The organism is Alphaproteobacteria bacterium HT1-32 (genome assembly GCA_009649675.1).
Classification (GTDB): domain Bacteria; phylum Pseudomonadota; class Alphaproteobacteria; order Rhodospirillales; family HT1-32; genus HT1-32.
In genome coordinates this window covers 871,294-986,636 of the sequence record WJPL01000001.1, presented here as the reverse complement: position 1 = coordinate 986,636, position 115,343 = coordinate 871,294, and the positions used below count along the sequence as shown (strand labels likewise).

Below are 115,343 nucleotides of genomic sequence, written 5' to 3'. Positions count from 1 at the left end.
CGGAGGCGTGCGTGACGGCTGTCCGTCAGCCTGAGTTTATCGAACATGCCTCCTGGGAACGCGGTTTTCAGGCGCATTTCGATGCAGAAATCGCACCGCTTCTGCGGGATCTGGAGGAGCACCGTCTGACGGTGCTCCGGTCCATCCGTCGCCGCCGGTTTTTTGCGATACTGTTATCGTCCGGGTTTGTGGCCGCGCTTGGGCTCCTTGTTCTCGGGGGCTTTCGGGAAGATTTCTTCCATATCCTGCCAGCTTTGATGCTGATTGCAGCTTTCGGAATGTGGATTGCCGTTGTTCTGGCCGGGAAGGCCTATGAGAAGAACCGCAAGTCGGTTCTGATGCCGGCAATTCTCGGCTTTTTCGGTTCGTTCCGGTATGCGGTAAAAGGCCGGGTTCCGGTCGGGCCCTTGCAGCATGACGATCTTTATTCCGGCTGGAACAAGGCCGCGCTGTCAGATGAAATTTCCGGCGATTATCAGGGCCGGAATTTCGTGCTGGCAGAACTTCTGCTGACCCGCGAAGTCAGGAAGGAACACCGGGACCATACAACGAAACGGGTATGGCCGGTCTTCCGGGGCGTGCTGATCCGGCTTGCGCTCAGTCAGCCTCCCGATGACCGGGTGATGCAGGATATCGGCTCGATCATCGCCGTGAAGTTTCCGGAGGGGTATAAATGCGCGGCCATCGATCAGGCTTTATGGCTGATGCTGCCCTGCAAGTATGACCATTTTGAGTCCGGCGAGATCACCCGGACCGCCTTGCAGACTGACGATATCCGTCAGATGCTGGCCGATACCGCAAAGCAGCTCGATCTGATCCAGGCGATTGGCGCAAGGCTGGATCATGAACCGGAGCAGTGAGGCAATATCTGGCAGTCCGGAAATCGTTATTAACCCCTGTTTCAGTCCGCTGCTTCCACGACACCCAGTTCCAGCAGTTTCGGCAGCCAGCCTGACCTGAAGGCGGCAAAGGCATCATTCAGTTGCTCCCGGGCCACGGCGTCACCAAAGGCGTGATCGCCAACCCCGGCCAGCTGGTGTCCGGTTCTGGCCATTTCTGCCATCAGCCAGTCCACAGCTGCGTCTGGTGCGATATCAAGGGCGCGCAGCATCATTGCCGTTGAACCACCCAGCCGAAGGCCGGACCCCAGTTCGGGGGCAACAACCGGAGCCTCCCCTTCATCCATCGCCAGCCGGTCAATGAGCCGCCGGGTCGTGTCATGAACAATCCGGCAGCGTTCGGGAACGGTGACTGCTTCTGTCGGTTTCAGGGCAGCATGGAACTGCCCTCCGGCGATCAGAAAGGCGGTTGCGTCCGATGCCATGTCGATATCCAGCCCGTCAATCAGCCGGGTCAGTTGCGCGGGTGAAGCAGCCCTGCCGGATAAGATGTCGATGACCGGATCGAATACCTCGCCATCATACTGAATGGCGATTTCACCAAACCCGACTTCCCGTTCAATCAGGGAGACAGGGAGGCTTGCAGTGACGGGAATGTCGTGGAGGGCGGCCTGCCAGTCATCAGCGGATAACTGGGTGCTGCCGCGCACGAAGACATCCTTGCGGAAGGTTTCGTTGCGGACGAAATCACGCAGCATTTCCAGTTCCGTCCGGGTGGTGCAGGACCGCGCCTTGTCCTGAAGCAGCGGCGGGAAGGCCAGATCAACATAGGTCAGGAAGGTCGTCGCGGTGCCGGCGAAGGTCAGCCCGGCGGTGCTGAACCGTTCAAAAATATCAGCGGCTTCGAACGCCCGGTTGGAGGCATTCAGAAATTCATGAACCACATAGCGCGGATCCATGTCAGCCAGCCGGTCAAGATGATTGCCAAGCTCCGGATAGCACCGGAAAAACGCAATATTGGCGGATTTCATCTGTTGCAGGGCAGTGATGGCCCCCATTGCCCTGTCGGCGGCATTACCGTCGATTGTGGCGGCCTCGGCAAGCAGACGGCTGCGGAGCGACTGTGTTGCCGACCATCCGGGCAGGGCGTTGTAACTGGCATAGACAATACCACCGGGGGCCACATGGCGGTCGAGAAAGTCAGTCAGGGCTGCAAAGGGCCCGTCATCCAGCCAGGAGACCAGACCATGCATGACGACAAAGTCGAACTGCTCGTCAGGCCCCAGTGCGACATCATCGAAACCGCCACAGAGCAGCCGCAGGTTCCCGGCATCGCTCGCCAGATCAGCCGCTTCCCGGATATGGTCGGGGTTCAGGTCGATGCCGGTGAAGCGGGCATCCGGAAAGGCTGCGGCAAGAACCGCGAGTGTTACCCCGTAACCGCAGCCGATATCCAGATAGCGGAACGGGCGATCAAGCGGCACCGCCGGATACCCGCCCAGCAGGGCCGTATAATTCAGCCGTACCGGTGACAGTTCTTCCTGAAACTCAAACAGGTAGGGTGTGTCGAGAACATATCCGGACGGGGTGGTATCGCTGGACATGGCAATCCTGTTCTTCAGTTGGATATCTGTTCTATCAGGCCTGGCTTTTCAGACCAACGTCTGTATCCGGGCGGACGGGCGGTCTTATTCCGTATGAAACACCGCCTCGCCGCGACCGATCATCTCAAACAGGGCCTGCTGGGCTTCGGTGCGCATGAACCAGGACGGCAGGGCGCGTCCGCTGCGCAGACGTTCGCGAACTTCGGTGCCGCTGATGGAGGCGGGATCGGTAATGGCTGAGGCCGGGCCAAAGCTGCCCTGATTGCTGTCGAAGGCAATTTCGTCAAAGAACAGCGGAGTGATGCCGATATCACCGAGCTGATCGAACAGCCGGACATTGGCATCCGGAGCATAGAAATCGCCAACACCTGTATGGTCCCGGCCCAGGATGAAATGGCTGCATCCCATGTTCCGGCGGCAAAGCGCGGTGAACACGGCCTCCCGCGGGCCGGCATAGCGCGACCATGTGGCAAAGGCTGCCAGTACGGCACGGCCTTTCGGGTAGATGCCCGCATTGAGCACCGCCTGATAGGCGCCGAGGACCGCATCAGCCTCGAAATCACCGGGTTTTTTCGGGCCAATCACCGGGCTGATCAGCAGGCCGTCTGCGCTGGCCTGTTCCATGGCGGCGAGCTGGATAAACTCATGCGCCCGGTGCGGTGCGTTGCGGGTATGAAAGCCGACAACCCGGTTCCAGCCTTTGTGTGAGAAGATTGACCGGGTCTGTGCCGGGGTCAGGGCATAATCGCGGAACAGACTGCTGGCGGCGGCGGTCAGGCGAACCGGTCCGGCAATGAATACCGGACCGGCCTTGCGAACCCGTGCAACGCCGGGATGGCTGTCTGATGATGTCCCGAACCAGTCGACCAGCAACCGGTCCAGATCCGGCTCATAGACATCGGTTACATCCATCAGTGCCTGGATGTCGCCGTCCGGTCCCTTCAGGGCCAGCGGATTGCCGGCGGATATCTGCCGGGCGGCCTCGCGATCTGCCTGCAGGACAACAGGCAAGGTCCAGGGGTCTCCGGATGGCAGGCGGTAGTCAGCGATGACTGATTCCAGCGTTTCGCGATCCATGAAGCCCTGCAACGGTGAATAGGCACCGATGGTGAACTGCCGGCAATCCATGATGTCGGTCAGGCCGACAGCCAGCGACGGCAGCCCGTCCGGTATTTCCGTGACGTCACCGCGAATAATCAGTTTGCCGCCAACCGGTTCGGCCAGCAAGGAGACCGGCAGGAAGTCACCGATATCTTCCGGCGGGCTTGCTTCCTCCTGCTGGCGGATCATGCGGGCAATCATGCTGGCGCATTCAATCGGATAGGCGCCGATGGCGGTTTCCGCGGCCAGTACCAGACCATCTGCGCCGTCCTGCAATGTATTGAAGATATCATTCACCTCGGCGCGGGTCGGGGAGATCGCGGTCACCATCGATTCCAGCAGGTTGGTGGCAACATAGCAGGGGCGCGATACAGACTGTGCCGTGCGGATGATTTTCTTCTGCAATGGGGGAACACGCTCAATCGGGAATTCCCGCGACAGGTCGCCCCGGTCGATCAGGATGGCGTCAGAGGCAATCGCGATGGCTTCGAGATTTTGCAGCCCGGCGCGGCATTCGATCTTCGAGATGATGCGGGCATCCTTGCCGGTCAGTGCCCGCAGGCTGTCCACGTCTCCGGCGGATTGCGCGAAGGACAGGGCAAAATCCTGAATACCGACCGACACCCCGTAGGCGACTGCTTCGCGGTCCTTGTCCGAGAGAGCCTGCAGCGGCACCTGGCGTTCAACGGTAATTGCCTTGTTGCGGCCGACCTGTCCGCCCTGCAACACCCGCGCAACGGCACCGTCCTCATTGATTTCGATGATCTGCACCAGAACGGAGTTGAAATCGATACTGACCAGATCACCTTCAACCAGCAGGTCAATGGCATAGGGCGGATACAGATTGACCGCTGTAGCGTCGCCCGGATGGGGCAGGCGGGGGAAGGTCAGCAGAGCATGCTCGGCCAGTGTCACCGCGCCCGCTTCAATCCAGCCGGTCCGGATCTGTGCGCCTTCACTGTCGAGGCAGATCGGCACATCTGTTGACGCCCGTATGGTTTCGATGGCCCCCGGCAGCTGTTCCATCGTCGTATGGGACAGGTTGATGCGAAACAGCGTCACGCCAAGCCCGGTCAGGCGCCGGATGACACGGTCATTCATCGAGGCGGGGCCGAGGGTGGAGAGAAACTGAATGGATCGGGTCATGGGTCTGCCATCTGGAGAGATCGGATACTAACCGGGTTTAGCTGTCGGTCGTACAGTTGCGCAAGGGATCAATTTTGGCTTTTCCAATGATTGCCCGCCCGTATAATTACAGCTGTGTCAGTCATTAATCATCCCGTTTTACGAATATCAGGTCGTCTTGCGACACTTGCCATGCTGGCTGTTCTTTCGGCCTGCCAGACGACCGAGCAGACGCGGGATCGCGTTACAGCCTTCTTTACGGAGGTCACGTTCGGCGACAACACATCCCTTGTGTCGGAACAGCAGCTGAATACGCGGCGGGTCAGGCGCTGGCAGACAGCGCCAACAGTGGCGATTCAGGGTGCACCGTCAGAAAGCCAGAGACAGGCCGTCGCTGAGTCCGTCACCCGGATTTCCTCTGCGACAGGTCTGAATGTAACGCTGACCGACGGGTCTGGCGACATCATCATCAATTTCACAGACGAACGTGAGTTCGTTATCCGGAAAAATATCGCTGCTGGCTGTTATGCCCATACCAGACGGCGCGGAGACCGCATCAGGTCCGTTGAAATCAAGATCGGCAAACGCAGCGACCCGGAAACCGTCTGGTGTCTTGATCATGAACTGATGCATGCCTTTGGCTTTTTCGGTCATTCCCACCGGCTTCGTTCTGTCATGAGTGCCTCGCATCATGAGGTAAGGCTGACGGACTGGGATCTGATGGCCTTGCGGATTTTATATGATCCGGGGGTTACGGAAGGCGATAAATGGGCGGATATCCGTCCCATCGCCTTGAAATATATCAACAGGGAGATTGAGTGATGTTCCACAGCTTTAACAAAGGTGGCCTGAAGATTGTCGCCGTACTGACGGCCGGCCTGTTTGTTTCTGCCTGCCAGACCACAAAACTTGGCGGTGAGGTCAAGGCGGTAACGGAAGCGGAACAGCCGCTGGTTTTCAACGGGCCGGGACTGGAAGGCGGTTATCGCAGCTTTACCAGCGGGGACCCCACGGGGGCGCGCCATACGGTGACAATGGCGCATTACGGGCCGCGTTCCGGCAGTCTGCCCCGTGCCAGCATGCAGTTGTATCAGGCCAGTGGCGGCATGCATTTCACGAAGTCTCACACCCCCTTTGAGTCCATGAAACTCTGGCACTATTTCAAGGAACGAAATCCAGTGCAGGTTTCAGACGGCGTCGGGGTCAACCCCATCGGGGCTATCGAATATGTCGTTGCGAAAACCTCCGATAACCTTTCCTGCGTCGGTTTTCTGCAATTTTATGGCAGTCGTACAGATGCCGGTCTCGGGACAAGGCGGCTTTCCGGTTACTATTGCGCCCCGGAAGGTGTCTCCCTGAGCGACGCTGACGCGAAATCGATCGTGAAGGGTATCAGCCTCCGGGAATAGCATTCATGCAGGGCCGGCTGATTACCCTGTCAGCTGGCCTGAAGCTGGCTGACCCGGCTTGCCCCAACAGCATCAAAATCCTATAAAAATGACAGTCGGCGTTCTTCGGGAGGGTGCGCCGGATGCCAAATTATAATGTCGTCCAGGAAGGGGATCGTCCGATGTCTGAAGAGCTAGTACCCGTAAAACCCGAAATTGCCGCCAATGCCCTGATTGACCGCGCGAAATATGACGCGATGTACAAGCAGTCCGTGGAAGACCCGGACAGCTTCTGGGGAGAACAGGGCAAGCGTATCGACTGGATCAAACCTTATTCGAAAGTCCGTAATGTGGACTTTAACGCACCGGTCTCTATCAAATGGTATGAAGACGGTACGCTGAACGCCTGTGTTAACTGCGTCGACCGGCATCTGGAAACCCGTGGCGACCAGACCGCGATCATCTGGGAAGGCGATGACCCGAAAGACGACGCGAAGATCACCTATCGCCAGTTGCACGAACATGTCTGCCGGCTTGCCAATGCGATGAAGGCAGAGGGGGTCGGCAAGGGCGACCGGGTCTGTATTTACATGCCGATGATTCCGGAAGCTGCCTACGCGATGCTGGCCTGCGCCCGGATTGGCGCGGTCCATTCCATCGTCTTTGGCGGTTTCTCGCCGGACAGTCTGGCCAACCGCATCAATGATTCCGAATGCAAGATGGTCATCACCGCCGATGAAGGTCTGCGCGGTGGCAAGAAAGTTCCTCTGAAAGCCAATACCGATGCGGCGCTGAAATCATGCCCGTCGGTCAGCAGTGTGATTGTGGTCAAGCGGACCGGCGGCAAGACGGGCTGGGTCGACGGACGCGATGTCTGGTATGCGGATGTCTGTGCGGCTGCTTCGACCGATTGCCCGGCTGAGGAAATGAACGCAGAAGATCCGCTGTTCATTCTTTATACCTCCGGCTCTACCGGTCAGCCGAAGGGTGTGCTGCATACCACCGGCGGCTATATGGTCTTTGCATCGATGACCCATGAATATGTCTTCGATTACCATGAAGGCGAGGTTTACTGGTGCACGGCGGATGTCGGCTGGGTGACCGGCCACAGCTATATCGTCTATGGCCCGCTGGCCAATGGTGCGATTACCCTGATGTTCGAGGGTGTGCCGAACTATCCTTCGATCTCGCGTTTCTGGGAAGTCTGCGACAAGCATCAGGTCAATATCTTCTACACTGCACCGACGGCGATCCGGGCCCTGATGCGTGATGGTGAAGGGCCGGTGAAGAAGACCAGCCGCAAGTCGATCCGCCTGCTTGGGTCGGTCGGTGAGCCGATCAACCCGGAAGCCTGGTCCTGGTATTACAACGTGGTGGGTGATGCCCGCTGCCCGATTGTCGATACCTGGTGGCAGACGGAAACCGGCGGCATTCTGATTACCCCGCTGGTCGGTGCCATCGACCTGAAGCCGGGTTCGGCAACCCTGCCGTTCTTTGGTGTTCAGCCGCAGATTGTCGACGCCGACGGCAATCCGCTGGAAGGCGCGACCGAGGGGAACCTTTGTCTGATCGCCTCCTGGCCGGGTCAGATGCGCACGGTTTATGGTGATCATGAACGTTTCGTGCAGACCTATTTCTCGACCTACAAAGGCAAGTATTTCACCGGTGACGGCTGCCGCCGTGACAAGGATGGCTATTACTGGATTACCGGCCGGGTCGATGACGTGATCAATGTCTCCGGTCACCGCATGGGTACGGCAGAGGTTGAAAGCTCGCTGGTGGCGCATGCCAAAGTGGCCGAAGCCGCCGTGGTCGGGGCACCGCATGACATCAAGGGGCAGGGTATCTATGCCTATGTCACCCTGAATGCCGGTGAAGAACCGTCTGACGAGCTGAAAAAGGAACTGGTGCAGTGGGTTCGCAAGGATATCGGCCCGATTGCCAGCCCGGACTGGCTGCAATGGGCTCCCGGCCTGCCGAAAACCCGTTCCGGCAAGATCATGCGTCGGATCCTGCGAAAGATTGCAGAGAACGATTTCAGCAATCTCGGCGATACATCGACACTGGCTGATCCTGCGGTTGTCGATGATCTTGTCGACAATCGTCAGAATCGCTGACCGATTGCAGAAGACGGCGATGATGGCGCTTTTCCGTCCGCGCCTCATCGTCGGCTTGCTGCTGCTGGTGATTGCGGCTGGCCTGGTCTTTCGCTCCGGCAATAGCGGATATGTGGAATTTGTTGAAGGTGACTACGAGACCGCGGCCGTAAATCTCGGACAGCGGGCCGCTGATGGTGACATGGTTGCGGCGACCATCGCAGGTGATCTGCATGTCGGCTTTGCCGGCCTCGAACCCCGTCTTTGTCTTGCACGGCGTTTCTACAAGCTGGCTGCCGACAGGGAAGATGCCATTGCCCGTGTGCGTTATATCGCGACGGCCCTTAAATTCGTCAGTGGCGAGGGGCGATGTGACTGGGTCAGGTCATCGCTTGAAAGCCTTGTGGGAAGAAGCGGGGGTACGGCAGAGGCCATGCTTGCGACCCTTGCCGAAGGAGGATGTCAGGCTTCGGATCCACAAGGCCGGCTGATTTACCTCCGGATGGCACAAATGCAGGGATTGTCAGTTGTCGGAGATGCTGTCGACAGACTGGGCGGTGACTCATTGCTGTCCGGTGACGCTGTGACGGCAGAAGCGGCACGACGGCTGGAAAAAGCCAGCGCATCCGGGCCGGCAGACTGGGCAGCGGTTTCTGCTTCTGAACCCGACTGGCCCTGTCCGTCAGAACAGACCGGTCCTAAAGCCCCCAGTAAGTGACCCCCGACGGAAATTCCTTTCCGCGCCAGATGGCCTTGATGTCTGCGACCACGCCGCCGTCCCGCAACAGGCTGGCCAGCCGAGAGGGTTCCAGTGCGGTGATTTCGGCGTGGGGAACGAGCCCCACAACACAGTCATAGTCAGCCTGTTGAGGCAGTTCCGTCATCAGGTTGATGCCGTAATGTGACCGGGTCTCTCCCTGATCTGCACGGGGGTCAAAAACATCCACGCTGCATTCCATTGCGGTCAGGCAGGAGATGACATCAACGACTTTCGTGTTGCGGAGATCAGGAACATTTTCCTTGAAGGTCAGCCCCAGCACCAGCACGCGCCGGCCGGCGTAATTGCCGAAAACCCGTTCCATCTGCTCGGCAACCTGCTCGGCAATGAAAATTCCCATACCTTCATTGACCCGCCGCCCGGAGAGAACAACTTCCGGCTCGACACCAGCCTTGATCGCGGCATTGGCAAGATAGTGGGGATCAACGCCGATACAGTGACCGCCAACGAGACCGGGCGTAAAGGGCAGGAAATTCCACTTCGTCTGACTGGCTTCCAGAACATCATGGACCGAGATGCCCATGCGCCGGAAGATCATGGTGATCTCGTTGACGAAGGCGATATTGATGTCGCGCTGGGCGTTTTCGATAACCTTGGCAGCTTCTGCCGTGCGGATGCTGGCGGCCCGGAAGACACCGCCGGTGGTTACGGCGTCATAAACTCCGGCCAGCCTGTCGGTTATTTCCGGGGTCTGTCCGGCGACAACCTTGGTGATGCGGTCGACGGTATGTTCCCGGTCGCCGGGATTGATCCGCTCCGGTGAATAGCCGAGGTGAAAATCGCTGCCGCAAACCAGACCTGATGCTGCTGCCAGCGCCGGACCACAGATATCTTCGGTTACGCCGGGATAGACGGTGCTTTCATAAACAACAACGGCGCCCCGTGCCATATGCCGGCCGACCAGGTCGCTGGCTGACATGACATAAGCCAGATCAGGATTGTTATCCTCATCGACGGGGGTCGGAACTGTAATGATATAGATATCAAACCCGGCGATATCGGCCTCCTGATCACTGTAGATCAGATTGCTGGCAGCCAGCCGGTCGGATTCGACTTCGTTGGTCCGGTCATGGCCGTCCCGAAGCTCGCGGATGCGGGTCCGGTCGATGTCAAAGCCGAGTGTCCGGTGGTCACGCGCGACGGCAATGGCAAGTGGCAGGCCGACATAACCGAGCCCGATGATACAAATGGATGGTCTTGACGACATTCGGTGTTCCCGTTTCTGGAACTGGCGAAAACGGCAGACACCACGTCATTTCGCCTGCGTCAATAGTGCGATTGACCTGTGCCGGATGCCGGGTTGTGGGAAAACGGTGAAATCAGGGCGATGGTTTGCACTCCGATGGAAAAGATTCCGGCGAGGAATCAACAGGAAGGATAGTGCTGATGTCTCCTTCAATCCGGGTGTTCTCCAGACTGGTTCCGCTGGTTCTCACGCCACTTGATTGCAGTCTTCCGAGACGAAAAGGAACATCCTGCCGGTTTTTCCGGAGAGAGACCCGGTCGAGATAAATATCCGCAAGGCGCGCCATCTGGATTTCCGCACCATCAAGATTGATGTCATGCAGCCGGGTTGATTCCATGACCAGTTCGGCAATTTCAGCCGAACCGAAATAGCTGTCAGATATACAGCTGCGGATCAGTGATAACCGGGTTCCTGCAATCGGAAGGCCGGCCCGCCTGTTGCGATTGATGCCGGTCAGTGTGCTGTCTGAAAATGCGAGGTTATCAAACCGGGCGGCATATATCCGGATATCCGAGATATGTGACCGGGCGATCCGGGTGTTATTAAAATTGGCATGCCGGAAATTGACTCCGTTCAGGGTCGTTTCCTCAAAGGTCACATTGTCAAACCGGCTGCTGATCATGCTGGACTGATGAATGATGGTTCCGTGAAGGGATGCACCGGACAGATTTGCATGTTCAACGAGAACATTTTCCAGGCGGGTGCTGTTCAGACTGGCATTGAGCAATGATGTGAGAATTAGCGAACTGTCGCGTAATTCTGCTTTGCTGAAGCTGGCCCCGTTCAGGCGGGCCCCGGTAAAATTCACGCTGGAGATGCTGGCTGCGGTGAAGTCGGCGCCACTCAGGTCGGTGTTTTCGAGACTGACATTCACCAGTGTTGCACCGGTGAAATCCGCTTCTCTCAGATCCGCACCGGCGAGGATAATACCGTTGAGTTTCTTGCCGGAGAAATCCTGTCCCCGGAAGTCGCAGCCCCGCAAGTTCGCTCCGGGGGCAAGGGGTGATGTACAATCGGATGGCCATAACCCGATGACCGACAGTCCTGTGGCGGTGCCCAGAATAAGGATGCTGACCAGCCAGCCGAGACAGCGAACGGCCCTCATGACCGTTCTCTCCCGGTAAACAGCCAGACCATGAAGCAGAGCAGCGTCAGGCAGATATAGAGCAGTGGTATGGACCCTGCGATGACAGAGATGTTTGATTCCGGATAAACCAGCGGATGAAATACGGTGAGCCCGGTCAATGTGGTCACTGGCCCGGCGGCTGAGGATAACAGCCATCTGAAGAGGCCGGCCAGACAGAGACCGATGACGCCCATGCCGACGATCAGGCCCAGCGGTCCGAAATTCGCCAGAAGTTCGGTTGGCCAGGGTATGTTGACCGAGGTGCGCGGATCGTCGCCTGTCAGCAGGTCATAGCGAATCCCGAATTTGTTGCCGGCAACTTCCCGTGGTTTGTCCGGATAGATTACGCGTGGAATCATTGCTGTCAGCAACGGCTTCAGGGTTTCTCCGCGCCAGTAGGGAACCGGATCGGGGGTTCGGTCATAGACATGCTGGAAAACCCAGAACTGACTGATCCGGCGGATCAGGGAGGCTGCACCCGGAGGTATGTCCAGACGTTTGAGGCCTGTACGGGGATTGGTCTGAAACGGATTGTTCAGGTCGTCGATGATTGCGGAATAGACCATCCTGAAGCGTTCAAAACCGACCTCGCCAAAACTGCGACTGGCTGTTGTATAGCGATATCCGCCAAGCAATGTTGCCCCCAGAAGGCCGGCAATCAGCATCAGACGGAGTTGTCGTTCATACAGGAACAGAAAAAACATGAAGGCGGTGATCAGCAGAAACTTTGTGATCAGCAGAGCGCGCAACACGGCGTAGGCTTCAAGCGGGAGCAGAGCGAACAGAAAGAACAGTTTTTCTGCAAGGGTCAGCCGTTGTCGTCGCCAGGCAAGATACAAGCCACCAACAGCGAATAACCCTGCAGGGTCGAGAAGCTGTCCGATTGACGGGAGGTTTCTGACTTCCGGAACATAGGAATAAACAAGATGGACCGCGCCTATGATCCAGAGTATTGCCCGAAAATATCCGCTGAATGCGGGCTCTGGTCCGAGGAAGGGCCGCAGCCGGCTCAATGGACCGCAGATGGCGGCATAATATCCGGTCAGCACAGCCAGGACTGAGGCACTGAAGACCGCATAGGCATCGAGATTTAAGGGGCCCACCTCGGCGATTTCATAAAGCACGACGGATCCGTCGGTCCAGCCAAGCGGGGCGAGGAAGGGTGATGCCGCGAAATAGATGGCGAGACAGGTGCAAAATGCCGGAAACAGCGGTGCCGAGGTTTTCTCGATCCCTGCAAGCCAGAGTGGCCAGGGCAGCAGGCAGATAAAGATAGTCCCGGCGACCAGTATTGTTGTGCCGGTCTCCATTGTCTCGGGACGGACCATGCTCAGCGCCAGGATAAAAAGCAGAATTGCGGCAGTTGCGACGATAACAACCAGGCGGTTGCCGGTTGTCTGGTCGCGGACAACATCACTGCGGGAGAGGGCCGGGGTCATGGTTCTCTGGATTGTTGCGGGAACAGGCCGGGACCAGCCTGCAATCCTGCATAATCTGCGTGTGACAGATTGTCGAGGAACGATGTCCGGAAGACCAGTTGGCCGGTGGTTTGCGCCTTGCCTTCCGGGGCGACCAAGAGTACCGCTCCCCTTGCTCTGAGTCATAATCGAACGGGACGGACATATGGGAAGTCAATCCGCGGTTAATCACAAGACGATCAGATCTTCCGGTTCTGCTGGCCGTGGACATTCAGGCTGGCTGCTGTTCCTGCTGCTTTTTCTGACAGCCCTTGTGCTTCCCCGGTTGATTGCGGGACCGTTTTCGGTTGTTGGTGTGCTTGGGGATATCGGTGATTACTCGGTTCCCTACTTCATGATGGCGGCATCCGATATTGGCTACTTCGGGAACGGCTTTCTGCCGGCTGTTCCCACGGGGGGCAGTCTTTACGAAATCGGCATCCATGCGCCGGCACAGCTGTTTCTTTTTGCTGTTTTTCCAGGCTGGCTGGCGAATGGCCTGAACTGGCTGTGTCTCACACTTGCCGCTGCAACAAGCCTGTATTTGCTGGCGGAACGTCATTTCGATCTGTCTCCGGAATGGGCGGCGCTGGCGTCCCTGATTGGCGGTGCGTCGATTATCAACGGTAATTTCGGATATTCCGTTGTTGCTCTTGTGCCTGTTGTCCTGCTTCAGGCGCTGGAATTTCTACGAAGGCCGACGCCCTTGCGCGGGCTGCTTCTGGTCCTGACCGCCCTGCTCCTCGGTTTGTGGGTGCCGGTAAAATTCCTCGTCCTGTTTCCTGCGCTGGTTCTGACGATTTCTATCCTGACGCTGGGTGATGGCCGGTTTCGATGGCGGGTGCTGGCCTGCCTGCTTGTCATTCTGTCGATCTACAGCTTCCGGACCGGCGATATCGCGGATTTCCTCATGGCGACAGCGACATCTGACCGGGGCTGGATTGTTGAACGCCAGCCGGCTGGCAGACTGTTGCTGATGGGTGCTGAATTTGCGTTTGAGTATGTCGATCCGAGGGTATTGTTTGAACTCCGGCCCTGGCCGCAGACAAATCCGACCTGTGTTGCTTTCTGGCTGATAATTTCAGCGATTTTGTTGCGGGCTGTGACCGGGAAATTCAGGCGTCTGCTGTGGCTTGTTCTCGGCTTGGCGGCGCTTCAGATCGTTTTCCCGGTGATCTGGCAATGGGTACTCTTCGACCTTCTTGAAATGCCCGGCCTTTATTTTCATCCGAAGCTTTGGCGACCGGTCATGCCGTTACTGTATCTCGGTGCGGGTTGTGCCGCGGCAGGACTTGCAGCCCGCTATGGTGCCGCGATTTCGGCAAGGCTGAGTGACAGGATGGCCGGTCGTCTGATTCATGCGCCGCTGGCTGTGTTTGCCCTGGTTGTTGCTTTGCAGAGCTACGGATTTGCGGCTCGCAGCTGGGTTCTTGATGGCAGTTTCAGGGCGCTTTATCACGACCATGCGATTGGCGAGGTTGCCCGGACGGTCGCGGCAGGGCCGTTACCTCCCCGTTCGGTGATTCTCGACAAACCGAACGGATTTCTCGCAGCGTATGGTCTGAGAACCTCCCTTGGACGGACGGAGTGGTTGCCGCACCGCTTCGCGGTCCTGATGCGGGCGGCAGGACTGCTGCCCGAGGTCGGGCGTGACGATATGGGGTATCAGTCCGCTTCGCTGGGGCCAACGATGCTTCTGCACGATGCGTTGATGACTGGAGACCGGGCCGCGACCCTGCGCAATTTTCTTGCCCTGACATCGGTCGAGTGGGTTTTCAGCCGTACGGTTCTGCCGGAAGAGTTTTTTGTGTCGCAAGCCGCTTCCGGATGGAACGACTGGTCTTCCTATGATCTGAGACAGCGAATTGAGCATAGTATCGCCTCAAACCTGTCGGGGCATACCGCCCTTGCGGCGTTCCGCAACAAACAGGCCTTGCCGACAGTTTATTCAGTGACCCGTTATGCGGTTGCTGACACAGCGGCAGAGGCCGCCGGACAGATTTTGGCGCAGCCTGCGGATGATTTACATAATTTTGCCGTAATTGAGCGGGACAACGATTTCGCAGCCGGTTCTGCTGCGTTATCAAAAGTTATCATTCACAGGGTCAGCGGCCAGCCATCCGATATTGTCCTGCAGGTCGAAAGCAACGGACAGGGACTGTTGGTTGTGACGGAGCCGATTGATCATGGCTGGCGTTACCTGGTAGACGGGATGCCTGCCGAAGTGATTGCTGTGAATGCTGCTTTTGTCGGGTTGCCGGTACCGCAGGGTAAGCACGAGCTGGTGCTCCAGCGGGCGTTAATTGATTGAAAAGAAAAGAAACAAAGACTAATACACGAGGATTGAGACGCCGCTTGATGCGCGTGAAAACGGGATGAATGTTGCCTTGAAACGTTACCTTCGGCTTGTGCTGCTTCTGGCTATACTATCTGTACCGGTCTTTGTGACCGTGACGCTGGTTCTGTCACCGGGACTGCGATACCAGGCCTTTCGGGTGATTTCCGAAGCTCCGGGAATTGTGACCTTCTTTACGCTCCGCCGGGATGTCGTTACGCGTGATTTCTCATCTGCCGGTGCGACACTCGAACGGCAGCTCGGCTGGTCGATGTCCTATGATGTCGATCAGAGTGTGCAGGTGCCTGCCCTGATCGAGAACACGGCTTTTACCATGCAGGCCGCAGCACTGGACAGCGAGCGGCAGGCTCTGGCACCGTTTCTGCGTAAACTTGCAGACAGTTACCCCCAGCTCTATCGCCCGCAGATGTGGCTGGGTCAGGCCCTTGCCACTGCAAGCCCGGCGGAAGCCCTGAACAGTCTGAACCGTGCTGCTGAACTGATGTCCACGGATGAAATGATTTACCGGGCAGCTATTCAGGCCGCTGCGCGTCTGGATGATAACGATCTTGTCGCGCAATGGTGCCGTCGTTATCGCACGGCAACTGCGGGTGGGTCTCACCCTTTTCAGTTTAACCCCCTGGCAACGGGTGTGGGCATGCGCCGGGTGATTGCCGAAATTCCGGGTGCTGGCGAAACAACAAATCTTATTGAGTACAACGCCCTGACTCCGGAAGCGGAAAATATTCTCGAATTCCAGATGACAGAGGGTGCGGAATTATCTGAGCTCATGCTGCATTTCGCGACAGCGCCATCAGTGATTCTGACCATTCGGGAAATTGTGTTGCTGGAAAAGGGTCTGCGTACTGCGCGGATCAGCGATGGCCTGGTCTATCAGAGCCGGAGTGGCTATGTGCTGGATGACAACCGGGTCATGCTGACGGGCCAGTTTGGCGATCAGCTGAGAATTGGCTGGCCGAAGCTGGGCCCGGTCCGGGCCGACAAGGCGCTGGTTTTTGTTGATGTTACCCGTGCTGCGCTCACGAATCTGCCGGGATGCCGCCCGTGAAACGGATGTCGCCCCTGACGATTGCGGCAGTGTTTCTGCTGGTTGCTGCGTTGTTCAGCATTCCGGCGGTACTTGTCCGCGATGTTTATCGGGAATGGGCGGCCAGCCATAAGTCGCTTTATCAGTATATCGAACCGCTCGACAGCATCGCTTTTCGACTGAACGGAGCGATCAACGCCATTGATGCTTCCCTGTTTGGCGGCTCAAAACCGGGTCTTGAACAGGTCAGGCTGTATGTCAGCGAGCGCCGGCTCAAGAATCTGCAAAGTGATCTGCCAAACTCTGCCAAGAACTGGAAAAAAGGCCAGATGCTGTTTCCGGATGGCACGCTGGGAAATGTTCAGGTCCGTCATCGCGGTGATAACCCCTTTAACTGGCTCTACGAGAAGCAGTCCTGGCGCATCAAGACCAGCAAGGAACGTATGCTGGGGACAGTCCGGTCATTCAATCTCATTTCGCCGCAGGACCCGGTATTCATTGATACCCATTTCTATCTGCGGCTGGCCAGGGCCTGCGGGCTGATCGCCGGTGACAGCCGTATGGTTGAGCTGGTGATGAACGGGGAAACCCGGGGCGTTCATACGCTTGTTGACCAGCTTGATGAAAACTTCCTCCGAAATAACGGGCTGATGCCTGTTAACCTGTACAAGGGGGAACAGCGGATGAGCGAGCGGCGTTACGGGGTGGAATTTGACCTCTATTCCAATACGGCGCTCTGGAGCAAGGATTCGGTAAACAATTACACGCTGATTTCGGGTGCGCGGGACGTTGACGCCGATATGTCCGACCTGGACTATGTCATGAAGACCACGCAGGAAGCGCTGACCGGTGAGGTGGCCTTTGAGCGGCTGCGTGAAATTGTCGACTGGTCATACTGGGCCCGCTTTGCAGCCTATGAAATTCTGGCGCAGCATTCATATGATGCCCTGCATAATAACCGCCTTGTTGTCGATATCTGGAAGGGGCAGGTTCTGCCACTGCCGATTGACCCTCAGGCGACCCGGGTGGAAAAGCCGGATGATGTGACCTTTTTCCATGAAGGAAGCCGTCTCGGTATTCTGGACCGGCTGGAGCGTAATCCGGAATTCCGTACCGCGACGATGGCAGCGCTGAAGGACATGCTGGAAAGCGGCTGCCTTGATCAAACCATCACCGAGATGCGTGACGGAATAGACGCCCTGCAGATGTCGCTGTCCCGCGATTCGGCTGTCTATCAGGCGCTTGGGTCGCGGTCTTATTTCGGCTTTGATGCGGTTGCTGAAATTGATCATCTTCTCAACGGCTATGAGATTGTGAGGGATGAACTGAAGCGGCGGCTGGCTGCGGTGAAGCCGGTTCAGTGGCAGTCGGCACCGGGGCAGCTGGCGGTCGTCAGCGGCAGTGTCGGCGGGGCGGGGCCGTTCCGTCTTGAAGTGGAGGGCGCCGTGGATACGGATGCGCCTCCGTCGGTGTACTGGGATCGCAATGGTTCCGGTGATATTGATGCAGAAGATATGAAACTGCCGGTCACGGTGACGGGTAATTCCCTGATGCTTGATGCCCGGTTTGCCGGGAACTTTAACCGGGTCGGTGGTGTCCGGCAGACCATTCAGGAAAATTACGGCAGCACACCGATGGTCGTGGCGGCAGAATTCAGGCTGCTGTTCGACCAGCCGTCCCTGCGCGTGTCATCGCTGACTTTGCTCGGCGCAGATGACCCGGTTGATATTCCGGCGAGTACAGCGGAAGGCCAGACCCCGAACCGGCAGAACTATCCGGTTATCCCGTCTGCGCCTGTGGCGGAAACGGTTCTTTCGGGCGATCTGCTGATTGAAGATGTCCGCATTGAGACGGGGCCGGTCCGTATCGAGGCCGGAACGACAATACGAATGGCTGAAGGTGCGTCACTGATTTTGCGGGGCCGCACAGTAATGGCCGGTACGGAGACGGCACCTGTTGAATTCAGATCAGACAAGCCGGGCCGCAACTGGGGAGTGGTCGCGATTCAGGGGGCGGCAGCCAGCGGATCTGAACTGCATCATGTGACATTGTCCGGAGGCACGGGCTCACGGGCAGGGCTGTCGCGGTTTATTGCGATGCTCTCAATCCATGATACCTCTGACATCCTGCTCGATCATCTGCGTTTGTCGGATAATGCAGTTGAGGATGACATGATTCACATCATCTATTCCCGGGATGTGATGATCCGCGACATCGCCATGGAAAACGCTCTGTCCGATGCCATCGACATCGATATTTCCAGGGTGACAATTGAGGGTGGTGTCATCGAACGCAGCGGGAATGACGCGATTGACCTGATGTCATCGGATGCGGTTATCCGTGGGATAAGACTGGCAGGAAGCGGGGATAAGGGTGTTTCAGTCGGTGAAGGGTCAAAAGCCGGGATTGTGGATGTCGACTTTACAGATAATGAAATCGGCGTGCAGTCCAAAGACGGCTCAGTTGCCCGGATCGAAAACAGCCGCTTTGCAGGCAACCGCTTGCAATTGTCGGCCTATCAGAAGAACTGGCGCTATGCCAATGGCGGCGAGATCATGAGCGAGAATTCCGAATTCAGGGCTGAGGGGGGAGCCGGGAGGTTCTCTGCGGATGTGAAATCACGGATCACCGTTGGCAAGGGAACGCTTGCCGGCCCGGTGACAACCGAGGGTGCCGTGATTTTTGATGCTCCGAAAACGGCCGGACAGTAGGCGGTACCATGTCCATTTTACCTCAGGGAAGAACGCGATAATGGCCCCGGATATCATGCGGCGGGGGACGGTCGAGGAATTCTCTCGCTATGAGTTCAAGTATCTCCTGGATGCGGACATGCGTGAACAGGTTGAGAGCGAGATATCGAATTTCATGCGTTATGACGGCTTTGCCCATAGCGAGATGGAAAATTCCTATATCGTGCGGTCCCTCTATTTCGACGATCAGGAACGCACCCATTATTATGAGAAAATCGATGGCCAGCTTGACCGGCGGAAATACCGTCTGAGAACTTATGTTCATGACGATGATGGCCAGACACCGATCTTTCTGGAGATGAAGGGGCGCTATAATCAGCGCGTCTACAAACGCCGGGCCCGGATTGCCCGTCAGGAACTGGGATCGTTCCTGGATCCATATCTGCTTGGCGGCATTCCGCAGGGGCAGGAGGATACGGAATTCCTGGAAACCTTCCTGTATTCATCGCTGCGTCGCAGGCTGTCGCCGGTTGTGCTGGTTGATTATATCCGCCGCCCCTATGTCAGCGACTATGATATGAACTTCCGCGTAACCTTTGATTCTGAACTTCGGTCGGCAGCGACCGGTCAGCTGTTTCCGGATGCGACACCGCCCTGGAAGCTCGCAGAGCCCGGCCGGACAATCGTCGAGATCAAGTTCAATCGTCGAATACCGGCTTGGTTTCATCGTATAGTTCAGGCATATGGTCTGCGCCGTCTGTCCATTTCAAAATTCTGCCGGGGCATGGAAATCAATGGCCTGGCAGCCCGTCTCGAATAACAAATAGAGGTTTTGATATGCAGGGAACAAATAGCTCGGCGCTTGTTGACGCCCTGAGTTCCTTCGTCGTTTACTCGTCGACCGAGATTGTTCTGAATATCTGCCTGGCATTTCTGCTCGGTATCGTGGTCAGTTCGATCTACAAATATACCCACAAGGGCATGAGTTATTCTCAGTCCTTCATGATCACGCTGGTATTTGTGGCAACCATTGTTGCCATTGTGATGATGGTGATCGGCAACAGTCTGGCCCGCGCCTTCGCGCTTGTCGGTGCGCTCTCGATCATTCGCTTCCGGTCGGTGGTGAAGGACACGAAGGATATGTCCTACATCTTCATGGCACTGGCAGCGGGCATGGCGGCTGGCACGTCCAGTTACTTCCTTGCCCTGTTTGGTACCGGCTTTCTGGCGGTCGCTTCACTGGTGCTCGACTTCACGAATTATGGCAGCCTGTACAAAAGCGAGTTTATCCTGCGGTTCCGCAAGCCGTCGGGTGATGAGGGCACGGCACGGCGATACAGCGACGTGCTGGCTAAATACGCCAAGCGTTCTGAACTGCTGCATGTTGAAGGTTCCGGTGACGGAATGAGCGAAAAAGTGACCTTCGACATTGTGCTGAAAAAGGATGTCGAACCGACGACCTTTACCGGGGAGCTCGGCAAACTCGATGAACTGAGCGAGATCGTCTTCGTTGCATCAAAAACGGATGTCGATTACTGATCCCGGATGGTGAAGTCCGGTCCTCCAAAAGAAACAGTCAGCCCTGCCGAAGTGATCGCCCTTGTGGCGGGGCTGGCAATCATTGCGATCTATCTCTACCGGTTCCGGGATTTGATTGAACGGGCCCTGCAACTGGTGGGCCTTCAATGACGAACTTCGCCGGACTTGCCGTTGGTTTGCTGATCATTACGGCTGCCGCAGGGTACGGGGATTTCCTCGGGCGTCTGCTGAAAACCGGATTGCAGGCTGGGGCAACCGGCCTTGCCCTGCGTATTGCGGTTGGTCTGGTTTTCCTCGGATGGATGATGTTCTGGCTGCTGCTTGCGGGCAGCACTTCGGCGATCTGGTTCGCCGGCCTTCTGTTGCCGGGCATTCTCTGTGCGACCCTGCAATGGCGGATACTGGTCCATGATCTCGGGTCAGATCTTCAGGGTATCTGGCCGTTGCTTGCGATTGCGATGGTGCTGTTTGCGGTTGATATGCTGGCGGCATCAATGCCGGTATTCGATGCTGACAGTAACGCCTATCATTTTGCCCTGCCGCTGCAGTTTCTGGCGCGTGGTGAGCTGTTTCTGATACCGCGCGCTGTCGACGGTGCGGCGCCTCTGTTGTTTCAGGCATTCTATGCCCTGCCCCTGCAGCTGGGTGGCGAATTCGCCATGCTTGCGACGGCGAAGCTGATTGTCTGGGTGCTGGTCTTGCTGATCTACGGTGTTGCCCGCCCGCTCTGTGGCCGCTGGATGGCCGGTGCCCTGGCACTGATTTTCCTGACGATGCCTGCTGTTATTTATGGTCTCAGCGCCGGACAGGTAGAGACACGGATTGCTCTTCTGACGTTCGCGGCTGCCGCTCTGATTTTTTCGATGCGGGAAAACCCGACAATTGGCCGTGCGGTTCTGACAGGTCTGTTATGCGGCGGTGTTGCGGCTGCAAAATTCACCGGTTTGCTGTATGCGGCAGCGGCAGGTCTGATGCTTGTCGCAGTGCTGCGCCGGCCCTCATGGATTGCCGCCGCTGCTGTCGCCGGACTGATTGCCGGAGGTCAGTGGTATGGCTGGCTCTGGCTTGAAACCGGAACGCCGCTGTTTCCGATGTTTGCCGGCCCGCCCTACTGGGGAGCCAGTCATGCGGCTGAATTTAGTCAGCGCATCCTGCAGAGTGAGGCTGTCCTGCCAGGCGATTTTATCGGGCTGATTACCTATCCCTATCATGTCTTCATGGCGACAAACCCCGGGTTTGAAGCTGACCGGACCGGGCTTGGTCCGGCGTTGTTTGCCTTGTTGCCGATCAGTCTTGTTGCCGCAATCCGGTGGTGCAGGCAGGGTACTCTCCGTTCTGCGGCGAACTGGTCGGAAGCTGCCCGGCTGGGGCTCATCTTCTCCGGTATCGTCCTGCTGTTTTATATTCTCTGGTGGTTCTTCGGTGCCTCGCAGCGGGTACGGCACCTGGTGCCGGTTATTCCGCTGGTCATGCTTATCCTGGGGGTGGCGGCACACCGGGCATGCCAGTCCCGGCCGGCCTGTGCGCTGCTGGGGCTGGTGTTGCTGTTGTCTGCCGGAATTCAGGCCGGTGGCTGGGCCTTTTTCCATCGGGCGACCGCCGGATATATCATCTCCGGATCAGACCGGGCCGCTGCATTACAGCAGGATCTGCTCGATTATGACGCTATTCAGTGGATGGCAGAGAATTTCACCGACGATGATCTGCTGGTTCTGATGGAACGCCGCAACAACTTCTATCTGGGTCAGCCTTTCTATCGTATCAGCAGCGATATGGAGCGGCTGGTTTCAAATGGTCAGAACGATACCGACCCCCGCCGCTTTCTGTCAGACCTCACTGCACTTGGTGCCACACATATTCTGTTTCATCTGATCGACAATCCGGCTTTCTCTGTTCGCGATGATGGCAATGGCTCTGTCCTGGTGCTGTACGAGGATGTGGATAGCCTGGGTGTTGAGGGGTCGGGTATCGGACGGTTTCATCAACTGGTGATGAAGCTGTTGCGGGATGGTTGTGGTAAGATTGTTCATCTCAGCCGCACACAGCGGAAAATGTCGCGGACACTGGCTCAGTCTTCCGCAGTTGATGAAATGGTAATCATTGTCCGGCTGGTAGAAGACGGATGTGCTTATCCGGCCGCTTTTGATGACGACCCTGTCCGGCGTGGTCACACGGACTGGACGGGACAGCCCCGGCTCAAGCTTCCGGGATGGTGAAAGCTTGACGTTCATGCCGTGAACGCGATATCTGTTCATACCATGAACGTCAAAGACAGCCAGCAAACCGCCGATCTGCAGGAAACTGCCCTGACGCTTGGCCTGCTCAATGCGGTTGAGCAGGACAGCAATGTCACGCAGCGCGCTGTTGCGACCGAGCTTGGCGTCGCACTCGGACTGGCAAATGCCTATCTGAAACGGTGCGTGAAAAAGGGATTCATCAAGGTTCAGCAAATTCCGGCGAAGCGATATGCCTATTATCTGACGCCGCAGGGGTTTGCAGAGAAAAGCCGGCTGACGACCTTCTATCTCACCCAGTCCCTGAGTTTTTTCCGCGCCGCCAAGGACCAGTGTCTGGCGCTGCTGGCAGAATGCTACAAATCGGGACGGCGCAGGATACTGATCGCCGGGTCAGGTGATCTCTGTGAAATTGCAGATCTCTGTGCCCGTGAATTTGCCCTCGATGTTGTCGCCATCATTGACCCGGATTCTGAACGTCAGGTGATGCTTGGACATCAGGTTGTGTCATGCCTTGCGGAGGCGCCGGCTTTTGATGTGATTCTGGTTGCGGACATGACAGCGCCACAGCAGATGTTTGAACGTCTGCGTGCGGACGTTGCCGACGACCGTATTCTCACTCCGCCTCTGCTGCATGTGACGCGCAGCCAGCCGGTTCTGGCGGAGTAGGCGCATGTTGCAGTGGTTCGCCGTCCATACCCAGCCAAGGGCCGAAGCAAAGGCCGCTTTTCATCTGTTGCGGCAGGGCTACAGCGTTTATCTGCCGACCTATCTGAAAAAGCGCCGGCATGCCCGAAAGACCGATATCGTCAAACAGCCGCTGTTTCCGCGATATCTGTTTGTTGCAATCGACGGGGCAAAAAGCGGCTGGCGGGCGATCAACTCTACGGTCGGTGTGCTGCATATCGTAAGCGACGGTGGGCGCCCGGCGCCGCTGAAGGAAAAGGTCATTGATGACATCCGGTCGCGGGAGAACGCTGACGGATATATCGAGATTGCCGCCCGGCCAATGGACCGGGGGCAAAAGGTGCGTATCGAAGAAGGCCCGCTGAAAGAACTCAGCGCCGTTTTCGACGCAGAAGACGACCAGGCACGCGTTACCCTGCTGATGGACTTTCTCGGTCGGCAGGTACGGGTGCGGATGAATGCCGGAGCGCTGGCGCTCGAAAGCTGAGCGATCGGAATTGTTTCGGCAGTGCTGTAATCGTGTAGGTGCGTTTTCACCTGCACTGCGGTAGCATGCGTGGAATCAGGCTTTCGCGCGATATGACACAAGGTACGAAACATGCGCATTTTCCTCGCTGATCTGCAGAATTCCTACTATCGGTATATTCGTAATTCAGTGCCGATTGGTATGGGGTTCGTGGCGGCTTATCTGAAGCATCGTTTCGGTGATGCCATCACCATTCATCAGTTTCGCAAGTTCGAGGAAATGCATGAGGCGATGCAGGATTACCGGCCCGATATGGTGGCCTTCGGATCCTATTCCTGGAATACGCAGCTGACGCTCAAGACCGCTTCCTATGTGCGCCGTATCTTTCCGGATGCGCTGATCGCCGTTGGCGGACCGGATGTGTCCCAGAATCTGCATATCACCAACAAGGAAATCCTTTCGAACCGGCAGGTCGATTTCTACATGCCGAACGAAGGTGAAGGTCCGACGGCCAATATTATCGAGGCTTTTCTCAGTCTCGGGGATGCGAAAAAGGTCCGGGGCTCGGTTGTCGAGGGCTGTATTTCCGTTGACCCGGATTTCAGCCAGCCCGTGGGTTCGGTTATCACCCGGTTCGAGGATGACATTAACAATATTCCGTCGCCCTATCTGGGCGGCATGATGGATTACTTTCTCGACGATATCGACTATCTGCCGATCATTCAGACAGCCCGTGGCTGTCCTTACCGCTGCACCTTCTGCGTTTCCGGCAAGGATACCTGGTCGAAAGTCAAAGCCTTCGATATGGACCGGGTGCGCGATGAGATCGACTATATCGAGAAGCGGGCAAAGAACCGCTACATGCGATTTGCGGATGAGAATTTCGGCATTCTGCACCGGGATGTGGAGATCGCCGAATATCTGATGGATACCCGTCAGAGGACCGGCTTCCCGCATTCCGTTTCCATCTACACGGACAAGCATCCGACGGAGCGTGTGAAGCATATCTCGAACATGCTGCGCGACATGATGCCGTTCAATATCAGCTATCAGTCTGCAACCCATGACGTGCTGCAGAACATCAAGCGGATCAACCTGAAGGACGGCGTGGTTTCCTCGGCTATCGGGTATGCCCGCGAGAATGATCTCACGCTGGTTTCGGAACTGATTTTTGCCCTGCCTGGGGAAAGCCTCGACAGTTATCTGTCCTCCATCGACAAGCTGCTGGATTTCCGCTTCGAATCAATTGCGATGAACCAGCTTCGTGTCCTCAAGGGGTCGGAGATGGACGACCCGGCAGACCGCGCGAAATATGGTGTCCGGACCATGTTCTCGATGTCCGAGAACGGTTACACCCAGCATCCGGACATGGAGAACATCGAGATTGATGAATGGGTCATTGAAAACAATACGATGACCGAGGAAGAATATTTCCTTGGTAACCGGCTCATCGCCCTGTTCGATTTCGCCCATTTCCGCAGCTATCTGAAAGAGCTGTTGTTCCTGTTTGAATGCCATGGTGTCCGCTCGACTGAAATCCTGCTGGATATCGCCAAAACCGAGGACAAAGCACCGATCCTGCACAAGATGTCGGTCGAGTTTGAAACCGGCATGCGTGAGTTTCTGCACGATACGCCGGAAGAAGTTGTCGAATATGTCCGCCGGAAGATGGCCGCAGACGAGCCGCTGATGGGCATTTATGTGCTGGAAGACAAACTGATCATCGGTCTGTTCGAGAATGGTCATTTCGAAGCCTGTGTCGATGAAGCCATCGCCACCGGGCTTGAGATCCTGCGGGAGCGAAATGGCGGTGAGGTTCCGGCAGACTTCCTGGCGGAACTTGCAGTTGTGCGCCAGATCGTTCTGGATTCCTTCATCCCTGCCGACACGCCGGTTGATGAAACCCTGCTGATCGAATCGCCCTTCGATATCATGGCCTGGATCGCCGGCAACTATGCGGACAAGCTGACGGACCTGAAGCTGGAAAAGCCGGTTGATTTTGCGCTGAACATTCGTGGAATAGACGCCTACCGGGCGCTTTGGAACCGTGATGAATCAGTGAATGACAAGTATCAGCGGGCCTTCGCTGTTGTTACCTCAGCCAACCGGCGCCGGGGTATTGCCTACGCTCCCGGTCAGGGAGACAAAGCCGCGCTGTATGGTGCCTCCTATGGTTTCCGGCAGGACCAGCAGGTTGAAAAACCTGATCTGACCGCCGCCGCCGGGGAATGATGCCTGCGGCTTCATGCCTGCCTGACGTTCACAACATCCTTTTGATAATCTGCAGATGGTAATAGATGCTCAACGATAAGCATATTCTTGTCACTGGCGGGACCGGTTCGTTCGGTCGTGCCTTCGTCAAACGTGTCCTCGACAACTACCAGCCGGAACGGCTTGTGGTGTTCAGCCGGGATGAGCTGAAGCAATCTGAAATGCAGCAGGAATTCCCGGAATCAAAGTTTCCGGCAATGCGGTATTTCATCGGTGATGTCCGCGACCAGAGCCGTCTGGAAATGGCAATGCGTGGTATTGATGTCGTCATTCATGCGGCCGCGCTGAAGCAGGTGCCGGCGGCAGAATACAACCCGTTTGAATGTATCAAGACCAACATTCACGGTGCCGAAAATGTCGTCAATGCGTCACTTCATACCGGTGTCAAAACCGTTCTGGCGCTGTCGACCGACAAGGCCGCCAATCCGATCAATCTGTATGGGGCGACCAAACTGGCATCGGACAAGATTTTCGTTGCGGCGAACAACCTGTCCGGAAAGGGCGGCGCGCGGTTCTCTGTTGTCCGTTATGGCAATGTGATGGGCAGTCGCGGGTCCGTGGTGCCCTTCTGGCAGAAAATGATTGATGAAGGTGCGACAACCCTGCCGGTCACCGACCCGCGGATGACGCGGTTCTGGATTACCCTGCCGCAGGGCGTTGATTTTGTGCTCAACAGTTTGCAGCGGATGATCGGCGGGGAAGTTTTCGTGCCGAAGCTGCCCTCCATGAATGTGGTCGACCTTGCCCGCTCGATGTTGCCGGATTGCGGTATCGAGAATGTCGGCATTCGCCCGGGTGAGAAGCTGCATGAGGTCATGGTGCCGCTGGAAGATGCCCGGAACACCATCGAATTTGAAGATTATTACGTCATTGAGCCGAACTTCCAGTTCTGGAGCCGCAAGGGGTTCACAGAGGAGAAAGGCGGGAAGGCGGTTGCTGACGATTTCGAATATAATTCGGGAACCAATCCCTGGATTCTGACTTCTGATGAACTGCGCGAGATGCTGAAAGCGTCGGGTAAGGACGCCTGATGCTGTCTGGTGCGAGCCCGGCCTTCGTGCTGGGTACTGTCCAGATCGGGATGACCTACGGTGCAACCAACGCCCATGATGCGCCGGCGGACGGGCGTGAAGTGCTGGCTGCGGCGGCGCGGGCTGGTGTGCAGATGCTGGATACGGCGCAGGCTTATGGCCGGTCCGAGGAAATCATCGGACAAGTGCTGGGTGAAAACCCGGACTGGCAGTTCAGCATCATCTCGAAGATCTCCCCCGACGTTGATCATCGCGACCGGGGGGCTGTGCTTGTCGCCTGTCAGGAGAGTGTCAGACAATTGGGGCAGCCGCTTTATGGCTGCATGTATCATGACCCGGCTGTCGTTTATGACTGGAATGACGGAGCAGGTGCCGGACTTCGTGATGCGCAGGACGCCGGACTGACACAGCGTATTGGTGTTTCGGTCTATACTCAGGACCAATTCCGGCAGGCGCTGGAATCAGATGGTATCGACATCATTCAGGCGCCATTCAACCTGCTGGACCGGGGGCTGGAAACCAGCGGCCTGATGGATAAAGCGATTGCTGCTGGCTGTGAAGTTCATGTCCGCAGTGTCTTCCTGCAGGGACTGTTGCTGGCAGACCCGCTGAAGACTCCGGAAAGACTGGCGTTCATGCAGCCCTGGTTGCAGGGCGTTCGCGATATCTGCCGGCTGAACGGGGTCAATCCGCTGACTGCATCAGTGGGCTATGTCCGGCAACGTTTTCCGGATGTCAGGCTGGTGATCGGTTGCGATGACGGCATGCAGTTGCAACGCAATCTCGCCCTGTTTGAAGATGAGGCCTTGCCTGATAAATTCATTTCGATGATCCGCAATCTCGAAACACCGCCTGACATCGTGGTCAATCCGGCGCTCTGGCCGAGAGCCGCCACGTGACAGATGTTCTGATATTCGGTTCGACCGGCCTGTTTGGTCAGGCGCTGGTTTCTGCCGCTGCTGCACGCGGGCTGTCCGTGACGGGGGCGGCGCGACATGGCGCGGATGCCACAGTTGATATCAGCGATGATGCGTCGGTTGGTGACGTGATTGACCGGGTACGCCCGGCGGTGGTCATCAATGCGGCCGCGATTATCGATATCGGGCAGTGCCAGCAGGAACCGGAGAGGGCCTGGGCCATCAATGCTCGTGCGCCGGGGGTGATAGCTGAACATGCCGCGCGGACCGGGGCCCGGCCGATTTATATTTCGACGGATCACTATTTCTCCGGTGACGGTGACAGACGGCATTCCGAGACTGATCCGGTCTGTTTCCTGAATGAGTATGCCCGGACCAAATTTGCCGGAGAGGCGATGGTCATGGCGCAGGCGGAGGGACTGGTTGTCCGCACCAATATCCTTGGTTTCAGGGGATGGACGAAACCCACCTTCACCGAATGGGCGCTGGATATCATTCTGAAGGATCGTCCGGTAACATTATTTGATGATTCCTTTGTTTCGTCGATTGATGTTGATCATGCGGCGCAGTCGATTTTCGACCTTGCCGATCACGGTGCGCAGGGTCTCTTCAATATCGGCTCCCGGGATGTGTATTCGAAGAAACGTCTGATTGAAGAACTTGCGAGCCGGCTTGGTCGCCGCCTGACGCAGGCCAGAACCGGCAGCGTGTCGGAATTGCCGGTACGGCGGGCCGAAAGTCTGGGGCTGGATGTGTCAAAGGCTGAAAGCCTGCTGGGATATCCGATGCCGGACCTGCCGGAAGTTCTAGATGCCATTATTGAAGCAGGAGCACAGCGCAATGCGATATGATACCAGCCTGAAGATGGGCAACCGTGAAATTGCGCCGGATCAGCCGACCTATTTCATTGCTGATCTGGCGGCCAATCATGACGGCGACCCGGAACGGGCGAAGGCGCTGATCTATTCCGCCAAGGAGGCGGGTGCGGACTGTGCGAAGTTCCAGCACTTTCTGGCCAAGGATATCGTCTCGGATTACGGCTTCCGCAACATGGGCGGACAGCAGAGCCACCAGTCGACCTGGGAAAAATCGGTCTATGAAGTCTATGAGCAGTATCACTGCCCCCGCGACTGGACCGACATGCTGGTTGAGACCTGTCGGGACGCCGGTATTGATTTCATGACGACGCCCTACGATTTTGAAGCCATCGATGCCTTCGCCGACGTCATTCCCGGCTACAAGGTCGGCTCGGGTGATATCACCTGGCCGGCTTCGCTGGCGCGCATCGCGTCGAAAGGCAAGCCGGTCATGCTGGCGACGGGGGCGACCTCGATGGCGGAAGTCGAGGGCGCGGTGGAGACGATCCTGCAGCATAACAGCCAGATCTGCCTGATGCAGTGCAACACCAACTACACCGGTGATCTGGAGAACTATCGCTACATCAATCTCAATGTGCTGCGCAGCTATGCCCTGCACTGGCCGGGTATGGTGCTCGGCCTGTCCGATCATACTTTCGGCCATGCGACAGTGCTGGGGGCGGTGACGCTGGGCGCCCGGATCGTCGAAAAACACTACACTGACGATAACAGCCGGGTTGGTCCTGACCACCATTTCGCCATGAATCCGGCGACATGGCGCGAGATGATCGACCGCACGCGCGAGCTGGAATATGCACTCGGTGACGGCGTTAAGCGGGTTGAGGCGAATGAACAGGAAACTGTTGTCATTCAGCGGCGGGCGCTGCGGGCGAAAACGGATATTCCGGCAGGAACAGTGTTGACGGATGACCATCTGGAAGCCTTGCGTCCCTGTCCGGAAGATGGCCTGGCCCCTTATCGGCAGCCTGATGTGGTCGGGCGGACTGCGACCCGGGACATTCCAGCAGGAGACCATCTTCGATGGACCGACCTGAACTCGCCATCGTAATTCCGGCACTGAACGAGGCAGCGACCATCGGTCCGGTTGTGAAGGCGGCAACGGCATTTGGTCAGGTTTTTGTTGTCGATGACGGATCAGGCGACGGTACAGGTGATGTCGCCCGTGCGGCAGGGGCCGTGGTTGTACGCCATGAAACCTCCTGCGGTTACGAGGCCAGTCTGGGTGACGGCTGTGCTGCCGCCAGTGAATCCGGCGCGAAGGCCGTCGTGACCATGGATGCGGATGGCGAACATGACCCGGCCCTGCTTGGTGAATTCAGGCGCCTGCTGATTGATGAGGATGTACCACTGGTTCTGGGGGTTCGTCCGCGTCGCCAGCGTCTTGCCGAAAGCATCATGGGGTTGCTGTTCCGCTGGCGTTACGGTGTCTCTGACGCGCTGTGCGGCATGAAGGGATACCATCTTGATCTGTATCGCCAGAATGGCGGTTTCGACCATGTCGGTGGTGTCGGAACGGAACTTGCCGTTCAGTCGATCCGCCGGGGAACCCGCTTTCATGAAATCCCGGTCAGCGGCAACCGGCGTGTTGATCGCCCCAGATTTGGCAGGGCATTGCAATCAAACCTGCGGATCGTGTGTTCCCTGAGCCGTGTCATGCGGCTGGATGCGGCCAAAGGCCAGTAGGATGACGGATGTGACCGATAACGCAGGCACAGCGATGCACGCGCTGATGACGGAACTGTTTCCAATCTGCCGCAGTCTGACCGGCCCGGGGCTGCGCCAGACCCTGTCACGGTTTGCGGATTTCGTGCCTTTCACCCTGCATGAAGTCCCCAGCGGTACAAAATGCTTTGACTGGACGGTGCCGCCGGAATGGATCGTGCGGGATGCCTGGGTGGAAAATTCCGCCGGTGAACGGGTCATCGATTTTCAGGTCAACAACCTGCATCTGGTCGGCTACAGCGAACCGGTGGATGTGACCCTGTCACTGACGGAACTGAAAGAACATCTGCACGCGCTGCCCGACCTGCCGGATGCGATTCCCTATGTTACATCCTACTACCGCCGCTACTGGGGATTCTGTCTGACCCAGAAGCAGCTCGACCAGATGCCGGAAGATACCTATCGGGCGGTTGTTGATACGACGCTGGATGATGCGGGCAGCCTCACTTACGCCGATCTTCTGATCCCCGGCGACAGTGACGAGGAAATTCTGCTGTCGAGTTATTCCTGCCATCCGTCGATGGCGAATAACGAACTTTCCGGCCCGGTACTGACAACCTGGCTGGCGCGTTATCTGATGGATCTGCCACAGCGGCGCTACAGCTATCGCATTGTCATTGTGCCGGAGACCATCGGCTCGATTGCCTATATCAGCCGTCACCTGGAAACATTGCGCCGCAATGTGCGTGCCGGATATGTGGTCAATTGCGTCGGCGGTCCGGATCAGGCGACGTTTCTGGAAAGTCGTACCGGGGATACTCTGGCAGACCGGGCGGCTCTGCATGTGCTGAACTCACGGGAAGAGCCGTTCAAGCACTGGACCTATGCCCGCCGGGCCAGTGACGAGCGGCAGTATTGCTCGCCCGGTGTTGAACTGCCGGTGGCTTCTGTCCTGCGCTCGAAATATCACGACTATCCGGAATATCATACGTCACTGGACGACCTTGATTTTGTCCGGCCGGAACATATGCAGGCTTCTTATGACCTGTATGTCGAGATTATCACGACACTGGAAGCCAACCGGACCTATCGGGCAACAGTTCCCTGTGAACCGCAACTGGGCCCACGCGGCCTTTATCCGAATCTGGGTGACCGGACGCATCAGGAAACCGCGCTTTACGACCGGATGGCCCTGCTGGCCTATGCTGACGGCAACACGGACCTGATTGAAATTGCCGAGCGAAACGACTCAACGGTCGCGCGTCTGGCAGAGCATATACCGGCTCTTGCCGAGAACGGACTGTTGCTGGAAACAGGCGAGGGGAGATAGCGAAATGAAGGTTCATTTCTTTTCAGGAAACAAAGCGATTTCTGACGCCGCATTCGACGGATGTACCGGTCTCCGGGGTGATGTTGAATGGCGGCGGTTCTCGCTGACCGATCAGGCTGCCCGCGACGCCTATAATGCGGAAGCGCCGGAAGCGGACATTATTATCTCTTTTCTTAACCCTTTTGTCTTCCGGGATGAGCATCTCGCAAGAACGAAACAGGCCTATAACATCCATCCGTCGACACCACAGCATCCCGGACAGGATCCGCAGCACTGGACGATTTATGACGGTACCTTTGTTTCCGGGGCGACACTGCACCGAATGACGCGGAAAGTTGATGCCGGTGCTATTCTGGACGTGGTCGAGAAGAAGCTTCCGGATGACAGTCTGCCAGCTGATATTGACCGGCAGTCCGAAAATATGGCTTTGGCATTACTGTTCAGGCGGCTGGACGATATCCTCGCGGGCAATCTTGAACCCATTGACCGGCAATGGTCTGCGGACCGATATCGCAAGCGTGCTGATTTTATCAAGATCTGTCAGATTCCAGCAGATATTGATGCGGCTGAACTGGAATACCGGATTCGATGCTTTCATGCCCCCTCCTATAAAAACCGCCTGCAGACGGTGATATGCGGTCGCCGCTTTGTTTATGCAGGCGATGCCGAACCGGAGGATGAGTGAAGTGTACCGGTCCAAAACCAAAAAAAACATAAGTGCCGGTTTTTCCGCATATAAGAATGTTATTGTCTGGGGGACCGGTTCAAGCGGACAGACGGCTTATAGCCTGCTGGGTGATCGTATAGATTGCTTTGTCGACAGCTACTACAGTGAAGACAAGCTGTTGGGAAAAGATGTTCACAAGCCGGACTATTTACGCGGTCTGGGCTCGGAAACGATCGTTATCATTGCATCCATTGCCTTTCGCGAGATTCAGACATGGATTAGTGCTTCGGCGCCCCGGGTTGCGATAACAACACTGAATGATGTGCTGACGGAGAGAATGCCGCGGAATTCCGAGCTTGAGCGGCTCAGGGTTGATATGCTCGTCTATTATAATAAAGGCTGGTTCAACAGCTGGGTGACGCAACCTCAGCTGTCGGTCAACATTACCTATCGTATATGTCGTGCACTCGCTTCCGGGAACAGCCTGTGGCGGCGGGCGTTGCTGATACCCGCGCGTATCTGGCATACGCTGAACTGCGCTTTTTTCAGCATTGAAATGCCCATCACCGTCGAAGCCGGTGCCGGACTGCAATTTGTTCATTACGGCGGCATCGTCATCCATGACAATGCCAAACTCGGTGAATTCTGTCGAATTTACCAGAACGTGACAATCGGCTCAGACAGGCGGGGCAGAGTACCTGAACTAGGTAATCATGTGACCATGTGGGCCGGTTCTATTGCAATCGGTGGTTGCAAGCTGGGTGATTATACACAGGTCGGGGCGAATTCGGTCTGCACCGGTGAGATAGATGTCAGTGACGTCAGCCTGGCTGGTACTCCGGCGAGACCGGTAGGTGCCCGAAAGCCTGCTGTAAAACGGAAGACGAAGTTATCTAAATGAGCGGCGCAGATACCAAGAATTTCTATCGCGGCGGCATGATGGACCTGACGGACTATCGTCTCGAAGCGGCTCAACTGGATGACAGTTGGGACCAGTTTGTCGATAGCTCACCTCAGGGCACATTGTTTTGTCAGCAGGTTTTTCTGTCGGCTCTGACGGGCTGTTTCCGGCCGTTTTATGTTCTCAAGAAAAATGAGCCGAAGGCAGCTGTTCTGCTGATGGAAACATCGGATGCGCGTACTGATCTGCACGAGCTTGTCATTCACAGTGGTCCGATGCTGGCAGGTCCGGATCCTCAGCAGAACCGGGCCCAGGCTTTGTCGGAAGAGTTCAGGGTACTGAGTTTTATCGCTGCCGAATTGCCGGAAAAGTTTTCTGCGATTGCTTTGTCAACACACCCCGATTTACCCGATCTTCGTCCATTCCTGTGGCATAATTACGGGTCTGATGGCCCTAAATATGACTGTGACCTGCGCTATACTGCCTATCTGGATATAACAGGCGCGGATGCAGCCGGCCCTCTGAATGATAACCCGGTTTACAAACTGGCAAACAAAAGCCGCCGACAGGAAATCAGATATGCGGCCAAGGCCGGCGTAACGACTGTTGAAGAAGTTGATCTCGGCCTGTTCGAATCATTCTACGAGGCTGTTTTCGAACGTCAGGGACTGACGCCGGAGCCAACAACGAAGGAAGTGTCCGGCACTATGGCCGCTCTGGCCGATGCAGGGCTTTTGCGCATGTTTGTCTCTCGAACGGCAAGCGGACAGCCCGGCAGTATCGCTGTCTTTGGTCTGGATGCACGTCGCGCTTACTATCTCTATGGTGCGAACGACCCTGCCCTGCGTGACGGTCACACCGGCACGGCTGTGCTGTGGGATGCATTCTGTGCTCTTGCGAAAGACGTCAGGGAAGTTGACCTCGAAGGTGTCAACAGTCCGATGCGTGGCTATTTCAAACTCAGTTTTGGCGCGGAGCTGAGGCTCTATCATCATGTCAGGCTTGGATGCTGAAGGTGGCGTCAAATACTCAGTCTGCCAAGACAGGGCTGAAGGTCCGCCGGGTTATCTGCGACATCATTCCGGATGATTTTGACCCGGCTACTGATCTGATTCCCGGGCCATGGATATTGGCCGGTCAGGAAGCGGCATGGCCTGATTGGGAAGATTACGAATTCTTCATTCCGGTCACGACAGTTGAAGAAATCGCCGGTGCAGACAGTCTGACCGGAGAAATCGCAGAGAGTCTGACAGCTCTTTTTGCCGAGCGGCTGAAGGAACGACATGGATCTGACCGATCACCGGAATTCTGGTATTTGCTGCTGATCCGGTGGGTGCTGGAGACGGTTCAGATGGCGTGGATGCGTTATCAGGAGGCTGAATATCTGCTGCGACAGGCGAAGGGAGACAAGCTCTCAGTGATGGCGCCGCCCGGGGAGACAACATGGCGGTTTACCAGTATCGGCGATATGTACCGCCGTGGTATTTGTGATCGGCGATATAACGCATGGCTGCTGGCCCTGGCTCTGGAAACGGTCGGCGGGCAACGGGTCTTGCGTCAGAATTCACCGGTAGATACCCGGGATGAGGCGGCGGATAACGGGCAAAATTTTTCGCGGCTGCAACGTATTTACCAGACCGTGAAGCTCGGGCGCTGTGAGATCGGCAATATGGGCAGCGAGTATAATCTGACGACTAAACTGCTGAGTGCCGCAGCGCATGCCATCTTGAATCTCTGGCTTGAAGTTATTCCGGCGAGGAAAAAAATTCACAGCCACAGGGCCAGATTCGATCCAGCCCTCAGAGAGAGGGTCGGTGAAAAATTTTATGACTATCTGGTAAGGGTGCTGGAACAGTCTCTGCTGCTTCCCTGCGGCGATGAGTTTGCGCGTAACGATGCTGCCGCCCGGAAGATACGGACCCGCAGGGGACGGCTCAGTATCAAGACAATTTCCTATCAGATGTCGGCGGACAGGTTGTTTGAGGTTGCGCACCGGATTGATCAGGGTGAAGGACTGATTCACCTTCAGCATGGCTGCAATTACGGTCTCGCCCGGGCCTATAATCTCGGGAGCATGATCGAGTACAATCAGCATGCTTTCCTGACCTGGGGATGGCGGCGGCATGGCGATTATGCCGGGCGGTTTGAACCTTTCCCGGCACCGCAGCTTGCACCCTGGCTTAACAGTCATCGAAGATCCGGCAATGCCATTCTGCTGGTGTCGAGCATTGTGCCGTTTCTCCCGACCCGGCTGATCTCGAATGGCGAACTGCATTGTCATGACCGCCGGGCTGACCGGGCAGGGTTCATCCGGTCTGTTTCGGCAGATCTGGCATCAGATCTGCTGTACCGTCCCTACCGGCAAGTCGATCATGCGGCGCGGGACGCCGATTATTTCCGGAAGGAATTTCCCGGGGTCCGGCAGATATCGGAGCAGCTGGAATTTTACCGGGTGTCCCGAAGCTGTCGCGTGATGGTGGTCGACCATCCCGGTCTGACATTCTATCAGGCGCTGGTTGCCGGAACGCCGGTTATTGGCTTCTGGAAAGATCTGCACTGGCCGATCGATGAAGATGCGAAGCCGATGTTTGATGAATTGCGGCGTGTCGGTCTGCTGTTCGATACGGGGCAGGAGGCAGCGCAGGCGCTCAATGAACGGGCCGCAACCTTTGAGGACTGGTGGCAGCGCGACGAGGTTCAGGCGGCCGTTACAGCGATCAAGAAATTCAACATGCAGACCAGCCGGTTCTGGTTGCCCCTCTGGATGAAAAAGATTCTGACTTTATGACCCGTGATTATTTCATCCTGAACGAACTGCTGGTGCCGCGGCTGCTTTATCTGGCCTTCACTGGCAGGACGCCGGTTGTACTGTCTGTCTGGCCGCTGGTCGGAGCGAACCGGGGCTGGATGAACCGTCTTTGCGGCTGGCTGACAGTGCGTGGCAAGACCGGTGATGCCTTTGATATTCATCCGGACTGGGTCAGGTTTCAGGAGAAGCAGGGTGGCGTTGAGGCCTACGGATTTTATACCGACGCCTATATGAAGCTGGAGCCGGCGCAGGAGGCCTTCTTCGGTATGCGTGACCTGGACAAACGCATACCGGATTATGCGCAGGCCGCACGTCACAGAATCTGTACCCATTACGCTGATCTTCACTGGCTGGTGCTGGCGTTGCGTGATCTTGATCCTGCAGACCGTGTTTTTGGACTGCTTCCCGAACTGAAAGCATTCGTCGAAGCCTATTCAGACAGGCCAGTCACCTTCGCGGCTCCCCGTCCGTGGCAAGGCAGCAGGTTGCTGAATGCAGGGGTCTGGCTGTCGGGTATTCTGTTTTCGGTTGTCTGGATGCTGCGTCATCTGGTCCTCCGCCAGCCAGTCCGGAAGGCTTACTTTCTGGGTGCTGATCTGCTGCAGGTGCTGCGCCATCTCTATGTCACCCGCGAGATGGTGAATGATGACAGTGAGTGTCTGATCGTCTTCCGGACACAGCAGTTTCAGGATCTGTACCGGGACAGAATCGGCAGTATGGATCACTGTCTGGTGACGGACGGGGTTATCCCGCTGGTTCAGTTGCCGGGGATGCTGTGGTTGCTGCTGCGTGACCAGACACGGATATTCTGCCGGTTTGGCGGGCATTCACCGTCACTATATCGCCGGATCGTAACGCTGGTACACTGGCGCATCGTGTTTCGGGCACTGTTCAACCGGTTTGAACTGAAAAACTTTCTGGCGCGTGATGATTACAATGGCGAGCATGTGATCCGGACCGGCGAATTACGCCGCATTGGTGTCAGGTCGCTGGGGATCGGCCATGGCCTGCCGACAACGAACCGTATCTCGCCGGTGTTCCGTTATCTTGATTTTGATCTGTACTTTACGTTCACACGAAAATTCTTCGAAACTTTCTATGCCAGCAGTTTCTCGCCCGATACCGGGATCGTCGGTATCGGATCGATCGGGTTACCACGTGACTTGCTGCATCGCCTCGGAGACCAGCGTCCGAATGACATCATCGCTTATATGTCTCACGATCTGCAGGCTGATCGCTATATCGAGGCAGTGCAGGATATCGCCCGCCGTTTTCCGGATCGCAGGGTAATCTGCAAGATCAAGGAAAGTCAGTTCACGCATGGCACGGCAGATATCTTCACCAGCGCCATTGAAACCGGACCGGATAACATGGTGGAGAGCCGGGACGACAGTTATCAGCTGATGCTCAGAGGCAGATATGCCATTTCAAACGATTCGACAGTGATCGCTGAAGCCATCGGGTTTGGCCTCTGTACTTTCATGTATGACGTCTATGACGAAGTTGCGCCACGTGACGGACATCCAAGCATGTTCCGGAATGTGCCGGAGATATGTTTGCCAACCCCGGATGATTTTGAAAACAAAGTCCGGTCGATAGAAGATGGTTCCTGGAAGTATCCCCGGGAGAAAACGGATGTCCTGATTGAACTTTCGGGCCTGAACCCTTTCGACCTTATCCGTTCACGGATTGGCCTTGAACCGAAAGAACCTCTGGTGCCTTTAAAAATCAACACGGCCTGAAGCATGCGACATCACATCATCTATCGCGAACCTGACCGTTATGCCTCGTTTCCGTATATTTGCGGAGATGGCAAAGGTGGCCATTGGGCGACATTTCGTCAGGCAGGTGCAAAAACCGCGAAAGCCGCGATGACCGGCACCCATACGCATCAGGACACGGACAGCCGGATCATGCTGGCGCACCGGCCCGCCGGTCAGCCGGACTGGTCACCGGCAAAGATAGTCTGGGAATCATCGACGGATGGTCTTGCCGTCAATGACCCGTCGGTAACGGTGCTGTCCGATGGGTCGATGCTGTTGCGGTATGCGCGCTGGAAACTGGTTCCCGTCAACCGCCGGGCAGAACTGGACGGACCGGCGCAGCGCCATTTCCCGCGTACAGCCGAGGTTGGCATGATGGTCGGAAACGGGTTCCTGTTATCCCGGAATAACGGGGAGACCTGGAAGCCTCTTCCGTCTCGCATTGACGATAAGGAACTGGCCCGGGCCTGTTCCCGCAGTCCGGTGATCGAGACGGTCGACGGGGTCTGGCTGTTGCCGGTTTATGGCGGCTATCCGGCGCAGGTTGAAAGCGCGATGATGATCCGGTCCTGGGACAAGGGTGAAACCTGGGGGGACGCGTCGCAGATCGCCGGGCGCCCCTGGCTCAACATCCCCTACCGGGAAGGGGTCAGCTATAATGAAACCTCGGTGATTGCACTGGATGAGGTAACCCTGCTTGCCGCCGTGCGGGCCGATTCCGGTTTTGTAACCGAGGATGACACCTTCATTTCCGAAGGCGGTGTCGGCGAGCTCTGCTGGACCATATCCCATGATGTGGGTTTTACCTGGGAGCCGGTGCAGCCACTGGGTCTGTTCGGGCAACCTGCGGATCTTTGTCTGATGCCTGACGGACGGATTCTCTGTACGTATGGCTATCGTCAGCCGCCTTATGGTGTACGCGCCGCAATTTGTGAGTTTCAGGGTAGCAAACTTGTGCCGGTATCGCATATCACACTGCGGGATGATTCGGATAACTGGGACTGCGGTTATCCGGCCTCGGTGCTCAATGCGGATGGTTCGGTCACCTCGGTCTACTATCTGAACCGTGATGGCAATGCGCTGAGGCATGTGGCCAGCACTGACTGGAGCCTGTCAGAAATGTCGGAGACCCCATGATCAGGATCGCAGTTCTTCAGGCGAATTCATCGCATCCCGAAGCCTTTATCAATATCATCAACGGATCGGGCTCACCGTTCCGGGATCGTGCCCGTGTGGTCACGATCTGGGATGAAGACTTTGCCCTGTCTACCGCGCAGGCCAGTCATGGTGTACGCGCCTGCGAAAGACTGGAGGAGGCTATTGACGCAGTGGATCTGGTGATGATCTGTGGCCGCTGGGGTGACCAGCATCCGGATCTGGCGATTCAGATGGCAGGGCTGGGTCTGCCGGTCTTTATCGACAAGCCACTGGCGGCATCTTTCAGCCGGGCCTGCGACGTTGTCGAGGCATTTGAGGCGGCCGGTGCTCCGGTGCTTTGCGCCTCAGCTTACCGGTTTGCCCCGGAAGTCCTGACGTTCTGTGAAGGGCTTGATCGTCTGGGACGCTTTCGGTCCGGTCAGGCGGCGGGGCTGTCGGAATGGCCGGATCTCGGGCCAAAGGGCCGGGAGTTGCATTTCTACGGGGTTCACACCGCAGAAATGATCCAGACGGTATTTGGCGAAGGTATCCGTTCTGTTGTGGTGCATCCGGGTGACGCGGCAGATATCGCCATCCTGGAATTTGCCGATGGTCGACGGGTGGACTGGCATCTGCTGCGCGACTGCGCGGAAATTTATGAGATCGGTTATTACGGGCAGGAAGGTCATGATCGCGTTCGCATCGACCCCTTCAGTGCCTATTATGAAAATATGATGGAGGCCGTGGTCCATATGGCAGAAACCGGAGAGTCACCGGTTTCGCTTCGTGCCTCGGCTGAAATCGTGGCGCTGCTGGATGCGGTCACACTGGCGCGCCGGACGCCGGGTGAGCGGCTGGTGCTGGAAATGCGGCTGGTTCCGGCGGGGAAGGTCTGATGCTGACAGCTTCACGTATTGCCGTTATCGGCGCGGGCCGGATGGGTGAACTCTATGCCCGTCTGGTTGCGCAGCATCCGCTGGCGGAACTTGCCGGGCTGGTCTGTCATACCGAAACCTCGGCTGAACGGCTGCGCGGTCTGTTCCCTGTGCCGGTTGTCAGTGGCGGCGATCTGGCGGCGCTTTCTGCGGCTGTCACAGAACTCGATGCTGTCATCGTGGCAACCCCGGAATGGGCGCATCTTGAACCGGTCCGCTGGGCGGTGGAGCGGGGACTGCCGGTGCTGCTGGAAAAGCCGATGGCCGGCAGCCTGACGGAAGCCCTGAAAATTGCCGGGCTGGTTGAGGCCGCTTCGGGCCTGCTGACGCTTTGTCACATCGTTCGTTTTGACCCGCGCTATGCTGCCCTCCGGCAGATCATTGCCATGGGGAATATTGGCGCGGTCCGCCAGATGTATGCCCGGCGGAATGCGGATCAGGTTGCGGCGGCGCGTATTCTCGGCAAATGCGACCCGGCCTTCTGGCTGACGCCGCATGATATCGACATCATGCGCTGGATTACCGGCGCGGAAGTGGTCTCGGTGACGGCGCAGACGATTGCCGGTGGCAGCGCCGCATCAGACGGTCTGTTCACGGATCTGCGTTTTTCGAATGGTGCGATCGGGCGGATTGAAAACTCCTGGGCGACACCACCGGCCCATCATTCCCGCAACTGCCTGTTCGATGTTCAGGGCGAGGCCGGGTCTGTGGAGGTCGATGCCTGGTCGCAGGGTGTTGTTTTGCGCGGCAGTGATGACCGGGCGACATCGCCCAACACGACAGAAGTGTGCGAGGTCAACGGCCGACTGGTCGGTGCCTGCGCCAACATGATTGATGACTTTGTTCAGGTGACAGCAACGGGCCGCAATCCGGCTGTGTCGATGCAGGATGGTCTGGCTACAATGCGGGTGGCCGATGCCATCAGCCGTGCCCTTGCCTCCGGCGGGAGTATCCTGCTTGAAGCCTAGCGTGGTAATCGCCGGTCTTGGCCGGATCGGCTGCGGGTATGATCTGGCGAAGGCAGCAGACAGCCTGCCGATGACCCATGTCGGTGCCGTCATGGCAGACCCGCGGTTCCGGCTGGCCGGTGCGGCAGATCCGGGTGCAGATCGTCGGAAGCTTTGTCAGTCGGTCTGGCCGGATATTGAACTGGCCGGAGATGCCGGAGACCTGATTGAGCGGGCCCGTGCGGATATCGTCTGTATTGCGACCCCGTCGGCGATCCGGCGCGACCTGGTTGAGACGGCGGTGAGGGCGGGTGCCCGGCTGATTTTCTGTGAAAAGCCGCTGGCGCTTGCTGTTGAAGATGCCGAATGGATTATCGATCATTGTGCGGCAAACAATGTCCGGGTTGCGGTGAATCTTTCCCGCCGGTGGGAGCCGGGTTGCGTTGCAGCCGGACAGATGATCGCCGGGGGCGATATTGGCGAGGTCCGGCGGGTGACTGGTCTCTATACACGCGGGATCAGTAATAATGCTGCCCATCTGATTGATCTGGTGCGGAACTGGATCGGCGATATACAGGATTGCAGTATTACCGGGCGTCATTACCCGGATGCACCGGATTTCCGGCTGATCGCCGGTGCGAATATTCCCGTTGATGTTCTGGGAATGGACGGAACAGCCGTCGATCTGTTTCGTCTTGAAGTCTTTGGCAGTGAAGGCCGTCTGCTGCTGGATGATTTTGGAGCGGAACTCTCCGTTCGTCTGGCTGAACCGCTGCCGGAAGACCCGACCTTGCGGGTGCTGGGGACTTCAAGGCCGATCGCCTCAGACCCCGGGGTGACGATGACGGCAGCCTGGGACAATCTGTATGATTGCCTGACCGCAGACCGCGCCCCGGCCTGCAGCGGCGACGACGGGCTGGCTGTTGCCCGCATCTGCCACCGGCTGGAGCAAATGGTGTGACGGATCAGCCGAAACTCAGAATTGCGGCCCGTGATCCGGGTGCAGCCAATCTGCTGGCCGGTCTGCTGGATGAGGCGGGCCTGACGGAAAACTATGCCTGTGACCTCTGGGTTACGGCCAATGTTGCATCCTATTTCGTCAAGGCAGGTCTGCCGGTCAGAATTTTTGACCAGCCGCCGACAGCGATTGAGATGTTGCGCGAATGGCAGGCTGATCCTGCTGATGCCCTGGTTACGGGCACCAGCCATTACGAACCGTTCGATGACCTGCTGTGGCGGGCGGCACGGCTGACCGGCACGCCATCACTGGCTGCTGTTGATTACTGGTCCAATCTGACCCGGCGCTTCCCGACTGTTCGTCCGGATAGCATTGGCGTCATTGATCTGGCGCAGGAAACTGAAGCCAGGGCTGCGGGATTTGATGATGTCGTCATTACCGGTCACCCGGCATTGTCGGCCATTCAGCCGGCACCCCCCCGCCCCGCCGGTGAAACGGTGTCGGTGCTGTTTGTCAGTGAACGGATTGCGGCTGATGTCGCGGAAGGTGTGAATGACAGCTATGGATTCGATGAAACGGATTCCTTCAGTCTGGTCATGGCGGCGGCTGAACGAGCGGCATCTGGCGGACAGCCGGTAGAGGTGACGGTCAAATTTCACCCCTATAATGACCCGGATGCCTTTCGTGATGCTGTGGGTGCCACCGGTCAGCCGGATAATGTCAGGCTGATCTGGATTGAGGGTCGTCAGCCGATCGCACCGCTGATTGAAGCGGCCGATATTGTAGCCGGAATCAGCTCTGTCGCCCTTGTCGAGGCGTCGCTGATGGGGCGGGTCGTGGTTTCTGTGCAGCCTGGCCTGACACGTGAAAACATGTTCGTACCGGGTGAGCGCGGATTTGCCGATACGCTGATCAATCCGGAACAGGCGATAACGCGGCTTTGCGGGCTGATGACGGATCCCGCCGGGCGGCAGGCGGCACGGGACAGACTGAGCGGTTTCCGGTCATCCCTCAGTTCCCCGGCTGATGTGCCGATACAATCCTGGCTGAAACGCGTTTTGCCGATACCCCTTAAATCTGCTATCGCGAGCGCCTCATGAAGATTGTCGGTATCCTTCTGGCCCGTATGGGCTCCTCCCGGCGGCCCGGCAAGTCCCTGGCCGATGTATCGGGTGCGCCTCTGATTACCCGGATTTTACAGCGGATGCTGGCTTTTGACCGCTTCGACGAAGTGGTCCTGGCCAGCCCGGATACGGAACAGGACCAACCGCTGCTGGCGGCGGGCAAGGCGGCGGGTGCGATTCCGTTTGCGGGATCAGAGGAAGATGTTCTGGACCGGCTGTATCAGGCGGCAAAGGCGCGTGGTGCAGATATTATCGTGCATATCGGCGGTGATTGTCCGTTTTGCGATCATGAACTGATGGGCCGGGCGCTGGATATGCTGCTGGAAGGTGAGGCGGAATTCGTCTCAAACCTGCATCCGATGACCTATCCGGCGGGGCTTGATGTTGATGCCATGACCATCGGTGCGCTGGAGCGCTGCTGGGAGCGGGCGACGCTGAAGACGACGCGCATTCATTGCCTGTCCTATATTCATCAGAACCCGGAACAGTTCCGGACCCTGAATTTTGAACATCCAGAGAATCTCGGTCATCTGCGCTGGACGCTGGATTACCCGGAAGATCTTGAACTGGTCCGGCGTGTGTTTGAGGCGCTGGGTCCGCAGGGTCAGTATTTCGGAATGCAGCAGATCCTCGATTTTCTCGCGGCAAACCCGGATGTGGCCGGCTTGAATACCCATCTCAGTGATTTTGTGCCGGACCAGCCGGCCCACTGGGACAGTGAAGGATATCTGTCGGACTTGCGCGATGACATCGCCAACCTGATATCCGCAGCCGGGTTGCTGGACGGGGACCGTAATTATGGTGCTGCCGCTGCCACTTATGCCCAGGCGCGGGATATGATCGGGGAATTGGTCGACCGCGCTGAAACTTTTGCCCGCCGGAATGGCGGGCCTGATACGACAACGGAGTGAATTGAATGCACACCTGCAGCAAATGTGTGATGCCGGAAACCAGTGAATCCCTGACCTTCGACAATGAGGGTGTTTGCTCTGTCTGTCGTCAGATTGAATTCAAGCAGACCGGTATCGACTGGGATGCCAAGCGGGCGGAACTGAACGAGATCGTCGATCCGGTCCGTGGCAAATACGACTATGACTGCATCGTGCCGTTTTCCGGTGGCAAGGATTCCACCTTTACCCTGCTGTATCTGGTCAAGGATATGGGGCTGAAGCCGCTGGTGGTGCGGTTTGATCATGGTTTCATGCGCCCGACCCTGCAGGATAATGCCCACAAGACATTCCGGACACTGGGTGTCGATGTGCAGCATTTCACCCCGAACTGGCAGGTTGTCCGCAAGCTGATGCTGGAGGCGCTGCGTCGCCGGGGCGATTTCTGCTGGCATTGCCATACCGGCATTTTCAGCTACCCGATGTGGGTGGCGCTGGAGAAGAAAGTGCCGCTGGTGATCTGGGGTGAACCCTCGGCTGAATATTCCTCATTCTATTCCTACGATGAGGACGAGGAGGTTGATGAGCGTCGCTTCAATTCCTTCGTCAATCTTGGCATCAATGCCGAGGATATGCTGGGTATGCTGGATGACAGCATCTCCGACTATCCTGTAACCGAACGCGACATGAAGCCTTATCGCTATCCGCCGGCGGCAGATCTGCGGAAGATGCGCCTGCGGTCGATCTGTCTCGGCTCCTACATTCCCTGGGATGTGAAGGCGCAGGTCAAACGGGTGAAGGATGAACTTGGCTGGGTCGGTGATCAGGTTGAGGGTGTGCCGCCGGAATATGACTATGAGAAAATCGAATGCTTCATGCAGGGTGTCCGCGACTGGACCAAGTATCTGAAGCGCGGTTTTGCCCGGACCACGCATCTGACCTCCATCGATATCCGCAACGGCCGCAAGACCCGCGAGGAATCGATCGAACTGGTGAAGGATTATGATGGCCGCCGCCCGCCGTCGCTGGATCTGTTCCTGCGCTATCTCGATATCACCGAGGAGCAGTATATGGAGATCGTCTCGCAGCATGCGGTCGCCCCGCACGTGATGCCGACGCTGGACGAGGTGCGGGCTGCCGGGATGCAGCCGAAACTGCATGATTATGATAAATGGAGCCGGGTGGTCGGCGATATGTCGAAAGACGAACAGGCTTCCTGACCGGAGATGACCCTCAGCGTTGTTGATTACGGTGCCGGGAACATTCTTTCGGTGATGAATGCGTTCGAAGTGATCGGCGAAGAGCCCGTGCTTGCCTCGACACCGGAAGCCCTGATGGCTGCTGACCGGCTGGTTCTGCCGGGTGTTGGCGCGGCCGCTGCGGTGCTGGAAAAACTGCGTCAGAACGGCATGGACCAGGCACTGCGGGAGGCGGTTGTCGACCATGGCCGGCCGCTGCTCGGTATCTGCGTCGGCATGCAGGTGCTGGCCACGACAATGCTGGAATTCGGTGAGACGGCGGGGCTTGGCTGGATGGCCGGGGAAACCCGGGATATCCGCGAACTGGGGGCACCCCGTGCGCCGCATATGGGCTGGAATCAGGCGGAGTGCGGTGAAACAGAGACCCCGTTCCACCGGCAACTGCATAACCGCAGTTTCTATTTCTGTCATTCCTTTGCGGTGACCGGTGTGCCGGAAAAGCTTGTGGTCGCAACCACGTCTTATGGCAGTTCCCTGACGGCAGCCGTTGGCTTCGGTACGGTGCTGGCAACCCAGTTCCATCCCGAGAAAAGCCAGCTTGATGGTCAGCGATTGCTTGAAGCTTTCGTTGACTGGACACCCTGACAATGTTGCAGAACAGGATTATCCCGAGCCTGCTGCTCAGCGGCGGCAGACTGGTCAAGGGGACGGCCTTTGCGAATCATCGCGATGCCGGAAATCCGCCAACCACGTTGCGGGCCTATGCGGCACAGAAGGCGGATGAGGCGCTGCTGATCGATATCGATGCGACCCGTGAAGGCCGCGGCCCGGATATTGCGGCGGTGCGACTGGCGGCGCGGGAATGTTCCATGCCGCTGACCATTGGTGGCGGTATTACATCGGTGGAACGGGCAAAAGCCTGTCTTGATAACGGGGCTGACAAGATCTGCCTGAACGCGGCAGCCAGAAACCGTCCTGCTCTGATCAGCGACTGTGCGCAGGTCTTTGGCAGTCAGGCGGTTGTTGTCGCTGTCGATGTCACGACCAGCGGCCCGGCACCGGCCTTGTATGATTACCGGGCCGGGACGGCTGACCTGTCTGTGGACTGGCTGGACTGGATTGAGCAGGTGGAGAGACTTGGTGCCGGTGAAATCCGGCTGATGGATGTCAGCCGGGAAGGGCGTCGTCCGGGATACAATACCGACCTTCTGACACAGGCACGCGGGCGAACCCGTCTGCCGGTCATTCTTGAAGGCGGTGCCGGAAAGCTCGACGATCTTGACGCAGCGATGGCCGGGGGCGCAGATGCGCTTGCGCTTGGTACAATGCTGGTATTTTCCGACAACAATATTATTCAGGTGAAACGATTCCTCAAAAATGCCGGTCATCCGATCAGGCTTTGAGCGACTACGGAGCAGGAAGATGAAGAAGGTAGCGATTATTCAGGCCCGCATGGGATCCTCCCGACTGCCGGGTAAAGTGTTGAAAAAACTTGGCAACCGGCCGGTGTTACAATGGGTCGTTGACCGCTCACGGCTGATTCCCGGCATCGATACTGTTGCCGTCGCAACATCGGAATCGACCAGTGATGATGCCATTCAGGCCTGGTGTGAGGATTACGGAGTTGCCTGCCATCGCGGGTCGGAAGACGATGTTCTCGCCCGTTTCGAGACAGCTGCCAAAGCGGAAGGTGCTGATATCGTGATGCGGGTGACGGCAGACTGTCCTTTTATTGATCCTCAGATCTCCGGCGCTGTTCTCTCCCGGCTGATCCGGGCCGATGCCGACTATGTTGCCAACAATCTGCCGGCCGTCTGGCCGGATGGTCTGGATTGCGAGGTTTTCAAGGCGTCGGCACTTTACGCCGCTGCCCGTGACGCTGTCCGTAAACTGGAACGTGAGCATGTAACCCCGTTCATCAAGCATAACCGCGACCGTTTCAAAGTACTGTCGATCGGAAGTCTTGCGCCGGGACTGGCAAAAGAACGCTGGACCGTCGATGATCCGCAGGATCTGGAATTTTTGCAGGAAATCGTCAAACGCCTGCCCTCAGAGGGCGAGCCGAGCTGGATGGATATTCTGGCGGTTCTGGATGCTGCGCCGGAGTTGCGCAAGATCAACAGTGCGACGATTCGCAATGAAGGTCTGGCAACATCCGTGAAGGCCGAACCGATTCCGGAGACCAGAAACTACGACCGGTCCAATGCCTACCTGCCACGGGCTGAGAAAGTGGTGCCGCTGGCAGCACAGACCTTCTCGAAAAGCCGTATTCAGTTGCCGCAGGGCAAGACGCCGCTGTTTCTCACCCACGGTGAGGCGGGGCGTGTCTGGGATATTGACGGCAATGAATATGTCGATCTGATCAATGGTCTGCTGGCAAATCTGCTGGGTTATAATGACCCGGACGTTAACGACGCAATCGAAGCCCAGCTGCGCGAAGGTATCAGTTACAGTCTGGCAACCAAGCTGGAAACCGAGCTGGCGGAACGGCTGTGTAATATGATCCCGTCTGCCGAGCAGGTGCGTTATGGCAAGAACGGATCGGATGCGAATACGGGTCTGGTGCGTATTGCCCGCTATGTAACGGGCCGCGATCATATCATCGGCTGCGGTTATCATGGCTGGCAGGACTGGTATATCGGTGGCACGCCGCGCAATGGCGGCATTCCGAAAGCTGTCCGCGAACTTATTCATCTCGCGCCCTATAACGATATCGACGCAATGGACAAAATGTTCCGTGAGCATAAGGACGATGTTGCCTGTGTGATCATGGAGCCGATGAACGCGGTCTGGCCGAAAGAGGGCTATCTGGAAGAAGTGAAGGAACTGGCGCACAAGCATGGTGCCCTGCTGATTTTTGATGAAATCATTACCGGCTTCCGTTTCTCGAATGGCGGTGCGCAGGAACTGTTCGGTGTCACACCGGATCTTTCCAGTTTCGGCAAAGGTATGGCGAATGGTCTGCCGATTTCTGCCGCAGTCGGGCGTGCCGACCTGATGAAGGAGATGGAGGAAATCTTCTTCTCCTCCACATTTGGTGGCGAGGCTCTGTCACTGGCAGCAGCCATTGCGGTTGTCGACAAGCTGGAACGTGAACCGGTGGTTGAGACCATCAACAAGCGAGGCACCGCGATGGCTGAAGGTGCCCGCGCCGCCATTGCCGAATTCGGTCTTAGTGACATCATGGCGCTGAACGGTCATCCGAGCTGGATGATTCTGGCGGTCAATGATCATCCGACAGCCCGCAAGGAAGCAATCAAGACCCGGTTCCTGCGCGAGATCATTCGTTCCGGTGTTCTGCTGGCTGCGGCGCATGATATTTCCTATGCGCATAGTGAGACAGATGTGGCACAGGTGGTCGCCGGCTATCGTGAAGCCTGCCGCATTACAGCAGAAGAGCTGAACAGTGGTAAGCTGGAAGAACGGCTGGACGTGCCGGTTATTGAACCGGTCTTCAAGGTTCGCTGATCTTGTTGCTCTCTGACGGTGATATTTCCCTCCAGCGGTTTCAGCCGGAAGACGTATCTGAAAGATATGTCGGCTGGCTGAATGATCCTGATGTTATGGGGCAGACTGAATCCCGGAACGGAGGTCATACGCTGGAATCGTCGCGGGCCTATGTTGCGGCATCCCTGGCCGATGACCGCTGCCGGCTCTGGCGCATCATGCATGAACAGGCGGGGCATGTCGGCAATATGCGGTTGTCTGATATCATTTCCTTTCATCGTCGTGCAGATACGGCAGTGATCGTCGGAGAGCGGACATTGTGGGGGGCTAATATTGCATCTCGGGCGATCCGGCTTGCTGCGAAATATGCCTTTGATGAACTGGGTATGCTGAAGCTTACGGCAGGTATGCTGGCAACCAATACTGCCTCAATCCGGGCTTTCGAAAAGGCCGGTTACACCGTCGAGGCCCGGCGGCCCTTACACTACCGCTATGGTGATATCTGGGTCGACGGAGTATTCATGGGACGCCTGTCGGAGACTGCATTTGACCATGCCTGAAGCTGTTTTTCGTGTCGACGCCTCACAGGAAATCGGGGCAGGGCATACCATGCGCTGTCTGACGCTGGCTGATGCGCTGGTTCAGGCGGGGTGGAAATGTTCCTTCGCAGTCGGGCCGCAGACGCTGGCAATTGTTTCTGATCTGAAGAAGGCCCCGCATGAAGTGATCGAACTCAGCGGGGACCGCATCCAGCCGATGCATGAACGCTGGCCGGACGGTGTCGATCTGCTGGTGATCGACCATTATGATCTTGGTGCCGCCTATGAAGTTGGCTGCCGCCCCTGGGCACGCCGGATTTTCGTGATCGATGACCTTGCCCGACGGATCCATGATTGTGATCTTCTGCTCGACCAGAATCTCGGTCGCGACGAAAACAGCTATGCCGGACTGGTCAGTCCGGACAGTCCGGTGCTGATCGGGCCGGAATACAGTCTGCTGCGCCCGCAGTTCCCGGAAATCCGGGACAGTGCCGTGCAGCGTCGTGAAACCCTTGGCCGTACCCGCCGGGTGATGATCAGCCTTGGGGCAACAGATCCGCATCAGATGACGATCCCCATCGTCGAACGCGTAGCCCTTAATGCACCGGATATCGAGATGGATATCGTGATCGCTTCGGCAGCCCGGCATATCGACAAGGTGCAGGCTCTGGCAAAGCGTCTGGGAGAGCAGGTCCGCATTCATATGGATGTCAGCGACATGGCCCGTCTGATGCACAATGTCGATCTGTCTATTGGCAGTCCGGGAACGACCTCCTGGGAACGTTGTTGCCTCGGGTTGCCGACGCTGCTACTTGTCACCGCCGATAATCAGCGGAGCAATGTGCCTTCGCTTGAAGCGGCTGGCGCTGCTATTGTCATCGGTGACTGGCTGCAGCCCGACTGGGACCGGTTCGATGATGCGCTTGCGGTACTGGCCGCCAACCCCGAGCGTCTGCGTGCAATGGCCCGGCGGTCCTTCAGTGTTTGTGATGGTAAAGGGACAGAGCGCGTTATTTCAGCCATTAACGGGATCACCCGCTAGACCGCCTGTAACGGGCGGATGGCTGACAAACGAAGTTTTGGGAAGGTGAATTGATGTATATTCTCGGACTGCAGAACGCTGCGGATTCCGGTGTCTGTCTCATGAAAGATGGCATCGTTCTGGATGCTGTGAATGAAGAACGGTTCAATCGGATTAAGCTGGCAGGTGGCTGGCCGGAAAGAAGTCTCGCCTATGTGCTCGACCGGCATGGCCTGACGCTCGATGATATCGACTGCTTTGCCTATGGCTGGCATGGCGGCACGACAAACAATTCCGATTACATCATCAGGTTTACGGACCGGCTTCTGGCGGAAACCGCTCACGGACATCCGGATGCACCGGAAATCATCCGTCAGCGTGTGTTTGTCGAGAACGACCGTGATGCCATGGTCCGAAATGATTTTGATACGAAGATGACCGAGCTTGGTATCAGTCCGGACCGTATCGTTTATCTTGACCATCACATGACGCACGCCTGGTCGGCTTATGCTTTCTCTCCTTATGAAGAGAGTTTCGTGTTTACCCTTGATGGTCGCGGTGACCGGAAGTCCGGGTCTGTATCCTTTGCTGACCCGAAGAACGGGGTGCAGGAACATGATTATCTGATTTCGGCTTTCGACGGTCTTGGGTTCCTGTATGGCCAGGTTACCCATCAGCTTGGCTATACGCCGCACCGGCATGAAGGCAAGGTGACGGGGCTCGCGGCGCATGGTGATCCGAACAAAACCCTGCCGCTGTTCAACAGGCTGATCAGTTTTGAAGATGATTCGATCCGTGCCCGGATTGGTCTCTACAAGCCGTTTTATACGAATCTGCAACCTGAACTGAAGGCTGCCTTTGATGCCCATACACGGGAAGACCTGGCCGCTGGTGTGCAGAAGCACTGTGAAAACCTGATCGCCCGCTGGGTTGAAACCTGGATGAAGAAGATCGACCGCCCGGATGTTCGTAATGTCTGCCTGGCAGGTGGCATCTTCGGCAATGTGCGGATCAATCAGATCGTTGGCGATCTGCCCGGCGTCGACAATGTCTATATCTTCCCGCATATGGGTGACGGTGGTCTGCCGATGGGTGCCGTGGCTTATGCCAACTTCCTGAAAACCGGCCATGCAAAGCATGATATGCCAACCGCCTACCTCGGGCCGGAATACAGCAATGCTGAGATCGAGAAAGTTTTGTCGCGTTATCAGGGCCGGATCGATGTGGAACTGATGAACGACAAGGTTGCCCGAATTGCTGATGATCTGCGCAATGACCGTGTCGTCGGATATTTTGACAATCGCATGGAATATGGTCCGCGTGCCCTTGGTGCCCGGTCAATGATGTATCATGCCCGTGATAACTCGGTGAATGAATGGCTGAACAAACGGCTTTCCCGAACCGAGTTCATGCCGTTCGCACCGGTCACACCGCAGGAATATGCCGCCGAGAGTTACATCGGCTGGCGTGAACAGGATGTCTGCGCGCATTTCATGACGAAGACCTATGACTGTACGGATGCTTTCAAGAAAGATCATCCGGCGGTTGCCCATGTTGACGGCACCGCCCGGCCGCAAATCGTCACCCGGGAGATGAATGGTGACTATTATTCCATCGTCAAAGCCTACTGTGACGCGACGGGTGACCGTGCCGTGATCAATACCAGTTTCAACCGGCATGAAGAGCCTATCGTCTGCTCGCCGGAAGATGCTGTCGAAAGCCTGCTGCAGAACACATCGGATGTTCTGTCGGTCGGTGATTACCGGATAACCCTGCCAGGATGACGGCTATCATGGATATCGCAGGCCGGCAGGTCGGCCCTGGTGCGCCACCCTATATTGTCGCTGAAATGAGCGGCAATCATAACGGCGACCTTGGTCGGGCACTGGAGATTATCCGGGTTATCGGGGAAACCGGTGCTGATGCGGTAAAGATTCAGACCTATACCGCCGATACGATTACAATTGACCATGACAGTCCCGAATTCCGGATTGAAACCGGTGGTTTATGGGACGGTCGCAGCCTTTACGATCTCTATGATGAAGCCCATACGCCATGGGACTGGCATCAGGCCATGTTTGATTGTGCCCGGGATGCGGGTCTTGCGATTTTCTCCGCACCTTTCGACCATAGTGCAGTTGATTTTCTCGAAGACCTGAATTGTCCGGCTTACAAGATTGCCTCATTTGAAATTGTCGATTTGCCGCTGATTGCAAAGACAGCGGCAACGGGCAAACCGCTGATCATATCAACGGGCATGGCCGTTATGGAGGAAATCCGGGAGGCGGTTGCCGTTGCCCGGAAGGCTGGGGCAACAGACATTGCTGTCCTGCACTGCGTCAGTGGCTATCCCACTCCGGCATCGGAAAGTAATCTTGCGACCATTCCGCATCTGGCGGCAGAACTGGGTGTCCAGATCGGGTTGTCAGATCATACTCTGGGCACGGCAGTGCCGGTGGCTGCGGTCGCCCTCGGTGCGACCATTATCGAGAAACATGTTACTCTTCGCCGTTCAGATGGCGGCCCGGATTCCGCCTTCTCGCTGGAGCCCGATGAACTGGCACGGATGGTTGAAGATTGCCGCACAGCCAGCCTGGCGCTGGGAAAAGCCGGTTATCACCGCAAGCCGTCGGAAGAAAAGAACACGGTTTTCCGTCGCTCGGTTTATGTTGTTTCGGATATCAGGGCTGGTGAAACCATTCAGCCACACCATATTCGGTCAATCCGGCCGGGTTATGGTATCCCGCCGAAACATATCGAAGAGATTCTCGGCCGGACCGCCGCAACAGACCTGAAGCGCGGTACGGCCCTGAAATGGGACATGATCGCGGACTGAACGGCTCCCCGGTCGAATTTCGCATGGAAACTGAAATCAGTATTTTTGAACAGGAGTGATGTCTCATGACGTCATTGATGCGCACGATCAAAGACCAGATCCCGCAGAGCGTTAAGCGCAAGTACCACGACCGCCGTCGTGAGAAGCGGTTGGCGGGGCAGGGGTCGCTGGAGACAATCCGGGGTATCGTCAACGACATGAAGACGCGCAGTGTTGAAGACTGCTTCCGGGCCGAAATTACGGATCCGTCAATCAGTGTCGAGGAAGCACCAATTCATGTCTCGGCGATCGAGATCAATGATTCCTGTAACCTGAACTGCGCGATGTGCGAAACCAAGAAGGCCGAGCGCGGTAAAAAGGGGCTGATGAACATTGATGACTTCCGTAAAGGTGTCGAGAAGCTCTGTGCACGCGGTATGCGGTCAACCAACCTGCATACCCTTGGTGACCCGATCGCCAACCGGAACCTGCGCGACTATCTGGAAATCCTGCGCGACAACGATGTCTATCTGACCAACTTCTCGACCAACGGTCTGATGATGAAGCGTCACATGGATACGATTTTCGAATTCCGCGACAATATCGGTACGATGCGGTTTTCGATTGATGCCGCGACCAAGCCAACCTACGAGCGAATCCGCGTCGGCGGCACGTTCGAGGGGCTGCACGAGAATCTTCTGGCCTTCAAGGAACGCAATGACGCGGCCCCGAATCCGTTCGCGATCAATGTCAGCGCGGTGGTTTCGGCTGACAACTATCACGAACTGGCCATGATCCCGCATGTCTTCTCCTATCTGGCAGAACCGACGGCCTTTTCGTTCGGCATGTTGTCGACGCAGGCTCCGACTCATGGTTATTTCCACAAGTTCAACCTGTTTGGCGAAAACTATCAGGTCCGGCAGCCCTGCAATCGCAACTGGCGCAGCCTGTTCGTTCTCAAGAACGGTGACATGACGACCTGCTGTCAGGATTATCACGGCGATATCATCTTCGGTAACCTGTTCGAAGATGATGTTGATAAGGTCTATAACTCCGACTTCATGCAGGGTGTCCGCAAGGCGCATCTGGAAAATGATGTGCCAAGCATGCCGAAAATCTGTCAGGGTTGCTTTGTTGTGGACCCCAGGCTGGATGAAGTCTTCAACGGTATTTTCCAGCATTTCTTCCGCAATGTGCGCAAGCACCCGGTCTATCTGCAGCAGGCGCTGAACGATTTGCGTCCGAAACTGGCAGCCATGGATATGGATGGTGTCATGGAGATCGTCGAAGCCCTCTAGGCGTCGTCGCAACCGATGTTCAGACAGATTATCTCGTCGATCCGGGTCATTGATCGTTCGGCCCTGCCGGGGGCAGTGCTGCTTGGCCTGCTGATTTGCCTGAATTCGATCATGGAGGCGGTCGGTGTCGGGCTTGTTTTCGGTCTGATGAAGCTGATCGAAAATCCGGCGCTTATTGTTGAGAACGAGAAACTGAGTGCGGTCTATGACTGGTTCGGCTTTGCCAGCAACCGTGAGTTCATGACCGCCGCCGTGATGTTTCTGCTTGTGGCTTTTGCCTTCAAGGCGGTCCTGTTTCTGCTGGTGACCTGGCAGAAATACAGCTTTACCACCCGGAATGAGGCGGCGGTCGCAAAGCGGCTGTTTCACCGCTATCTTGATTGTCCCTATCAGCAGGTCGCCGAACGCAATTCGGCCGAGCTGATCACGAATATCGCCAACCGGGTTTTTGCTGTCGTCCAGACCACGGTCATGGGGGCAATTACCATCGTCACCGATCTGTTCACTGTTGCTGCGGTGACATTGGTCCTGATGACGCTGGAACCTTTTGTCACATTGGGTACGGCGATCTTTCTGGGCGTTGCCGTTGTCGTTTCGGTCACTGCATTGCGGCCTTTCCTGTACAGGATGGGAACCCAGGATGTTGCGTATTCCGAAGCCTTCCTGAAAGTCCTGAAGGAAAGCCTCGATAGCCTGAAGGAAATCCGGATTTCCGGCTCCGCCCGGTTTTTTGCCCGGCGGTTTGGTGACATTCGCCTCAATCAGGCGGCGATGCGCAGGGTGTTCCTGACCCTTCAGGAAGCACCTAAAACGGTTATTGAGCTGGTTATTGTCTATGCCATGCTGGGTGTCATTCTGTTTGCCCAGTATCGGGCTGACAGTCCCGGGCAGTTGCTGGCCCTGCTGTCATTATTTGGTATTGCCGCGCTGCGCATCATGCCGGCAACCAACCGTATTCTGTTCACCATCAACCATATTCAGTCCCAGCGTGAGAATGTCCGGATGGTGGTGGCTGATTTCGATATGCTGGGGTCTGAAGAGGCCGTGACCGGCGAGGAGTCTTCCGTCGTCTTCAGCCAGTCGGTCGAACTGGCTGATGTTTCCTTTACCTATCCCGGTGCGGATCGTCCGGCGCTGGACGGATTGTCGGTGATCATTGCCCGGGGAGAACGTATCGGCATTGTCGGCCCATCAGGGGCAGGCAAGACCTCGTTTGCAAATCTGGTGATGGGGCTGATTGCGCCGCAACAGGGCGATGTCCGGGTTGATGGCCAGAGCATTCGTGGCCGGCTGGCTTCATGGCGGCGTCATATCGGCTATGTTCCGCAATCTATCCGGCTGTTTGATGACAGCCTGCGTCGCAACATCGCCATTGGCCGGGAAGATGACGAGATCAATGAGGAACGGGTGTCCTCTGCTGTCCGGCTGGCCCAGCTTGATCAGGTTGTTGCAGGTCTGCCGGACGGGCTGGACACGCTGGTCGGCGAACATGGCGCACGCCTGTCCGGCGGTCAGATGCAGCGGGTCGGTATTGCCCGTGCCCTGTATCACGACCCGGATGTGCTGGTGCTGGATGAAGCGACCGCTGCACTCGACATGGCGACCGAACGCGACCTGAATGATGCGATTGAGAAACTGGCGGGCAAGACACAGCTGGTCATTGCGCACCGCCTGTCGACCGTGCGGACCTGTGACCGGCTGTTCTATATGGAAGATGGCCGGATCACTGCGATTGGCCGGTTTGATGATCTCTACGACAGTAACCCTGCTTTTCGCCGGCTGGTTGACCTGATGCAAAGCGGTGATAACCGGGCATGACGGTCCGTCTGAAGGCAATATCGCCGGGAGGCGGTGGCCTGCTCGACATTCTGGGGCCGGATGGTGGCTCGCCTGAAGGTTTGTCAGCAGAACTGGAAGCCTGTTTTGCCAGGAGCCGTGAAGTCTGGCTGAAGCTGGCGGCGGACCTGCCTGCTGATGCCGTGAATGATCGCGGCCATTTCGGCACCTGTGCTCCAAACGTCAGTGATTTCGGCCTGCTGACCGGCTGGGCCGGGCTGGTGACCGAACTGGGCGCACGGGATGAGGTTTATGATGTTCATTGCGCGGACCCCTGGCTGTTTCGTCATCTCGCCGGGCTGCCCGGCGTCAGTGCCGGATCACCGCCGTCCCTGCTGCCGGTCAGGCTGAAAACCGCAGTGCGGGGCTGGCTGGCACGCGGGCGCGTGGCCGTCACCATGTTCCGGAACTGTCTGGCAGCGCGGGGGCAAAAACCATCAGCCGGTGGTCGATGGCTGATGGTATATGGCCATCCCGCCAGTACGTCTGACGGGCGTGACGGGTATTTTGGCGAGCTGATGCAGCAGCAACCGGACTTGCAGCGCATCCTGCATGTGGATTGCGCGGTTCCCCGGGGCCGCGAACTGGCGGCAGACGGCCGTACGTTTCTGTTGCATGGATACGGTTCCCCTTTATATGCCCTGTCGCTGATTTTCCGGGAATGGCGCCTGCGGGAAAGCTCCGTCAAAGGCCCGTACGAATGGCTGGTTCGCCGGGCACTGGTGCTGGACAGCGGCTATGCCGGGGCTGCGATGATTGCCTGGCAGATACATTGCCAGCGCCGCTGGCTGGCGACAATTTCGCCGGATGTCGTGTTCTGGCCGTGGGAGAATCATGGCTGGGAGCGCTCTTTCTGCCGTGATCTGCGGGCGTCGGGTGGAACCTCAGTCGGTTATCAGCATTCCGTGGTGGGCCAGCAATGGAATCTCGGACCGGGTTCGAACCCTGACGGTGCGGCCAGTCTGCCGGACCGGATTTTCTGTAACGGTGCGTCGGGCTTCCGTCAGTTGCTGGAGGCAGGACATCCGGAGGCGAGACTGGTTCTGGCCGGTGCCTGGCGTTTTCCGAAGCCGGAACCGGTGACCTGGTCAGCAGACGCACCGGTATTTGTCGCGGCACCGTTCGATCTCGCTGTGGCCCGACAGATGCTGGAGGCCTGCAGGGCGGTACCTGATCGTCGGTTTGTGATCCGGGTGCATCCGATGACACCACTCGAATTTACGGAAGAAGGCAATATTGCCGCGGCGACGGGGCCGCTCTCTTCGCAGAAATCGGTGTCGGCTGTGATTTACGCAGCGACGACAGTTGGTCTGGAGGCCTGGATGCTGGGTCTGCCTGTGCTGCGCTTTCAGCCGGAAGCGCGGATTGCCATTGATATTCTGCCGGATGATGCGTCTGTTCCCGTTTCTGACCATGCCGGGCTGGCTGACAACCTGAACCGGGTTATCAGCGCAGGGGCTGTTGAGGGGCGGCAGACCGGGGATATCTTCTCGCCGGTCGACAGGACGGTCTGGGAAGAGTATCCCCTGTCCACCAGAGATCACCCGGTTGATGTACCAGCAAAGGAAGTAACAGTCTGATGCGTGTGCTTTGTTTTATTCCGGCCCGTATGGCCTCCAGCCGCTACCCCGGCAAACCGCTGGCCCCCCTGCTGGGTCTGCCGCTGGTGCTGCATGTCTATCGCCGGTGCCGGATGCTGGCCGGTGTGGATGAAGTTATCGTCACAACCTGCGATGAGGAAATTGCCGAGGCGGCGCGGGCGGATGGTGCGACTGTCATCATGACCCGCGATACCCATCCCGGCTGCGTCGACCGGGTTGAGGAAGCCATTGAATATCTGCCGGAGCCACCGGCGGAGGATGATCTGATCCTGATGGTGCAGGGCGATGAAGTGCTGGTGACTCCGCAGATGATGTCTGCCGTCATTGATGCCTACCGGGCAGAACCGTCGCCGGTGGTCAATCTGGCCTCGCCTTTATCAAAGCCGGAAGATCAGGATGACCCGAATGCGGTGAAGGTGGTTGCGGCACCGGACGGGCGGGCGCTGTTCTTCTCGCGCTCGGCTATTCCGAATCGCTCGCGGGCGCCGGGTGTGGTTGCCTTCCAGCAAACCGGTGTCATCGGTTTCTCTGCCGCTTTTCTGAAGACATTCGGCAAGCTGCCGCAGACCCCGCTGGAACTGATCGAAAAGATCGACATGCTGCGAACCCTCGAACATGGCTATCCCATCCGCATCGTGAAGGCAGACCGGGAAACCATCGGTGTTGATACACCGGCTGATCTGGCCCGCGCCGAAGGTGTGCTGCGGGAGGATCCGGTGACCCGCGATTATATGACCCTTCCGGAGGAGACGGCGTGAGCCTGCGTGTCGGTATTGCCGGATTCGGCGTCGTCGGTCAGCGTCGCCGTGAACATATTGATGCACATCCGGATATGCAGACCGTGGCCGTGGCAGACCGCAGCTTTGAAACGGATGGAACCTTTGAAGACGGGGTTCGCTATTACCGGAGTTACAGGGACCTGCTGGGCGAAAATCTTGATGCCCTGTTTGTCTGCCTGACCAATGATGTTGCCGCCGAGGTGACGCGGGCCGGGCTGGAACGCGGGTTCCATCTGTTCTGTGAAAAGCCGCCGGGCCGCAATGTCGAGGATATTGAATCTGTCCGTGAGGTTGAACAGCAGCGCCCGGATCTGGTCCTGAAATACGGTTTCAACCACCGTTATCACGACTCTGTTCAGGATGCGCTGACACTGGTGCGTTCGGGAGAGCTTGGCCGGGTGCTCAATATGAAGGGCGCGTACGGAAAGTCTGCGATCATCAACTTCCAGTCGGACTGGCGAACGAAACGCGAGATTGCGGGGGGCGGCATCCTGCTTGATCAGGGCATCCATATGGTTGACCTGATGCGTCTGTTTGCCGGCGAGTTCGATGATGTCCACAGCTTTGTCAGTAATGATTACTGGAAGCATGATGTGGAAGATAACGCCTTTGCCCTGATGCGCAGCCGGTCCGGCGTGGTGGCCATGCTGCATTCGACGGCAACCCAGTGGCGGCATCGGTTTAATCTGGAAATGGCGCTGGAAGAAGGCACCATCGTACTGGCGGGGCTGCTGACCGGTTCAAAAAGCTATGGTGCGGAAACGCTCACGGTTGCCTGGCGTTCGCATAACGGGGAAGGTGACCCGAAAGAACAGGTGACGCGGTATAATACCGATCCGTCCTGGCGTCGGGAAATTGATGAATTTGCCGACGCTGTCATGGGTCGGGCCGAAGTCCAGAATGGGTCTTCCGCTGATGCGCTGGCAACGATGGAACTGGTTTACCGGATCTACCGGGCTGATCCAGAATGGCGCGAACGATGGGATCTGTAGAGGTGGCCATGTTTGACATCTGCTGTGCCCCCGCAGATAAGACCGCCGGTTTGCATCTTGGTCAGTAAAATGTCGTCACCCCTCAATCATGCTGTTTCTCTTGGTCTGCTTGCGTTCAAGCTGCTGATTTTCGTTTATCTCACGATGGAGACGGTGACGATTGTCAACGTCGCCTATCAGCAATTCTGACTGTGACGGACGGGATAACCCATACCGGCTGGATCAGCCGCCTGATCAGATGTGGCCTTGTCCTGATCTTTGCCGTTGCTGCCCTTGAACTGTTTGTGCGGCTTTTTGTTTTCCCGGACTGGCGTGACCTGTCGCCCCAGATTCTCGAACCGCATCCGGTGTTTCTGCGTTTTTCTGCGCCGGATCTTTCTGCGCGTCAGTACGATCCTCCGAATTTTGATGTTCTGATCGAAACCAACAGCCTTGGTTTCAGGGACCGCCGGGAAGGTTTTGAGCAAGATCTGGCTGGTCTGTGGTTATGTGGTGGCTCGAACGTCTTTGGCACCGGCGTCAACAATGACGAAACGATGGCCTCGCAAATCGAGAAGTTCGGTTACCGGGTTGCCAATCTGGCTGCTGAGGGATCACAGATCGAAATTGAAACCCGGGTCATGCGTTATCTGATGCGTGAAGGTTTCAGGCCGAAGGCTGTGATTTGCGCCATCACGACACCCGGTGCCATTTATGACACTGTCGATAAGGGCTGGTTGCAGCAGTTTGATGCCCCCTTGCCTGAGGCCGATGCCATCGCCAAGCCGGCTGCAAAAATTCAGTCTGCTGCCGACCGGCTCTGGTTCGCAGTGAACAGGGTGGTGCCGATTACCGAGGATGGTACGGCGTTTTCCGTGCTGGCAGCGAAAGCGCGACTGGTCAAGTCCAGCGCGATCTATGGCGCGCTGAAGTACGGTGTGGGTGAAATTCCGCCACTTTATGACTGGCTGCGTCAGCGCGGATATATTGCTGATTCCGATCTGCATATCAGCGGCGAGGCCGATCTGTATCTGAAAGACCTGCCGGAGAAACAGGTGGTACGGCTGGCGAATATGGGACGGTTCCTTGTGCGGCTGCGCGATCTGGTTCAGGAGCGGCTGGGTGTGCCGTTCGGCATCGTGCTGGTGCCGACACAGCATCAGGTTTATCCGGCGAGGTTTGCGAAATATCTGGCACATAACGGCCTGAACCCGGCCGCTTACGATCTGGCGCTGCCAAACCGGCGGCTGGCTGAAATTCTGTCTGCCAGCGGAATTCCGTCGCTTGATCTGCGGCCGCCTCTGCTGGCCCGGAATGATGAGGCCCTGACTTTCATCAACAATGGGCATCTGAATCCGCGTGGTCAGGAAGTTGCGGCTGAATATATCGCTCCCTGGATAGCCTCTGCCCTTGGTGTCGAGGCGGTGAAACCCTGATGATCTATGATCCGATCTCCGTCGATTCGATCGGTTTTGCCCTGCTTGCCAGCAGTCTGATTCTCTGCGCCTGGGGACAGCGCACCCGAAAGTATTTTCTTCCGGCACTGGGACTCGTCAGCGCGTTCATGGCGCTGACCTGGCTGAAACCGGCGGACCTGCTGGCACTGGCTGCCTTTCTTGTTCCCCCCTATCTGCTGATCCGCAGCCGCTGGGGAGCAGACCAGGATGAGGGGCAGTCGGCGGTGGTCGTACTGCTGGTCTGGCAGGTCGGATTGTTCATTCTGCTGCGCGGCTATGGCCCGGCGGATATCGAGCGCTGGATCAGCCATCCGGTTTCCGTGATTGGCCTGTCCTATATCCTGTTCCGGCAAATTCATATGATTGTGGATGCACCGGATTCGGGGGATCTGCCGCTGACGCCACTGCATTACTGGGGCTATCTCGCAGCCTTCTGGACGTTCCTTGCCGGACCCATCCAGCGTTATGAGGATTTTTGTGACGGCCTGAACGAGATCGGACGGCCTGATACAGCAGAACAGCTGGCGGCCGGCCATCGTATCGCGAATGGTCTGATTCTGGGCTTCCTGATCGCGCCACTGTTTCTGCCGACGCAGAATCTGGCCCTGCTGCGGGAAGAGGGGGCGAACTGGCTCGATTTCCTCATCGTGTTCTACAGCTTTCCGATTTACCTCTATCTGAATTTTACCGGTTATACGGATGTCATGATCGGAATCAGCCGCCTTTGCGGCATGACGACGATGCCGGAGAACTTCAACCGGCCTTTCCTGGGCCGTAACATTCAGGACTTCTGGGCACGCTGGCATATCTCGCTGTCCACCTGGATCGGCCATTATGTGTTCAACCCGCTGAATGCGACGATCATGCGCCGGGTCGACCCGGCCTGGCACAAACTGGCCATGGCGGGTGCGCTCTATGTCACCTTTTTTGTTGTCGGTATGTGGCATGGCACGACCCTGAACTTCTTCATCTTTGGTCTGGCCCATGCGACAGGTGTGCTGGTCAATGTCGCCTATGGTGCGATGATGACCCGATGGCTTGGCCGTGACCGCCGCAAGGTTGTGCTGGCCCATCCGGTGATGCGCTGGGCCTCGATCTTTCTCTGCATCAATTATATCTGCATCACCATGTTCGTGGTGAACTATGACCTCACCGACCTTTATCAGACCATGAGGCTGTTCTTTGGTATCTGACCCCGGTTCTGCATATGCCCGGTATCTGGAAAACGTCTTTCTGACGCGAACCAGCCATCCGTTTCTGATCTCGGGTTTCGATGACCGCAGCCTGACCTATGGCGAGGCGTTCGACCTGTCGCGGCGGGTTGCGGGCTGGATGGCAGGGCAGGGCGTGTCCGCCGGTGATGCCGTCTGCCTGTCGTCGCCGAATGATGTTGATCTGGCGGTCTGTTACCTCGCGGTGATGCATCTGGGCGGGCGGATCGTGCCGCTGAACCCGCAACTGACAACGACGGACCGGCAGAACATTGTCGCGGTCAATCAGCCGAAGCTGATACTGGCTGATCCGGGTTTGAGGGAATCGACAGAGACGCTGGCCCGTGCCGCGGGTTGTGAGGCGCCGCTGGTCAGTGGTGATGAAACACTGCTGCCGTCCGAGGCCCGTGAGGCTGCGCCTCATGCCCGCAGCTTTGGTGAAGCAGGTGACAATGATGTCTTCCTGACCGCCTATTCTTCCGGCAGCACCGCCGCCCCCAAGGGCGTTGATGTGACCTGGCTCGGCATGTTCGGAAATGCTATCGCCTATGCCCGTCATATGGGACTGGATCAGGATTGCCGGTTCTACAATACCCTGCCGATGACCTATATGGGCGGGCTCTACAACATGACCATGCTGCCGGCGGTGCTGGGGGCGACCACCATTGTCGATCACGTACTGGGCCCGGCAAACCTGTTTTCCTACTGGGATCAGGTTGATGACTTCAGGGCCGATACGCTCTGGTTTGCTGCTGCCATTCTGTCCATGCTGATGGCTGCCGACCGGGGTGATGATCTGTCAGAAATTATCAGGCGGGTACGGTTTTCCTTCTGCGGGTTTGCCCCGCTGCCGGAGGAAGTCAGGTTGCGTTTTGAAGACCGTTTCGGTCTCAGCCTGCTGGAGAATTATGCCTCCAGCGAATGCCTGTTTGTAACCGCCCGTAAACCGGGTGTTCTTCATCCGGCAGGCTCGAAAGGCCCGGTTCTGGAAGGTATTACGGTTGATATTATCGGTCCGGACGGGGCTTTGCTCCCACAGGGCAGTGAAGGGGAAGTGCGTATCAATACACCGCATCTGGCTGCGGGATATCGCGCCGGGAGCGAGACAGATGCCGCCGCGATCACGCCGGATGGCTTCCTGTCCGGTGATCTGGGATATCTGGATGACAATGGCGAACTGTTCATCACCGGACGGGCCAAAGACCTGATTATCCGGGGCGGTGAGAATATCAGCCCGGCGAGTGTCGAGGAGACACTGGTGGCACATCCGCTGGTCACGGCTGCAGCCGTTGCCGGTCTGCCGGACCCGGTTTACGGGGAGACGGTTGGTGCCGCGCTGGTTCTGGGCAAGGGAGGGGATGCCGGTAGTCTGGAGGATATTACCCGGTTCTGCCGGACAAATTTGCCGAATGCCCGTGTACCGACAAAACTGATAATCGTTAGTGATCTGCCGAAAGGGCCAACCGGCAAGGTTGACCGCAAGGCGGTACGCGACCTGCTGACAGCAGAAGGATAACACTCATGGCCGATGACAAACTGTACTGGAATACGGCGGCGGTTGTGGTGCCGCTGGGTGGTGGAAAGCTGCGCCTGTTCCAGCCGGTCATGCGCCGTAACCTCATTGCCCCGCTGGGCTTCATGGCGGCGGTTGATCTGTTGCAGGGCGGATGCCGCAAAGATGATCTTGTCGCCGCGCTGGGGGATGCCGGTGATACAATGACGCTGGAGGATGCGACATCCTTCACGCTCTGGGATCATGTTTTTCGCAATCCCGGCATGTTTGACCCGTCGGCGATTGAAGAGACGGTCACCGGACTGGATGAGGCCATCGACCTGCTGACGGATTGCGGGTTCATTGCGGACCAGGCGAATCCGCCGCTGGATTTTGCCAAACGCTCGTTCGCCGACCGGTTTCGCGGCACCTATCACGAGCAGATCGGCACGGAATGCCTGTTCAACCGGACAGAGCCTGCGGACTGGTGGACAGCCCAGAAGTTCGAACCTGATCTGACAACCCTTCGTCCGACACCTTACCGGGATATCGAGCAGAAATTTCTTGAGGCTTATGTCCCGGAAAATCTCGCCGGGCAGGATGTGCTCGAAGTTGGCTGCGGTACGGGTTTCTTCACCGGACTGATTGCCCGCCACGCGGCCTCAACCGTAGGCATGGATTATAACGCAGACTATATCGACGCGGCGCGACGGGATCATCCGGATGCGGAATTCCATGTTGGCGACCTGCTGGCACTGGATGATTTTGACCGCACTATTTCAGAACGTCGTTTTGATCGTGTGGTCCTGATCGACACCTTCCTGTTCCTGTTCGACCAGACCTTTCAGAACAGCCTGTATGAACAGCGCATCAAGGTCATGCAGGGGTTGCGCCGGTTCCTGAAACCCGGTGGCCGGTTGCTGATCATGGATCCGCATCCGTTCTGGCTGACCCCGTGGGTCGGCACGTCAGAAACCCCGGTCGGCCTGATTTCGGAATATCGCCGGCGCTGGTTCAAGGTGACACCGACTCTGGAAGAGGTCTCGGAGACCCTGACCGGTGCCGGTTTCCATATCGCCCGTATTCTGGAGCCGGATATCGACCCGGCCTATGCGAAGACCGACCCGGTCGGCCACGCCTTCATGGCTCAGTTCCCACAATGGTGGTTCTTCGAGGCTGTCGCCGCAGAGTAGAGAGTGCGGCCAGGAATCGGTTATTTGCTGATTGTCAGGCTTTTTTCTTTGCGACCACGGCAGTCAGGTCGCCGACATTCTTCAGGCCGGATATTTCACGGGTTGAAAAACGGATGGAAAAGGCCCGCTCCACGGCGATAATCAGCCGGACATGATTCAGGCTGTCCCAGCCGTCGACATCGTCGGCGGTCATTTCAGGTACAGGATCCGGGGCGTCGGGGCCGAACACATCGCGGAAAACCTCGCCCAGTGTGGCGTATATCTCTTCAGTCTGCATGAAAAAGGCCAGAGTCGTGCGGTTGACAAGCGAGCAAGGTAACTAACATAACAGTCCACTTCTGCAAGACTATCTGCCGTCGCAGGACGGCGCTGACAGGATAAAGGCACATGCCCCTCGATTTGAAGCAGGTTCAGATACTCGAATGCACGTTGCGTGATGGCAGTTATCTGATTGATTTCCAGTTTACCGCTGATGACACGACCCGCCTGACGCGGGCGCTCGACAAGCTCGGTATGCGACTGATTGAAGTCGGTCACGGGGTTGGCATTGCCGCTTCTCCCTCCAAGGGGCGGGCAGCAGCAACGGATGTCGAATATGTCCGGGCGGCCCGTGCCGGATCAAAGAATGCGCTGATCGGCATGTTCTGTATCCCCGGCATCGCGACGCTGGATGATCTGAAAGCCTGCGTTGATGCGGGTCTGCAATTCGTCCGGATTGGCGCCAATGTCGACGCGGTTGCACAGACCGAGGAATTTATCGGGGAAGCCCGCAAGATGGGCCTGCTGGTATTCTGCAACTTCATGAAATCCTATGCCATGAAGCCGGAAGCCTTCGCCTCCGTCGCCCGTATCAGCGCCGATTTCGGGGCGCAGTGCCTGTATGTGGTCGACAGTGCCGGCGGCATGATGCCGGACGAGGTGAAGCATTACACTCAGGCCATTCTGGATGTGGTCGATATGCCTGTCGGCTTCCACAGTCATAATAATCTGGGCCTCGCCGTCGCCAATTCGATGGCCGCCATTGATGCGGGTGCGACAATTGTCGATACCACACTGCTCGGCATGGGCCGGTCGTCCGGTAACGCGCCGACGGAAACCATGGTCTCGTTGCTGCAGCGCCGGTATGGCGCCTGCAAGGATATGGATCCGACGCTCTATGTTGAACTGGCGGAACGTGCCGTGGCTCCGCTGATGCGTAATCGCTGGGATGATTCGATGAAGACGGCGCTGGGTATGGCGCAGGTCCATTCGATGTATGCGCCGAAGATAGAGCGTGCCGCCGAAGAAGCCGGGCTGAATCTCTATAGTCTGATTGCCGAGGTTGGTCGCCGGGACATGCTGAACCTGTCGGATGTGGTGCTTGAAAAGGCGTCGAAAGCGGCCGCCAGTGAGCAGAAAGTCAGCGAACTTCTCGGTGATGTCTCGCTGGTCGAAGCGCCTGTTGACGCAAGTGATCTGGCCGGTGCCGTGTTGCTGGCACGCAAGCTGAACCTGCCGGTACATGCGGTTCTGGTGTCTGCCGACAAGTTTGCCTCGGTCGAGGTGACCCGTGCCGCCGTGGAGATTGCGACGACAGAGGCAAAGCTGGCCGATCTGCATGAACAGGCAAAGTTCCAGGGGGTTGATGTACAGTCCCCGCCTGACCGCAATATTCGTTTTTCCGCCTGATATCGGACACAGAAAACATGAAAATCGTTGATCTCTCTGTCGAGCTGGCGCACGGCATGGTGCGTTACCCCTCGCCTTATCTTCCGGCGGTCACGCTGGATGATGCCGCAACCCATGAGGTTGAGGCACGACATGCGCAGATCCTGCGCTGTGGCACCCATGTCTCGACCCATCTGGACGCGCCCTATCACGCAATTCCCGACGGCAAGAAGATCGACGAGCTGCCGCTGGAGCATCTCTGCGGCAATGCGGTGAAACTGCGCATTCCCGATGGCCGCACCAAGGACAGCCCGCTCGATGCGGCAGACTTCGCAAATTTCGCGGAAAAGGATACGGTCGAGAAACTGGTGATCGAAACCGGCTGGGCAAAGGCAACCTGGGGCACGGTCGATTACTTCACGGAAGGTCCGAACATCACCCGCGAGGCTGCCCGTGAACTGGCAAGCTGGCCGAAGCTGCATCTGATCGCGATGGATTTCCCGAATATCGATTCCAAGGCCGAGACGGTGATGGGCAAGCCGAACCCGAATCATGTCATTCTGCTGGGTCGGGAGATCCTGCTGCTGGAAAATCTGGTCCGGCTGGAAGAATGCCCGGATCATTTCTTCCTGTCCTCGCCGCCGCCGAAGCTGGTGGGTGGTGACGGCTGCCCCTGCCGTGCCGTCGCCATGTTTCCATCCCCCTTTCCCGGCTGATCTGACGAACCTTGCTGTCTGAAACTGAACAACGTGTGCGGCGCGACGCAGGCGAGCGCCTGCGCTGTCCCGCCTGTCATCATGACGGGCTGACGATTGCCGGTGACGGTGCGTCACTGGTCTGTTCGTCCTGCGGGGCGGGCTATCCCCTGGATGGCGAAGGGGGCTTTGCCTCGCTGCTGTCAGACTTTACCGGTGGTGAGGTCAAAGGCGATATTCAGGCCTGGTGGGGTGACCTTTATCGCCAGCTTTATGAGGGCCATGAAGAGGGCGTCGATCAGGCGGAACTCAACCGCCGGATTGCGGATGTCGAAGACCTGTTCCGGTTGCGGGAGCATCTTTGTACCGAGGAAATGCCGCTGGATGATCTGGCCGGCAAAACCGTGCTGGAAATCGGACCGGGCGCGGGTGCGCATTCCTGTGTCTTCCTGCGCCACGGGGCAGAGGTGACTGCCGCCGATATCACCATCGAACGTGCCGCGGCGACCATGCGGAAATTCTCGATCCTGGCGCCGGGCCGCGGGCAGGCCTATCAGGCGGATGCCGAGAACCTGCCGTTTCAGGATAACAGCTTCGATTTCGTCTATTCGAACGGCGTGCTGCATCATTCCGACGATACCAATCGCTGCATTGCCGAGGTCAACCGGGTGCTGAAACCGGGTGGGCGGGCAGTGCTGATGCTCTATGCCCGGCACAGCTCCGTCTACTGGTGCAACGTGCTGCCGCGTGCCCTGCTGACGCTGGAGTTCTTTCGCTGGCCGGAAGCCAACTGGGTCGGGCGTCTGACCGAGGGCAAACCAAAGTTCGGGGATGTCCGGAACCCGGTGACACGGGTTTATTCGGCGAAAGAAATTCACGAGGTAATGGCTGCCTTCGAGATGAAGAGCCTGCGCAAGTCCAGTTTTCAGTTCGATAATGTTACCATCCCGCGCATGACGCAGATTCGCGACTGGTGGCTGGAGAAGACGGGAACAAAGCCGCATCCCGGCGGTATCCCGATCTATGGCAAGAAGTTCCTGCCGGAATCAAAGCTGGAGCTCGCCATCGGACGGCATTTCGGTTTCTGCTGGAACATCGTGGCGGAGAAAAGATCATGACCGGTAAACTTCCCCTGACCGGCAAGCGTGCGCTGGTGACCGGCGGTACACGCGGCATCGGATATGCCATTGCGGAACGGCTGCGCGATGATGGCGCGGAAGTCTATGTCACCGGTACGGGACCGGACGGCAAGGGCCCGAAACGGACCGCTTACTGGCAGGTTGATTTTACGGATCAGGCATCGACGGCGGCTTTTGCCGAAACCATCTCGACCCGTGGCATTGACGTGCTGGTCAATAATGCCGGGATCAACAAGGTCAGCCCGTTTGCGGAGATCGACCCGGAGGATTTCCGGCGCGTTCAGAAGGTGAATGTGGAAGCGCCGTTTATTCTTGCCCGCGCGGTTGTCGGCGGCATGGTGCAGCGGGGATGGGGGCGTATCGTTACCATTGCATCGATCTGGGGCAATATCTCGAAGGCAGGACGGGCACCTTATTCGACCAGCAAGTTTGCGGTCGACGGCATGACGGCGGCACTGGCGGCAGAGGTCGCGGGTGCCGGGGTGCTCTGCAACTGTGTCTCTCCCGGTTTCATTGATACGGATCTTACCCGGCAGGTGCTGGGGGATGATGGTATCGCCGAACTGGTGGCGCAGGTGCCGGCCGGGCGTCTTGGACAGCCGCAGGAAATCGCGGCACTGGTGGCCTGGTTGTCGGGACCGGAAAACAGCTATATCAGCGGCCAGAATATTCTTATCGACGGAGGGTTTACCCGTGTCTGACCAGATGATCATTCAGTCCCACAAGGGACCGTATGAGGTGCATTTCCGGAAAGATGCCATCGACAATATGGCTGGCCTGCTGCCGGAAAGCGGTGTGGTGCTGATTGATGCCCATGTGGCTGACCTCTATCAGGACCGTATCGGGGCTGCGCTGGCAGGCTGGCCGGTGGTCCGGATCGACGCGAAGGAAACCAACAAGTCGCTGGAAGCCATGCCGGGTTTCGTCGATCAGCTTGTCGATGCCCAGCTGCGCCGTGACCAGTGCATTGTCGCCATCGGCGGCGGTATCATTCAGGACATCACCTGCTTTCTGGCCAGCACTCTGTTGCGGGGTGTCGAGTGGCATTTCTTCCCGACCACCCTGCTGGCACAGGCGGATTCCTGCATCGGCTCGAAAAGCTCCATCAACAGCGGTTCGACGAAGAATATTCTCGGCACCTTCAATCCGGCCCGGAAAATCTATATCTGCACGGATTTCCTGAAGACGCTGAATGAACGGGATCTGCGTTCCGGTATCGGTGAAATCCTGAAAGCCCATGCGATTGCCGGCCCTGCTGCTTTTGACGCGCTGGCGGCAGAATATGACGGCTTGCTGGAACGCGGGCCGGTGCTGGAGAAGTGGATCCGGTCGTCGCTCGATATCAAGAAGGAATATATCGAGGAAGACGAGTTCGATCAGGCGCGGCGCAACATTTTCAATTATGGCCACAGCTTCGGTCATGCCATCGAATCCGTCACCAACTATGCGGTCCCGCATGGCATTGCGGTGACCATGGGCATGGATATGGCAAACCATGTGGCGGCCAGTCTGGGCGTTGCCGGTGACGATCAGTTCCGGCGTACACATCCGACCTTCCGGACCAACTATGCCGGTTTTGAGACGGTTGAAATTGATGTCGATGCGATGCGCCGGGCGATGTCGAAGGACAAGAAGAACATTGGCCGCAACAGCGTCACGCTGATCCTGCCGGGCCGGGACGGAACCCTGTTCCGGGCGCCTTACGATAATGATGACCGCTTCGCCGACGCCTGCCGCAGTTTCCTGCACGAAGGTCGCGCTGCGTGATACGGTTGTCCCTGTCGGTCTGGTGAAATGGTTTTGGCATTACAATCTTGATTGCTGCCCTGCTCAGGAAATCCCGTCAGGTCGCGTCAGACCCGACACTACAGCGATGGTTGCTCCGGCGACTGCTCGGTCAGAAGGATGTTCTGGCGGCTCCGTCAATTGCGGGCAAGCGTCCGCCCTATCTTGAGACGATCTCCGTCGGCTCCCCTGATCCTGAGACCCCCTTCTTTCGCTCTTCAGTCTTTGCACCGCCTGCAACAGATTGTGTGATCCGTCTGGCCGGTACAGACCTGACCGTTACAGCGAACGGTGTTTCCGGCCTGTTTCATCGCAGTTTCGATGATCTTGAGGATTACCTGGCTTTGCACCGGTTTGCCTGGTTGCCGGTCTGCCAGCCATCGCCGGACTGGGTTGCGGCCCTCTGGCAGGAGTGGCTGACCGGGTTTGGGGATGACCCGCAGGGCTGGGCCTGGCATGCCTATACGGCGACGGAACGGGCGGTCAATATGATCGATTTTGCCAGCCGTCACGGTGCGCCGGGTGATGTCGCTGACTTTGTGAATATTCTGCATCTGCATGGCCGGGCAATTTCAGATGGCCTGGAATATTTTGGTGAACTGAACACCTATAATCATCTCGCCAATAATGGCCGCGGGCTGTTTCGGATCGGGCTGGCGGTGGGCGATGCCGGTATGGCGGCCAGCGGGGCGCTGATTCTGACACGGGAAGCAGATCGCATTTTTGACCGGTCGGGGATGCTGCGGGAAGGTTCCAGCCATTATCAGTTGCTGCTCTGCCGTCAGTATATGGATTGCTGGCTGGCCGCCCGTCGGGCCGGTCATGAAGCCGCAGAGGCCCTGCGCGACATCCTGACCCGTATTCTGCCGCCCTGCCGCCTCTTTGCTGGCACAGGCACAGTCTTTCCAGCAAGCCCCCCTGATCCTGAACCCGTTTCAGGATCCCTGTCCACAGACCCGGAGAGCCAGAGAGATGGATCCCGGATCGGGTCCGGGATGAGGCAGGGGATGCTGTCTGATGTTGTGGCTGCGTCCGGAATGGCGGAGGTACGACCGATACCGCTTGTCGGGGATATCTCGCCGGATTGTCCGCCGGCCTTTCTGCTGGGGCTGCTGCCGGGCCATAATGCGTCGCAGGGCTGGACCGGTACGCTCAGCGACGATGACCGTGCGGCCTGCATTGCCCTGCGGGATTCCGTTGCGGACCCGGATATGGAGGCCGTTGCTGACAGCGGCTGGTATGTTCATAAATCCGGGGACTGGTCGCTGCTGGTTCATGCGGCTCCCGGCGGCTGGCCGTTCTATCCCGGGCATGGTCATCAGGATCTCGGCGGGTTTGAACTGCATGTCGGGGAGACGCAGGTTTTCGTCGACCCCGGTCGTGGGGCCTATGGCGAGGAAGGTGAGGCCGCTTTCTATCGTTCCGGCCGGGCACATAACACCCTGCTGGTCGACGAAGCCGATCCCTATCCGGTGAACCGGCCCTATTACAGTGAGACGTTTCGAAAATCGGTGATTGCGGCTCCTCCGGTTGCTGGACGGGAGGCTGACGGGTTGACCCTGACACATCAGGGCTTCAGCCGTCTGCGCGGCGTCGGACAACTGACCCGCCGCTGGCAGATGGACGGAACGTCCTTGCGGATCAGCGACCGGCTGGAGGGAAAGGGACGGCATCAGATCGTCCGGCGGCTCTACACAACGCTGGAGGCGTCAGCGGAAGGTGATGACATTATTCTGACCGATGGTATCCACCGCTTCCGGCTGATGGCCGACAGGGCGATGACCTTGTCACCGGCGAAGGTCTGGGTAGCCTATGGCAGGAATGTCGGGGGGACGGTGATTACGATCTCTGCGGCGATGAAACTGCCGGCTGAACTCAACCTCGAACTGGTGACTGTCTGATGTGTGGTATTGCCGGTCTGTTTGTACCCCGGAATGCAACGCCGCCGGATCTTGACCTGGGCGCGATGCTGGCCCGGCTCGGCCATCGCGGGCCGGATGGCACGGGGGTCTGGACCGCGGATGACCGCCGGTTCCGCGCCGGATTTGCCCGTCTCGCCATTATTGATGTTGCGGGCGGTGACCAGCCCCTGATCAATGACCGGCATGTGCTGACCGGTAATGGCGAGATTTATAACTATCTCGAACTTCGGGCCGCTCTCGCCGCTGAAGGGGAACAGTTTTCCACCAGTGGTGATATGGAGCCAATCCTTGGCCTTGCCGCCAGACAGGGGCCGGATTTTCTGCATCAGCTCAATGGCATGTTTGCGCTGGCACTGTTCGACCGACGCGAACACAGCCTGCTGCTGGCCCGTGACCGTCTGGGAATCAAGCCATTATACTGGGCGCGTCTGCCGGGCGGGGCAATTCTGTATGCCTCAGAAGCGGCTGCCCTGTTTGCCTCCGGTCTGATCCGGGCGGAACTGGATGAGACGGCAATCCAGCCTTATCTGACCCACGGATTTATTCCGCATCCTCAGACCCTTTATCGCGGGGTGAACAAGCTTGCTCCCGGCAGTCGTCTGCGGGTCAGCGCAGAGGGGGACATTCAGGAGGAAGTCTGGTGGCAACCTCATGCTGCCAGCGATCTGCCCCGCGATGCGGCGGAAGCAGCAGAGGAGATCGACCGGCTGATCGGTGACGCGGTGCGCCTGCAACTGCGCAGTGATGTGCCGGTAGGGGCGTTGCTGTCCGGCGGGGTCGACAGCGGGCTGGTGGTGGCCCGTGCGGCAGAGCATGCGGGCGGGCCGCTGCGTACCTTTACGGTGTCGTTTGAGGGCGCTGCCTATGATGAGGCCCCGGTCGCCGCAGAAGTTGCGGCACGGTATGGTGCCGATCACAGCCGTCTCAGCCTGTCCCAGACCTCGATCCTCGACCATCTGGCGCATCTGGCCTGGCATAATGATGAGCCGCTGGCGGATGCGGCCCTGCTGCCGAACGACCTGATCCACCGGGAATTGTCAAAAGAACTGCGGGTTGTCCTGAACGGCACTGGTGGCGATGAGATTTTTGCCGGCTATATGCGTTATTTCCCGACCGGGATTGAACAGCGCTATGGCATGCTGCCGGATATTCTGCGCCGGTATCTGGTGGAGCCGGTTGTTGGTCTGGCTGATCCGATGCGGGCCTGGCAGCTTTCCCGGACCGGCTTGTTTCAGCAAAATCGCGGGGCCTATGTGCATGCCCATTCCACTTATTTCCCGGAACCGATGTTACGACGGATCGGCAATCGTCATCCCGTGACGATAGCTGCCCATGTCCGTCTGGCGGAAGCCTTTGGCGGCAACGGGCAGGCTGCCGGTCTGGCGGCAGATATCGGCAGTTATCTCGTCGATAACCTGCTGACCCTGCTGGATCGCACCAGCATGGCCTGGAGTGTGGAAGGCCGGGTGCCGTTACTGGATCACCGGCTGGTTGAAGCTGCCCTCGCCCTGCCGGAAGACCAGCGTACCCCCGGCGGAGAAGCAAAGGGTATCGAGCGGGCACTGGCCCGCAAATATCTGCCGGCCTCGGTAACGGACGCGCCTAAACAGGGCTTTGCCTCGCCGGTTCCGGTCTGGATACGCAGCGGGCTGGGCGATCTGGCCCGCCGCATACTGACCCGGCCTTCAGCCCTCGACCGTGGCTACTGGACCGTTGAAGGAATCGACCATCTGCTGGCCGATCCGGACCGGCATGGCCATCGGGTCTATGCGTTGCTGATGCTGGAACTGACCATTTTGTCCCAGATCGATCAGGGCTTCTCAACAGCGCCCGGCAGCCTTCAGGACCTGATGGATGCCGCCTGATATGCTGTCCCCGGTTTCCGTTGTCATGCCCGCCTTCAATGCGGCGGGCAGCATTGGCCGCGCCCTTGCGTCACTGGCGGCGCAGACCCGGCCTCCGGCTGAAATCATCGTCGTTGATGACGGGTCGACGGATGCAACGGCGGCAGTTGTTCAGGCAGAAATTGAAAACCTCCTGCCGTCCCGGCTGGTTCTGGTGACGCAACCGAACAGGGGGGCGGGGGCTGCCCGTAACCGGGCGATTGAGGTCGCAACGCAACCGTTTCTGGGTTTTCTGGATGCGGATGACCGCTGGCTGGAACAGAAGATCGAGCTTTGTCTGCCAGCCTTTGAGGATCCGGCTGTTCGTCTGGTCTGCACGGATTTCGACCTGGTGACAGCGGATGGCCAGACACAGCGTCTGCGCTCCAGCCGGCGTCTCGGCAATCCGGTGCGAAGTCTGCATGACCAGTTCCTCTATGGCAGTGTTGGCACCTCCACCGTTCTGGCCCGGCGTGATGCGGTTCTCCGCGCCGGCGGCTTCGATGACCGGCTGCCTGCTGCACAGGATTATGATCTCTGGATCGAGATACTGGGAGAGCCGGGGGCAAGGCTTGTCGTGCTGGAAGAACCACTGACGGTTTACACCGGGGGACATTCGGGTATTACAGGCAATGTCGCGAAGCGTCGCGACTGTTCCATGCTGTCATTGTATCAGCAGGCCTGGCGGTTGCGCGGGGCGGGCGAAATGGTGGCGCTGGCTGATGTGATGAAACGGACGCTGATTGTCCACCTGCAGGCTGTTGCGGCCCATCGGGAGAAAACCGAGATCATGCGTATTCCGGGGGATATCATTCTGATGCTTTGCAGATTACCGCTGGCCGCACTGAGGCTCTATCTGCCAGCGCAGCGTCAGAGAGCACTTACAGGAGACTCTGAACGTGGCTGAGCGTCGCAAACCGGTTGTCATTGATGTGCTGGTGCCTGCCTATAACGAGGAAGCCACCATTCTCGACCTGCTGCGCTCTGTCCGTAAGCAAAAGGTCGCCGGTTTCAAATTCAATATCATCGTTGTGGATGATGGCTCCCGCGACTCCACGCCGGAACTGCTGGCGGAAAACAGCGACCTCTATGATGTGATGGTGCGGCAGGACAATGGCGGCAAGGGTTCTGCCGTCATTGCCGGGCTGAAGGCGGCGGAAGGGGATTACATCCTGTTTCAGGATGCGGATCTGGAATATGACCCCAACGAATATGCCGATCTTGTCATGCCGATCGCGGCCCATGATGCGGATCTGGTGATGGGCAGCCGGATGCTGGCGCCAAAGATCACACGGGTGCATTATTTCTGGCACAAGATCGGTAACAACGTCATTACGCTGGCGTTCAATATCCTGAACAACACCACCTTCACCGATACCTATTCCTGCTATCTGATGTATCGCCGGGAACTGGTTTCCGCTGATGAACTGGAGACGCGGGGCTGGGAACAGCATGCGGAAATTCTGTCGCTGGCATCACGCCGTGGCCGACGGATTTACGAGGTGCCGGTCAGTTATCACGGCCGGTCCTATGAAGACGGCAAGAAGATCCGCTGGCATCATGCGTTGCCGGTGCTCTGGACCATATTGAAGATGCGGCTGTTTCGCGCCGCCAACTGACGGAGACTGAGATGTCTGATAAATCCACCATCGACCCGGTAACGGACGAGGAACGCGAGAGCTGGCCGAAGCACCCGATTGTTGCGCTGGAGCAGCCGTTCGACGATGTGCGCGGCTCGATCAAGCCGCTGGTCGACATGCTGATGAAGTCGGCGGTGCTGATTGAATCGAAAGCCGGTGCCATCCGTGCCCAGCATTACCATCTGACGGACTGGCATTATTGTTATGTTCTCGACGGGTCGATGGAATATTACCATCGTGAAACCGGCAGCGAGGCAGAGCCGGAAATGCTGATGATTACCAAGGGCCAGATGGTGTTCACCCCGCCGATGGTTGATCACGCCATGAAGTTTCCCGAGGACTGCACGTTTCTGACCCTGTCGCGTAATCCGCGCGATCAGGAAAGCTATGAGAAAGATGTCGTGCGTATCCATATGATCGATACGGACGGCGCGCTGACCTGGACTCCTGATGACGACAAGTAAATCCGCCTGTCATCGCAGAGATGACTGCCGTCTTTGCAACAGTAACGACCTGGAACTGGTTCTGGGGCTGGCCCCGACGCCGCCGGCAAATGCCTTTGTCCCGGCTGACCGGCTGGATGAGGTGCAGGCCGTGTTTCCGCTGGACCTGTTCCAGTGCAATGCCTGCGGCCATGTGCAGTTGCTGGATGTGGTCGATCCGGAAATCCTGTTTGCCGATTACGTCTATGTTTCCGGCACCTCGCCGGTTTTCGTGAAGCATTTCGAAGATTACGCGGGCAAGGTTGTCGCTGATTATGCACCGCCTGCAGGTGCGCTGGCGCTTGATATCGGCTCCAATGACGGGACATTGCTGGGCTTCTTCAAGCAGCAGGGCCTGACAGTGCTTGGTGTTGATCCGGCCCGGGCGATTGCGGCGGATGCCACGGCACGGGGTATCGAAACGCTGAACAGTTTCTTCGATCAGGCGCTGGCCCGGCAATTGCGCGCAGATCGCGGGGCGGCCCATGTCATCACGGCGAATAATGTGTTCGCCCACGCAGATGACCTCGGCGGGATCACGGCGGGTATTGCCGATCTGCTGCATGACGACGGGGTGTTCGTCTTCGAGGTGTCCTACCTGCTGGATGTTTATGAGAACACCCTGTTCGATACGATCTATCATGAACATGTTGCCTATCACACGGTTGCCCCGCTGATCGGGTTCTTCCGCAAGTATGGTCTGGAACTGGTGGCTGCGGAACGGATTGGCACGCATGGCGGGTCTTTGCGCGGATATGTGCGCAAGGCGGGACGGGCTGAAGTTACCGCCAGCGTTGGCGAATTGGTGGCACTGGAAAAGGCTGCGGGTCTGAATGACCCGGCGACGCTGAAAGCCTTTGCGGCAAAGATTGAAGCCGTGGGGCAGGAATTGCAGGCAATCATTCGTGATGCCCGTGCACAGGGTCGGCGGATTGCCGCATTCGGTGCGCCAGCCAAGGCGACGACGCTGATGTATCAGTTTGGTCTGGAGGCTGCCGACATCGAGTTCATCATCGATGACAGCCCTCTGAAGCAGGGGCTGTACAGCCCCGGAAAACATATTCCGGTCCTGCCGGCGACAGCGATTTCCGGGCGAAAGCCGGATGATCTTGTCGTTCTGGCCTGGAACTTTGCCGATTCGATCATGGACAAGCACCGGGCTTTCTGTGATGAAGGCGGCAGATTCATCGTCCCCCTCCCCAGCGTGCGAATAGTCTGATCCATGGCCGATTTTTATCTCGACAGCGATATCGACGACATCATCAAGTTGCTTGGGCCCGTCGCCCAGGACTTCTCCGGTAAAACCATTCTGATGAGTGGTGCCCGGGGCTTCCTCGGTCGTTACTTTACGGCGGTGTTCGTTCGTCTGAACGAAACCACCCTGGACAAGCCTTGCAAGCTGATTGCCCTCGACAATCTGATCACAGCCGGTCAGGCAGGTGATATGCCGGAAACGCCGAATGTCGAGTTCTACCGGCATGACGTCATCACACCGTTTGTGACCGACCAGCCGGTTGATTTCGTGATTCAGGCTGCCGGAATTGCCAGCCCGTTTTATTATCGCCGTTATCCGCTGGAGACGCTGGAAGTTGCGACCACCGGCACCCGGCTGATGCTGGAGCTGGCGGAACAGAAGGACGCACGCTTCACCTTCTTCTCCTCGTCGGAAATTTATGGTGATCCGGACGGCAAATATGTGCCGACACCGGAAAGCTATCGCGGCAATGTGTCCTGTCAGGGACCACGCGCCTGCTATGACGAGAGCAAGCGGGTCGGTGAGACGCTCTGCTATATCTTCCATGAGACCAAGGGGCTGGCGACCAACACGATCCGCCCGTTCAATGTCTATGGTCCGGGGATGCAGGAAGCCGATTATCGCGTGCTGCCGAACTTCGCCAGCCGGATCAAGGGTAACAAGCCGCTTCGTGTTTATGGTTCCGGCAATCAGACACGGACCTATTGCTACATTACCGATGCCATCAACGGCTTCCTGCGGGTGATTGCCCGTGGTGTCCCGGGTGAGGCCTATAATATCGGCAATCCGAAGCCGGAAATTTCCGTGCTGGAACTGGCGCAGAGTCTGGAAAAGGTGCTGGGCCGCGATCTTAAATGCGATGTCATTGACTATCCTGACAGCTATCCGGCGGATGAGCCGAACCGTCGCTGCCCGGATATTCGCAAGGCGCGCCTGCAACTGGATTATGCACCGTCCGTGACGCTGGAAGACGGCCTTGGTCGTTTCCTCGGCTGGACCGACGGTGTCTATACCGGCGAAGAATGAGCACGATCAGGCATGACCCGGCCTGTACCTGATGCCGCAGCACCCGGCGATGTGAGTCCGAGTTACGAGGGACGTGATCTTGAGGCGCTGTCCGGGCTGCCGAATTATTATGCCTGGATCGCTGATCTGCTGACGCCCGGCCTTTCCGGACGGACACTGGAGATTGGGGCCGGTATCGGTGCCAATGCCGACTGGGCGCTGGCCCAAACCACCGGTATGGATCTGGTCGAGCCCTCGGAAAATCTTGTCCCGAGGCTGCGCGAACGCCATGGCGACAAGCCCGGCGTGACAGTGACCGGTTCGACCCTCGAAGATTTCACACCCACTGTCGCGGATGCCAGCTATGACACGATCCTGCTGGTGAATGTTCTGGAGCATATCGAAGATGATGCGGCGGCACTGGCAGAATTTTACCGGATGCTGAAACCGGGTGGTCATCTGCTGCTCTATGTCCCGGCACTCAGCTTTCTGTTCAGTCCGCTGGACCGGCTGGTTGGTCATTACCGGCGCTATCACAAGCCTGCCATGACGGCTCTGGTGCGTCAGGCCGGGTTCGAGATTGCCCGGGCAACCTATTGCGACATGCTGGGTATTCTGCCCTGGTATCTGGTGAACCGCCTGATGGGGGCGACCGAGATCAATCCGGCGATGGCAAAGCTGTATGACAGCGTCGGCGTGCCGGTAACCCGTTTCGTTGAATCCCTGATTCCTGCCCCTGCCGGCAAGAATATCGCCCTGATTGCCCGCAAGCCGGTGAACTCATGACCCGTAAACCCCGCCTTATCTGTGTCGCCGGTGCGCGCCCGAATTTCATGAAGGTTGCACCAATCATTGCTGCTCTGAAGGCACGGGATATCTTTGATGTGGTACTGGTTCATACCGGTCAGCATTATGACCCGGACCTGAATGACCGGTTCTTCACTGATCTCGGCATTCCGCAGCCGGATTACCGGCTGGAAGTCGGCTCCGGCAGCCATGCGGTGCAGACCGGGACAGTCATGATCAAGTTCGAGCCGGTGCTTGATGAGGTTGCGCCTGTTGCGGTCATTGTTGTTGGCGATGTCAATTCCACGGTGGCCTGTGCGCTGGTTGCGGCAAAGAAGGGCGTGCCGGTCGTTCACGTGGAAGCCGGTCTCAGAAGTTATGACCGGGAAATGCCGGAAGAGATCAACCGTGTCATCACGGACAGTATTTCAGATATTCTGTTCATCACGGAATGTTCGGCACTCGACAATCTGCGTCGTGAAGGGGTGGATGAAAAGCGGGTGCAGTTTGTCGGTAACGTGATGATCGACAGTGTGCTTCAGAACGTCCGCCGGGCAACATCTGCTGCCACTACACTGGGTGATCGGCTGCCGGCCGGGCAGCCCTATGCGTTGCTGACGCTGCATCGGCCGTCAAATGTTGATGATCCGGTTGTGTTGCGCTCGCTGATTGATTGTATGGCGGGTCTGTCTGACCGCCTGAGTATTGTTTTTGGTATTCATCCGCGCACCCGCTCCCGGATTGAAGGGTTTGGCCTGTCTGACCTGCTGGCGAAAAGCGGCATCATCAGTTGTCCGCCCTTTGGCTATCTTGAAATGCTGGGCCTGATTGAAGGCGCGAAGCTGGTATTGACGGATTCCGGCGGTCTGCAGGAAGAAACCACGGCACTTGGCATTCCCTGTCTGACCTTGCGGCAGAATACAGAGCGCCCGATCACCATTTCTGAAGGCACCAATTATCTCGTTGGCAATGATCCGGCGGCGATTGTCCGGGCGGTGGATGAGGTTCTGACATCAGGTGGCAAGACCGGGCGGCAGCCGGAATTCTGGGACGGGCAGGCCGGTGAACGCATCGCACGGGCACTGGAACAGGCCTATCTCACATGACGGTCGCCTCTGACAGACTGGTATCCCGTATCGGGAGGCTGATGCTGATCACGGCCCTTCTGATCGCCCTGCCGGTTTCGGTTGTATCTTCGAAGGGGCTGGCTCCGGCATTCATACTGGCGGTTCTCGGCGCATTGCTGTCGCTGGATCTCTCGGGTGTCCGGAATTTGATTGCCTCGCACCGGTCGCGTCTGGCGGTCGGGGGGGCGTTGCTGGCGTTTGTCGGTTACGGCATGCTGTCGGCTTTCTGGTCGGTTGACCCGGCACGAAGTCTGAAGGTCGCCCTGACGCTGGGGGCGGTGCTGCTGGGGGGTGTTGTTCTGCTGGCGGCCATTCGCCACTCCAATGCCAGAGCTCGCTATCTGCTGCGGCAGGCCTGTCTGATCGGATTCGGGGTAACGCTGGCCTTGCTGGCATTTGAATATCTGACGGGTGCCACCCTGAACCGCATCGCCCGTTTCGGAGAGATCAATCGTGACCTTCCTCTGGCGGATATGAACTTCATCAAACCTGCGGCCAGTCTGCTGGGTGTATTCCTGTTCCCGATTGCCGCAATTGCCTTGTCTTCAGGTCGTCGGCTTCTCGCGGCAGCAGCCGTTCTCGGTAGTCTTGCCGCCATTGTGTTTGTTTCAGTCTCCAGTGCTGCGATTGCAGCGGGCGCCGGTTTGTTTGCTGCCCTGCTGTATATGCTGTTCCGGCGCTGGGCATTGCGACTTGCTGCATTTTCCGTCTGTATTATTGCCATTCTGATGCCGGTCATCCCGAATCAGGTGCCGCCGCTTCAGACGCATTACACATATGATAATCCGTTTCCGAATTCCGCCATGCACCGGTTCCGGACATGGCAGTTCACCGCAGAACGGATTGCTGAAAAGCCCGTCCTCGGCTGGGGGCTGGATTCGTCCCGCCATGTTCCCGGCGGCAATACCGAGGTTGAGGTCTTTGTGACGGAACCGGACGGATCCAGTATCCAGTTCGTTGAACAGTTGATGCCGCTACATCCGCATAACTGGTTCCTGCAAATCTGGCTGGAGCTTGGTGCTGTTGGTATGGCGATGCTGGCGGCTGTTCTGGTACTGTTGCTGCAATGGATCGGATCCGTCGGGCGCAGCCGGGCACAGACTGCGTTACTGTTTGGTCAGGCGGTGGCGATTATCGGGACGGCTTCCCTGAGTTTCGGGGCCTGGCAGAACTGGTGGCTGGGTGCGGTTTTCCTGTCCTTCGCCTTTGCGGCAACGGTGGAGCATGATGATGGAGGACGGGAGACTGTCTGATCTGCTTGTCACGGCAGTCCTGTGCTGTGTTCTGGCCATTCTGTTTGTCCGCCTGTCGATTCCTGTGCTGGTGAACCGGCTTCCCGATCTGCCGAACGAGCGTTCCAGCCACACGAAACCGGTGCCGCGTGGCGGCGGAATCGGGGTCATGCTGGCTATCTGGGCTGGTTTGCTGGTTTTCGGACCGGCTGGCGGGGGGGCAGCGGAGACGGGTCTGTTGCTGTCGACAGTTATCCTGGCTGTTGTTTCCGTGGTGGATGACGCCCGGCCTTTACCTGCGGCTGTTCGCTTTGTCCTGCAGGCCGGTGTTGTGGTTTTTGCCCTTTATCTGGCGGTCGATGTGGTGCCGATGCCCGCTTATCTGCCTTACGGGCTGGTGCTGGCCGTGGCCGGACTGGGGTGGATATGGTTCATCAATCTCTACAACTTCATGGATGGAATTGACGGGATCTCCTCAATCGAGACGATTTCCGTCGGTGCTGGTACCGGTATCGTCTGGTGGCTGACCGGGATGCCGGCCAGCTGGTCTCAAACCACCCTGTTTGCGGTTGCCGCTGCCGGTGCGATGGCCGGGTTTCTGGTCTGGAACCGGCATCCGGCCCGGATATTTCTGGGTGATGTCGGCAGCATTCCACTTGGTTTCATGCTGGGGGCGGCGCTGCTCTGGATGGCTTTGTACGGGCACCCGGAAGCCGCCGTTATCCTGCCCCTTTACTACCTGGCAGATGCGACCATTACCCTGCTGAAACGCCTGTTTCGTGGAGAAAAGGTATGGCTCGCCCATCGGGAGCATTTCTATCAGCGGGCATCGAATGAACATGGCCGTGGCCCGGTGGCGGTGGTCCGGGTGATTGCGGTTACAAATACGGGCCTGATTGGCTGTGCTGCCTATTCCGTTAACGGAGTTCCGGGAGTAGGCTTGCTGGTTGCAGTCGCACTGGTCTGTGGGCTGCTTTTCCATCTCAACAGGCAACCCCACTGATGCGCATTCTGTTTTTTACCGAGAACTTTCCACCCGAGACGAATGCTGCAGCGACACGGGTTTTCGAACGTGCCTGTTACTGGGCGAAATGGGGGCATGAGGTGACGGTGATTACCTGTGCCCCGAATTTCCCGGAAGGCCGGGTTTATGACGGCTACCGCAATGCCTGGTATCAGACGGAGGAGATGTCCGGTATCCGGGTTGTACGGGTGAAAACCTATATTGCGGCCAACCGGGGAACCCTGCGGCGTATGGCCGACTTCATCAGTTTCTTCTTTACCGGGTCCGTCGCCGGCATTTTTCAGGCCCGGCATGATGTGGTTGTGGCGACATCGCCGCAGTTCTTTTCAGCGGTGGCGGGCTGGTTTACCGGCCTGATCCGGCGCACCCCGTTTGTTTTTGAACTGGGTGACATCTGGCCGAAGTCGATCACGGCAGTTGGTGCGATGAAGAAAAGCACATTGCTCAGCCTGTTCGAGAAACTGGAGCTGTTCCTGTATCGCCGGTCAGCGGCGGTGATTGCCCTGACCCGGTCTTTCAAACGTGACCTGGTTTCCCGGAATATTGATGGCGACAAGATCGCGATTGTCATCAACGGGGTCGACCTGCCGCGCTATGCCCCCCGTGACCGGGATGCGGAACTGGCAGAAGAATGGGACCTGACCGACCGGTTTGTTGTGGGATATGTCGGCACGCACGGCATGGCCCACGCCTTATCAAATGTTGTGGGCGCGGCAGAGGTTCTCAAACAGCGGGGCGAGGACCGGGTTGTCTTCATGCTGGCCGGTGCAGGTGCGGAACGGGAAATGCTGATCGAGCGGGCCACGGCTTCCGGTGTGGCGGGAAAGCAGATGCGTTTTCTGCCGATGCAGCCGAAGGAACGGATGCCTGCCGTCTGGAGCCTGTGCAATGTTGCACTGGTACATCTGAAGGACTCCCCGACCTTTGCCGAAGTTATTCCCTCGAAAATTTTCGAGGCAATGGGTATGGGGCTGCCGGTGCTGATTGCAGCACCCGAAGGTGAAGCGACCGCGATTGTTCACGATGATGCAGCCGGGCTTGTGGTTGCCGCGGAAGATCCGGAAGCACTGGCCGATGCGGCGCTACGTCTGCTGGATGATGAGGCCCTGCGCACCTCACTTGCTGCGAACAGCCATGCTGCGGCAAACCTGCACAGCCGCGAGACGCAGGCGCGACAGTTTATCGATGTGCTGGATGAGGTCATTGCCGGCCGGGGAGCGACGGCTGGCAGGGATCATACGGCGTGACGCAGTTGCGGGTGCTGGTAACGGGTGCCACGGGTTTTACCGGCCCGCCGGTTTGCCGCTATCTAACCGATAAAGGGCATCAGGTTATCGCCGCAACGCGGCAGGAACAGGTGCCGGACGGGGCTGCATCCTGCCGGGTCGTCGGGGAAATTGACGGTGCGACAGACTGGCGTCAGGCGCTGGCAGATATCGATGTGGTCGTTCATCTCGCCGGGCGCGCGCATATCATGAAGGATACGGCTGACGATCCGTTGGCGGCGTTCCGCCAGGTCAACCGGGATGGTACCCTGCAACTGGCCAAACAGGCGGCAGAGGCCGGGGTCCGTCGTCTGGTGTTCCTTTCCAGCATCAAGGTGAATGGCGAGGAAACCGAGGCCGGTCCCTACAGGGAAGCAGTCCTGTCTCCTCCGGATGATCCCTATGGCCTGTCAAAATGGGAAGCCGAGGAAGGTTTGCGGGACATCGCCGGATCGACGGGACTTGAGGTCGTGATCCTGCGGCCACCGCTGATTTATGGCCCGGCGGTGAAGGCGAATTTCCTGTCGCTGCTGCGGCTTTGCCGGCGGGGTCTGCCGTTGCCGCTGGGGTCTGTCCGGAACGCCCGCAGCCTGCTTTATGTCGGCAACCTTGCCGATGCTGTTCATCAGTCGATGATACATCCGAAGGCTGCGAACCAGACTTTTCTGATCCGTGATGGTGAAGACCTGTCGATGCCTGACCTGCTGCACCGGATTTCTGCGGCGATGGGGCGGAGGGCCTGCCTGCTGCCCTTTCCGCCGGCTATGCTGACCTGTGCCGCAGGTCTGGCCGGGCGGGGTGATATGGCCCGGCGGGTCACCGGCTCACTTTGTCTCGATGACGGCCTGATCCGTCAGGAACTCGACTGGCAGCCTCCTTTCACGGTAGAACAGGGATTGCAGGCAACAGTCGATTGGTTTATCGCCAGCGATCTGTGAATCAGTAATCCGGACAAATGCGCACCAGAACAACATCCTTCAGCAAGGGCTATATCGCTTTCGGCCATGACGTGATCATGGCCGGGCTGTCGCTGCCGCTTGCCCTGTATCTGCGTCTTGGTGATGTGCTGACGTTCTATCCGATCACATCCATTGTTGGCTGGTCGCTGATTTTTGCTGCAATCGGCGGTGTCGTGTTCTGGCGCAGCCGGCTTTATCGCGGCGTCTGGCGTTATGCCTCGCTGATGGACCTGACCGCTATTGCCAAGGCCTCGACACTGACCATCCTGATTTTCCTGCCGGTGATGTTTTTTCTGACCCGGCTTGAAGACCTGCCCCGGTCCTTTCTGGTCATCAACTGGTTCTTGCTGATGGCCATGCTCGGCGGGCCGCGATTTCTGTACCGTATGGCCAAGGACCGCCGGATCGAGCTTTCCCGGATGCAGTCGACGGAGCGCAGGATTCCGATTCTGCTGGTAGGTGCCGGTGACGAGGCAGACCTGTTCCTGCAGTCATTGGCCCGCAGCGAAAGTGCCTATGAAGTTGTTGGCATCGTCAGCGATACGCCGGGTCGTGTCGGGCGGGTTATTCGCGGGCATGAGGTCATCGGGGCCAGCAGTGATATTGAGCGTGTGGTGACTGATCTGTCGGCCAGAGGTAACCGGCCGCAGCGGCTGGTTTTGACCAAGGAAGGCTTGCCGGGAGAGAGGGTGCGCGAGTTGTTTGCTGTGGCAGATCAACTGGGCATGACACTGGCCCGTGCACCAGACCCGGGTGAATTGCGGGAAGGCCTGGGCAGCGATGACCGTCTGGAAGTGCGCGAGATTGCGGTTGAAGACCTGCTGGGGCGCCCGCAGGCGGTGCTGGACCGCAAGGCCATGGCTTCCCTGCTTTGTGACCGTAAAGTGCTGGTAACGGGCGCCGGAGGAACCATCGGATCCGAACTGGCCCACCAGATCTGTCAGTTCGGACCGGCAATGATTACGCTGGTCGAGAATGGTGAGTTCAACCTGTATCAGGTGGATCAGGAGATCGGGCAGTCCTTCCCGGATGTTGCCCGGCGGACTGTTCTTGCCGATGTGCGTGACCGGTCCCGGATTTTGTCACTGATGCAGTCGGAATCGCCGGATGTGGTCTTTCATGCGGCGGCGTTGAAACATGTCCCGATGGTCGAGATGAATCCGCTTGAGGGCATGCTGACCAATGTGGTCGGAACCTGCAATGTGGCGGATGCCTGCGTTGCCGCGGCGGTGCCGAAAATGGTGATGATCTCGACCGACAAGGCGGTCAACCCGACGAATATCATGGGGGCGTCGAAACGGATTGCTGAATGTTATGTTCAGTCGCTGGACCGTGACAACACGGGAACCGATTTCGTGACTGTCCGCTTTGGTAATGTTCTGGGATCGACCGGTTCGGTTGTTCCGCTGTTTGAACGCCAGCTGAAGGCGGGCGGGCCGCTGACGGTAACCCATCCGGAAGTGACCCGGTATTTCATGACGGTCCGGGAAGCGGTTGAACTGGTGTTGCAGACGGCCTGTCTCGATGCCCGTGCACCGGGACGGATCTTCGTCCTCGATATGGGGCAGCCGGTCAGGATTGTCGACCTGGCCCGCCAGATGATCCGTCTCGCTGGTCTGCGGCCGGATGAGGATGTGAAGATTGAATTCACGGGTCTGCGCCCCGGCGAGAAACTCTATGAAGAGCTGATTCACGGCGGCGAACCACTGGTGGAGACCGCAGTTTCCGGTATCCTGCTGGCGGAGCCGCGGACGATTGAACGGGTGGCAATCACGGATGCGGTCGAACATCTCCGGCAGGCAGCAATGACGGGCAATCTTGAGGTTGTCTCGACTGTGATTGCCGGGCTGGTACCGGAATATCACAAACCGACCGACTGATTTCCCGGAATACAGTGTCCCCGGTGCAGCAGCGAAGCGGCTCGCGTCAGGGCCTCAGTGCATGGCCCGTTCATGGCTGACATAGCGGCCATCAACCAGATCATCGAAGAACTCGGGGATGTCCGGATGTGAAACCGGGTCCGGGCTGTCCGGGATCAGGTTTTGTTCCGACACATAGGCATTGTAGGTCGTCTCCTCGTTTTCAGCGAGGATGTGATAGAAAGGCTGATCTTTCTTCGGGCGCATCTCGGCCGGAATGGACTCATACCATTCGTCCGTATTGGCGAACTCCGGATCGACATCGACGATCACCCCGCGGAACGGGTAGACCCTGTGCCGGACGATATCGCCGATCCTGAAGCGTGCGACGCGCATTTCCATTGCCTGTATCTCACTCATATCGCCACTGTAGCCTATTTCTCCGGCCTCTCAAATGAGGGATAATCCGGATAGCTGAATTAGGCAGTCTGCGGGTCAGATCAATGGCAAAGCTATAATCGTCTGGGCAACATGCGCGACAGGCAGGCGGTGAACAGGAAAAACGCCCCAAGCAGATAGAAGACGGACTCAAATGGCAGATAAACCAGCGCCAGCGTGAAGATCGCCTGCGGCAGCAACTGGGACATCTCGATATAGGTCCGGAATACCGAAGTCATTTCCGCACGCTCGTAGCTGTGAACCGCCCGCAGGAACGGAATATTACCGACCGCATCCAGCGCGGCATTGCCGCCAGCCGCGAGGAAGAATAGCAGGGCCGTCACAATCGGATAGGGTGCGCTGAATCCCCCGGCGATGGTTGCCAGACCACCTAAAATCAGCGCGCCGGTGATAACCTGACGGACACCGATACGCCCGCCGAGGCGTCCGAAGACAGGGGCCAGAAACAGCAGTCCCTGACCTGCCGACAGCATGACGGCGGCGATCATCGGATCACCACCGGCCTTGATGATCGACAAGGGAGGATAGACGAAAAATGTTGTCCAGAAGCTGGACCGCGTGAAGGTAATAACCCAGGCCAGACGCATTCGGGGCTGCGATATGAACCGGCGAATGTTGGCCATGGCGCTTGGTGGCTTGCCTTTTGCGGGAGCCACCATGGGATTGTCCTTCATGCGAAGGTACCAGAAATAAAACAGCGTCATCATCGCTGCGATGGCACTGGGCACGAATACGTAGAGGGCACCGAACTCCTTGTGCAGCCAGATGCCGATACCCGGCCCGATACACCAGGCAAAGCCCATCGCCGCCAGTCTTTTCGGTTCGGCGACGAGGAATTCCTTCCGGCGGATGTAATCAAGAATATAGAGGTTCAGCGCGATATTGGCGAAGACCACGGCCAGGGACCGAAACTGAAGTCCCGCAAGAAAGGGGAGCTTTTCGCCGGTAATCATCAGCAGGGGGGCCGCCACCATGCAGAGACAGCCCGCACTGAAGACCCATTTTCGCCGGACCTTCCGCATCATCAGCGGTACCATCAGGCTGACGATCAGCGAGAAACCACCGACAATGGCATAGGCCTGACTGACCTTCGCTGCTGTCTCTAGCAGGCGATAGGCCTCCAGCGGCATGACACCGGCAATCAGGGCGCGCGAAAACGACTCCATCCCTGACAGGGCAGCGAAGACACGTGCCCCCGGGCGGTCGACCACCCGCAGCCACATAGGAAACCGAATTTCCATTACAAACCAGGTTTGCTGCCCCGAATCCGGGACGGGAGATCAGATCATACGTTGCCTGAAAATACGGACAACTGTGTTTTTTGAATCCCTGCATTGTTTGCAGGACATGGAAGGTGGTGGTTACGGCTGCAACTCAGCGATAACCCGGCCATCCTCGATCCGGGACGGGACTTTCCCAAGGCTCTGCCCTTTGCAGGGGCCGATGATGCAGTAGCCGTCACCAGCCCTGAACTGCGCGCCATGGGTCGAGCAGATCAGGTGGGTGCCCTGCAGGTTCATCATGCCTTCCGTTCCCCAGTGCAGCGGCACGCCGATATGCGGACAGGCATTATGATAGACATGGATATCGTCGCCTGTCCGGACGGCGAGCAGAGGATACCGGGCGCCATTGCGTTCCAGTTCGAACGGACGGGCATCCATTTCCGCCAGTTCGTCTGCCGCACACAGGTCGGCAGCCCCGTCATCGCGCCAGACAGCCATCAGGGGGTGACGCCACCGAGCGAGCAGAGCAACGTCCAGGCCTCAGGGTCAATCGGCGTTACGGACAGACGCGACTGACGAACCAGTGCCAGATGCTGCAACCGTTCGTCCGCCTTGATTTCGGCGAGTGTCACCGGCGTTCTGAAGGGCTTCACCGCCTTGAAGTCAACCATCCCGAAGCGCCCTTTGGCGTCTGACGGGTCGGGGTAATATTCCTTCACGACTTCGACGATCCCGACAATCTGTTTTTCGTTGACGGAATGATAGAAGAAGGCGAGATCACCGGTTTTCATGGCCTTCATGTTGTTGGCAGCCTGGTAGTTGCGAACGCCGTCCCAGTGTTCGACGCCCTTCTTCACCTGATCGTCCCATGACCAGGAACCAGGTTCGGATTTAACCAGCCAGTATGCCATGTCTCATTTCCCTCAGTCAGCCGGCAGGGCTTTTGCCCAGCGGGTGATGGTGACCGTGGAGAACAGGCCAGCCTTTGCATAGGGGTCGCCGGCGGCAAAGGCCTCGGCTTCCGCACGGTCTGCAAAATCCATGATGATCAGGCTGCCGATGGCGCTGCCGGCTTCATCCTGCAGGGGGCCGGCGCAGAAGACCTGTCCAACCTTTGAACGAAGATAGTCGAGATGAACCGGGCGGGTTTCTGCCCGCACATGGCTGTGGTCCGGCTTGTCGATGCACTGGATTGCGAAATACATGGTTTGCTCCTTATGTGTCAGTCGGCGGGACGGTGTCACCACGGACATAGATATAATTTTTTATGGCGGCGAACCGCCCGGTTGCGATGGGTGATGCCTGACTGGATGCAATCACGAAACCTGCGTCGGTCAGGGCGTTGGCAACTTCCAGGCCGGGATCAACCGCAATATCATCAAGTTCGACAAGAATCGACTGAAGCGCCGGATTTCGCAACAGGTTGGTGGCACCCCGGATAATCAGGGCTTCTGCCCCGTCGACATCGATCTTGAGATGGGTCGGCGCCGGTATGCCGAGGGTCGTGATCGCTTCATCTGCGGTAATCGTGACGGCACCCTGATGATGCGTTGAGGCCGTGTCGACAAGCCCGTCGACGCCGGTGAGGTTATGCAGGGCATCGCCGATCATCGTGGTATGCAGGGCCAGCCGTGTTACCCCGGCCCGGTCTGACAGGGGCAGGCAATAGGCGGTGCAATGTCCGTCCAGACCGTTCAGATGGATATTGCGGTTCAGCACCCAGTAGTTGGCTGATTCCGGCTCGAAGGAAAACACCTGGCCGCCGCCTTTCAGGCCGGCATAAATCGAATAGATACCGACATTGGCCCCGATATCCCAGAGTACGAAATCCTCCGGAAAACTGTCGATCCAGTCGATCATGTCCGGTTCTTTGGTGAACAGGGTTTCGGCCCGCATCAGACAGGCCTCGGAAGGGGTTGCCAGCCGGATGGTACCGTATGCTGTTGCCTGCTCATGCACGGGCGCGAGGCGCTCGGCGAGCCCGCTCTGCAGCATCTGACGTCTGCCGGTCAGTGCCTGAATGAGCCGGTCAAGACCCCGGGCCATCGCATGGAGCAGTCCGACCAGCAGATTAAGGATCTGACGTTTCATTCGTGGCGGGCTTTCAGTCTGCGGCGTTGTGAATTTATCCTGATAAAGCCCCGAAAAGCCGGAATATCAACCTTCGATCCGCCGGAAACCCCAGTTCAGTTGCCCGGCACCATTTTCGAGGGCGGTGCTGAGCACCAGCGTCGGTGCCCGTCTTCCGGATGCCGGGTCGATGGTTTCCTCAATCACAACCTCACCGCCACGATATCTGAAACGCCAGCCGGGTCGCCGTTCGCCCGGCCTTATGATGAAAGACGTACCGTCGCTGCTGGGTACAACATCGGCGCCGGAGGGCAGATGAAACTGAATGGCAACCGGCTGGCTGCTGGTTTTTGAGGTGGACCGGAAGCTGTCCTCGCCACGAATATCTGCGCCTTTGCGGGGCAGGAAGACAGTTCGTTCCTGAACCAGTTTTCCGATGGTCTGTTTTGCACTCAGCACATGTCCTTCATCAGAGATGCTGGTCTGGAGGTCTTCGGTTTTGATGTTGCTGCCAGAGGCACGGGCAATCTGCAACCCGGACAGGCCGGTATCGGGCCGGGACAGGATCAGCCGTCGTCCATCTGCCGAAATTTCCAGCGGCAATCCCGGTGTGGTGATGTTGCCGGACAGGAATGCCATGACGTCACCGGCTGACGCCCGTGCATAACCGCTGTCCGCCAGCAATGTGACCGCCTGTGCCGGTGTACGGCTTGCCGAGAGCAGCTTACCGATCCGCTGGGATGACAGGACCGGCCCCCGGCTGAATCCAAGCAGACCGCCATCAGGATGGCGCAAAGTTCTGACAGCACCCGCCGCCCGCTCGATCGCTTCGGTCAGGGGGGCGGGAATGGTGCCTCCGCCAGCCCGCAGCGCCGTTCGCAGGATGACGAGATGTTCCAGCAGAAGGTAGGTATAGCCTGCGCCGGGCTGGGTTGCGCCCCCATCCGGATGCTGCAGGCCCTTCAGGCCGGCGAGGGCAAGTTTGAGCCCCTTCCTGCCCAGTTCCTTCTGGCGTCCGACAGAAGCGGTAACGGACAGCAGCGCCAGACCGATCTGTAACTTGTCGAGTGGGGTCTGCGGCAGGACAGCGAGAATGCGGAGACGCCGGATATCCCGGCTGACCAGATCCGCATAGGCGGCGTCAGTGTCAGGATCTCCGGAACGCAGCATTGACCGGGCCCGCAGCAGATTTGTCAGCCGTATGGCAATGACAGCCGGCAGGAACGGGGTTCTTTTCTGATTCTCTCCGGCGGAAATCCAGTCGAGCATCAGTCGCCGGGCCGTTGCCGCAGCACTGTCAGAACCAAGCGTTCGGAGGTCGCGCAGCCAGAGCAGTCCATGCGCATCACGGGCCGCGGGACCATTGCCACCGGCGGTCCAGTCGATGCTGTGGCCTTTTGCCAGCGCATTGATGATTGCCTGTCCGGCCTCGGTTGACCCTTCGACCAGGTCAGGTGCATCCGCGACGATATCTTCCACCCGGATGGCAGGTGCCAGGATCGACCGGGAAAGCGGATTTTCGGTTATCAGCCGGTACAGGGCGGCATTCACGGGGCACAATCCTTATTCGAAAACAAACCTGCCGCGGAAGCGACTCAGTCGAGATCGAAAGCGTTTTTGTAATCAAGTGCAAGGTCGGGATTCTGATCTTCCTTGCGCAGCAGACAGTTACCGACGGCCAGCAGATCAATCTCTGATCCCATCATGCAGCGAAAGGCGTCTTCCGGGGTGCAGACAATCGGCTCGCCCCGGACATTGAAGCTGGTATTGACCAGAATGGGGCAACCTGTGCGATCACGGAAGGCCGTGATCAGGTCATGATAGCGCGGGTTTGTTTCGTGATGGACGGTCTGAATCCGTGCGGAATAATCGACATGCGTTACAGCCGGAATATCCGAGCGCGGCACATTCAGTTTTTCGATACCAAACAACGCCTGTTCTTCCTTGCTCATGGTCAGCCGTCGCTTCTCGACTACATCTGCGACCATCAGCATATAGGGGCTGTCTTCATCCAGTTCAAACCAGTCCGCGACATCTTCGCGCAGCACTGACGGGGCGAACGGACGGAAGGATTCCCGGTACTTAACCTTCAGGTTGAGGGTCTTCTGCATGGCGGGTGAACGGGGGTCTGCCAGAATGGAGCGACCGCCAAGGGCACGTGGTCCATACTCCATCCGTCCCTGGAACCAGCCGACAGCGGCTTCTGTGGCCAGGGCATCGGCTGTCCGGGAGATCAGTTCGTCATCACTGACTACGGTAAACCGGGCGCCTGCGGCGGTCAGCCGGGATTCGATATCAGACTGTGCAAAAACCGGTCCCAGATAGGAGCCCTTCATGGCGTCCCTGCCGTTCGCTGCCGGGCGTTCCTGACCGGCATGCAGATAACAGGCGGACAGGGCGGCACCCAGTGCCCCGCCTGCATCACCGGAGGCAGGCTGTACCCAGACCCGGTCAAAGGCGCGGTCACGCAGTACCTTGCCATTGGCGACGCAGTTGAGGGCAACCCCGCCAGCCAGACACAGATTACGAATGCCTGTCTCGGCTGCCAGTGACCGGGTCAGGCGCAGCACGGCTTCTTCAATGACCGCCTGAACCGAGGCGGCAAGATCCATATGCCGCTGCGTCAGCAGTTCTTCCGGCTGCCGGGCCGGACCACCAAACAGGGCATCCCACTTGTCATTGGTCATCCGCAGGCCGGTGCAGTAATCGAAATAGCTCTGATCCAGACGGAAAGACCCGTCCGGCTTCAGGTCGATAACGTGATCCAGCAGCAGGTCGCGGTATTTCGGCTCGCCGTAAGGGGCGAGTCCCATGACCTTGTATTCACCGGAATTGACCCGGAAACCGGTGTAATAGGTCATCGCGGAATAAAGCAGTCCCAGCGAATGTGGAAAATGGATTTCCCGGATGACTTCCAGTTCCCGCCCCCGGCCAATGGCAACCGAGGTTGTGGCCCATTCACCGACCCCGTCCATGGTCAGGACAACCGCTTCATCAAATGGCGAAGGGTAGTAGGCACTGGCGGCGTGACTGAAATGATGTTCACCGAACAGCAGACGATCCGCCGGATCAAATGCCGGATCGACGGATTTCAGGGCCTTGATCAGCAGGTCTTTCTGGAACAGTTTTTCCTTCAGCCAGACCGGAACCGCTTTCCGGAATGACTGGAATCCGCGGGGTGCGAAAGTGACATAGGTTTCCAGCAGCCGTTCGAATTTCAGGAACGGTTTGTCATAGAACGTGACCAGATCGACCTCGCTGAGGGACAGGTCTGCGGTCTCCAGACAATAGGCCAGCGCATTCAGGGGAAAGTCGGAATCATGTTTCCGGCGGCTGAAGCGCTCTTCCTGTGCGGCGGCAATGATTTCGCCATCCCGCACCAGAGCTGCGGCGCTGTCGTGATAGAAAGCGGAAAGACCGAGAGAGTACATTCCCGCAGGATCAGAAGATTGTATAGATGAAAGGGGCGATTGCGGACCCCTTCGCGAGGATAACCAGCCCGCCGAACACGACCATCAGAATAATGATGGGCAGCATCCAGAATTTCTTGCGGACTTTGAGGAACTGCCAGAATTCAGTGATAAAGCTCATGATCAAACCCGGAGTTTCGGCGATTTTGACTGCGGATTTTCTGGCCCGCAACAGCACTCATGTCCTACTGGTACAAGTCGGGTAAGGCAAGGCCGGGCGGCTGTCAGAACTGGTTCTTCATGGATTGGGCGTCAGGCCCCGGCGGGTCCCGGGTGATCCAGTAAGTTTTGGCATCCCGGTCAAAGCTGCGTCGCAGAGGATCCTTGCCCAAGGCCCGCATGATGAGGCCGGTTGGCATTACGGCAAGGAAAAAGATCAGGCCCATGATGACGGGATTGACGACCCGGTGCATCAACAGGCCAATCTGAAACCAGAGAAGGTTGAGCGGTCGCAGAACGACAGGAAACAGAAAGCCGGCAGCAAGGAAGACGGCAGCAATTCCGAAAGACCAGAGGCGGATCGCTCCGTCATACAGCAGCGGAAATGCACCGATAATGACGAAGACCACGGCAAATACGATGGCGAAACTGCGTTCCGACCCCATCTTCGCGGCTGTGTCTGTTCTTTCTGACATGTTCAGGCGTTCTGTTTCAGGCGACATATATAAAAGCCGTCGACGCCGCCTTTGTCAGCCAGAATACCGGGATGCGTACGGACTGTCCCTTCGGGCATTATGGCGGCAGCAAAATCGGGTGCTTCCTCTGCCGTCACCGGGTCAATCCGCCAGCCGGGATTCCCGGCCAGAAAATCAGCGATGATTTCAGGCCCTTCCTCAGGCTGCAATGAACAGACGCAATACAGCAGTACGCCGTCCGGAGTGACGATTCTGGCGGCAGATGTGAGCAGGCGTTTCTGCACATCCTGCAATGACTTCACGTCTTCCGGACGCTTGGTCCAGGCAACATCCGGATGGCGGCGCAATGTGCCGGTCGCAGAGCAGGGGGCATCAAGCAGGACGGCATCAGCCGGACCGTCGGGTTTCCATTCTGCCGCATCTTCGTTGATGAGGAGCGTTTCCAGACCCAGCCGCTCAAGATTTTTCTCAAGCCGCGCCAGCCGCCGGTCGGACCGGTCGAGGGCGGTTACACTGGCACCGGCAGCAACCATCTGGGCGGTTTTACCACCGGGCGCTGCACACAGGTCATAGACCGTCTTGCCGCTGATCTCGCCAAGCAGGGCAACGGGTAGGGCGGCGGCCGCATCCTGTACCCACCAGGCACCTTCCTTATAGCCTTCGATCAGGGTCACGGCATTGCCGACCGGGACCCGGACTGTCGAGGCACCAATGCGCTGGCCATCAAGCTTTTTAGCCCATTCGTCCGGGGCCTCGCGGATGGTCAGGTCAAGCGGCGGGTCGGTTGTCAGTTGTGCGGCAGTACGGTCTGCAAGGTCACGCCCAAGAGATGCCTCCCATCCGCTGTACAGCCAGGCCGGAATATTCACCGCCATACGGGTCGGGAAAGCCAGTTCCCTGCGACGACGCACAAAATTGCGGAGCACCGCATTGACCAGTCCGGTATGTTTGGGCGGGGCAAGGCGTACAGCCTCGTCGGTTGCCGCGTGATCTGCGGTTTCCATGAACATCAGCTCGCAAAGGCCGATGCGCAGCGCATTGCGGGTCAGGCCGTCACGATCCGGCAGTGGCCGGTCCATCAGTTGCGAGAGAATATGATCGAGTTCGCCGATATGACGAATGGTCATGCGGGCGAGTCTGCGGGCAAATGCATCATCACCGGGTGCCAGGCCGGGCTGTGCCCCTTCCGGGGTTGCGCGCCCGCGATCGATGCAGTTATGCACCATGTCCCGTGCATATTGTCGGGCGGTGGTTGCCGCACGGCCTGTGCGGATATTCTGTTCTGCTGCTGTCTTACGGGCCAAACCGGTTAACTCCAGGGATTACGGACAGGGGCATCCACGCCCGCCATCGCCCGTAATCTCCGGATACGCTCATCCATGTTCGGATGGGTAGAGAACAGGCTGTCGACAGACCGCGCATGCAGGGGATTGACGATGAAGAGATGGGCGGTTGCCGGGTTGCGCTCTGCGGCAGTGTTATCAATCCGCTGAGCACCGTTTTGCAATTTCTCCAGGGCCGAGGCAAGCCAGAGTGGTCTGCCGCAGATTTCAGCACCAATACGGTCAGCCTCATATTCGCGGGACCGGCTGATCGCCATCTGCACCAGCATTGCGGCGAAAGGCGCCAGCAGCATGACCAGCAGGGCACCAAGGCCGCCAAGCGGATTGTTGTTGTCACGGTTGCCGAACAGCGAAGAAAACATGAGCATATTCGCCATCGCACTGATGGCCCCGGCAATGGTTGCAGTGACCGTCATTATCAGGGTGTCCCGGTTTTGCACATGCGCAAGTTCATGGGCCATCACCCCGGCGATCTCCTGATCGTTCAGAATTTTCAGCAGTCCGGTGGTTGCGGCGACAGCTGCATTTTCCGGATTTCGTCCGGTGGCGAAGGCATTGGGCTGCGGATTGTCCATGATATAGACTTTCGGCATCGGCATACCGGCCTTTGCGGCGAGTGTCTCGACAATACCGTAAAATCCGGGGGCAGACCGTCGGTCAACCTCGCGTGCGCCGTACATGCGCAGCACGATCTTGTCTGCATTCCAGTAGGAAAACAGGTTCATACCACCTGCAAACAACAGAGCGATGATCATACCGCCCTGTCCGCCGGCCAGCCATCCGGCACCAACAAACACGGCGGTCAGCGCCGCCAGCAGCAAAGTCGTTTTAAGATAACCCTGTGACATCTGTTCTGTGTTCCATAACGACGCGGCTTGGCGCGTCCGGTAAGCGCGCTATATATGAAGTAAATCCGGAGAGCTTCAAGATGAGTGATACCCCCAGCAAGGAAGACGCGTCCGTTCCGGAAACGGGATCGGACAGCAGGGCAAAAACGACCCCGGCTGTTGAACGGAAAGAAGTTGGCGGGCCGAAAGGTCCGGAACCAACCCGGTTTGGTGACTGGGAACAGAAGGGCCGCTGCACGGACTTTTAGGTCCGGCCGAGAACGCTGTCAGCTTCTGATATTGGCGAAGCCTGTGTCTGTCGATTAAACTCGTCGGATCATAACCGGATCAACCTTGCCGATGTCTTTCTTTCAAAGCCTGTTAAGCCTGTTTCTGGGAAAACAGGATGATGCGCTGGCCGCGTCGCAAGCTGCAGGCGCTGTTAATAACGCGCCGGGGGCATCGGTCGTTGCCCTGTTGTCGCCATTTGGCGACCCGCAGGTTGATGGCCCTGAAGGGGTGATGATGCGCGGGCTGTCGATGCGCTCGGAAGTTGCCCTCAAAGTGTCGTCAAAGAAGATCGAGATGTCAGGTGAAGGGGCGCTGGCAGGGCGTCTCGCTGCGGCAGCGGAGGTTGCGCACGAACAGGCATTGTTGGTGAATGCAGATGTGGTGATCTGGGGAACTGTCGCCGTAGAGAGCGGTGATCTCAATATTCGCCTGTTCCCGGTACGCCAGGAGCCGCTGACCAAGCCTGGTGCCGTTGGTCTTGGTGACCTGCTGCGGGTGCCGGTCAATTTCAGCGTCGAGATCAGCGATCTGATCTATGCGGCCATTCTGGCTGCTGTACCGCCCAGAAATGAACTTCATCTGAGGGAAATCCTGATCGAACTGGGACCTGTTCTCGACCGGTTGTCAGAGACGTTTCAGGCCGGGCCGCCAGGATTGACCGATAATCAGATGTTCTCTGCACGGGCAACCTATGGCAATTGCCTGGCAGCGCTTGCCGGGCGTACCCGCAATGCGGAAATGATGAATATTGCGGCGGAGACGCTGTGGAAAGCACTTGAAATGCCGGCTGCGGCCTCCCTGCCGCTGGATGCCGGTATGGCGCAGTCACACCGCGCGGCCTGTTACATGTCGCTGGCTGATCTCAGTGGTGAGCCCTCCTGTCTGACAACGGCAGCCGAAGCCTTTGCCAGTGCTGCAGATGCTTTCGGGGCTGACAGCCAGCCGGATGACTGGGCACTGGCCCAGATGAACCGGGGGCATGCATTGTACCGGCATGGGGCAAACAGCAATGAACCGCGATCTTTGCAGGCTGCGATCAAGGCGTATGGCGAAGCGCTGAAAGTATTCACGCGGGGGCGTTCTCCCGCCCGCTGGTCAGAGCTGATGAACAGTCAGGGGATCACGCTGGCGCAACTGGCAGAGAGCTTCTCGGGTACCGCGCTCGCTGAACAGGCGGTTGAATGCTTCATGAAAGCGCTGGAAGTCCGGAGACGGGAGGCGGTTCCCGGGCTATGGGCTGCATCGCAGAACAACCTTGGTGCGGCCCTGTTTTCACTGGGGAAGGCCACCGGAGACAACTCCCTGCTACAGCGTGCGGCCTCTTCGTTCAGGGGGGCCATGGAAGTCTATCGGGAAGCCGGTTCAACAAATAACGTCCATGTCCTGCAGAAGAATATCGGTCGTGTGGAACGGTTGCTGGAAACCCGCGGTGTACCGGTGACACCGGAGAGTAAAGAGGAGGACCGCGAGACGGCTGACGGTGATGAATCCGGGGAAAAGGCCGATGCGCCTGATGCCGGCGGGGATACCACTGGCAAGAAACCGGACTGACCGGCTATTCCTCGCGGAAGGGTCTGTTCATCAGGCCGGAAATCGTTGCGTCTATATCCGCAAAACTGTTCAGAATACCATCGACCGCAGCACAGACCGGCGCGTCAATGCCGGCATTTCGTGCCATGCGGGAGACAGCTTCCGATGAATGGAAGCCTTCGACAGTGGTGCCTTCTGCCAGAAGGTCCGCCAGTGAGCGGCCTTCCCCAAGCGCGACGCCAAAGCTGAAATTCCGCGACTGGGTGGCGTTGCAGGTCAGGGTGACATCGCCAAGACCGGACAGCCCGGCCATGGTTTCGGCCCGCCCGCCAAGTGCGGTGCAAAGCCGGGTCATTTCAGCCAGACCACGGGTCACAAGGGCCGCACGGGCGTTGTCGCCAAGCTGCTTGCCTTCAATGATGCCGCAGGCAATGGCGAGTACGTTTTTCACTGTTCCGCCAATTTCCGCACCGATGACATCATCGGTCAGATAGGGCCGGAATGTGGGGGAGCCCAGCAGCTCCACCAGCCTGTCCCCGATGGCCCGGTCTTCGACTGCCAGGGTGACAGCGGCGGGAAGCCCGAGGGCTACTTCGCGGGCAAATGTCGGTCCTGACAATACGGCCAGCGGTGCCCGGCTGCCGAGTTGGTCACGGGCAACGGCTGACATTAGCCGGTCTGTATCGCGTTCGATTCCCTTGGCGCAGATCACGGCGGGCACGCCATCAATCCAGTGCCGGGCTGCATCATCCAGCGTCGTCGCCAGATGCTGTGCAGGAACCACCAGCAGGACGGCCTCTGCCTTGCAGACGGCGGCCAGATCACCTGTTGCGGCGATATTATCGGGCAGGGTGATGTCAGGCAGGTAGCGGCTGTTGATATGGGTGTCGTTGATGGCTTTCACCATTTCCCCGTCCCGTGCCCAGATCAGGGCGCGTGATCCGGCCCGGCTGGCCGCCACGGCAAGAGCAGTACCCCAGGCACCGCCGCCGATAACACCGACAACGGGCTGGTCTGCGGATTCCGTCATGCTTTCACTCCGGCAAAGGGTTTGGGGTCTGCATCAGGGTCGAGCGGCCAGCGCGGTCGGGCCGCAAATGTGAAATCATCGGTCATGCCGAGACGATAACGTTCCAGCCCGGCCCAGGCTACCATTGCGCCGTTATCGGTACAGAGCGCCAGTGGTGGTGCGACCAGCTCCAGACTGACCGCCGCCTCCAGCCGTGCCCTAAGATAGCGGTTGGCCGCAACCCCGCCGGCAACGACCAGATGCCGCCCTTCGGGGTGCAGATCGAGAAACCGTTGTGTGGCCCGGCGGCAGCGATCAACCAGCACGTCACCGGCGGCTGCCTGAAACGAGGCGCAGATATCCGCCCGGTCGCGTTCCGTCGGGCCGTCGGTGCCGAAACCATCGACCAGACGCCGCACCGCCGTCTTCAGGCCACTGAAGGAAAAATCGCAATCCGGTCGCCCGACCATAGGCCGGGGCAGCGGGTAGCGGTCAGGATCACCGTTCCGGGCGGCGGCTTCCACCGCGGGGCCACCGGGATAGCCCAGTCCCAGCAGCTTTGCCGTCTTGTCGAAGGCTTCACCCGCAGCGTCGTCAATGGTTGCCCCCAGTCGACGGTACTGGCCAACCGCTTCGGCAATCAGCAACTGGCAATGGCCGCCGGAGACCAGCAGCAGCAGATAGGGAAAGGGCACATCATTGGTCAGCCGTGCCGTCAGCGCATGTGCTTCAAGATGATTTACGGCAACGAAGGGCAGGTTGCGCACCATTGAAATGGCCTTGCCGGTCATGACGCCGACCAGTACGCCGCCGATCAGTCCGGGACCGCCAGTGGCGGCAATTACGTCAATATCGCTGAATCCGACGCCGGCCCGTTTCAGGGCCTCGGCGCAAACCGAATCGGCTGCTTCAAGATGAGCACGCGCAGCAATTTCCGGCACCACACCGCCATAGGGCTGATGCGCCTCAATCTGCGACAGAACAACGTTGGACCTTACCGTGCGGTCGAGGTCGACAACCGCCGCCGCCGTTTCATCACAACTGGTTTCAATTCCGAGTGCGAGCATGGCGGTTTTTTATGCTGCCAGGAGGGTGCTGTCCAACGTTGCAGAGTACGCGGAGCATCGCTACACAGGATGCATGGAAATCAAGATCGGAACACGGGGCAGCCCGCTGGCGCTGGCACAGGCCCACGAAACGGAACGACGCATTCTTGCGGTTCGTCCGGATATCACCGTCAGCATCGTCGTGATCAAGACGACGGGTGACATGATTCGCGACCGCGCATTGTCGGAGGCGGGCGGCAAGGGCCTGTTCACCAAGGAAATTGACGAAGCGCTGGCAGATGGCCGGATCGATATCGCGGTCCATTCGATGAAGGATGTTCCGACGAAGCTACCGGACTGGATGGCGCTGCCCTGCATTCTGCCACGGGAAGACCCCCGGGATGCGCTGATCTGTCTGACAGCAGACAGTCTTGGCGATCTGCCTGAAGGGGCGGTGGTCGGAACGGCTTCGCTTCGTCGGGGGGCGCTGGTTCTGCATCGTAATCCGGGACTGCGGACAACCTTGCTGCGGGGAAATGTCGAAACCCGCCTGTCAAAAGTCCGCAGCGGTGAAATCGATGCGACAATTCTGGCCATGGCCGGTCTGAACCGGCTGGGCCTCAGCGAACATACAACCCGCCCGATTGCGCCGGAAGACATGTTGCCGGCGGTTGCACAGGGCGCGGTTGGCATCACGGCGCGGGCAGATGATACGGCGACGCTGGATCTGCTGATGCAGCTTGATGATGAGGTGTCGCACCGGGCGATCCGGATTGAGCGGGCTTTTCTGGCGCGGCTTGACGGTTCCTGCCGGACGCCGATTGCGGCGCTGGCGGAATTATCTGGCGACCGGGTGTCGTTTCGCGGGCTGATTGCCCGTCCGGACGGGTCTGATGTGCGGGATTGCGCCTTTGAGGGAAGCCTCGACAGTGCCGAAAGGCAGGCAACAGAGGCTGCCGGAAAATTGCTGGCAGATGTCGGGCCTGACTATCTGACCTCATGACCCTGCTGATTACCCGCCCGCTTGAGGATGCCACACCGCTGGCTGACCATCTGCAGGCTATGGGTTACAGAACGTTTCTGGAACCGCTTTTGGAACCGGACCTGTCGCGGGCTCGTACATGTTCCCTGTCGGCTCATACAGCGGTGTTGCTGACCAGTCGCAATGGTGCCCGGGCATTTGCACTGGCGACGAAGGATCGGTCTGCACAGGTTTTCGCCGTTGGAGACGGCACGGCATTGCTTGCCCGAGAGCTTGGTTTTACCCGTGTCGCCAGTGCCGGTGGTGATGTGCATGACCTGTTTGCGCTGGTCCGGTCAGCGTGGCGCCCGGAAGACGGGAGGCTGTTGCATGTTGCCGGAAAAACACTGGCCGGTGATCTGGTCGGGATGCTTTCGACAGAGGGGTACGACGTGGTGCGTGACCATATGTACGATGTACGTACACCTGCCGAATTCACACCGGAACTGGTCGATGCTTTCGTACGTGACGACATCGCTGCTGTTCTGCTATTTTCACCGAGGACTGCGATGACGTTTGCAGATCTGGTGGCCAGGGCGGGGATTGGCACTCAGATACGGAATTGTTACGCGATTTGCCTCAGTAACGCAGTCCGCGATCGTGTCTCCGGATTGTCCTGGCGGGGGATGCCGGTTGCTGATTCGCCGACGCAGGATGCGTTGATTGAGGTGCTGCAGACAGTTTGTCCATCCGGACAGGCCGATTAACCGGATATTTCCGGCAATGGGATGAGGTATCATGCAAGACGACGGCAAGCAGGAAACAGCGACTCTTTCAGCACGGGACGTTATTGACCGGTTCGGTGGTATCCGGCCGGCAGCGAAAGCCATCGGCGTTGCTTTCACGACGGTACAGGGCTGGAAAGAACGTGACCACATCCCGGAACACCGCTGGACCGAGTTGCGGGCCGCCGCTGCCGAACAGGGTATTGATCTGTCAGATGTGGCAGCAGAGCCAGCATCGGAACAATCTGTCACTGAGGAAGCAGAGCCTGTCACCATTGAAGCGGCAGCCACGTCATCTGCTGATGACGCGGAGCAGATCAAGGACAGTTCAGATACGACCACTCCCGACAATGCGTCCGAGGCGTCTGACGTGACAGAGACGAAAGATGAAGCGTCTCCCTGGAACGAAAAGGCTGCAACAGTAGCGGATGATGAAGCAAAGGCAGAAGTTGTAGCGGAAGACGCTGCTGAGACAGAAGAAACGGCGAAAAAGCCCCGGCCGGTTTTCTGGATGCTGCTTGTTCTGGCACTGCTTCTTGGTACCGCAATTGCCACATGGCCGCGGTGGAACCATCTCGCCAAACCCTATGTCGAAAATTATGTGCCGCAGCTGACCGGCATACTGTATCCGACAGAAGCGCCGCCTCCTCTTGTTGCGAGACCGGCGCCGCAGGCCCCGAGCGAACCGGCAGCCGCAGCACCGGCACCGGCAGCCGCTTCCGCTCCGGAAACTCCTGCACCTGACATGCCGGATGCAGAGGCGATTGCAGAAAGTGTTCGTGAAGCGGTTGAGCCGCTGCAGGCGGCATTGCGCGAGGCTAACGAGCGGATCGGGAAACTGGAGCAGCGCCCCGCCGCCGTCGATAATGGTGAGGCGGTGGATATCGCACCGCTGGTTGAGCGGATTACCGCGCTGGAGACGGCCCCGGCCACTACCGGCACCGATCCGGCTCTCCTGAACCGGCTGGCTGATATTGAAGAAGCCATCGCCAATGTGCGGGGGGCTGATCCGGAAACCGTTTCGGCCATCAGTTCCAATCTTGCGACGGTAGCGGCGAAGGCCGAAGCCATGTCGCAGGAAATCGCACAATTGCAGCAGGCGTTGCAGGACCTCCGGGCAGCCCGTCAGTCGCAGGCTTCCGAAGGGACTTCGCTGGCGCTTGCCGTCAACCAGCTGGCTCAGGCGGTAAACCGCAGGGGAAGCTACCAGCCGGCGCTGCAAACAGTCACGGCATTGGCAGGTGACAGTCCTGCCGCTGCTGCTGCGCTGGCAGATTTGCAGGCTTTTGCTGATGGCGGGGCACCGGATCTGGCATCCCTGCGGTCAGCGTTTCCGGTGATGGCCAGCAATGTGATGAAAGCGATTGCACTGGCAGATAACGCCGACTGGATGTCGTCTGCCCTTGGCCGTATCAAGTCGCTGGTTTCGATACGCCGGGTTGGCGAAGAAGTCTCCGGTGATGATCCGGAAGCCCTGCTGGCGCAGGCTGAGGTTGCGCTGGATAACGGTGATCTGCCGGAAGCTGTGAAGTTGCTCGGCATGTTGCCACCCGCCGGACTTGAAGCTGCGGACAGCTGGCTCGACAAGGCGAAAGGGCGGATTGCCGTGATGACCGCAATTGACGCCCTGCAGGCACAGGCGATCGGAGCGCTGGCACAATGAGGATGCTCATCCGGGCCTTGGTATTCTTCGTCGCGCTGGCGATACTGATTGGCGTGGTTTCCTGGTTTGCCGACCGCCCGGGGCAGGTTGAACTGACCTGGCTGGGCTATCGGGTTGATGCCGGGGTGCATGTCATCCTGATCGGTATTCTGGTCATTGCTGCTGTGCTTGTAGTCCTCCACCGGCTCTGGTGGGGGCTGATGCGTGTGGCGCCTGGGATGGGGCGGTTCTGGCGTGAGTCAAAACGCCGGAAAGGCTATGCAGCACTGACGGACGGGCTGGTTGCGGTGGCGGCCGGTGATACCAGTGAAGCGGCAAAACTGGCCGCGAAGGCCGAGAATATTCTGGATAACCCGCCACTGACGCTGTTGCTGTCGGCGCAGGCTGCGCAGATGTCCGGCGATAACGAGAAGGCGCGGGGATATTTCCGGCAGATGCTGGACCGTCCGGAGACCGCGTTCCTCGGGTTACGGGGCCTGATTACCTACGCCCTTAATGAAGGCGATATTGAGCGGGCACGTCTGTTGTCGCGCAAAGCCTATGCGCTGAAACAGTCTTCGGACTGGCTGTCGGGCATCTATTACGACCTGCTGGTCCGCAACGGTGACTGGGTTGAAGCGGAAACCGTCACCAAGGCGTCGGAACGGCACAAGCTGATCACGGCTGAGCAGGCTGCCTGGCGGCAGACGATCCTCACCCACGAACGCAGTCTTGATGCGGAACACTCCGGCAACCGGGATGAGGCAATCAAGCTGGCACGCAAGGCCGCTGACGGGATGATGAAATTCAGCCCCGGCGTGGTCAATGCGGCCCGTCTGATGACGGCTGCCGGTAAGCAGCGCCGTTCCCTGACCCTTGTCGAGAAGGCCTGGGCAATCAATCCGCACCCATCTCTGGTCGATGTCTATGCAGATGCAGCGGGGGCTGCGGATGCAATGGAACGGGTTCGGGCCATGGACAAGCTGGCCAGTTGCAACAAGGGGCATCGCGAAAGCCAGATTGCCATGGGCGAGGCAGCACTTGAGGCCGGTCTGTGGGGCGAGGCCCGGAGCAAATTGCAGCCAGTGCTGGAAAGCGGCGGCGATATCCGTGCCTACCGGATGATGGCGCGCATTGAAGAAAGTGAAAATCAGGACCTGGCAGCGGCTCATAAATGGCTGTTGCTTGCCGCGGAAGCACCGGCACCGGAAACCTGGGTTTGTTCCGGTTGTGGTGCAGCGGCTGCGGACTGGCGTCATATTTGTGGAAATTGCGACGCCATTGAATCCTTCCGCTGGATGCGTCCGCCTCAGCTGGGGGCCATTCCCGCCATGATCGGGGCGTCAGAGCCGGAGGTTCTGCTGCCGGCACTCACCGACGGGGCGGCGTCATCCGTCGCGAAACAATCAGGCTGACATGACCACCAGCTTGCCTGAAGTGGTGGGACAACGGGTTCTGGTGACGGGCGGTGCAGGCTTTATCGGCTCGGCCCTTGTCCGTTATCTGGTCGGGGCCGGGGCTGTCGTTCTGAATATTGATGCGCTGACCTATGCCGGAGATTTGTCAACGGTTGCGTCGGTTGCGGATCACCCGGATTACAGTTTCCGGCAGGATGACATTCGCGATGCGGCCGCAATGGCTGACGCGCTGGCGGCTTTCAGGCCGACCCTCATATTTCATCTGGCGGCAGAGAGCCATGTTGACCGCTCGATTGATGGTCCGGCCGCATTCATCGATACCAATGTGGTGGGGACAACAACGCTGCTGGATGCGGCCCTCGGCTACTGGAAAACCCTGTCCGGGGCAGAACGGGATGGCTTTCGGTTTGTCCATGTCTCTACCGATGAAGTCTACGGCGCACTCGGGGCCGAGGGATATTTTACGGAAGCCTCACCGCATCTGCCGAATTCGCCCTATGCCGCCAGCAAGTCGGCGGCAGATGGTCTGGCACGGGCCTGGAACCGCACTTATGGCCTGCCGGTACTGATCAGCAACTGCAGCAATAACTACGGCCCCTGGCAGCATCCGGAAAAACTGATTCCGACAGTGATTGCAGCCGGCCTGTCGGGCCGTCCGATCCCGGTTTATGGCGACGGATCGAACGTGCGTGACTGGCTGCATGTGGACGATCATGTGAAGGCATTGATAGGTATAGCCTGTCAGGGCCAGCCCGGGGAAACCTACCTGATCGGTGGTGATGCGGAACGGAGCAATCTGGAAACAGTACACTCGATCTGCCGGGCGCTGGACCGGCTGGCACCGGATACCGGCGGTGACCATGCCCGCCTGATCTCCCATGTGACGGACCGTCCCGGCCATGATTTCCGTTATGCGGTGGACCATGCCCGGCTGACGGCGGCGACAGGATGGCAACCGCAGCATGATTTTGATGAGGGAATAGCGGCAACCGTGGGCTGGTATCTCGATAACCGCGACTGGTGGCAGTCGACGGAGTCCGGCAGGCTCGGTCTTGACCGGACAGCACAGACAGGAGGGGGCCGATGAACCGGCGCAAGGGGATCATTCTTGCCGGAGGTTCGGGCACGCGTCTCTGGCCGCTGACAGTGGCAATTTCCAAGCAGATGCTGCCGGTCTATGACAAGCCGATGATCTATTATCCGCTGTCGACACTGATGCTGGCCGGCATTCGCGAGATTCTGATTATCTCCTCACCTGATGCATTACCGATGTTCCGGCGCATGCTGGGCGATGGGGAAAGCTGGGGGCTGGAGCTTTCCTATGCAGAGCAGGCAGCACCGCGGGGAATTGCGGAAGCGCTGGTGATCGGCCGGGAGTTTATCGGCGACGATCCGTTTGCGCTTATCCTTGGTGATAACCTGTTCTACGCCAACGATCTGTCGATGGTACTGGGCAGGGCATCGCAGGCTACCGACCAGAATACGATTTTCGGCTACTGGGTCGATCAGCCGGAGCAGTTCGGTGTTGTCACCCTGTCGCCAGAAGGCGTGCCACTGGAAATAATCGAAAAGCCGGACCAGCCGGCCTCAAACTGGGCTGTTCCCGGGCTTTATTTCTATCGGTCGGATGTCGCTGACCGGGCTGTTGCCCTGAAGCCGTCAGAGCGGGGTGAACTGGAGATTACGGATATCAACCGGCAGCTGTTGAACGATGGTGCCCTGCAGGTCGAGCTGTTTGGTCGCGGGACAGCCTGGCTGGATAGCGGTTTGCCGGACTCGCTGCTTGAAGCCGGGGAATTCGTGAAGGTGATCGAGAAGCGGACAGGCCTGAAAATCAGCTGCCCGGAAGAGATCGCCTATCGTCAGGGATTTATTGACCGCGATCAGTTGCGGCAGCTGGGTCAGGCCATTGCCGGCTCTGATTACGGGCGCTATCTGCTGCGTCTTGCAGATCAGACGCGATGACGGGAGAGCAGGACAGATGAGCGAGACTATTGATCTCAGTATCGTTGTGCCCGTGTATAACGGTGCCGCGTCTGTGCCGAAGCTTGTTGAGGCGCTGACAGCATTGCCGTTTGACGGACAGATGGAAATTGTTCTCGTTGATGACGGCAGCCCGGACAATTCCGGGGATGTTTGTGAGAAACTGGCCGCAGCCAGTGACCGGGTGCCGGTACGGGCCGTCCTGCATAGCCGGAACTTCGGCGAGCATAATGCCGTGCTGACCGGTCTGCGGGAGGCGCGTGGCGATATCGTCATCACCATGGATGACGATCTGCAGAATCCGCCGGAGGAAGTTCTGAAACTCTGGCAGGCGATGCGGGATGGCGATGACGATGTGATTTATGGCGTGTTCGGCCAGAAGCAACATGCGGGATGGCGCAATCTCGGCAGCTGGCTGGCCAACGCTACGGCGGATCTGGTTCTCGACAAGCCGAAAGGTCTCTACCTCTCCAGCTTCCGCTGTCTTCGCGGAGAGATCGCAAAAGCGGTTTCCGCCTATCGTGGCCCCTACCCTTATGTTGATGGTCTGATTTTCCAGATCACCCGGCGCGCCCGTGGTGTCAGGGTCGAACATTTGCCACGGGCCAATGGTGCCAGCAATTATACGCTGCGACGGCTGATCCGCCTCTGGCTGATCGTTCTGATGAACTTCTCGACCCTGCCGCTTCGCCTCAGTGCCCTTCTCGGGCTGGCGATGAGCGGGGTTGGCTTTCTTGGCCTGATCGCAGTGCTTGGCGAGTATTTTCTGTTTGGTGTGCCGATTACAGGCTGGACCTCGATCATGAGCGTTGTGCTGCTGTTTTTCGGTATGCAGATGATGATCCTCGGACTGATAGGCGAATATCTCGGGCGGGTGTTTCTGACGGTCAATGAGCGGCCGCAGTCGAATGTCAGACGAATTACCGACCGGAGAGATGATTTATGAAAATTCTGACACTCGGATGTTCCTCGATTGCCCGGCGCCGGGCTTTCCCGGGAATGCTGGCTCTGCCAGCCATCGAGCAGATCGATATTGCTTCGAAGCGTCCGGTGCCTGCTGATCTGCTGCCCGCTGACAGGCTGGGTGCGACGTTCGATGATTATGCTGTGGCGCTCGAAAAAAGTGACGCAACGCTGGTTTATGTGTCGCTGGTCAATTCCCTGCATCTGCCGATGGTTGAGGCCGCGCTGCGCAGTGGTCGGCATGTGGTGGTCGACAAACCGGCTTTTCTGACACTTGGCGAGACAGAAAAGATGCTGGCGCTGGCTGAAGCCCGTGACCTGCTGCTGGCGGAAGCTGTGGTTTTTGCAGACCATCCCCAATTTGACGCACTGCGTCGCGTCGCATCAGAAAATGGTGGTGCAACCCGCATCCAGACGACTTTCAGTTTCCCGCCTCTCGGGGAGGGGAATTTCCGCTACAACCCGGACCTTGGGGGTGGCGTGGTCAATGATGTCGCACCTTATCCGGTGGCGGTAGGAAGATTGCTGTTTCAGGGCTCTCCGGTATCGGTCAGCTGCCGGCCGCTTGCCTGGCAGCACGGTGTGCCGGTCTCTGCCCTGATTACCCTGATCTGGCAGAACGGCCGCGCCCTCACAGCCTTCATCGGGTACGATACGGAATATCGCAACAACCTGTCGGTTTTCGGACCGGGCATGGCCGTTGATATGGACCGGGCCTATACACCGCCGCCGCTGGAGAGCACGCTGCTGAATGTCCGGATTGCCAACGAACCGCAGCAGATGGCAATTCCCGCAGGCGATAACTTCACCGGTTTCTTTGGCCGGGTTCTGGCCCGTATTGAAGACGGTCGTCATGGCGAATTTGCCGATGCGATGCGTGATGATGCGATGGTGATGGACATGCTGCGTCTTGATATGGGGTTTGCCGGATGAGTCGCATTCAGGTCTGGGACTATCTGCCGGAATATGAAGAGCTGAAAACAGAGATAGATGCGGCCGTTGCCCGGGTCTTTGCATCGGGACGCCTGATTCTGGGGCAGGAGGTCAGCCGCTTTGAAGAAGATTTCGCCCGCTATTGCGACCGCACGCACGGGGTTGGCGTCAACAGCGGTACGGACGCCCTGCTGCTGGCCCTGAAAGCCCTTGATGTCGGACCGGGGGACGAGGTGATTACGGTGCCGAATACGGCGGTCCCGACGGTTTCCGCGATTGAGAATGCGGGCGCGGTAACCCGCTTCGTTGATGTTGATCCGTCCACACTGCTGATGGATCCGAAGAAGCTGGAGGCGACAATCTCGCCCCGTACAAAGGTTATCCTGCCGGTGCATCTTTACGGGCAGAATGCAGATATGGCGGCGATCATGGATATTGCGCGCGGTCATGGTCTGAGAGTTCTTGAAGACTGTGCCCAGTCCACCGGTTCGACCACAAAGGGGGCAAAGTCCGGGTCGTTCGGTGATCTCGCGGCTTTTTCCTTCTACCCGACCAAACTGCTGGGTGCCTATGGTGATGGCGGTATGGTGATTTCTTCAGATGAAGCACTGGATGCGCGACTTCGCTCGCTCCGCATGTATGGCATGAAGGGCAGCTATTACGCGGCTGAACATGGCTACAACTCACGCCTTGATGAAGTGCAGGCAGCCATTCTGAACGTCAAGCTGCCCCTGCTTGATAGCTGGAATGACCGGCGCCGGGTGCTGGCAGACCGGTATGCAGCCGGTCTGGCAGATATCGATATCTCGTTGCCGGCTGAAGCTGAGGGTAACCGGCATGCCTGGTATGTTTATGTGGTTCGCCATGCCCGGCGGGATGCGCTGATAGAGGGCCTGAAAGAGGCTGATATCCACGTCAATATCAGTTACCCCTGGCCCGTTCATATCATGGATGGCTATCGTCATCTCGGCTATCAGGCTGGCGATTTTCCGATCTCGGAAGCCGCCGCCGGAGAGATTTTCTCCCTGCCGATGTATCCCGGTCTGACGGATGCGATGCAGGACCGGGTGATTGATGTGCTGAGCCGTCTTGCAGGGTCTGTCGGATGACGGATATCGAATGGTTTCGTGATCTGGTTCGCATCAGTGGTGAGCGGGAAACACGTGATCCGCAGCCGCTGGTACGCTGGATCGACAGACAGCGTGCAGAAACCGGGTTCTCGGCCGAGCTTATTCCCCTGAACAGTGTCCGTGACTGGAAACGTGATCCCGACACCGGCGATATCTCGCATGAAAGCGGGCAGTTTTTTGGTATTACCGGGGTACGAACCTCCGCACGCGGGCTGCGGGAGGTCATGTCCTGGGATCAGCCGATCTATACCCAGCCGGAAGGTGGCGTTCTGGCGATGGTCTGTGAACAGACCGAGGACGGGCAGGTCAGGTTTCTGCTTCAGGCGAAGGCAGAGCCGGGTAATCTCGGCATGTTGCAGTTCGCGCCATCAGCTCAGGCAACCTGGAGCAATCTCCGGCAGGCTCATCAGGGAAAACGACCGCCACTGACAGACTATCTGCTGGAAGAAACCCCGTGCCGGCTGGTTTATGCCGCAGAACATAACGAGGAAGGCGGACGGTTCTGGCGCAAGAGCAACAGTAACCGGATTATTCTGGCCGAACCGGGGTCACTGAATCCGGATGACCTTGGCGGTCTGTTTTGCTGGGCGTCGCTCAGTCAGATCAAAAACCTCGCCCTGCTCGACAATTATCTCAATCCCTTCGTCAAGACGATCATCGCACCGCTTTAAGCAGACTGGCGCCGGGATCTGCGGGCCAGAAGCCAGCGCAGGGTCAGACAGCTGGTGATGGTCAGCATGGTCAGGAAAGGCAGGATCTGTCGTCCGGTTTCCGACTGATAGGAATTGACGAAAAACCCGATGCAGATTGTCACCGCAAATCCCGCGGAAATGGACAGGGCGGTCACGGCCAGCCGGTCCGGATGCCGGGGGTCATCTGCCAGTGTCCGGTCAATCCGGGACAATAGCAGACCAGCCAGCCCGCCGATGACCAGCGGCAGGGTCATCAGGTTTATGAAATTGGCGATGATGATTGGCAGGCTGCGTATATTCTCGGCAACCAGATCACGATAGGACTCAAAATAGGCGGAGAGTGTGACTGCATGTCCGGCCGGGTCGGCGCCCTTGTTGGCCTGAATCAGGGCCAGCATAACCCCCAGCAACATCACTGATGCGGCAGCAGAAGCAGCCAGCCGGCAGAGTGCCGGCTTCCATCGGGCAGGCCCTGCGGACAACAGTCCGTATCGCAGGGCAACAGCTATTCCCGCGACAATGCCGAGATTTTCGAAGAGCAGCTGCCCGATCAGCACCAGCAGGATGGCATCGGCGTAACCGGGAGACTGCGGACGCGCAAGCCGGATCAGAAGGCAGAACAGGAAACCGACAGAGACGAAATCGTAGAATTGCAGGGCAAAACTGAAATCCCAGTAATTTCGGGGCCAGTTCGCAAACAGGTTGTAGAAGTCAATCAGCGGACGGTACAGCAGCGGGCTCCAGCCCAGCATTACTGCAAAGGCCAGACTCAGGATCAGGATGGCCGCCGGTTTTGTCCGGGTTATCAGTACCGCGGCGACAGGAACCGGTGCCAGTACAAGAAGCCTGTGCAGGACAGCAGCAACCCGTTCCGCATTGTCCCGGATATCTGAAGCAGTCAGTCCGGTGGCGCCGTCTGTCGTGCTTATTCCCAGTATGTGAATACCGCTATTCATCAGTTCGGCAATGAGTTTCCAGCTCCAGGATGAACCGATCCGGAGACAGGCGGGTATATCGTCACAGAAATAGGCAAACCGGTTGTACGGTGTGGTAACCCAGGTCGCATCAATATGGATCAGATAGGCATCCCGCGAGGTTATCAGCAGACCAGCCAGCAGAACGAAAACAAGAGCAAGCAATAGCCCGAACCGGATGCCGCCCGGGTGATCTCTGTTTTCCGCTCCTGTCATGATCAGAACAACGCCAGCAGGCGATCGATATGTCCCTGCCAGTCGTACATTTCCAATGTTCTCTGGCGGGCACGCTGGCGCAGGGTATCTCTCAGTTCCTGATCGCCATCGAGTGTCCGCAACTGGTCGCAAATGCCTGTCACTGAATAGGGGGCGGCATAGAGTGCCGTATCACCGCAGATTTCGCGGTTGACGCTGGTATCGGAGACAACCACAGGCAGGCCCGAACTCATGGCTTCAGCCATCGGATGGCCGAATGTTTCGGAGACCGACGGGAAGACGAAAGCGTCATGAGAGCGATAGAGGTCCGGCAGGTTTCCATAATCGTGATGGCCAAGCCTGACGGTCCCTTTGGCGACAGCCTGTGAGATGACGGCGTGGTCGAGACTTCCACCCGGCATGTCAGTCATTTCACGCAAGGTCATCGTGATGGTTGCCGTGGTCGGAATGCCCGCCGCATTCAGCCTGTCAACGGCTTCGCATAACAGCCAGGGAACCTTGTGAGGGTAATAGACGGAGACATATAACAGCCGCAAGACGCCGTCTGCCCGCCATTTGCGCGGGCTGGCGGTCGGGGCGAATGACTCATTCAGCGTGCCGTAATGATTGACGATGAGCTTTTCACGGGCGTTTGGCAGCCAGAGCCCGACCATGTCCCGCATTGCCTCGGTCGGTGTAATGATCGTGTCGGACCGGGTCGCCGAGGCCAGCATCAGCTGTCGCCGGATTGACCGGTTCAGCGAGGCGTAGACACCCTGGGTAGGGGCCATGTTCGCCAGATAGTCCGGGTCGAAAAGGCCACCCTCGCGCAGCAACAGTATTTGCCGGCAGGAGCTGTTCAGAAGGCCAAAATTGGCTGACGAAAACAGCACGTCGGGATTGTGACGCTTGACGATGGAGCGCCAGATGGTCTGCTCCCACAGGAACCGTCGCGCCGGTGAAAACCTGGATGTATCAATCGGCATAAGACAGTGTTTCAGCGGATGGCTGAATTCGGGAGGCACGGCAACGGTCACGTCGATTCCGGCCTCTGACAATGATGTCAGAAGGTTTTTTGTATAGGTAACAATGCCGCCTTTCTTGGCGGACAGGGCGTTCACAAGAACTTTCATTCAGTCGCCTTCGCCGGTAGCGGCTTCAAGGATTTCGCGTAATCTGTCTTCATGCTCATGTCCGGCCGTCAGCAGTTCAGTGCGTCCCGCTGCGGCGATCTTCTCCCGGTTCTCCGGATGCTCCAGCCAGAAGCGGCAAAGTCGGGGCAAATCCGTTTCGTTGTCAAAGTAGACAGCACCCTGATCAGGGGGGAGGATCTGTGACATTTCAACCGAAAATTCATGCATCATGAAACCGCCGATGGCCGGAATTTCGAAAGAGCGGCAGGTTTGCAGGTCACGGTTGCCCCTGCGCAAAAAGCACAGATTGATTTTCGATGCCGTGACGACGCGGCGGTAATCGTCGCCGTAAACCGGCTTGTAGGCAATATCGAGACTGGCTGGCGGATCAGCCATTCGCTCCCAGCCGTTACCCCAGATGCGCACGGACAGGCCAGCTTCGGCCAGCTGCCGGACAGTTTCTGCCCGCGGATGTTCCCATGTCCCGACGAACGAGATGTCCGCCGCAAAATTCTGCTGGTCCGTCCCGGAGAGTTCGATCGGTGAATGCGCCTCGATGTCATAGGCATTGTTGACGAAAAGCATCGATTTCGCGCCAAGTGACGGCAGTTCTTCTGGCCGGGTGTTGAATGATTTCGTGGTCACCCAGAGGTCATAGAAGGGAATGGCGGAGGCAACCTGGCGGCTGAGATGTGCCGGGTTCATCATGTCATCTTCTGCATACCAGATCAGCTTGCAGCCCGGATGCGCCTGTTTGAGGGCCCGCAGGGTTGCACCGGGAACCGTTGTCGCCCGTTCAAACCAGATGATGTCGGGCCGGGGCTCTGCTGGCAGGTTGCGCAATCTGTCATTGGCCCCGCTCCGGTCTTGCGGATAGCGTAACCTGTGACGTATCCGGTCAATCAGGCGGGGTTTTGTTTCATAGGTTGCATCCGCGGGAACCAGCGACAGGGTTTCGACCGAATGCCCCATCATCTGCAGCCGGCGGATACGCTGATAGCTTCGTGACCCGGGGGCCAGTTCTGCAACGAAGAGGATGTTCAGCGGTCTCATGCCACAGACCGGATAGCGTGGGTCAGACCCCGGATATCAGCGTCAAAGTTCCATTCTGCCATACGCAACCGGGCATTTTCACCGAGGGGCCGGCTGTTTTCGAGCGCTTCAGGCAATGTGGCGGCCAGCGCCGGGACATCTCCGGGCGGCACCAGCCGGCCACAGTTCTGGTCAATCAGATCATGGGCTGCACCACATTCGGTTGAGGCGATCACGGCGGTGCCGCAGACCATGGCTTCATTGATGGCAAGCCCCCAGGCTTCCCGCGACGCGGCGAGAACAAACAGATCAGCCAGACGATAAAGTCCCGGTAATTCGGTCTGGTTCCGAAAGCCTGCAAAAATGACATCTTCTGAGGCTTTGTGGCACATACTGGTCATCAGGGGGCCATCACCGACAAACAACAGAACCGGTTTTGGTCCGGTCCAGTTTGCCGTCTTCCAGGCTGTCAGCAGGATGTCCGGATGTTTTCGCGGTGACAGCTTTCCGGCATACAGGATAACCTTGCGGTCTTCCGGGATGCCGAGACTGTGCCGGAGAGCGCCGATATCGGCTGCGGCGGCTTTCTCACGAAACATGTCATTGTCGATGGCATAGGGCATGTCGAACAGTCTGGCGTCATCTATCCCATGATCACGATAGTAATCGCGGTTCATCTTCCCGATACAGAGAAAGCCGCTGCAATTTCTGAATATTGAGGACAGATAGCGTCGCTTCAGCCATCCCCGCAGGCCCGGACCGTCAGGCATTGCCACGGCCCAGTTTTCCCCCCGCATCAGGACAGGTTTGCCCTGCCGGCTTGCCCGTCGGATCGCTGATCTGAGAGTTGCCGTCTGCCAGCCATGAACCCACAGGATATCACAGGCTGCAATTTCATCTGCGATCGACACATCGTCTGCCGGCGCGCTGTCATAGCCTTCACGCAGTGGCACGTCCCACTGGATCTCGCGCCCGAAACCGGGGTCGTAATGCTGACCATCCGATGTGACGTTTTCGAAAAGAACACGCAACCGGATCTCCGGCTGCCGGGCGATCTGA

At 58.1% G+C, this 115,343-nt stretch carries 103 protein-coding genes; 80 read left to right on the top strand and 23 right to left on the bottom strand.

Features of this window, described 5'->3' with window-relative positions; all coding sequences use genetic code 11:
• Positions 1 to 11 precede the first annotated feature (11 nt).
• Complete coding sequence (locus GH722_04685) at positions 12 to 860, top strand: hypothetical protein (protein ID MRG71055.1); 849 nt, start codon at positions 12 to 14, stop codon at positions 858 to 860.
• A gap of 41 nt (positions 861 to 901) precedes the next feature.
• On the opposite strand, the gene GH722_04680 is transcribed toward GH722_04685, so the two are convergent.
• Together GH722_04680 and GH722_04675 are read right to left on the bottom strand one after the other, a co-directional pair.
• Positions 902 to 2,443: a methyltransferase domain-containing protein gene (locus GH722_04680; protein MRG71054.1), complete on the bottom strand. Its 1,542-nt coding sequence runs from the start codon at positions 2,441 to 2,443 to the stop codon at positions 902 to 904.
• A gap of 84 nt (positions 2,444 to 2,527) precedes the next feature.
• Positions 2,528 to 4,690: a sulfate adenylyltransferase gene (locus GH722_04675; GenBank protein ID MRG71053.1), complete on the bottom strand. Its 2,163-nt coding sequence runs from the start codon at positions 4,688 to 4,690 to the stop codon at positions 2,528 to 2,530.
• Between the two features lie 171 nt (positions 4,691 to 4,861).
• Here GH722_04675 and GH722_04670 point away from each other — a divergent pair, with 171 nt between their 5' ends.
• The 4 genes from GH722_04670 (at position 4,862) to GH722_04655 (ending at position 8,871) form a co-directional block, all read left to right on the top strand.
• Entirely contained in the window at positions 4,862 to 5,491 is a 630-nt protein-coding gene (locus GH722_04670; protein MRG71052.1) for a DUF2927 domain-containing protein, read from the top strand.
• On the top strand, positions 5,491 to 6,078 hold the full coding sequence (locus tag GH722_04665; GenBank protein MRG71051.1) for a hypothetical protein: 588 nt from the start codon (positions 5,491 to 5,493) through the stop codon (positions 6,076 to 6,078). The genes GH722_04670 and GH722_04665 overlap by 1 nt, the downstream gene beginning before the upstream one ends.
• A gap of 161 nt (positions 6,079 to 6,239) precedes the next feature.
• Positions 6,240 to 8,174 (top strand): acetate--CoA ligase, encoded by a 1,935-nt coding sequence (acs, locus tag GH722_04660; protein ID MRG71050.1) that lies wholly within the window; start codon positions 6,240 to 6,242, stop codon positions 8,172 to 8,174.
• Positions 8,143 to 8,871, top strand: coding sequence for a hypothetical protein (locus tag GH722_04655; protein MRG71049.1), 729 nt, complete (start codon positions 8,143 to 8,145; stop codon positions 8,869 to 8,871). Before acs ends, GH722_04655 begins: the two co-directional genes overlap by 32 nt.
• On the opposite strand, the gene GH722_04650 is transcribed toward GH722_04655, so the two are convergent.
• The 3 genes from GH722_04650 to GH722_04640 form a co-directional block, all read right to left on the bottom strand.
• Entirely contained in the window at positions 8,852 to 10,138 is a 1,287-nt protein-coding gene (locus GH722_04650) for a nucleotide sugar dehydrogenase (GenBank protein ID MRG71048.1), read from the bottom strand. The genes GH722_04655 and GH722_04650 overlap by 20 nt on opposite strands.
• A gap of 112 nt (positions 10,139 to 10,250) precedes the next feature.
• Complete coding sequence (locus tag GH722_04645; protein MRG71047.1) at positions 10,251 to 11,459, bottom strand: hypothetical protein; 1,209 nt, start codon at positions 11,457 to 11,459, stop codon at positions 10,251 to 10,253.
• A gap of 1,279 nt (positions 11,460 to 12,738) precedes the next feature.
• Entirely contained in the window at positions 12,739 to 12,879 is a 141-nt protein-coding gene (locus tag GH722_04640; GenBank protein MRG71046.1) for a hypothetical protein, read from the bottom strand.
• Positions 12,880 to 12,926: 47 nt separating this feature from the next.
• Between GH722_04640 and GH722_04635 the strand changes: the two genes are divergently transcribed.
• From GH722_04635 to GH722_04420, 44 genes are all read left to right on the top strand, one after another.
• On the top strand, positions 12,927 to 15,071 hold the full coding sequence (locus GH722_04635) for a hypothetical protein (GenBank protein ID MRG71045.1): 2,145 nt from the start codon (positions 12,927 to 12,929) through the stop codon (positions 15,069 to 15,071).
• Positions 15,072 to 15,147: 76 nt separating this feature from the next.
• Positions 15,148 to 16,164: a hypothetical protein gene (locus GH722_04630; protein ID MRG71044.1), complete on the top strand. Its 1,017-nt coding sequence runs from the start codon at positions 15,148 to 15,150 to the stop codon at positions 16,162 to 16,164.
• Positions 16,152 to 18,854 carry a hypothetical protein gene (locus GH722_04625; protein ID MRG71043.1) on the top strand — a complete coding sequence of 901 codons (2,703 nt, stop codon included), beginning with the start codon at positions 16,152 to 16,154 and terminating at the stop codon, positions 18,852 to 18,854. The genes GH722_04630 and GH722_04625 overlap by 13 nt, the downstream gene beginning before the upstream one ends.
• Positions 18,829 to 19,653, top strand: a complete 825-nt coding sequence (locus GH722_04620; protein MRG71042.1) for a VTC domain-containing protein — start codon at positions 18,829 to 18,831, stop codon at positions 19,651 to 19,653. The genes GH722_04625 and GH722_04620 overlap by 26 nt, the downstream gene beginning before the upstream one ends.
• A gap of 17 nt (positions 19,654 to 19,670) precedes the next feature.
• Entirely contained in the window at positions 19,671 to 20,372 is a 702-nt protein-coding gene (locus tag GH722_04615) for a DUF4956 domain-containing protein (protein ID MRG71041.1), read from the top strand.
• A 6-nt stretch (positions 20,373 to 20,378) separates the two neighbouring features.
• Positions 20,379 to 20,522 (top strand): hypothetical protein, encoded by a 144-nt coding sequence (locus GH722_04610; GenBank protein ID MRG71040.1) that lies wholly within the window; start codon positions 20,379 to 20,381, stop codon positions 20,520 to 20,522.
• Positions 20,519 to 22,588, top strand: a complete 2,070-nt coding sequence (locus GH722_04605) for a hypothetical protein (GenBank protein ID MRG71039.1) — start codon at positions 20,519 to 20,521, stop codon at positions 22,586 to 22,588. The genes GH722_04610 and GH722_04605 overlap by 4 nt, the downstream gene beginning before the upstream one ends.
• An 18-nt stretch (positions 22,589 to 22,606) precedes the next feature.
• Entirely contained in the window at positions 22,607 to 23,275 is a 669-nt protein-coding gene (locus GH722_04600) for a winged helix-turn-helix transcriptional regulator (GenBank protein MRG71038.1), read from the top strand.
• A 4-nt stretch (positions 23,276 to 23,279) separates the two neighbouring features.
• Positions 23,280 to 23,780 carry a transcriptional activator RfaH gene (locus tag GH722_04595; GenBank protein MRG71037.1) on the top strand — a complete coding sequence of 167 codons (501 nt, stop codon included), beginning with the start codon at positions 23,280 to 23,282 and terminating at the stop codon, positions 23,778 to 23,780.
• A 111-nt stretch (positions 23,781 to 23,891) separates the two neighbouring features.
• Positions 23,892 to 25,991: a hypothetical protein gene (locus tag GH722_04590; protein ID MRG71036.1), complete on the top strand. Its 2,100-nt coding sequence runs from the start codon at positions 23,892 to 23,894 to the stop codon at positions 25,989 to 25,991.
• A 65-nt stretch (positions 25,992 to 26,056) separates the two neighbouring features.
• Positions 26,057 to 27,061, top strand: coding sequence for a UDP-N-acetylglucosamine 4,6-dehydratase (inverting) (gene pseB, locus GH722_04585; protein ID MRG71035.1), 1,005 nt, complete (start codon positions 26,057 to 26,059; stop codon positions 27,059 to 27,061).
• The gene (locus GH722_04580; protein ID MRG71034.1) at positions 27,061 to 27,960 is read left to right on the top strand and encodes a hypothetical protein; all 900 of its coding nucleotides are present in this window, start codon (positions 27,061 to 27,063) and stop codon (positions 27,958 to 27,960) included. Before pseB ends, GH722_04580 begins: the two co-directional genes overlap by 1 nt.
• Positions 27,939 to 28,829, top strand: coding sequence for a sugar nucleotide-binding protein (locus tag GH722_04575; protein MRG71033.1), 891 nt, complete (start codon positions 27,939 to 27,941; stop codon positions 28,827 to 28,829). The genes GH722_04580 and GH722_04575 overlap by 22 nt, the downstream gene beginning before the upstream one ends.
• A complete protein-coding gene (locus tag GH722_04570; GenBank protein ID MRG71032.1) occupies positions 28,819 to 29,904 on the top strand; it encodes an N-acetylneuraminate synthase in 1,086 nt (361 codons plus the stop codon). Before GH722_04575 ends, GH722_04570 begins: the two co-directional genes overlap by 11 nt.
• The gene (locus tag GH722_04565) at positions 29,877 to 30,539 is read left to right on the top strand and encodes a glycosyltransferase (GenBank protein MRG71031.1); all 663 of its coding nucleotides are present in this window, start codon (positions 29,877 to 29,879) and stop codon (positions 30,537 to 30,539) included. The genes GH722_04570 and GH722_04565 overlap by 28 nt, the downstream gene beginning before the upstream one ends.
• Positions 30,520 to 31,848, top strand: a complete 1,329-nt coding sequence (locus GH722_04560) for a DUF4910 domain-containing protein (GenBank protein MRG71030.1) — start codon at positions 30,520 to 30,522, stop codon at positions 31,846 to 31,848. The genes GH722_04565 and GH722_04560 overlap by 20 nt, the downstream gene beginning before the upstream one ends.
• Before the next feature lie 4 nt (positions 31,849 to 31,852).
• A complete protein-coding gene (locus tag GH722_04555) occupies positions 31,853 to 32,533 on the top strand; it encodes a hypothetical protein (protein ID MRG71029.1) in 681 nt (226 codons plus the stop codon).
• Complete coding sequence (locus tag GH722_04550) at positions 32,496 to 33,416, top strand: hypothetical protein (GenBank protein MRG71028.1); 921 nt, start codon at positions 32,496 to 32,498, stop codon at positions 33,414 to 33,416. Before GH722_04555 ends, GH722_04550 begins: the two co-directional genes overlap by 38 nt.
• Positions 33,413 to 34,429, top strand: coding sequence for a GNAT family N-acetyltransferase (locus GH722_04545; protein ID MRG71027.1), 1,017 nt, complete (start codon positions 33,413 to 33,415; stop codon positions 34,427 to 34,429). The genes GH722_04550 and GH722_04545 overlap by 4 nt, the downstream gene beginning before the upstream one ends.
• Positions 34,423 to 36,204 carry a hypothetical protein gene (locus tag GH722_04540; GenBank protein ID MRG71026.1) on the top strand — a complete coding sequence of 594 codons (1,782 nt, stop codon included), beginning with the start codon at positions 34,423 to 34,425 and terminating at the stop codon, positions 36,202 to 36,204. The genes GH722_04545 and GH722_04540 overlap by 7 nt, the downstream gene beginning before the upstream one ends.
• Positions 36,201 to 37,967 (top strand): hypothetical protein, encoded by a 1,767-nt coding sequence (locus GH722_04535; GenBank protein ID MRG71025.1) that lies wholly within the window; start codon positions 36,201 to 36,203, stop codon positions 37,965 to 37,967. The genes GH722_04540 and GH722_04535 overlap by 4 nt, the downstream gene beginning before the upstream one ends.
• Positions 37,968 to 37,970: 3 nt before the next feature.
• Complete coding sequence (locus tag GH722_04530) at positions 37,971 to 39,125, top strand: hypothetical protein (GenBank protein ID MRG71024.1); 1,155 nt, start codon at positions 37,971 to 37,973, stop codon at positions 39,123 to 39,125.
• The gene (locus tag GH722_04525) at positions 39,122 to 40,021 is read left to right on the top strand and encodes a hypothetical protein (GenBank protein ID MRG71023.1); all 900 of its coding nucleotides are present in this window, start codon (positions 39,122 to 39,124) and stop codon (positions 40,019 to 40,021) included. Before GH722_04530 ends, GH722_04525 begins: the two co-directional genes overlap by 4 nt.
• Complete coding sequence (locus GH722_04520; protein ID MRG71022.1) at positions 40,021 to 41,028, top strand: hypothetical protein; 1,008 nt, start codon at positions 40,021 to 40,023, stop codon at positions 41,026 to 41,028. The genes GH722_04525 and GH722_04520 overlap by 1 nt, the downstream gene beginning before the upstream one ends.
• Positions 40,949 to 41,968 carry a hypothetical protein gene (locus GH722_04515; GenBank protein ID MRG71021.1) on the top strand — a complete coding sequence of 340 codons (1,020 nt, stop codon included), beginning with the start codon at positions 40,949 to 40,951 and terminating at the stop codon, positions 41,966 to 41,968. Before GH722_04520 ends, GH722_04515 begins: the two co-directional genes overlap by 80 nt.
• A complete protein-coding gene (locus GH722_04510) occupies positions 41,965 to 43,065 on the top strand; it encodes a hypothetical protein (protein ID MRG71020.1) in 1,101 nt (366 codons plus the stop codon). Before GH722_04515 ends, GH722_04510 begins: the two co-directional genes overlap by 4 nt.
• The gene (locus GH722_04505; protein ID MRG71019.1) at positions 43,062 to 44,000 is read left to right on the top strand and encodes an NTP transferase domain-containing protein; all 939 of its coding nucleotides are present in this window, start codon (positions 43,062 to 43,064) and stop codon (positions 43,998 to 44,000) included. Before GH722_04510 ends, GH722_04505 begins: the two co-directional genes overlap by 4 nt.
• A gap of 5 nt (positions 44,001 to 44,005) precedes the next feature.
• The gene (locus tag GH722_04500; protein ID MRG71018.1) at positions 44,006 to 45,196 is read left to right on the top strand and encodes an N-acetyl sugar amidotransferase; all 1,191 of its coding nucleotides are present in this window, start codon (positions 44,006 to 44,008) and stop codon (positions 45,194 to 45,196) included.
• Between the two features lie 6 nt (positions 45,197 to 45,202).
• On the top strand, positions 45,203 to 45,820 hold the full coding sequence (hisH, locus tag GH722_04495; GenBank protein ID MRG71017.1) for an imidazole glycerol phosphate synthase subunit HisH: 618 nt from the start codon (positions 45,203 to 45,205) through the stop codon (positions 45,818 to 45,820).
• A 2-nt stretch (positions 45,821 to 45,822) separates the two neighbouring features.
• Positions 45,823 to 46,578 carry an imidazole glycerol phosphate synthase subunit HisF gene (gene hisF, locus GH722_04490; GenBank protein MRG71016.1) on the top strand — a complete coding sequence of 252 codons (756 nt, stop codon included), beginning with the start codon at positions 45,823 to 45,825 and terminating at the stop codon, positions 46,576 to 46,578.
• Positions 46,553 to 48,643: an aminotransferase class III-fold pyridoxal phosphate-dependent enzyme gene (locus GH722_04485; protein ID MRG71015.1), complete on the top strand. Its 2,091-nt coding sequence runs from the start codon at positions 46,553 to 46,555 to the stop codon at positions 48,641 to 48,643. The genes hisF and GH722_04485 overlap by 26 nt, the downstream gene beginning before the upstream one ends.
• The gene (locus tag GH722_04480) at positions 48,640 to 49,182 is read left to right on the top strand and encodes a GNAT family N-acetyltransferase (protein MRG71014.1); all 543 of its coding nucleotides are present in this window, start codon (positions 48,640 to 48,642) and stop codon (positions 49,180 to 49,182) included. Before GH722_04485 ends, GH722_04480 begins: the two co-directional genes overlap by 4 nt.
• Positions 49,115 to 50,203, top strand: coding sequence for a UDP-2,4-diacetamido-2,4,6-trideoxy-beta-L-altropyranose hydrolase (pseG, locus tag GH722_04475; protein ID MRG71013.1), 1,089 nt, complete (start codon positions 49,115 to 49,117; stop codon positions 50,201 to 50,203). Before GH722_04480 ends, pseG begins: the two co-directional genes overlap by 68 nt.
• A gap of 53 nt (positions 50,204 to 50,256) precedes the next feature.
• Positions 50,257 to 51,966 carry a carbamoyl transferase gene (locus GH722_04470; GenBank protein ID MRG71012.1) on the top strand — a complete coding sequence of 570 codons (1,710 nt, stop codon included), beginning with the start codon at positions 50,257 to 50,259 and terminating at the stop codon, positions 51,964 to 51,966.
• Between the two features lie 8 nt (positions 51,967 to 51,974).
• Positions 51,975 to 53,018, top strand: a complete 1,044-nt coding sequence (pseI, locus tag GH722_04465) for a pseudaminic acid synthase (protein ID MRG71011.1) — start codon at positions 51,975 to 51,977, stop codon at positions 53,016 to 53,018.
• Between the two features lie 65 nt (positions 53,019 to 53,083).
• A complete protein-coding gene (locus GH722_04460) occupies positions 53,084 to 54,295 on the top strand; it encodes a radical SAM protein (protein ID MRG71010.1) in 1,212 nt (403 codons plus the stop codon).
• Positions 54,296 to 54,310: 15 nt separating this feature from the next.
• Entirely contained in the window at positions 54,311 to 56,113 is a 1,803-nt protein-coding gene (locus tag GH722_04455; protein ID MRG71009.1) for an ATP-binding cassette domain-containing protein, read from the top strand.
• Positions 56,110 to 57,711 carry a hypothetical protein gene (locus GH722_04450; protein MRG71008.1) on the top strand — a complete coding sequence of 534 codons (1,602 nt, stop codon included), beginning with the start codon at positions 56,110 to 56,112 and terminating at the stop codon, positions 57,709 to 57,711. The genes GH722_04455 and GH722_04450 overlap by 4 nt, the downstream gene beginning before the upstream one ends.
• Positions 57,711 to 58,490: a 3-deoxy-manno-octulosonate cytidylyltransferase gene (gene kdsB / locus GH722_04445; GenBank protein MRG71007.1), complete on the top strand. Its 780-nt coding sequence runs from the start codon at positions 57,711 to 57,713 to the stop codon at positions 58,488 to 58,490. The genes GH722_04450 and kdsB overlap by 1 nt, the downstream gene beginning before the upstream one ends.
• Before the next feature lie 2 nt (positions 58,491 to 58,492).
• A complete protein-coding gene (locus tag GH722_04440) occupies positions 58,493 to 59,503 on the top strand; it encodes a gfo/Idh/MocA family oxidoreductase (GenBank protein MRG71006.1) in 1,011 nt (336 codons plus the stop codon).
• A gap of 191 nt (positions 59,504 to 59,694) precedes the next feature.
• The gene (locus tag GH722_04435) at positions 59,695 to 60,918 is read left to right on the top strand and encodes a hypothetical protein (protein ID MRG71005.1); all 1,224 of its coding nucleotides are present in this window, start codon (positions 59,695 to 59,697) and stop codon (positions 60,916 to 60,918) included.
• Entirely contained in the window at positions 60,918 to 62,132 is a 1,215-nt protein-coding gene (locus tag GH722_04430) for a hypothetical protein (GenBank protein MRG71004.1), read from the top strand. Before GH722_04435 ends, GH722_04430 begins: the two co-directional genes overlap by 1 nt.
• Positions 62,122 to 63,666, top strand: a complete 1,545-nt coding sequence (locus GH722_04425; GenBank protein ID MRG71003.1) for an AMP-binding protein — start codon at positions 62,122 to 62,124, stop codon at positions 63,664 to 63,666. Before GH722_04430 ends, GH722_04425 begins: the two co-directional genes overlap by 11 nt.
• 5 nt (positions 63,667 to 63,671) lie before the next feature.
• Positions 63,672 to 64,835: a methyltransferase domain-containing protein gene (locus GH722_04420; protein MRG71002.1), complete on the top strand. Its 1,164-nt coding sequence runs from the start codon at positions 63,672 to 63,674 to the stop codon at positions 64,833 to 64,835.
• Between the two features lie 34 nt (positions 64,836 to 64,869).
• Here the strand turns inward: GH722_04420 and GH722_04415 are convergent, their stop codons facing one another.
• Complete coding sequence (locus tag GH722_04415; protein MRG71001.1) at positions 64,870 to 65,112, bottom strand: acyl carrier protein; 243 nt, start codon at positions 65,110 to 65,112, stop codon at positions 64,870 to 64,872.
• Positions 65,113 to 65,222: 110 nt separating this feature from the next.
• On the opposite strand from GH722_04415, the gene GH722_04410 reads away from it, so the two are divergent.
• The 19 genes from GH722_04410 to GH722_04320 are packed head-to-tail and all read left to right on the top strand — an operon-like array spanning position 65,223 to position 86,561.
• Positions 65,223 to 66,503, top strand: coding sequence for a 4-hydroxy-2-oxovalerate aldolase (locus GH722_04410; protein MRG71000.1), 1,281 nt, complete (start codon positions 65,223 to 65,225; stop codon positions 66,501 to 66,503).
• 17 nt (positions 66,504 to 66,520) lie between these two features.
• Positions 66,521 to 67,198 carry a hypothetical protein gene (locus GH722_04405; protein MRG70999.1) on the top strand — a complete coding sequence of 226 codons (678 nt, stop codon included), beginning with the start codon at positions 66,521 to 66,523 and terminating at the stop codon, positions 67,196 to 67,198.
• 11 nt (positions 67,199 to 67,209) lie between these two features.
• On the top strand, positions 67,210 to 68,295 hold the full coding sequence (locus tag GH722_04400) for a methyltransferase domain-containing protein (protein MRG70998.1): 1,086 nt from the start codon (positions 67,210 to 67,212) through the stop codon (positions 68,293 to 68,295).
• The gene (locus GH722_04395; protein ID MRG70997.1) at positions 68,292 to 69,017 is read left to right on the top strand and encodes an SDR family oxidoreductase; all 726 of its coding nucleotides are present in this window, start codon (positions 68,292 to 68,294) and stop codon (positions 69,015 to 69,017) included. Before GH722_04400 ends, GH722_04395 begins: the two co-directional genes overlap by 4 nt.
• Before the next feature lie 4 nt (positions 69,018 to 69,021).
• Complete coding sequence (locus GH722_04390) at positions 69,022 to 70,083, top strand: 3-dehydroquinate synthase (protein MRG70996.1); 1,062 nt, start codon at positions 69,022 to 69,024, stop codon at positions 70,081 to 70,083.
• 47 nt (positions 70,084 to 70,130) lie between these two features.
• On the top strand, positions 70,131 to 72,002 hold the full coding sequence (locus tag GH722_04385; protein ID MRG70995.1) for a hypothetical protein: 1,872 nt from the start codon (positions 70,131 to 70,133) through the stop codon (positions 72,000 to 72,002).
• Positions 72,002 to 73,888: an asparagine synthase (glutamine-hydrolyzing) gene (gene asnB / locus GH722_04380; GenBank protein MRG70994.1), complete on the top strand. Its 1,887-nt coding sequence runs from the start codon at positions 72,002 to 72,004 to the stop codon at positions 73,886 to 73,888. The genes GH722_04385 and asnB overlap by 1 nt, the downstream gene beginning before the upstream one ends.
• Positions 73,878 to 74,813 carry a glycosyltransferase gene (locus GH722_04375; protein ID MRG70993.1) on the top strand — a complete coding sequence of 312 codons (936 nt, stop codon included), beginning with the start codon at positions 73,878 to 73,880 and terminating at the stop codon, positions 74,811 to 74,813. The genes asnB and GH722_04375 overlap by 11 nt, the downstream gene beginning before the upstream one ends.
• The gene (locus tag GH722_04370; GenBank protein MRG70992.1) at positions 74,806 to 75,525 is read left to right on the top strand and encodes a glycosyltransferase; all 720 of its coding nucleotides are present in this window, start codon (positions 74,806 to 74,808) and stop codon (positions 75,523 to 75,525) included. Before GH722_04375 ends, GH722_04370 begins: the two co-directional genes overlap by 8 nt.
• A gap of 11 nt (positions 75,526 to 75,536) precedes the next feature.
• A complete protein-coding gene (locus tag GH722_04365) occupies positions 75,537 to 76,010 on the top strand; it encodes a hypothetical protein (protein MRG70991.1) in 474 nt (157 codons plus the stop codon).
• Positions 75,997 to 77,247, top strand: coding sequence for a methyltransferase domain-containing protein (locus GH722_04360; GenBank protein MRG70990.1), 1,251 nt, complete (start codon positions 75,997 to 75,999; stop codon positions 77,245 to 77,247). The genes GH722_04365 and GH722_04360 overlap by 14 nt, the downstream gene beginning before the upstream one ends.
• Before the next feature lie 3 nt (positions 77,248 to 77,250).
• A complete protein-coding gene (locus GH722_04355) occupies positions 77,251 to 78,309 on the top strand; it encodes an NAD-dependent epimerase/dehydratase family protein (GenBank protein ID MRG70989.1) in 1,059 nt (352 codons plus the stop codon).
• Between the two features lie 12 nt (positions 78,310 to 78,321).
• Positions 78,322 to 79,074: a methyltransferase domain-containing protein gene (locus tag GH722_04350; protein ID MRG70988.1), complete on the top strand. Its 753-nt coding sequence runs from the start codon at positions 78,322 to 78,324 to the stop codon at positions 79,072 to 79,074.
• Positions 79,071 to 80,180, top strand: coding sequence for a UDP-N-acetylglucosamine 2-epimerase (non-hydrolyzing) (locus GH722_04345; protein MRG70987.1), 1,110 nt, complete (start codon positions 79,071 to 79,073; stop codon positions 80,178 to 80,180). The genes GH722_04350 and GH722_04345 overlap by 4 nt, the downstream gene beginning before the upstream one ends.
• Positions 80,177 to 81,454, top strand: coding sequence for a hypothetical protein (locus GH722_04340; protein ID MRG70986.1), 1,278 nt, complete (start codon positions 80,177 to 80,179; stop codon positions 81,452 to 81,454). Before GH722_04345 ends, GH722_04340 begins: the two co-directional genes overlap by 4 nt.
• Positions 81,426 to 82,436, top strand: coding sequence for a glycosyl transferase (locus GH722_04335; GenBank protein MRG70985.1), 1,011 nt, complete (start codon positions 81,426 to 81,428; stop codon positions 82,434 to 82,436). Before GH722_04340 ends, GH722_04335 begins: the two co-directional genes overlap by 29 nt.
• On the top strand, positions 82,436 to 83,704 hold the full coding sequence (locus GH722_04330; GenBank protein MRG70984.1) for a glycosyltransferase: 1,269 nt from the start codon (positions 82,436 to 82,438) through the stop codon (positions 83,702 to 83,704). The genes GH722_04335 and GH722_04330 overlap by 1 nt, the downstream gene beginning before the upstream one ends.
• Before the next feature lie 5 nt (positions 83,705 to 83,709).
• Entirely contained in the window at positions 83,710 to 84,660 is a 951-nt protein-coding gene (locus GH722_04325) for an NAD-dependent epimerase/dehydratase family protein (protein MRG70983.1), read from the top strand.
• A gap of 17 nt (positions 84,661 to 84,677) precedes the next feature.
• Positions 84,678 to 86,561: an NAD-dependent epimerase/dehydratase family protein gene (locus tag GH722_04320; protein ID MRG70982.1), complete on the top strand. Its 1,884-nt coding sequence runs from the start codon at positions 84,678 to 84,680 to the stop codon at positions 86,559 to 86,561.
• A 54-nt stretch (positions 86,562 to 86,615) separates the two neighbouring features.
• Here GH722_04320 and hspQ read toward each other — a convergent pair whose 3' ends face one another.
• The 11 genes from hspQ to htpX form a co-directional block, all read right to left on the bottom strand.
• Complete coding sequence (gene hspQ / locus GH722_04315) at positions 86,616 to 86,942, bottom strand: heat shock protein HspQ (GenBank protein ID MRG70981.1); 327 nt, start codon at positions 86,940 to 86,942, stop codon at positions 86,616 to 86,618.
• Between the two features lie 110 nt (positions 86,943 to 87,052).
• Complete coding sequence (locus tag GH722_04310; GenBank protein MRG70980.1) at positions 87,053 to 88,240, bottom strand: hypothetical protein; 1,188 nt, start codon at positions 88,238 to 88,240, stop codon at positions 87,053 to 87,055.
• A 120-nt stretch (positions 88,241 to 88,360) separates the two neighbouring features.
• The gene (locus tag GH722_04305; GenBank protein MRG70979.1) at positions 88,361 to 88,720 is read right to left on the bottom strand and encodes a Rieske 2Fe-2S domain-containing protein; all 360 of its coding nucleotides are present in this window, start codon (positions 88,718 to 88,720) and stop codon (positions 88,361 to 88,363) included.
• Positions 88,720 to 89,133, bottom strand: a complete 414-nt coding sequence (locus tag GH722_04300; protein ID MRG70978.1) for an EVE domain-containing protein — start codon at positions 89,131 to 89,133, stop codon at positions 88,720 to 88,722. Before GH722_04300 ends, GH722_04305 begins: the two co-directional genes overlap by 1 nt.
• Positions 89,134 to 89,145: 12 nt before the next feature.
• Positions 89,146 to 89,427 (bottom strand): hypothetical protein, encoded by a 282-nt coding sequence (locus tag GH722_04295; protein ID MRG70977.1) that lies wholly within the window; start codon positions 89,425 to 89,427, stop codon positions 89,146 to 89,148.
• A gap of 10 nt (positions 89,428 to 89,437) precedes the next feature.
• Positions 89,438 to 90,313: an FkbM family methyltransferase gene (locus GH722_04290; GenBank protein MRG70976.1), complete on the bottom strand. Its 876-nt coding sequence runs from the start codon at positions 90,311 to 90,313 to the stop codon at positions 89,438 to 89,440.
• 66 nt (positions 90,314 to 90,379) lie between these two features.
• Entirely contained in the window at positions 90,380 to 91,843 is a 1,464-nt protein-coding gene (locus tag GH722_04285; protein ID MRG70975.1) for a hypothetical protein, read from the bottom strand.
• 44 nt (positions 91,844 to 91,887) lie between these two features.
• Positions 91,888 to 93,723, bottom strand: a complete 1,836-nt coding sequence (locus GH722_04280) for a hypothetical protein (GenBank protein MRG70974.1) — start codon at positions 93,721 to 93,723, stop codon at positions 91,888 to 91,890.
• Between the two features lie 263 nt (positions 93,724 to 93,986).
• A complete protein-coding gene (locus tag GH722_04275; GenBank protein MRG70973.1) occupies positions 93,987 to 94,397 on the bottom strand; it encodes a hypothetical protein in 411 nt (136 codons plus the stop codon).
• A 2-nt stretch (positions 94,398 to 94,399) separates the two neighbouring features.
• Entirely contained in the window at positions 94,400 to 95,701 is a 1,302-nt protein-coding gene (locus GH722_04270) for an MFS transporter (GenBank protein ID MRG70972.1), read from the bottom strand.
• 5 nt (positions 95,702 to 95,706) lie between these two features.
• Complete coding sequence (gene htpX / locus GH722_04265) at positions 95,707 to 96,588, bottom strand: zinc metalloprotease HtpX (GenBank protein ID MRG70971.1); 882 nt, start codon at positions 96,586 to 96,588, stop codon at positions 95,707 to 95,709.
• Positions 96,589 to 96,668: 80 nt separating this feature from the next.
• Here htpX and GH722_04260 point away from each other — a divergent pair, with 80 nt between their 5' ends.
• Together GH722_04260 and GH722_04255 are read left to right on the top strand one after the other, a co-directional pair.
• Entirely contained in the window at positions 96,669 to 96,836 is a 168-nt protein-coding gene (locus tag GH722_04260) for a DUF1674 domain-containing protein (protein ID MRG70970.1), read from the top strand.
• Positions 96,837 to 96,927: 91 nt separating this feature from the next.
• Positions 96,928 to 98,409, top strand: a complete 1,482-nt coding sequence (locus GH722_04255) for a hypothetical protein (protein ID MRG70969.1) — start codon at positions 96,928 to 96,930, stop codon at positions 98,407 to 98,409.
• A gap of 4 nt (positions 98,410 to 98,413) precedes the next feature.
• On the opposite strand, the gene GH722_04250 is transcribed toward GH722_04255, so the two are convergent.
• Entirely contained in the window at positions 98,414 to 99,418 is a 1,005-nt protein-coding gene (locus tag GH722_04250; GenBank protein MRG70968.1) for an NAD(P)H-dependent glycerol-3-phosphate dehydrogenase, read from the bottom strand.
• The gene (gene tsaD, locus GH722_04245) at positions 99,415 to 100,464 is read right to left on the bottom strand and encodes a tRNA (adenosine(37)-N6)-threonylcarbamoyltransferase complex transferase subunit TsaD (GenBank protein ID MRG70967.1); all 1,050 of its coding nucleotides are present in this window, start codon (positions 100,462 to 100,464) and stop codon (positions 99,415 to 99,417) included. The genes GH722_04250 and tsaD overlap by 4 nt, the downstream gene beginning before the upstream one ends.
• A gap of 73 nt (positions 100,465 to 100,537) precedes the next feature.
• Here tsaD and hemC point away from each other — a divergent pair, with 73 nt between their 5' ends.
• The 10 genes from hemC to GH722_04195 are packed head-to-tail and all read left to right on the top strand — an operon-like array spanning position 100,538 to position 110,929.
• Complete coding sequence (gene hemC, locus GH722_04240) at positions 100,538 to 101,446, top strand: hydroxymethylbilane synthase (protein MRG70966.1); 909 nt, start codon at positions 100,538 to 100,540, stop codon at positions 101,444 to 101,446.
• Positions 101,443 to 102,171 carry a uroporphyrinogen-III synthase gene (locus tag GH722_04235; protein ID MRG70965.1) on the top strand — a complete coding sequence of 243 codons (729 nt, stop codon included), beginning with the start codon at positions 101,443 to 101,445 and terminating at the stop codon, positions 102,169 to 102,171. The genes hemC and GH722_04235 overlap by 4 nt, the downstream gene beginning before the upstream one ends.
• 31 nt (positions 102,172 to 102,202) lie before the next feature.
• Positions 102,203 to 103,852, top strand: coding sequence for a hypothetical protein (locus GH722_04230; GenBank protein ID MRG70964.1), 1,650 nt, complete (start codon positions 102,203 to 102,205; stop codon positions 103,850 to 103,852).
• Positions 103,849 to 105,246, top strand: a complete 1,398-nt coding sequence (locus GH722_04225; protein MRG70963.1) for a heme biosynthesis protein HemY — start codon at positions 103,849 to 103,851, stop codon at positions 105,244 to 105,246. Before GH722_04230 ends, GH722_04225 begins: the two co-directional genes overlap by 4 nt.
• A 25-nt stretch (positions 105,247 to 105,271) precedes the next feature.
• On the top strand, positions 105,272 to 106,336 hold the full coding sequence (gene rfbB, locus GH722_04220) for a dTDP-glucose 4,6-dehydratase (GenBank protein ID MRG70962.1): 1,065 nt from the start codon (positions 105,272 to 105,274) through the stop codon (positions 106,334 to 106,336).
• Positions 106,333 to 107,214: a glucose-1-phosphate thymidylyltransferase RfbA gene (gene rfbA, locus GH722_04215; GenBank protein MRG70961.1), complete on the top strand. Its 882-nt coding sequence runs from the start codon at positions 106,333 to 106,335 to the stop codon at positions 107,212 to 107,214. Before rfbB ends, rfbA begins: the two co-directional genes overlap by 4 nt.
• 16 nt (positions 107,215 to 107,230) lie before the next feature.
• Positions 107,231 to 108,178 carry a glycosyltransferase gene (locus tag GH722_04210; GenBank protein ID MRG70960.1) on the top strand — a complete coding sequence of 316 codons (948 nt, stop codon included), beginning with the start codon at positions 107,231 to 107,233 and terminating at the stop codon, positions 108,176 to 108,178.
• Positions 108,175 to 109,128 (top strand): gfo/Idh/MocA family oxidoreductase, encoded by a 954-nt coding sequence (locus tag GH722_04205; protein ID MRG70959.1) that lies wholly within the window; start codon positions 108,175 to 108,177, stop codon positions 109,126 to 109,128. The genes GH722_04210 and GH722_04205 overlap by 4 nt, the downstream gene beginning before the upstream one ends.
• Positions 109,125 to 110,237: an aminotransferase class V-fold PLP-dependent enzyme gene (locus GH722_04200; protein ID MRG70958.1), complete on the top strand. Its 1,113-nt coding sequence runs from the start codon at positions 109,125 to 109,127 to the stop codon at positions 110,235 to 110,237. The genes GH722_04205 and GH722_04200 overlap by 4 nt, the downstream gene beginning before the upstream one ends.
• Positions 110,234 to 110,929, top strand: coding sequence for a hypothetical protein (locus GH722_04195; GenBank protein ID MRG70957.1), 696 nt, complete (start codon positions 110,234 to 110,236; stop codon positions 110,927 to 110,929). The genes GH722_04200 and GH722_04195 overlap by 4 nt, the downstream gene beginning before the upstream one ends.
• Here the strand turns inward: GH722_04195 and GH722_04190 are convergent.
• From GH722_04190 to GH722_04175, 4 genes are read right to left on the bottom strand one after another with little or no spacing between them, the layout of a single operon-like run.
• On the bottom strand, positions 110,926 to 112,140 hold the full coding sequence (locus tag GH722_04190) for a hypothetical protein (protein MRG70956.1): 1,215 nt from the start codon (positions 112,138 to 112,140) through the stop codon (positions 110,926 to 110,928). The two genes, GH722_04195 and GH722_04190, sit on opposite strands and share 4 nt — an antisense overlap.
• Positions 112,141 to 112,142: 2 nt before the next feature.
• Positions 112,143 to 113,252 (bottom strand): glycosyltransferase, encoded by a 1,110-nt coding sequence (locus GH722_04185; protein MRG70955.1) that lies wholly within the window; start codon positions 113,250 to 113,252, stop codon positions 112,143 to 112,145.
• Positions 113,253 to 114,305, bottom strand: coding sequence for a glycosyltransferase (locus GH722_04180; GenBank protein MRG70954.1), 1,053 nt, complete (start codon positions 114,303 to 114,305; stop codon positions 113,253 to 113,255).
• Complete coding sequence (locus GH722_04175) at positions 114,302 to 115,315, bottom strand: glycosyltransferase (GenBank protein MRG70953.1); 1,014 nt, start codon at positions 115,313 to 115,315, stop codon at positions 114,302 to 114,304. Before GH722_04175 ends, GH722_04180 begins: the two co-directional genes overlap by 4 nt.
• Positions 115,316 to 115,343: the final 28 nt, after the last annotated feature.

Bases quoted from the DNA above. Each gene is read 5' to 3' on its own strand.
- GH722_04680 (MRG71054.1), bottom strand. From the start codon at position 2,443: ATGTCCAGCGATACCACCCCGTCCGGATATGTTCTCGACACACCCTAC.
- GH722_04675 (MRG71053.1), bottom strand. From the start codon at position 4,690: ATGACCCGATCCATTCAGTTTCTCTCCACCCTCGGCCCCGCCTCGATG.
- GH722_04670 (MRG71052.1), top strand. From the start codon at position 4,862: ATGCTGGCTGTTCTTTCGGCCTGCCAGACGACCGAGCAGACGCGGGAT.
- GH722_04665 (MRG71051.1), top strand. From the start codon at position 5,491: ATGTTCCACAGCTTTAACAAAGGTGGCCTGAAGATTGTCGCCGTACTG.
- acs (MRG71050.1), top strand. From the start codon at position 6,240: ATGTCTGAAGAGCTAGTACCCGTAAAACCCGAAATTGCCGCCAATGCC.
- GH722_04655 (MRG71049.1), top strand. From the start codon at position 8,143: ATGATCTTGTCGACAATCGTCAGAATCGCTGACCGATTGCAGAAGACG.
- GH722_04650 (MRG71048.1), bottom strand. From the start codon at position 10,138: ATGTCGTCAAGACCATCCATTTGTATCATCGGGCTCGGTTATGTCGGC.
- GH722_04645 (MRG71047.1), bottom strand. From the start codon at position 11,459: ATGGCTGTTATCCTCAGCCGCCGGGCCAGTGACCACATTGACCGGGCT.
- GH722_04635 (MRG71045.1), top strand. From the start codon at position 12,927: ATGGGAAGTCAATCCGCGGTTAATCACAAGACGATCAGATCTTCCGGT.
- GH722_04625 (MRG71043.1), top strand. From the start codon at position 16,152: ATGCCGCCCGTGAAACGGATGTCGCCCCTGACGATTGCGGCAGTGTTT.
- GH722_04620 (MRG71042.1), top strand. From the start codon at position 18,829: ATGCTCCGAAAACGGCCGGACAGTAGGCGGTACCATGTCCATTTTACC.
- GH722_04615 (MRG71041.1), top strand. From the start codon at position 19,671: ATGCAGGGAACAAATAGCTCGGCGCTTGTTGACGCCCTGAGTTCCTTC.
- GH722_04610 (MRG71040.1), top strand. From the start codon at position 20,379: ATGGTGAAGTCCGGTCCTCCAAAAGAAACAGTCAGCCCTGCCGAAGTG.
- GH722_04605 (MRG71039.1), top strand. From the start codon at position 20,519: ATGACGAACTTCGCCGGACTTGCCGTTGGTTTGCTGATCATTACGGCT.
- GH722_04595 (MRG71037.1), top strand. From the start codon at position 23,280: ATGTTGCAGTGGTTCGCCGTCCATACCCAGCCAAGGGCCGAAGCAAAG.
- GH722_04590 (MRG71036.1), top strand. From the start codon at position 23,892: ATGCGCATTTTCCTCGCTGATCTGCAGAATTCCTACTATCGGTATATT.
- pseB (MRG71035.1), top strand. From the start codon at position 26,057: ATGCTCAACGATAAGCATATTCTTGTCACTGGCGGGACCGGTTCGTTC.
- GH722_04580 (MRG71034.1), top strand. From the start codon at position 27,061: ATGCTGTCTGGTGCGAGCCCGGCCTTCGTGCTGGGTACTGTCCAGATC.
- GH722_04570 (MRG71032.1), top strand. From the start codon at position 28,819: ATGCGATATGATACCAGCCTGAAGATGGGCAACCGTGAAATTGCGCCG.
- GH722_04565 (MRG71031.1), top strand. From the start codon at position 29,877: ATGGACCGACCTGAACTCGCCATCGTAATTCCGGCACTGAACGAGGCA.
- GH722_04560 (MRG71030.1), top strand. From the start codon at position 30,520: ATGCGGCCAAAGGCCAGTAGGATGACGGATGTGACCGATAACGCAGGC.
- GH722_04555 (MRG71029.1), top strand. From the start codon at position 31,853: ATGAAGGTTCATTTCTTTTCAGGAAACAAAGCGATTTCTGACGCCGCA.
- GH722_04545 (MRG71027.1), top strand. From the start codon at position 33,413: ATGAGCGGCGCAGATACCAAGAATTTCTATCGCGGCGGCATGATGGAC.
- GH722_04540 (MRG71026.1), top strand. From the start codon at position 34,423: ATGCTGAAGGTGGCGTCAAATACTCAGTCTGCCAAGACAGGGCTGAAG.
- GH722_04535 (MRG71025.1), top strand. From the start codon at position 36,201: ATGACCCGTGATTATTTCATCCTGAACGAACTGCTGGTGCCGCGGCTG.
- GH722_04530 (MRG71024.1), top strand. From the start codon at position 37,971: ATGCGACATCACATCATCTATCGCGAACCTGACCGTTATGCCTCGTTT.
- GH722_04525 (MRG71023.1), top strand. From the start codon at position 39,122: ATGATCAGGATCGCAGTTCTTCAGGCGAATTCATCGCATCCCGAAGCC.
- GH722_04520 (MRG71022.1), top strand. From the start codon at position 40,021: ATGCTGACAGCTTCACGTATTGCCGTTATCGGCGCGGGCCGGATGGGT.
- GH722_04515 (MRG71021.1), top strand. From the start codon at position 40,949: ATGGTCTGGCTACAATGCGGGTGGCCGATGCCATCAGCCGTGCCCTTG.
- GH722_04505 (MRG71019.1), top strand. From the start codon at position 43,062: ATGAAGATTGTCGGTATCCTTCTGGCCCGTATGGGCTCCTCCCGGCGG.
- GH722_04500 (MRG71018.1), top strand. From the start codon at position 44,006: ATGCACACCTGCAGCAAATGTGTGATGCCGGAAACCAGTGAATCCCTG.
- hisH (MRG71017.1), top strand. From the start codon at position 45,203: ATGACCCTCAGCGTTGTTGATTACGGTGCCGGGAACATTCTTTCGGTG.
- hisF (MRG71016.1), top strand. From the start codon at position 45,823: ATGTTGCAGAACAGGATTATCCCGAGCCTGCTGCTCAGCGGCGGCAGA.
- GH722_04485 (MRG71015.1), top strand. From the start codon at position 46,553: ATGCCGGTCATCCGATCAGGCTTTGAGCGACTACGGAGCAGGAAGATG.
- pseG (MRG71013.1), top strand. From the start codon at position 49,115: ATGGTGATATCTGGGTCGACGGAGTATTCATGGGACGCCTGTCGGAGA.
- GH722_04470 (MRG71012.1), top strand. From the start codon at position 50,257: ATGTATATTCTCGGACTGCAGAACGCTGCGGATTCCGGTGTCTGTCTC.
- pseI (MRG71011.1), top strand. From the start codon at position 51,975: ATGGATATCGCAGGCCGGCAGGTCGGCCCTGGTGCGCCACCCTATATT.
- GH722_04460 (MRG71010.1), top strand. From the start codon at position 53,084: ATGACGTCATTGATGCGCACGATCAAAGACCAGATCCCGCAGAGCGTT.
- GH722_04455 (MRG71009.1), top strand. From the start codon at position 54,311: ATGTTCAGACAGATTATCTCGTCGATCCGGGTCATTGATCGTTCGGCC.
- GH722_04450 (MRG71008.1), top strand. From the start codon at position 56,110: ATGACGGTCCGTCTGAAGGCAATATCGCCGGGAGGCGGTGGCCTGCTC.
- kdsB (MRG71007.1), top strand. From the start codon at position 57,711: ATGCGTGTGCTTTGTTTTATTCCGGCCCGTATGGCCTCCAGCCGCTAC.
- GH722_04430 (MRG71004.1), top strand. From the start codon at position 60,918: ATGATCTATGATCCGATCTCCGTCGATTCGATCGGTTTTGCCCTGCTT.
- GH722_04420 (MRG71002.1), top strand. From the start codon at position 63,672: ATGGCCGATGACAAACTGTACTGGAATACGGCGGCGGTTGTGGTGCCG.
- GH722_04415 (MRG71001.1), bottom strand. From the start codon at position 65,112: ATGCAGACTGAAGAGATATACGCCACACTGGGCGAGGTTTTCCGCGAT.
- GH722_04410 (MRG71000.1), top strand. From the start codon at position 65,223: ATGCCCCTCGATTTGAAGCAGGTTCAGATACTCGAATGCACGTTGCGT.
- GH722_04405 (MRG70999.1), top strand. From the start codon at position 66,521: ATGAAAATCGTTGATCTCTCTGTCGAGCTGGCGCACGGCATGGTGCGT.
- GH722_04395 (MRG70997.1), top strand. From the start codon at position 68,292: ATGACCGGTAAACTTCCCCTGACCGGCAAGCGTGCGCTGGTGACCGGC.
- GH722_04390 (MRG70996.1), top strand. From the start codon at position 69,022: ATGATCATTCAGTCCCACAAGGGACCGTATGAGGTGCATTTCCGGAAA.
- asnB (MRG70994.1), top strand. From the start codon at position 72,002: ATGTGTGGTATTGCCGGTCTGTTTGTACCCCGGAATGCAACGCCGCCG.
- GH722_04375 (MRG70993.1), top strand. From the start codon at position 73,878: ATGCCGCCTGATATGCTGTCCCCGGTTTCCGTTGTCATGCCCGCCTTC.
- GH722_04365 (MRG70991.1), top strand. From the start codon at position 75,537: ATGTCTGATAAATCCACCATCGACCCGGTAACGGACGAGGAACGCGAG.
- GH722_04360 (MRG70990.1), top strand. From the start codon at position 75,997: ATGACGACAAGTAAATCCGCCTGTCATCGCAGAGATGACTGCCGTCTT.
- GH722_04355 (MRG70989.1), top strand. From the start codon at position 77,251: ATGGCCGATTTTTATCTCGACAGCGATATCGACGACATCATCAAGTTG.
- GH722_04350 (MRG70988.1), top strand. From the start codon at position 78,322: ATGACCCGGCCTGTACCTGATGCCGCAGCACCCGGCGATGTGAGTCCG.
- GH722_04345 (MRG70987.1), top strand. From the start codon at position 79,071: ATGACCCGTAAACCCCGCCTTATCTGTGTCGCCGGTGCGCGCCCGAAT.
- GH722_04340 (MRG70986.1), top strand. From the start codon at position 80,177: ATGACGGTCGCCTCTGACAGACTGGTATCCCGTATCGGGAGGCTGATG.
- GH722_04335 (MRG70985.1), top strand. From the start codon at position 81,426: ATGATGATGGAGGACGGGAGACTGTCTGATCTGCTTGTCACGGCAGTC.
- GH722_04330 (MRG70984.1), top strand. From the start codon at position 82,436: ATGCGCATTCTGTTTTTTACCGAGAACTTTCCACCCGAGACGAATGCT.
- GH722_04320 (MRG70982.1), top strand. From the start codon at position 84,678: ATGCGCACCAGAACAACATCCTTCAGCAAGGGCTATATCGCTTTCGGC.
- hspQ (MRG70981.1), bottom strand. From the start codon at position 86,942: ATGGAAATGCGCGTCGCACGCTTCAGGATCGGCGATATCGTCCGGCAC.
- GH722_04310 (MRG70980.1), bottom strand. From the start codon at position 88,240: ATGGAAATTCGGTTTCCTATGTGGCTGCGGGTGGTCGACCGCCCGGGG.
- GH722_04305 (MRG70979.1), bottom strand. From the start codon at position 88,720: ATGGCTGTCTGGCGCGATGACGGGGCTGCCGACCTGTGTGCGGCAGAC.
- GH722_04300 (MRG70978.1), bottom strand. From the start codon at position 89,133: ATGGCATACTGGCTGGTTAAATCCGAACCTGGTTCCTGGTCATGGGAC.
- GH722_04295 (MRG70977.1), bottom strand. From the start codon at position 89,427: ATGTATTTCGCAATCCAGTGCATCGACAAGCCGGACCACAGCCATGTG.
- GH722_04290 (MRG70976.1), bottom strand. From the start codon at position 90,313: ATGAAACGTCAGATCCTTAATCTGCTGGTCGGACTGCTCCATGCGATG.
- GH722_04280 (MRG70974.1), bottom strand. From the start codon at position 93,723: ATGTACTCTCTCGGTCTTTCCGCTTTCTATCACGACAGCGCCGCAGCT.
- GH722_04275 (MRG70973.1), bottom strand. From the start codon at position 94,397: ATGTCAGAAAGAACAGACACAGCCGCGAAGATGGGGTCGGAACGCAGT.
- htpX (MRG70971.1), bottom strand. From the start codon at position 96,588: ATGTCACAGGGTTATCTTAAAACGACTTTGCTGCTGGCGGCGCTGACC.
- GH722_04260 (MRG70970.1), top strand. From the start codon at position 96,669: ATGAGTGATACCCCCAGCAAGGAAGACGCGTCCGTTCCGGAAACGGGA.
- GH722_04255 (MRG70969.1), top strand. From the start codon at position 96,928: ATGTCTTTCTTTCAAAGCCTGTTAAGCCTGTTTCTGGGAAAACAGGAT.
- GH722_04250 (MRG70968.1), bottom strand. From the start codon at position 99,418: ATGACGGAATCCGCAGACCAGCCCGTTGTCGGTGTTATCGGCGGCGGT.
- tsaD (MRG70967.1), bottom strand. From the start codon at position 100,464: ATGCTCGCACTCGGAATTGAAACCAGTTGTGATGAAACGGCGGCGGCG.
- hemC (MRG70966.1), top strand. From the start codon at position 100,538: ATGGAAATCAAGATCGGAACACGGGGCAGCCCGCTGGCGCTGGCACAG.
- GH722_04235 (MRG70965.1), top strand. From the start codon at position 101,443: ATGACCCTGCTGATTACCCGCCCGCTTGAGGATGCCACACCGCTGGCT.
- GH722_04230 (MRG70964.1), top strand. From the start codon at position 102,203: ATGCAAGACGACGGCAAGCAGGAAACAGCGACTCTTTCAGCACGGGAC.
- GH722_04225 (MRG70963.1), top strand. From the start codon at position 103,849: ATGAGGATGCTCATCCGGGCCTTGGTATTCTTCGTCGCGCTGGCGATA.
- rfbA (MRG70961.1), top strand. From the start codon at position 106,333: ATGAACCGGCGCAAGGGGATCATTCTTGCCGGAGGTTCGGGCACGCGT.
- GH722_04210 (MRG70960.1), top strand. From the start codon at position 107,231: ATGAGCGAGACTATTGATCTCAGTATCGTTGTGCCCGTGTATAACGGT.
- GH722_04205 (MRG70959.1), top strand. From the start codon at position 108,175: ATGAAAATTCTGACACTCGGATGTTCCTCGATTGCCCGGCGCCGGGCT.
- GH722_04200 (MRG70958.1), top strand. From the start codon at position 109,125: ATGAGTCGCATTCAGGTCTGGGACTATCTGCCGGAATATGAAGAGCTG.
- GH722_04195 (MRG70957.1), top strand. From the start codon at position 110,234: ATGACGGATATCGAATGGTTTCGTGATCTGGTTCGCATCAGTGGTGAG.
- GH722_04190 (MRG70956.1), bottom strand. From the start codon at position 112,140: ATGACAGGAGCGGAAAACAGAGATCACCCGGGCGGCATCCGGTTCGGG.
- GH722_04185 (MRG70955.1), bottom strand. From the start codon at position 113,252: ATGAAAGTTCTTGTGAACGCCCTGTCCGCCAAGAAAGGCGGCATTGTT.
- GH722_04180 (MRG70954.1), bottom strand. From the start codon at position 114,305: ATGAGACCGCTGAACATCCTCTTCGTTGCAGAACTGGCCCCCGGGTCA.